Annotated in this window: 109 protein-coding genes and 1 pseudogene (1 of these 110 running past the window's edge); 57 read left to right on the forward strand and 53 right to left on the reverse strand. The window is 62.2% G+C overall.

Going from position 1 to position 112859, the window contains the following annotated elements:
- The 4 genes in view from ACEXP3_RS16390 to ACEXP3_RS16405 are tightly spaced (at most 48 nt apart) and all read left to right on the forward strand, a layout consistent with a single transcriptional unit that may run on beyond the window.
- Positions 1-1233 carry the 3' portion of a beta-N-acetylhexosaminidase gene (locus tag ACEXP3_RS16390; protein ID WP_377298237.1) on the forward strand. Its footprint begins 687 nt before the window's first position, so 1233 of the gene's 1920 nt are visible here — the last part of the coding sequence; the start codon falls outside the window, past its left edge; its stop codon occupies positions 1231-1233.
- 22 nt (positions 1234-1255) lie between these two features.
- Positions 1256-2716: a M81 family metallopeptidase gene (locus ACEXP3_RS16395; protein ID WP_377298238.1), complete on the forward strand. Its 1461-nt coding sequence runs from the start codon at positions 1256-1258 to the stop codon at positions 2714-2716.
- A 48-nt stretch (positions 2717-2764) separates the two neighbouring features.
- Positions 2765-3976: an MFS transporter gene (locus tag ACEXP3_RS16400; protein ID WP_377298239.1), complete on the forward strand. Its 1212-nt coding sequence runs from the start codon at positions 2765-2767 to the stop codon at positions 3974-3976.
- A gap of 26 nt (positions 3977-4002) precedes the next feature.
- On the forward strand, positions 4003-4761 hold the full coding sequence (locus tag ACEXP3_RS16405) for a copper homeostasis protein CutC (RefSeq protein WP_377298240.1): 759 nt from the start codon (positions 4003-4005) through the stop codon (positions 4759-4761).
- Between the two features lie 7 nt (positions 4762-4768).
- On the opposite strand, the gene ACEXP3_RS16410 is transcribed toward ACEXP3_RS16405, so the two are convergent.
- Positions 4769-5230, reverse strand: a complete 462-nt coding sequence (locus tag ACEXP3_RS16410; protein WP_377298241.1) for an Lrp/AsnC family transcriptional regulator — start codon at positions 5228-5230, stop codon at positions 4769-4771.
- A gap of 135 nt (positions 5231-5365) precedes the next feature.
- Here ACEXP3_RS16410 and alr point away from each other — a divergent pair, with 135 nt between their 5' ends.
- Positions 5366-6478, forward strand: coding sequence for an alanine racemase (gene alr, locus ACEXP3_RS16415; RefSeq protein ID WP_377298242.1), 1113 nt, complete (start codon positions 5366-5368; stop codon positions 6476-6478).
- Entirely contained in the window at positions 6475-7761 is a 1287-nt protein-coding gene (locus ACEXP3_RS16420) for a D-amino acid dehydrogenase (RefSeq protein WP_377298373.1), read from the forward strand. The genes alr and ACEXP3_RS16420 overlap by 4 nt, the downstream gene beginning before the upstream one ends.
- Positions 7762-7825: 64 nt before the next feature.
- Here ACEXP3_RS16420 and ACEXP3_RS16425 read toward each other — a convergent pair whose 3' ends face one another.
- From ACEXP3_RS16425 to ACEXP3_RS16435, 3 genes are all read right to left on the reverse strand, one after another.
- A complete protein-coding gene (locus ACEXP3_RS16425; protein ID WP_377298243.1) occupies positions 7826-8929 on the reverse strand; it encodes an extracellular catalytic domain type 1 short-chain-length polyhydroxyalkanoate depolymerase in 1104 nt (367 codons plus the stop codon).
- Between the two features lie 169 nt (positions 8930-9098).
- Complete coding sequence (locus ACEXP3_RS16430; protein WP_377298244.1) at positions 9099-9920, reverse strand: glycosyltransferase family 25 protein; 822 nt, start codon at positions 9918-9920, stop codon at positions 9099-9101.
- Complete coding sequence (locus ACEXP3_RS16435; protein ID WP_377298245.1) at positions 9907-11553, reverse strand: glycosyltransferase; 1647 nt, start codon at positions 11551-11553, stop codon at positions 9907-9909. Before ACEXP3_RS16435 ends, ACEXP3_RS16430 begins: the two co-directional genes overlap by 14 nt.
- 224 nt (positions 11554-11777) lie before the next feature.
- On the opposite strand from ACEXP3_RS16435, the gene ACEXP3_RS16440 reads away from it, so the two are divergent.
- A complete protein-coding gene (locus ACEXP3_RS16440; protein WP_377298246.1) occupies positions 11778-12638 on the forward strand; it encodes a glycosyltransferase in 861 nt (286 codons plus the stop codon).
- A gap of 47 nt (positions 12639-12685) precedes the next feature.
- On the opposite strand, the gene ACEXP3_RS16445 is transcribed toward ACEXP3_RS16440, so the two are convergent.
- The 8 genes from ACEXP3_RS16445 to ACEXP3_RS16480 all read right to left on the reverse strand — a co-directional run bounded on the left by ACEXP3_RS16445 (position 12686) and on the right by ACEXP3_RS16480 (position 20032).
- The gene (locus ACEXP3_RS16445; RefSeq protein ID WP_377298247.1) at positions 12686-13018 is read right to left on the reverse strand and encodes a type II toxin-antitoxin system RelE/ParE family toxin; all 333 of its coding nucleotides are present in this window, start codon (positions 13016-13018) and stop codon (positions 12686-12688) included.
- On the reverse strand, positions 13005-13301 hold the full coding sequence (locus ACEXP3_RS16450) for a type II toxin-antitoxin system RelB/DinJ family antitoxin (protein ID WP_210106437.1): 297 nt from the start codon (positions 13299-13301) through the stop codon (positions 13005-13007). Before ACEXP3_RS16450 ends, ACEXP3_RS16445 begins: the two co-directional genes overlap by 14 nt.
- 81 nt (positions 13302-13382) lie before the next feature.
- A complete protein-coding gene (gene iolB, locus ACEXP3_RS16455) occupies positions 13383-14192 on the reverse strand; it encodes a 5-deoxy-glucuronate isomerase (RefSeq protein ID WP_377298248.1) in 810 nt (269 codons plus the stop codon).
- Complete coding sequence (locus ACEXP3_RS16460) at positions 14189-14431, reverse strand: hypothetical protein (RefSeq protein ID WP_210106435.1); 243 nt, start codon at positions 14429-14431, stop codon at positions 14189-14191. The genes iolB and ACEXP3_RS16460 overlap by 4 nt, the downstream gene beginning before the upstream one ends.
- Before the next feature lie 29 nt (positions 14432-14460).
- On the reverse strand, positions 14461-15360 hold the full coding sequence (gene iolE / locus ACEXP3_RS16465; protein ID WP_377298249.1) for a myo-inosose-2 dehydratase: 900 nt from the start codon (positions 15358-15360) through the stop codon (positions 14461-14463).
- A gap of 1 nt (position 15361) precedes the next feature.
- Positions 15362-17185 carry a 3D-(3,5/4)-trihydroxycyclohexane-1,2-dione acylhydrolase (decyclizing) gene (gene iolD / locus ACEXP3_RS16470; RefSeq protein ID WP_377298250.1) on the reverse strand — a complete coding sequence of 608 codons (1824 nt, stop codon included), beginning with the start codon at positions 17183-17185 and terminating at the stop codon, positions 15362-15364.
- On the reverse strand, positions 17182-19101 hold the full coding sequence (locus tag ACEXP3_RS16475; protein WP_377298251.1) for a bifunctional 5-dehydro-2-deoxygluconokinase/5-dehydro-2-deoxyphosphogluconate aldolase: 1920 nt from the start codon (positions 19099-19101) through the stop codon (positions 17182-17184). The genes iolD and ACEXP3_RS16475 overlap by 4 nt, the downstream gene beginning before the upstream one ends.
- A gap of 121 nt (positions 19102-19222) precedes the next feature.
- Positions 19223-20032, reverse strand: a complete 810-nt coding sequence (locus ACEXP3_RS16480; RefSeq protein WP_377298252.1) for a MurR/RpiR family transcriptional regulator — start codon at positions 20030-20032, stop codon at positions 19223-19225.
- A 128-nt stretch (positions 20033-20160) separates the two neighbouring features.
- Here ACEXP3_RS16480 and iolG point away from each other — a divergent pair, with 128 nt between their 5' ends.
- Positions 20161-21153: an inositol 2-dehydrogenase gene (gene iolG / locus ACEXP3_RS16485; RefSeq protein WP_377298253.1), complete on the forward strand. Its 993-nt coding sequence runs from the start codon at positions 20161-20163 to the stop codon at positions 21151-21153.
- Between the two features lie 100 nt (positions 21154-21253).
- On the opposite strand, the gene bglB is transcribed toward iolG, so the two are convergent.
- From bglB to ACEXP3_RS16510, 5 genes are all read right to left on the reverse strand, one after another.
- The gene (gene bglB / locus ACEXP3_RS16490; protein ID WP_377298254.1) at positions 21254-22333 is read right to left on the reverse strand and encodes a beta-galactosidase BglB; all 1080 of its coding nucleotides are present in this window, start codon (positions 22331-22333) and stop codon (positions 21254-21256) included.
- Positions 22334-22367: 34 nt separating this feature from the next.
- Positions 22368-23453, reverse strand: a complete 1086-nt coding sequence (locus ACEXP3_RS16495; RefSeq protein ID WP_377298255.1) for a LacI family DNA-binding transcriptional regulator — start codon at positions 23451-23453, stop codon at positions 22368-22370.
- A 70-nt stretch (positions 23454-23523) separates the two neighbouring features.
- On the reverse strand, positions 23524-24903 hold the full coding sequence (gene pglB, locus ACEXP3_RS16500; protein ID WP_377298256.1) for a polygalacturonase PglB: 1380 nt from the start codon (positions 24901-24903) through the stop codon (positions 23524-23526).
- A 176-nt stretch (positions 24904-25079) separates the two neighbouring features.
- Entirely contained in the window at positions 25080-25769 is a 690-nt protein-coding gene (locus tag ACEXP3_RS16505; RefSeq protein ID WP_377298257.1) for a GntR family transcriptional regulator, read from the reverse strand.
- Between the two features lie 98 nt (positions 25770-25867).
- The gene (locus tag ACEXP3_RS16510; protein WP_377298258.1) at positions 25868-27139 is read right to left on the reverse strand and encodes an amidohydrolase family protein; all 1272 of its coding nucleotides are present in this window, start codon (positions 27137-27139) and stop codon (positions 25868-25870) included.
- Between the two features lie 82 nt (positions 27140-27221).
- Here ACEXP3_RS16510 and ACEXP3_RS16515 point away from each other — a divergent pair, with 82 nt between their 5' ends.
- Positions 27222-27638: a nuclear transport factor 2-like protein gene (locus tag ACEXP3_RS16515; protein ID WP_377298259.1), complete on the forward strand. Its 417-nt coding sequence runs from the start codon at positions 27222-27224 to the stop codon at positions 27636-27638.
- Here ACEXP3_RS16515 and ACEXP3_RS16520 read toward each other — a convergent pair.
- Complete coding sequence (locus ACEXP3_RS16520; protein WP_377298260.1) at positions 27617-28330, reverse strand: GntR family transcriptional regulator; 714 nt, start codon at positions 28328-28330, stop codon at positions 27617-27619. The genes ACEXP3_RS16515 and ACEXP3_RS16520 overlap by 22 nt on opposite strands.
- A 243-nt stretch (positions 28331-28573) precedes the next feature.
- Between ACEXP3_RS16520 and ACEXP3_RS16525 the strand changes: the two genes are divergently transcribed.
- Positions 28574-30121: a gamma-glutamyltransferase family protein gene (locus ACEXP3_RS16525; protein WP_377298374.1), complete on the forward strand. Its 1548-nt coding sequence runs from the start codon at positions 28574-28576 to the stop codon at positions 30119-30121.
- Between the two features lie 61 nt (positions 30122-30182).
- On the opposite strand, the gene ACEXP3_RS16530 is transcribed toward ACEXP3_RS16525, so the two are convergent.
- The 3 genes from ACEXP3_RS16530 to phnF form a co-directional block, all read right to left on the reverse strand.
- Positions 30183-30719, reverse strand: coding sequence for a gluconokinase (locus ACEXP3_RS16530; protein ID WP_377298261.1), 537 nt, complete (start codon positions 30717-30719; stop codon positions 30183-30185).
- On the reverse strand, positions 30688-31443 hold the full coding sequence (locus ACEXP3_RS16535; protein ID WP_377298262.1) for an SDR family oxidoreductase: 756 nt from the start codon (positions 31441-31443) through the stop codon (positions 30688-30690). Before ACEXP3_RS16535 ends, ACEXP3_RS16530 begins: the two co-directional genes overlap by 32 nt.
- A gap of 143 nt (positions 31444-31586) precedes the next feature.
- The gene (phnF, locus tag ACEXP3_RS16540) at positions 31587-32309 is read right to left on the reverse strand and encodes a phosphonate metabolism transcriptional regulator PhnF (protein WP_377298263.1); all 723 of its coding nucleotides are present in this window, start codon (positions 32307-32309) and stop codon (positions 31587-31589) included.
- A 92-nt stretch (positions 32310-32401) separates the two neighbouring features.
- Between phnF and phnG the strand changes: the two genes are divergently transcribed.
- From phnG to ACEXP3_RS16600, 12 genes are all read left to right on the forward strand, one after another.
- A complete protein-coding gene (gene phnG, locus ACEXP3_RS16545) occupies positions 32402-32866 on the forward strand; it encodes a phosphonate C-P lyase system protein PhnG (protein WP_210106421.1) in 465 nt (154 codons plus the stop codon).
- On the forward strand, positions 32866-33474 hold the full coding sequence (gene phnH / locus ACEXP3_RS16550; RefSeq protein ID WP_377298264.1) for a phosphonate C-P lyase system protein PhnH: 609 nt from the start codon (positions 32866-32868) through the stop codon (positions 33472-33474). Before phnG ends, phnH begins: the two co-directional genes overlap by 1 nt.
- A gap of 3 nt (positions 33475-33477) precedes the next feature.
- A complete protein-coding gene (locus tag ACEXP3_RS16555) occupies positions 33478-34584 on the forward strand; it encodes a carbon-phosphorus lyase complex subunit (RefSeq protein ID WP_377298265.1) in 1107 nt (368 codons plus the stop codon).
- Positions 34585-34586: 2 nt separating this feature from the next.
- Complete coding sequence (locus ACEXP3_RS16560; protein WP_377298375.1) at positions 34587-35474, forward strand: alpha-D-ribose 1-methylphosphonate 5-phosphate C-P-lyase PhnJ; 888 nt, start codon at positions 34587-34589, stop codon at positions 35472-35474.
- Positions 35471-36247 (forward strand): phosphonate C-P lyase system protein PhnK, encoded by a 777-nt coding sequence (phnK, locus tag ACEXP3_RS16565; RefSeq protein ID WP_377298266.1) that lies wholly within the window; start codon positions 35471-35473, stop codon positions 36245-36247. Before ACEXP3_RS16560 ends, phnK begins: the two co-directional genes overlap by 4 nt.
- A gap of 12 nt (positions 36248-36259) precedes the next feature.
- Positions 36260-36967 (forward strand): phosphonate C-P lyase system protein PhnL, encoded by a 708-nt coding sequence (phnL, locus tag ACEXP3_RS16570; protein WP_377298267.1) that lies wholly within the window; start codon positions 36260-36262, stop codon positions 36965-36967.
- Positions 36964-37578: a transferase hexapeptide repeat family protein gene (locus tag ACEXP3_RS16575; protein WP_377298268.1), complete on the forward strand. Its 615-nt coding sequence runs from the start codon at positions 36964-36966 to the stop codon at positions 37576-37578. The genes phnL and ACEXP3_RS16575 overlap by 4 nt, the downstream gene beginning before the upstream one ends.
- Positions 37579-37695: 117 nt before the next feature.
- A complete protein-coding gene (gene phnC, locus ACEXP3_RS16580; protein WP_377298269.1) occupies positions 37696-38553 on the forward strand; it encodes a phosphonate ABC transporter ATP-binding protein in 858 nt (285 codons plus the stop codon).
- Positions 38554-38637: 84 nt separating this feature from the next.
- Entirely contained in the window at positions 38638-39546 is a 909-nt protein-coding gene (gene phnD, locus ACEXP3_RS16585) for a phosphonate ABC transporter substrate-binding protein (protein ID WP_377298270.1), read from the forward strand.
- Between the two features lie 103 nt (positions 39547-39649).
- The gene (gene phnE / locus ACEXP3_RS16590) at positions 39650-40612 is read left to right on the forward strand and encodes a phosphonate ABC transporter, permease protein PhnE (RefSeq protein ID WP_377298271.1); all 963 of its coding nucleotides are present in this window, start codon (positions 39650-39652) and stop codon (positions 40610-40612) included.
- A 10-nt stretch (positions 40613-40622) separates the two neighbouring features.
- Positions 40623-42116 (forward strand): phosphonate ABC transporter, permease protein PhnE, encoded by a 1494-nt coding sequence (gene phnE / locus ACEXP3_RS16595; protein WP_377298272.1) that lies wholly within the window; start codon positions 40623-40625, stop codon positions 42114-42116.
- Positions 42117-42162: 46 nt separating this feature from the next.
- Entirely contained in the window at positions 42163-43299 is a 1137-nt protein-coding gene (locus ACEXP3_RS16600; RefSeq protein WP_377298273.1) for an alpha-D-ribose 1-methylphosphonate 5-triphosphate diphosphatase, read from the forward strand.
- Positions 43300-43310: 11 nt separating this feature from the next.
- On the opposite strand, the gene ACEXP3_RS16605 is transcribed toward ACEXP3_RS16600, so the two are convergent.
- From ACEXP3_RS16605 to ACEXP3_RS16630, 6 genes are all read right to left on the reverse strand, one after another.
- A complete protein-coding gene (locus ACEXP3_RS16605) occupies positions 43311-44954 on the reverse strand; it encodes a Na/Pi cotransporter family protein (RefSeq protein WP_377298274.1) in 1644 nt (547 codons plus the stop codon).
- A 169-nt stretch (positions 44955-45123) separates the two neighbouring features.
- Positions 45124-46167: a sn-glycerol-3-phosphate import ATP-binding protein UgpC gene (locus tag ACEXP3_RS16610; protein ID WP_377298275.1), complete on the reverse strand. Its 1044-nt coding sequence runs from the start codon at positions 46165-46167 to the stop codon at positions 45124-45126.
- Positions 46167-47015: a sn-glycerol-3-phosphate ABC transporter permease UgpE gene (gene ugpE / locus ACEXP3_RS16615; RefSeq protein ID WP_377298276.1), complete on the reverse strand. Its 849-nt coding sequence runs from the start codon at positions 47013-47015 to the stop codon at positions 46167-46169. The genes ACEXP3_RS16610 and ugpE overlap by 1 nt, the downstream gene beginning before the upstream one ends.
- 9 nt (positions 47016-47024) lie before the next feature.
- A complete protein-coding gene (ugpA, locus tag ACEXP3_RS16620; RefSeq protein ID WP_377298277.1) occupies positions 47025-47906 on the reverse strand; it encodes a sn-glycerol-3-phosphate ABC transporter permease UgpA in 882 nt (293 codons plus the stop codon).
- A 64-nt stretch (positions 47907-47970) separates the two neighbouring features.
- On the reverse strand, positions 47971-49278 hold the full coding sequence (ugpB, locus tag ACEXP3_RS16625; protein WP_377298278.1) for a sn-glycerol-3-phosphate ABC transporter substrate-binding protein UgpB: 1308 nt from the start codon (positions 49276-49278) through the stop codon (positions 47971-47973).
- Positions 49279-49469: 191 nt separating this feature from the next.
- Positions 49470-50450 carry a DMT family transporter gene (locus tag ACEXP3_RS16630; protein WP_377298279.1) on the reverse strand — a complete coding sequence of 327 codons (981 nt, stop codon included), beginning with the start codon at positions 50448-50450 and terminating at the stop codon, positions 49470-49472.
- Between the two features lie 191 nt (positions 50451-50641).
- On the opposite strand from ACEXP3_RS16630, the gene ACEXP3_RS16635 reads away from it, so the two are divergent.
- Positions 50642-51379, forward strand: coding sequence for a BA14K family protein (locus ACEXP3_RS16635; protein ID WP_377298280.1), 738 nt, complete (start codon positions 50642-50644; stop codon positions 51377-51379).
- A 193-nt stretch (positions 51380-51572) separates the two neighbouring features.
- Here the strand turns inward: ACEXP3_RS16635 and ACEXP3_RS16640 are convergent, their stop codons facing one another.
- The 11 genes from ACEXP3_RS16640 to ACEXP3_RS16690 all read right to left on the reverse strand — a co-directional run bounded on the left by ACEXP3_RS16640 (position 51573) and on the right by ACEXP3_RS16690 (position 63658).
- Positions 51573-52862 carry an amidohydrolase family protein gene (locus ACEXP3_RS16640; RefSeq protein WP_377298281.1) on the reverse strand — a complete coding sequence of 430 codons (1290 nt, stop codon included), beginning with the start codon at positions 52860-52862 and terminating at the stop codon, positions 51573-51575.
- Between the two features lie 15 nt (positions 52863-52877).
- On the reverse strand, positions 52878-53822 hold the full coding sequence (locus tag ACEXP3_RS16645; protein WP_377298282.1) for an ABC transporter permease: 945 nt from the start codon (positions 53820-53822) through the stop codon (positions 52878-52880).
- Positions 53819-54868 carry an ABC transporter permease gene (locus ACEXP3_RS16650; RefSeq protein WP_377298283.1) on the reverse strand — a complete coding sequence of 350 codons (1050 nt, stop codon included), beginning with the start codon at positions 54866-54868 and terminating at the stop codon, positions 53819-53821. Before ACEXP3_RS16650 ends, ACEXP3_RS16645 begins: the two co-directional genes overlap by 4 nt.
- Positions 54858-56387, reverse strand: coding sequence for an ABC transporter ATP-binding protein (locus ACEXP3_RS16655; RefSeq protein ID WP_377298284.1), 1530 nt, complete (start codon positions 56385-56387; stop codon positions 54858-54860). The genes ACEXP3_RS16650 and ACEXP3_RS16655 overlap by 11 nt, the downstream gene beginning before the upstream one ends.
- Positions 56384-57793 carry an amidase gene (locus ACEXP3_RS16660; RefSeq protein ID WP_377298285.1) on the reverse strand — a complete coding sequence of 470 codons (1410 nt, stop codon included), beginning with the start codon at positions 57791-57793 and terminating at the stop codon, positions 56384-56386. Before ACEXP3_RS16660 ends, ACEXP3_RS16655 begins: the two co-directional genes overlap by 4 nt.
- An 8-nt stretch (positions 57794-57801) precedes the next feature.
- The gene (locus tag ACEXP3_RS16665; protein WP_377298286.1) at positions 57802-58788 is read right to left on the reverse strand and encodes a BMP family protein; all 987 of its coding nucleotides are present in this window, start codon (positions 58786-58788) and stop codon (positions 57802-57804) included.
- A 105-nt stretch (positions 58789-58893) separates the two neighbouring features.
- Complete coding sequence (locus ACEXP3_RS16670) at positions 58894-59388, reverse strand: GNAT family N-acetyltransferase (protein ID WP_377298287.1); 495 nt, start codon at positions 59386-59388, stop codon at positions 58894-58896.
- Between the two features lie 18 nt (positions 59389-59406).
- Positions 59407-60285, reverse strand: a complete 879-nt coding sequence (locus tag ACEXP3_RS16675; RefSeq protein WP_377298288.1) for a carbohydrate ABC transporter permease — start codon at positions 60283-60285, stop codon at positions 59407-59409.
- 2 nt (positions 60286-60287) lie between these two features.
- The gene (locus ACEXP3_RS16680; protein WP_210106395.1) at positions 60288-61178 is read right to left on the reverse strand and encodes a carbohydrate ABC transporter permease; all 891 of its coding nucleotides are present in this window, start codon (positions 61176-61178) and stop codon (positions 60288-60290) included.
- Entirely contained in the window at positions 61175-62284 is a 1110-nt protein-coding gene (locus ACEXP3_RS16685; RefSeq protein ID WP_377298289.1) for an ABC transporter ATP-binding protein, read from the reverse strand. The genes ACEXP3_RS16680 and ACEXP3_RS16685 overlap by 4 nt, the downstream gene beginning before the upstream one ends.
- A 117-nt stretch (positions 62285-62401) precedes the next feature.
- A complete protein-coding gene (locus ACEXP3_RS16690; RefSeq protein WP_377298290.1) occupies positions 62402-63658 on the reverse strand; it encodes an ABC transporter substrate-binding protein in 1257 nt (418 codons plus the stop codon).
- 155 nt (positions 63659-63813) lie between these two features.
- Between ACEXP3_RS16690 and ACEXP3_RS16695 the strand changes: the two genes are divergently transcribed.
- Both ACEXP3_RS16695 and ACEXP3_RS16700 read left to right on the forward strand, forming a co-directional pair.
- Positions 63814-64611: a GntR family transcriptional regulator gene (locus ACEXP3_RS16695; RefSeq protein ID WP_377298291.1), complete on the forward strand. Its 798-nt coding sequence runs from the start codon at positions 63814-63816 to the stop codon at positions 64609-64611.
- 184 nt (positions 64612-64795) lie between these two features.
- Positions 64796-65395, forward strand: coding sequence for a hypothetical protein (locus tag ACEXP3_RS16700; protein ID WP_377298292.1), 600 nt, complete (start codon positions 64796-64798; stop codon positions 65393-65395).
- 111 nt (positions 65396-65506) lie between these two features.
- Here the strand turns inward: ACEXP3_RS16700 and ACEXP3_RS16705 are convergent, their stop codons facing one another.
- The 7 genes from ACEXP3_RS16705 to ACEXP3_RS16735 all read right to left on the reverse strand — a co-directional run bounded on the left by ACEXP3_RS16705 (position 65507) and on the right by ACEXP3_RS16735 (position 73098).
- Positions 65507-67438, reverse strand: coding sequence for a TRAP transporter permease (locus ACEXP3_RS16705; protein ID WP_377298293.1), 1932 nt, complete (start codon positions 67436-67438; stop codon positions 65507-65509).
- Between the two features lie 13 nt (positions 67439-67451).
- Complete coding sequence (locus ACEXP3_RS16710; RefSeq protein ID WP_377298294.1) at positions 67452-68408, reverse strand: TAXI family TRAP transporter solute-binding subunit; 957 nt, start codon at positions 68406-68408, stop codon at positions 67452-67454.
- Between the two features lie 98 nt (positions 68409-68506).
- Positions 68507-69688, reverse strand: a complete 1182-nt coding sequence (locus ACEXP3_RS16715; protein ID WP_377298295.1) for an ABC transporter substrate-binding protein — start codon at positions 69686-69688, stop codon at positions 68507-68509.
- Between the two features lie 57 nt (positions 69689-69745).
- On the reverse strand, positions 69746-70483 hold the full coding sequence (locus tag ACEXP3_RS16720; RefSeq protein ID WP_210106555.1) for an ABC transporter ATP-binding protein: 738 nt from the start codon (positions 70481-70483) through the stop codon (positions 69746-69748).
- Positions 70476-71282: an ABC transporter ATP-binding protein gene (locus ACEXP3_RS16725; protein WP_377298296.1), complete on the reverse strand. Its 807-nt coding sequence runs from the start codon at positions 71280-71282 to the stop codon at positions 70476-70478. The genes ACEXP3_RS16720 and ACEXP3_RS16725 overlap by 8 nt, the downstream gene beginning before the upstream one ends.
- Entirely contained in the window at positions 71279-72211 is a 933-nt protein-coding gene (locus ACEXP3_RS16730) for a branched-chain amino acid ABC transporter permease (protein ID WP_210106386.1), read from the reverse strand. Before ACEXP3_RS16730 ends, ACEXP3_RS16725 begins: the two co-directional genes overlap by 4 nt.
- A 2-nt stretch (positions 72212-72213) precedes the next feature.
- Positions 72214-73098: a branched-chain amino acid ABC transporter permease gene (locus ACEXP3_RS16735; protein ID WP_245366703.1), complete on the reverse strand. Its 885-nt coding sequence runs from the start codon at positions 73096-73098 to the stop codon at positions 72214-72216.
- Between ACEXP3_RS16735 and ACEXP3_RS16740 the strand changes: the two genes are divergently transcribed.
- From ACEXP3_RS16740 to ACEXP3_RS16770, 7 genes are all read left to right on the forward strand, one after another.
- Positions 73097-73459 carry a hypothetical protein gene (locus ACEXP3_RS16740; protein ID WP_377298297.1) on the forward strand — a complete coding sequence of 121 codons (363 nt, stop codon included), beginning with the start codon at positions 73097-73099 and terminating at the stop codon, positions 73457-73459. The genes ACEXP3_RS16735 and ACEXP3_RS16740 overlap by 2 nt on opposite strands.
- Positions 73460-73509: 50 nt before the next feature.
- The gene (locus ACEXP3_RS16745) at positions 73510-74718 is read left to right on the forward strand and encodes an FAD-dependent oxidoreductase (RefSeq protein WP_377298298.1); all 1209 of its coding nucleotides are present in this window, start codon (positions 73510-73512) and stop codon (positions 74716-74718) included.
- 36 nt (positions 74719-74754) lie between these two features.
- Positions 74755-75501: a maleate cis-trans isomerase family protein gene (locus ACEXP3_RS16750; protein WP_377298299.1), complete on the forward strand. Its 747-nt coding sequence runs from the start codon at positions 74755-74757 to the stop codon at positions 75499-75501.
- A 17-nt stretch (positions 75502-75518) separates the two neighbouring features.
- A complete protein-coding gene (locus ACEXP3_RS16755; RefSeq protein ID WP_210106383.1) occupies positions 75519-76433 on the forward strand; it encodes a polysaccharide deacetylase family protein in 915 nt (304 codons plus the stop codon).
- Positions 76430-77149 carry a GntR family transcriptional regulator gene (locus tag ACEXP3_RS16760; RefSeq protein ID WP_377298300.1) on the forward strand — a complete coding sequence of 240 codons (720 nt, stop codon included), beginning with the start codon at positions 76430-76432 and terminating at the stop codon, positions 77147-77149. The genes ACEXP3_RS16755 and ACEXP3_RS16760 overlap by 4 nt, the downstream gene beginning before the upstream one ends.
- Before the next feature lie 35 nt (positions 77150-77184).
- The gene (locus tag ACEXP3_RS16765) at positions 77185-78693 is read left to right on the forward strand and encodes an aldehyde dehydrogenase (RefSeq protein WP_377298301.1); all 1509 of its coding nucleotides are present in this window, start codon (positions 77185-77187) and stop codon (positions 78691-78693) included.
- A 110-nt stretch (positions 78694-78803) separates the two neighbouring features.
- Positions 78804-79682 (forward strand): MBL fold metallo-hydrolase, encoded by an 879-nt coding sequence (locus ACEXP3_RS16770; protein ID WP_377298302.1) that lies wholly within the window; start codon positions 78804-78806, stop codon positions 79680-79682.
- 122 nt (positions 79683-79804) lie between these two features.
- Here the strand turns inward: ACEXP3_RS16770 and ACEXP3_RS16775 are convergent, their stop codons facing one another.
- Complete coding sequence (locus tag ACEXP3_RS16775) at positions 79805-80581, reverse strand: GntR family transcriptional regulator (protein ID WP_377298303.1); 777 nt, start codon at positions 80579-80581, stop codon at positions 79805-79807.
- 181 nt (positions 80582-80762) lie between these two features.
- Between ACEXP3_RS16775 and ACEXP3_RS16780 the strand changes: the two genes are divergently transcribed.
- From ACEXP3_RS16780 to ACEXP3_RS16800, 5 genes are all read left to right on the forward strand, one after another.
- Positions 80763-81509, forward strand: coding sequence for a maleate cis-trans isomerase family protein (locus tag ACEXP3_RS16780; protein WP_377298304.1), 747 nt, complete (start codon positions 80763-80765; stop codon positions 81507-81509).
- A gap of 38 nt (positions 81510-81547) precedes the next feature.
- On the forward strand, positions 81548-82408 hold the full coding sequence (locus ACEXP3_RS16785) for an isocitrate lyase/PEP mutase family protein (protein ID WP_377298305.1): 861 nt from the start codon (positions 81548-81550) through the stop codon (positions 82406-82408).
- 11 nt (positions 82409-82419) lie between these two features.
- Positions 82420-83067, forward strand: a complete 648-nt coding sequence (locus tag ACEXP3_RS16790) for an isochorismatase family protein (protein ID WP_377298306.1) — start codon at positions 82420-82422, stop codon at positions 83065-83067.
- Positions 83060-83806, forward strand: a complete 747-nt coding sequence (locus tag ACEXP3_RS16795) for an SDR family NAD(P)-dependent oxidoreductase (RefSeq protein ID WP_377298307.1) — start codon at positions 83060-83062, stop codon at positions 83804-83806. Before ACEXP3_RS16790 ends, ACEXP3_RS16795 begins: the two co-directional genes overlap by 8 nt.
- Positions 83807-84048: 242 nt before the next feature.
- Positions 84049-84873 carry a hypothetical protein gene (locus tag ACEXP3_RS16800; RefSeq protein WP_377298308.1) on the forward strand — a complete coding sequence of 275 codons (825 nt, stop codon included), beginning with the start codon at positions 84049-84051 and terminating at the stop codon, positions 84871-84873.
- A gap of 102 nt (positions 84874-84975) precedes the next feature.
- On the opposite strand, the gene ACEXP3_RS16805 is transcribed toward ACEXP3_RS16800, so the two are convergent.
- From ACEXP3_RS16805 to ACEXP3_RS16825, 5 genes are all read right to left on the reverse strand, one after another.
- A complete protein-coding gene (locus ACEXP3_RS16805; protein ID WP_377298309.1) occupies positions 84976-86103 on the reverse strand; it encodes an ABC transporter ATP-binding protein in 1128 nt (375 codons plus the stop codon).
- Between the two features lie 100 nt (positions 86104-86203).
- Positions 86204-87439, reverse strand: coding sequence for an extracellular solute-binding protein (locus tag ACEXP3_RS16810; protein WP_210106372.1), 1236 nt, complete (start codon positions 87437-87439; stop codon positions 86204-86206).
- Positions 87440-87464: 25 nt separating this feature from the next.
- Positions 87465-88325 carry a carbohydrate ABC transporter permease gene (locus tag ACEXP3_RS16815; protein ID WP_377298310.1) on the reverse strand — a complete coding sequence of 287 codons (861 nt, stop codon included), beginning with the start codon at positions 88323-88325 and terminating at the stop codon, positions 87465-87467.
- The gene (locus ACEXP3_RS16820) at positions 88325-89206 is read right to left on the reverse strand and encodes a carbohydrate ABC transporter permease (RefSeq protein ID WP_210106371.1); all 882 of its coding nucleotides are present in this window, start codon (positions 89204-89206) and stop codon (positions 88325-88327) included. The genes ACEXP3_RS16815 and ACEXP3_RS16820 overlap by 1 nt, the downstream gene beginning before the upstream one ends.
- A 12-nt stretch (positions 89207-89218) precedes the next feature.
- A complete protein-coding gene (locus ACEXP3_RS16825; RefSeq protein ID WP_377298311.1) occupies positions 89219-90394 on the reverse strand; it encodes a Gfo/Idh/MocA family protein in 1176 nt (391 codons plus the stop codon).
- Between the two features lie 454 nt (positions 90395-90848).
- On the opposite strand from ACEXP3_RS16825, the gene ACEXP3_RS16830 reads away from it, so the two are divergent.
- The 4 genes from ACEXP3_RS16830 to ACEXP3_RS16845 are packed head-to-tail and all read left to right on the forward strand — an operon-like array spanning position 90849 to position 94777.
- Positions 90849-91598: a GntR family transcriptional regulator gene (locus ACEXP3_RS16830; protein WP_210106552.1), complete on the forward strand. Its 750-nt coding sequence runs from the start codon at positions 90849-90851 to the stop codon at positions 91596-91598.
- Positions 91599-91626: 28 nt separating this feature from the next.
- Entirely contained in the window at positions 91627-92649 is a 1023-nt protein-coding gene (locus ACEXP3_RS16835) for an SIS domain-containing protein (RefSeq protein WP_377298312.1), read from the forward strand.
- A gap of 38 nt (positions 92650-92687) precedes the next feature.
- Positions 92688-93878: an N-acetylglucosamine-6-phosphate deacetylase gene (gene nagA / locus ACEXP3_RS16840; RefSeq protein WP_377298376.1), complete on the forward strand. Its 1191-nt coding sequence runs from the start codon at positions 92688-92690 to the stop codon at positions 93876-93878.
- Positions 93875-94777: an ROK family protein gene (locus ACEXP3_RS16845; protein WP_377298313.1), complete on the forward strand. Its 903-nt coding sequence runs from the start codon at positions 93875-93877 to the stop codon at positions 94775-94777. The genes nagA and ACEXP3_RS16845 overlap by 4 nt, the downstream gene beginning before the upstream one ends.
- A 45-nt stretch (positions 94778-94822) precedes the next feature.
- Here the strand turns inward: ACEXP3_RS16845 and ACEXP3_RS16850 are convergent, their stop codons facing one another.
- The gene (locus ACEXP3_RS16850; protein WP_377298314.1) at positions 94823-95626 is read right to left on the reverse strand and encodes a class I SAM-dependent methyltransferase; all 804 of its coding nucleotides are present in this window, start codon (positions 95624-95626) and stop codon (positions 94823-94825) included.
- A gap of 99 nt (positions 95627-95725) precedes the next feature.
- Between ACEXP3_RS16850 and ACEXP3_RS16855 the strand changes: the two genes are divergently transcribed.
- Genes ACEXP3_RS16855 through ACEXP3_RS16870 form a run of 4 tightly spaced genes read left to right on the forward strand, consistent with a single transcriptional unit; the run spans position 95726 to position 99883 of the window.
- On the forward strand, positions 95726-96877 hold the full coding sequence (locus ACEXP3_RS16855) for an ABC transporter substrate-binding protein (RefSeq protein WP_377298315.1): 1152 nt from the start codon (positions 95726-95728) through the stop codon (positions 96875-96877).
- Positions 96878-96936: 59 nt separating this feature from the next.
- Positions 96937-98070, forward strand: a complete 1134-nt coding sequence (locus tag ACEXP3_RS16860) for an ABC transporter substrate-binding protein (RefSeq protein ID WP_377298316.1) — start codon at positions 96937-96939, stop codon at positions 98068-98070.
- Positions 98070-99137 (forward strand): FecCD family ABC transporter permease, encoded by a 1068-nt coding sequence (locus ACEXP3_RS16865; RefSeq protein ID WP_210106364.1) that lies wholly within the window; start codon positions 98070-98072, stop codon positions 99135-99137. Before ACEXP3_RS16860 ends, ACEXP3_RS16865 begins: the two co-directional genes overlap by 1 nt.
- The gene (locus ACEXP3_RS16870; protein ID WP_377298317.1) at positions 99131-99883 is read left to right on the forward strand and encodes an ABC transporter ATP-binding protein; all 753 of its coding nucleotides are present in this window, start codon (positions 99131-99133) and stop codon (positions 99881-99883) included. The genes ACEXP3_RS16865 and ACEXP3_RS16870 overlap by 7 nt, the downstream gene beginning before the upstream one ends.
- A gap of 61 nt (positions 99884-99944) precedes the next feature.
- Here the strand turns inward: ACEXP3_RS16870 and ACEXP3_RS16875 are convergent, their stop codons facing one another.
- Positions 99945-100943: a LacI family DNA-binding transcriptional regulator gene (locus ACEXP3_RS16875; protein WP_377298318.1), complete on the reverse strand. Its 999-nt coding sequence runs from the start codon at positions 100941-100943 to the stop codon at positions 99945-99947.
- Between the two features lie 266 nt (positions 100944-101209).
- Between ACEXP3_RS16875 and ltnD the strand changes: the two genes are divergently transcribed.
- The 12 genes and pseudogenes from ltnD to ACEXP3_RS16935 form a co-directional block, all read left to right on the forward strand.
- On the forward strand, positions 101210-102112 hold the full coding sequence (ltnD, locus tag ACEXP3_RS16880; protein WP_377298319.1) for an L-threonate dehydrogenase: 903 nt from the start codon (positions 101210-101212) through the stop codon (positions 102110-102112).
- A 3-nt stretch (positions 102113-102115) separates the two neighbouring features.
- On the forward strand, positions 102116-103390 hold the full coding sequence (otnK, locus tag ACEXP3_RS16885; RefSeq protein ID WP_377298320.1) for a 3-oxo-tetronate kinase: 1275 nt from the start codon (positions 102116-102118) through the stop codon (positions 103388-103390).
- A complete protein-coding gene (gene otnC / locus ACEXP3_RS16890; RefSeq protein WP_377298321.1) occupies positions 103387-104037 on the forward strand; it encodes a 3-oxo-tetronate 4-phosphate decarboxylase in 651 nt (216 codons plus the stop codon). Before otnK ends, otnC begins: the two co-directional genes overlap by 4 nt.
- Position 104038: 1 nt before the next feature.
- The gene (locus tag ACEXP3_RS16895) at positions 104039-104806 is read left to right on the forward strand and encodes a hydroxypyruvate isomerase family protein (RefSeq protein WP_377298322.1); all 768 of its coding nucleotides are present in this window, start codon (positions 104039-104041) and stop codon (positions 104804-104806) included.
- Positions 104807-105007: 201 nt separating this feature from the next.
- Positions 105008-105766 (forward strand): FadR/GntR family transcriptional regulator, encoded by a 759-nt coding sequence (locus ACEXP3_RS16900; protein ID WP_377298323.1) that lies wholly within the window; start codon positions 105008-105010, stop codon positions 105764-105766.
- 61 nt (positions 105767-105827) lie between these two features.
- Entirely contained in the window at positions 105828-106814 is a 987-nt protein-coding gene (gene denD, locus ACEXP3_RS16905) for a D-erythronate dehydrogenase (RefSeq protein WP_377298324.1), read from the forward strand.
- Positions 106811-107587 carry an SDR family oxidoreductase gene (locus tag ACEXP3_RS16910; protein WP_377298325.1) on the forward strand — a complete coding sequence of 259 codons (777 nt, stop codon included), beginning with the start codon at positions 106811-106813 and terminating at the stop codon, positions 107585-107587. The genes denD and ACEXP3_RS16910 overlap by 4 nt, the downstream gene beginning before the upstream one ends.
- Positions 107588-107806: 219 nt before the next feature.
- Positions 107807-108874, forward strand: coding sequence for an ABC transporter ATP-binding protein (locus ACEXP3_RS16915; RefSeq protein ID WP_377298326.1), 1068 nt, complete (start codon positions 107807-107809; stop codon positions 108872-108874).
- A 135-nt stretch (positions 108875-109009) separates the two neighbouring features.
- Entirely contained in the window at positions 109010-110320 is a 1311-nt protein-coding gene (locus tag ACEXP3_RS16920) for an ABC transporter substrate-binding protein (protein WP_210106353.1), read from the forward strand.
- Between the two features lie 69 nt (positions 110321-110389).
- Positions 110390-111334, forward strand: coding sequence for a carbohydrate ABC transporter permease (locus ACEXP3_RS16925; protein WP_377298327.1), 945 nt, complete (start codon positions 110390-110392; stop codon positions 111332-111334).
- Positions 111335-111347: 13 nt separating this feature from the next.
- On the forward strand, positions 111348-112247 hold the full coding sequence (locus tag ACEXP3_RS16930) for a carbohydrate ABC transporter permease (protein WP_377298328.1): 900 nt from the start codon (positions 111348-111350) through the stop codon (positions 112245-112247).
- A gap of 262 nt (positions 112248-112509) precedes the next feature.
- Positions 112510-112859 (forward strand): annotated as a pseudogene (locus ACEXP3_RS16935) (plasmid partitioning protein RepA); the annotation flags it as partial.

Raw genomic sequence — 112859 nt, forward strand, 5'->3', positions numbered from 1 at the left:
ACGCTGACTTATGGCGATGCGGCCGGCCGCGCCTATGGCCTCACGGCACTGGCGCAACTGCTGCATGGTGCGCGGCTGGAGCCCCAGACATTTGCGTTTCCGGCATCGGGCTTTATCAACGACACCCCGCGGTATGGCTGGCGCGGCTGCCATCTGGATGTCTCGCGCCAGTTCTATCCGGTGGCAGACATAACCCGCCTCATCGATATCCTGGCCTGGCTGCGTCTCAACGTCTTCCATTGGCACCTGACCGATGACGAAGCCTGGCGGCTGGAGATCAAGGCCTATCCGACGCTGACGACGCTCGGCGTTCTGCGTGGCCCCGACGAGCCGATGCTGCCGCAGCTCGGCAATGGCGCGCAGCCGGTCGGCGGCTTTTACACGCAGGAGGATGTGAAGGCGATCGTTGCCCATGCGGCATCGCTGCATGTCGAGGTCGTTCCGGAGATCGACATTCCCGGCCACAGTACGGCAACGCTCACCGCCCTTCCCGACCTCGTCGACGGACAGGAAGCCCCCGACAGCTATCGCTCGGTGCAAGGCTATCCGAACAATGCGCTGAACCCGGCAATCGAGGAAACCTATGTCTTCCTCGGCAAGGTGCTTGACGAGATGGTCGAGCTTTTCCCGTCAAAGCTCATCCATATCGGTGGCGACGAGGTGGCGGCCAATACATGGATGGCCTCGCCGCTGGCCCGCAAGCTGATGGAGAAGGAAGGCATTGAGGGCACGTTCGGCCTGCAGAGCCATTTCATGAAGCGCATTCAGGGCATGCTTGCCGAGCGCGGCCGCAAGCTTGCCGGCTGGGACGAGGTATCGCACGGTGGCGGCGTCGATCCGGCCGGTACGCTGTTGATGGCCTGGCAGAAGCCGGAGGTCGGCATCGAGCTTGCCCGTGAGGGTTATGACGTGGTGATGACGCCCGGACAGGCCTATTATCTCGACATGGTGCAGGCCACCGAATGGCAGGAGCCGGGCGCCAGCTGGGCCGGCACGGTGCCGCCGCAGCACACCTATACCTATGAGGCCGTGGGCGAATTTCCCGAGGAGCTGAAGCCGCGCATGCGCGGCGTACAGGCCTGCATCTGGTCGGAGCATTTCCTCAATCGCGATTACTTCAACCATCTGGTCTTCCCGCGCCTCGGTGCGATTGCCGAAGCCGCCTGGACGCCGAAGGACCGGAAGGACTGGCTGCGCTTTGCCGCCATCGCTCCGCTGGTGCCAAAACTCTGATTTTCTTCAAAGGACTGTTTCGATGACCTATCGTATTGCCGTGGGCGGCATCCATACCGAATGCTCGACCTCCTCGCCCGTGCTGATGCAGCCGGAAGATTTTCGCGTGCTGCGCGGGGATGAGCTTCTCGGCGCCGACTATTTCAGCTTCCTGAAGGCCGATGACATTGAGCATCTGCCGCTGCTCCATGCCCGTGCCGTGCCGGGCGGTCCCGTTGCCCGCCACACCTATGAGGCATTCAAGGCGGAGTTTCTTGACCTCCTCAAGAAAAGCCTGCCGCTCGACGGGCTTTATCTCGCCATGCATGGCGCGATGAATGTTGAAGGCATGGACGACGCCGAAGGCGACTGGATTTCATCCGCCCGCGCCGTCGTCGGTCCGGACATTCCGGTTGCAGCCAGCTATGACCTGCACGGCAATGTCACCCAGAAAATCATCGACCAGCTCGACATCTTTGCCGCCTATCGCACCGCCCCGCATATCGATGTGCGCGATACCATGGTGCGCGCCTGGTCGATGCTTGCAAAGACGCTGAGGACCGGTGAGAAGCCGGGCGTCGTCTGGGCGAAGGTACCGGTGCTCCTGCCCGGCGAGCGGACCTCCACGGAAGACGAGCCGGCCAAGGGCCTCTACCTCAAACTGCCCGGACACGATGACCGCCCCGGCATCTGGGACGCAAACCTCATGGTCGGCTATGTCTGGGCCGACGAGCCGCGCGGCACGGCCTGCGCCGTGGTGACCGCAACGGACTCGGCGGAAGCCGCCAAGGTCGCCTCGGAGATTGCCAAGAGCTACTGGGATGCAAGGGCGGACTTCCAGTTTGGCCCTGTCACCGGCCCGCTCGCCGACATGCTGGAAATCGTCGACAAGACGCAGACGCGTCCGGTGATCCTCGCCGATTCCGGCGACAACCCGACCGGCGGCGGCGTTGGCGACCGCGCCGATGTGCTGAAGGCGCTGATCGAGAGGGATTTCGACGGGGCCGTGATCGGCGGCATCACCGACCGCCCGGCGGTTGACGCCTGCTTTGCGGCGGGTGTCGGCGCGGTGCTCAGCCTGAAGATCGGCGGCTCGCTCGATCCGGCAAGTCCGTCCGTCACGGCGCAGGCAACGGTCGTCCGCCTTGATGACACCGGCGTCGACAGTGAACGGCAGGCCGTCGTCACCATCGGCGGCATCACGCTGATCCTCGCGGCCAAGCGCCGGCCCTACCACAATCTCGCTGATTTCACCCGCCACGGCATCGATCCGCAGGCGGTGCGGCTTCTGGTGGTCAAATCCGGCTATCTGTCGCCGGAGCTTGCGCCGATCGCCAATCCCAACCTGATGGCGCTCACCGATGGCGTGATCAACCAGGATATCGAACGCATCCGCAATACCCGCCGCACGATGCCGAGCTATCCCTTCGTCAAGAATTTCGAGTATACCCCCGATCCCCGGCCTTCGGCGCGCTTTGCCGAAGCGCTTGTCCCGAAACCGTAAGGCCCCGCCAGATATGCCTCGATACTCCTTTGCCCGCCGGGGTGCCGCGTGAGCGCGGCCCTTCGGGCAAGCTTCAAAAACCCGTCGTTGCGGGTCAGCGCCCTTGCCATCTTCTTCTTCGGGACGACGGGAGCGGCCGTTTCCCCCTACCAGTCGATCATCGGCATCCAGGAACTGGGGTTGAGCGATGGAGGCTACGCGCTTCTGATGCTGGCGGCGGCCGTGATCAATGTCACGGCCAGCGTCCTGATGGGTATCTTTTCCGACCGGCTCGGTGATTATCGAACCTCCATCGTCTATGTGTCGCTGTTCGGCATCGCCGGCTTCGGTATCGTCTACCTCATGGCGAGCGCTCCGGCCTTCGTCGTGTCGAAGCTCATCCTGCTGCCGGTGTTTGGCGCGCTGAACTCGCTGATCTTTGCCAATGTGCGGGCAAGCTCGACGGGGCTCAGCCCCTCGGCGCTGATTGCCGTCAATTCCACCATGCGCGCCACCATTTCGCTCTCCTGGGTGCTGATGCCGGGGCTCGTCGGCCTGATGCTGATGAAAGCGCCGAGCATGCTGCCGGCCTATCTGGTGGCAACCGCCTCCGCGCTTGTCTGCTTCGTGCTTGCTCTCTGGTTCCTGCCGCGTGGCGAAACGCCGGTCGAGCGCCACCATGAAGACCGTTACAAGGTGTTTGCCTCGCTGGGTGAGGTCATGGCGCCGCGCGTGCTCTTAAGGGTGATCTCCATCTCGCTCATCTGCTCGATGCTCTATGTCAGCGATACCGTGCGCCCGCTCATCGTCACTGGCAAGGCCGGAGGCACGGTGGCCGATCTCGGCATCATCGTCGGTATCGTTGCCTTCCTCGAGATCATCTTCATTGTCGTCTGGGGCAAGGCGGAACGCTACATGCGCGCCGTCACGGCGCTGGCGCTCGGGGCCAGCCTCTATGTCGTCTACATGGTGCTGCAGGGGCTTTCCAGCGCCACCTGGCATGTCTATGCCCAGACGGTGCTGAGCGGCATTGCGGCGGCCGCCATCATCAGCCTGCCGATCACCTATCTGCAGGACCTGATTGCCGACCGGCCGGGCCTTGGCAGTTCGCTGATTGCCGTCAACATGTTCTTAAGCGCAGGGCTCAGCGCCGTGGTATTCGCCATCGGCACCCGAATCGGTGAATATGGCGCGACATCCATCCTGAGTGCCGCGCTCGGACTTGCCGGCGTCGTGTTGCTGATTGTGCTCGACGGCGGGTCCAGGAAGCGGATGGTTTGAGCAATAGAACGGGAGTGCCAGGCACCGTGCAGCCGATCCTTGAAATCTGCGTCGACAATGCCGCCGGACTTTTTGCAGCCCTCGACGGCGGCGCCGGCCGTATCGAGCTGTGTTCGGCGCTGTCGGTCGGCGGGCTGACGCCCTCGCGTGGCTTCATGGATCTCGCCGGCTGCCAGGATGTGGCCGTCACGGCGATGATCCGGCCGCGCGCCGGCAACTTTATCTTTTCGGCCGCGGAAATCGCCATCATGAAGGCCGATATCGACGCCGCGCGGGCCGCAGGCCTGACCGGCGTCGTGCTGGGAGCAAGCCTCACCAACGGCCGGCTTGATACGAGGACGTTGCGCGAACTCTGCCGCCATGCCGAAGGGCTGGATCTGACACTTCACCGCGCCTTCGATCTGACGCCGGACAAGCCGCAGGCGCTGGAAGAGGCGATCGGTCTTGGCTTTTCCCGCATCCTCACCTCCGGCGGCCGGCAGACGGCGCTGGAGGGCATCGACATGCTGGCCGCCCTGATGGCGCAGGCGGGTGATCGCATCACCATCATGCCCGGATCCGGCGTTCGCCCGCAGACGGCCGGACCCCTTCTCGAGCGGATGGACATAAGCGAACTCCACGCCTCCTGTTCGGCCCGCTTCATCGAGGGCGACAGCCAGCTGGTGGACTTAAGCTTTGCAGCGCGCGAGATGCTGCAGACGGACACCGCGACCGTTCGCGCCCTGAGAGCCATGCTGTTTGACGCCGCTGCCGCGCGTCGCCTCGGCGCCCGCGCCACCGCCTGAAGCCCGGTTATCCGCGCTTGCCGCGTGCCAAGGCGTTGCGGATCGAAAAGCTCGAATGGATGCGCGTGACGCCGGGAAGTTTTGACAGGATATCGGTGTGGATCGCCTCGAATTCCTTCGGGCTCTCCACCTCGACGCGCAGGAAATAGTCCCAGTCGCCGGTCATCAGGTAGCATTCGCGGATTTCCGGGCGCTTGCGCACCGCATCCTCGAATCGGTTGAGATAGTCCTCCGTCTGGCGATCGAGCGTGATATTGATCATCACCGCCAGTGTGCTGCCTTCCTCGCCGGAGCCGATCAGCGCCGTGTAGCCGCGGATGATGCCCGCCTCCTCCATCAGCTTGATGCGCCGCAGGCAGGCCGACGGTGAAAGGCCCACCACTTCGGCCATTTTCGAACTGCTCATGCGCGCGTCGAGCCGCAGAAGGCGGATGATGTTGCGGTCGATGGCGTCCAGTGTCGCGGCCATGCGCGTTTCCTTCGGAATGATGGTGGTTTTGCGCTCGAATTGAGCATTATTGCGTCTTTCACGCAAGATATGCTCAAAACGCGCAAATTCTCTGCGCTACATTTTTTCTATCAGTTGCGCGGGGTTGCCATGGACATGTCGCATTCCATCACGTGGGAAAAGGCCGGTGCGCCGGGCATCCTCACCATCGATCTGTCGGCTCTCAAGCGCAATTACCGCCGCATCGCGACCACCGTTTCGCCGGCCAAAGCCGCCGCCGTGGTAAAGGCCGATGCCTATGGGCTGGGCGCTCAGGTGGTGGCGCCGGCGCTTTACGCGGAAGGATGCCGGGATTTCTTTGTCGCGCAATATGCAGAGGCTGTCATCCTTCGCCCGCTTCTGCCACGCGATGCCGTCCTTTACGTGCTGAACGGCCTGCAGCCCGGCACCGAAGAGGATTGCGCCGCACGCGGTATCGTTCCCGTGCTCAACTCTCTGGAGCAGGTGATGCGCTGGCGCGCAGCAGCCGGGGTCGTCGGAGAGAGGCTGAAGGCCCTCTTGCAGTTTGACACGGGCATGTCCCGGCTCGGCATGGCAAGCGTCGAGGCGGAGGCTCTCGCTATTGATCCGGCGCTGCTTTCCGGTATCGACATCCTCTATATCATGAGCCATCTCGCGTGCGCGGATGAGGCGGAGGATCCGCACAATGCGGCCCAGGCCGAGATGATGCGCCGCTTTTCCAGCATCTTCCCGGGCGTGCCCGTCTGTTTCGGCAATTCCGCCGGCGCCTTTCTCGGTGAAAGCTATCGCGGCGCCCTGGTACGCCCCGGAATTGCCCTTTATGGCGCACGCCCGACCGATATCCTCGAGCGGCCGATGGAGCCGGTGGTGACGATCGAGGCACGCGTGATCCAGGCCCGCACCGTGCCGGCCGGCACCGCCGTCGGCTATTCGGCCACCTATGTGACTGACAGCGAACGGACGCTTGCCACCGTCGCGCTCGGCTATGCGGACGGTTTGCCGCGCACGCTCAGCAATCGCGGGGCGCTGTTTTTCAAGGGTCACCGCCTCCCCATCGTTGGACGCGTCTCGATGGACAGCACCATCATCGACATCAGCGATCTTGAACCGGGCATGCTGGCGCTTGGCAGCCTCGTCGAATTCATCGGGCAGCACCAGACGCTGGAAGAGGTGGCGGAAACCGCCGGCACGATTTCCTGGGAGATCCTGACCGGCCTCGGCCACCGCTATTTCCGCCAGTACCGCTGACCGAACGACACAATAAAAAGGGGAAAACCATGAAGATCACCATTCTCGGAGCCGGCGTCATCGGGGTCACCTCCGCCTATTACCTGGCAAAGGCCGGCCATGAGGTGACGGTTCTCGACCGTCAGCCCGGTCCAGCACTGGAAACGAGCTTTGCCAATGCCGGCGAAGTGTCCTTCGGCTACTGCTCGCCCTGGGCGGCCCCCGGCATTCCGCAAAAGGCGCTGAAATGGATCTTCATGGAGCATGCACCGCTGATCCTGCGTCCAAAGCTGGATCGGGCCATGCTCTCCTGGATGCTGCGCATGCTGGCGAACTGCACCTCGGAGCGTTATGCGCTGAACAAGAGCCGCATGTTGCGCCTTGCCGATTACAGCCGTCTGGCACTTGCCGAAGTGCGTGCAGACACGGCCATTGCCTATGACGAGCGCATGCAGGGCACGCTCCAGCTGTTTCGCACCGAAGCGCAGCTGGAAGCCTCTGCCAAGGACGTGAAGGCGCTTGCCGCCGACGGCATCCCTTATGAAGTGCTCGACCCGGCCGGCTGCATCCGCGCTGAGCCGGCGCTGGCCCATGTGCGCGAAAAGATCGTCGGCGGGCTTCTGACCCCGAAGGACGAGACCGGCGACTGCTTCAAGTTCACCAATGCGCTGGCGAAAAAGGCGGAGGAACTCGGTGTCACCTTCCAGTGGGGCGTCGACATCAAGGCGCTCGAGGTGGAGGGCGGCACGGTGAAGGGAGTGATCACCGGTCGCGGCCGCATCACAAGCGATGCCGTGGTGGTGGCGCTCGGCAGCTATTCGCCGATGCTCGTCAAGCCGCATGGCATTCGCCTGCCGGTCTATCCGGTCAAGGGCTATTCGCTGACCATTCCGATCACCGATGCGACGCGCGCGCCGGAATCCACCGTGATGGACGAGACCTACAAGATCGCCATCACCCGGCTTGGTGACCGGATCCGCGTCGGCGGCATGGCTGAAATCTCGGGCTATACCAATGATCTGGGCCTGGCGCGCCGGCGCACGCTCGAACATTCCGTCACCGATCTTTTCCCCGGCGGCGATGTGACGAAGGCGGACTTCTGGTCTGGCCTTCGCCCGATGACGCCCGATGGCACGCCGGTCATCGGCGCCACCGGCGTGCGCAATCTCTTCCTCAACACCGGCCATGGCACGCTGGGCTGGACGATGAGCTGCGGCTCGGCCAAGGTGCTTGCCGACATCGTCAGCGGCCACAAGGCGGATATCGAGACGAAGGATCTGGCGGTATCCCGCTACGCCGCCTGACCCGATCTTCAGACCCCTGACCGGGCTGCCCCGCGCCCGCACGGCGCGCGGCATGTTTTTCGTGTTACCGCATCAGGCCAGCTGAGCGCAGCGCGCCTTCGATAAGGCCCTGAATGCTGCCTGCTGCATGCGTGGTGCGGGTGTCCGGCGGCATCTGCTTGGACGCTGCCCGGCGGCTACCCACCTCAGCCTTGATGCCATCGGGCATCAGGCCCCAGCTCTGCGCCATCATGCGGGTAGAGGAAAGGCCGATGTCGAGCATGTAGGGACCGGGTTTTTCCATTCCGGTCGTGGCATCCACCGGCGTTCCATGTCCCATGCCCCCGATCCGGTAATATTGGAGAAGGCTGCGCCCGCGCGCATCCGTCCAGACAATGCGGTCGTGGCCGGCAACCTTGTCCTGATGGGCCGCATCCGTGGCCACGCCATGCACGCCCCGCCACTGCGCCAGAATGGCCTGCGCATTGGCTTCGGCAACGGTGCTGTCAGCCGTGCCATGCCAGACCGCAACGGTCGGCCATGGCCCCTGGTGGTCGGAGGCATCGTTCAGCCGGCGCTGCAATTCCTGTTCGCCCGGAAGCCCGTGGCCGCGCATCCGGTCGAAGGCCTCCGGCACGGTGGCAGCCGTTGCAAAGGGTAGGCCTGCGATGATGGCGCCGCCGGCAAACATCTCCGGATACGCCGCCAGCATTGCATTCGCCATGGCGCCGCCGGCGGAAAGCCCGGTGATGTAGACCCGCTTCGGGTCCGCATCATGGCGCGCGATCACCGCCTCGATCATCTGATGGATGGAGGCGAGCTCGCCCGAACCGCGACGACTGTCTTCCGGCACGAACCAGTTGAAGCACAGATTGCCATTGTTGGCGCGTGCCTGCTCGGGATAGAGAACGATGAAGCCCTGCTCGTCGGCGAGTTTCGACCAGCCCGATCCCTGGTCATAGGCGTCTGCCGTCTGGGTGCAGCCATGCAGCACCACGACGACCGGCGGCTTTCCTACCATCAGGTCCGGCACATGGAGCTTTGCCCCGAGTGCACCGGGATTTGAGCCGAAACCGGTGAAGGAGGTCAGTGCACCGCCAGCCGGGTCCGCCCCCTGTTGCCGGGCGAACTGGCCCGTGCGGGCGCGAAGGCGTTCCAGCCGTTGCAACGTATCGGAAAGAGAGCGCATTTTAAATCCTAGCCGCCGCACCGGGATGGCGCAGCCTTGTGTCCAACGCCTTTCTACAGGATTTGTTGCTGCATTGCACAAATTAGATGATCGAACTGTATGAAAGTGATCTCAGGTCGGGGGAGCACAGTGGTGCAGTGTGCTCGGTGACGTCCGGCATCTGCCGAAATCAGGTGCTTTCCGTCGACCGATGCAGGCGCCGGTAGCGCCGGAAATGGTACCGCGTAAACCAGTCTCGGTGCAGTGTCAGCACGATGCCCTTCAGCGAGCGCATGAGGTTGCGTCCCCGCGCCCGCTTTCTATCCTCCTGCAGCAGGCTTCCGCCGAGCACCATGGCTGTTTCGCAGATCGGGTTGCCCGGAATGGACCAGATATCGAGCCCGAGTTCCCAGAAGAACTTGATATCCTCATCGACCACGCGGAAGACCCGCTTGCGGGAAAGGAAGCGCTTTGCCCCTTCCCGCGAGATCAGGTAGCCGACGAGACCGGCGCGGGTGCGCTGCCATTTGACCAGCGACATGCCGCCTGCGCGCGTCCAGACGCCGAGATTGCGCGACCGGTCGCGCGGAAAATCGAAGAGCTTGACGATATGACGCCCTTGGGCGAGCAATTCGCCGGCACGATCGACGGCCTGGCGCACGATCTCGGGGTCGCGAATGTAGAAATCGTCCTCAAGCAGAAGGGCATGGTCGAAATCGCTGTCGAGCAGCGTCTGCCAGCCGAGCCGATGGGTGGCATAGGCTGCAATTTCGCTGCGGGTCGGGATGCGTTTGCACCAGCGGCGGGCCTTTTCCGTATCATAGATCCGGTCGATTTCCGGATCGCGGCCGATGAACCCGTCCACCACGCGCACCGGTGCCTGGCCGAAGACATCATGGGCCTGCGCACGGGCATTTTCCAGCCGTTTTGCCGAAGAGAGACTGCAGGTGAGGATGAGGATGGCGGTGCGCGCGGCCTGCGCAGAGCCCGCGGGACGATCACTGTCGGTCATGCAGCACCTGAACGCTTGGCAGGCCAACCGGGACGATGCCCAGATCCCGCGCCAACTGACCCAATCCTTCCGTTTCGAGAAGATCGCGATAGGGTGTTTCCGGAAAGAGCAGCCCCGCCCGGTGTAGGTCCGCCCGCACCAGCAGGACCGTGCCGCCCACGCCGTTCAGCGGCACGCGATCGAGATAGCGCAAGTCGTCCAGGTGACGCCGCGCCCAGTAGTTGACCGGCGGCTGGAATATCCCGCCGCGGACATGGCGCATATACTCCACCTCCCCCGGCTCTCCGATGTCGAGAAACGCGTTGAGATCGTAGCTTGGACCATCCGGCTCAAGGACGCAGTCGGGCGTCACGATCTTTTCCCGCACGGCAAGCAGCGCCGTCAGCAGATCGCTCGGCAGGCCGATGACATCGGCATCCATCCACAGGATCCAGTCTGAATCATCGGCGAGCACCTGTCGCACCAACTCGTTGCGTGCCCGCGCAAGACCGGCACGCCGCTTCGCCTGGAAGGCGGGCCGCCACCGCCGGGCATGGGGAAAATGCGGAGCGTTGCGGCGGGTTTCCAATCGCCGCATTCCGGCAAATGTCGCGGCATGGCGGGCAATCAGGCCCTTCAAAATCTCCGGCGTTTCATCGCTGCTATCGCCTTCGCCATAGACGATCTGGATGCGGTTCTTTGGATAATCGAGCCCGAGGATGGCATCGAGATTGCGTGCGAGCGTGGAGGCGCCGTTGCGCACCGGGATCAGGATCGTCACTTTCGGAAATCGCTCGTCTGCCGGGATCTCCCGGTGCAGCAGGGTTTCGTCCATACGGGCGCGGAGGGCCGCAAGCCTTGGCCTTCTGCCTCGAAGACGATGACGGAGCTTGCGCAGCTTGGTCACCGCGCGTTTGAGAGCATGCGGCGGGCGCTCGCGGAACCAGCTCCCTTGCCAGAAGTGCTGCGACACACACAGATCCCGGAACGGGCCGAACCGCTCGGCCGGCGGGCAGCGGTCGCTGTCGCTTTCTGCAAAGAGATGCGAGGAATGCAGCGCGATCTCATCCGGCTGCGCCCATTGCGCGACAGCCGCGCTGAGGATCAGAGGGCCGGTCGTTTCAAGCACATGGCCCGTCGTGCGCGATGACATGCGCAGGCAGTGGTCGATCACGGCGTCCCAGAGCGGATGGCCGGCGGGACTTGCCATGGTTCCGTTGAAGAGGAGGGCCGGTAGACCGCGGCGATGGGCGTGGTGCTGCCTGTCGCGCGGCTCTTCGCACAGGATCACGCGCGGATCGCCTGCCAGCGGCTCTAGCGACTGCAGGCAACGCGTATCGACATCAGCATACACGCCGCCAAAATGTTTCAGCAGACAGTAGCGAGCAAGGTCAGCCCGCTGCACGGGATGGGCATAGCCATCATAGACCTGCAGAAGCTGGGGAAATTGGCCAGCCATGAAATCGCGCAGTGCGGTATCGTCCCAGAACTGATATTGCCAGCGGGGATTAAGACGTTGCCAGCTTGCAGTATCCCCTGTTTCGATAGGAACGGGAAATGTATGCCACGTCTGATGCAAGATGCGTGGAATGCCAGGGGTTGGGATTGATGTCATATCTGCAAGTAGAGCTATCGGAGGGGGACCGAAAAACATCCGGAGGAGAAATTCGTAACAATGCTAATTATAGGGACGTCTCTGCGTTTGCTAGCGCTAACCGAATTTTTATTGCGCGGACAACGCGACGCGACAAAAGTCTCCCGGCGACCGTCAGTCCGCTTGCAGAGGATGAGATCGTTGCCCTGATCGAGTGCATCGAACGCGACCGGCCGCAGGCAATCATCTTTGAAGGCGTCGGCTTACTGAGCGCCATCGAACGGGTGCGTGCACGCTTTGCGGATCTTGCCATCATCGTTGATTTCCACAATGTCGAAAGCCGGCTTTACCGGGATATCCGCCTGTCGCGCTGGCCCCGGTGGTTGCGCCCTCTCGGCGCGCTTCTCGCAGTACGGCGGTTCCGGAAGGCCGAGGCCGCCGACAGGAAGGCCGTGCGGCTTGCGACTGCGGTCTGGACATGCTCGCAGCAGGATCTGGATCTCGTTGCGGGCATGGGCGAGAAGCGGCACCTCGTGCTTGTGCCCAATCCCATTCCGGCCTGGTGCCTGGAAGCGCCAGCCTCCGCCCCGGCTTTCTCGCCCGGCAATGAAGTGCTCTTCGTCGGCCATCTGGGCTATGCCCCGAATAAACTTGCTGTGCGCGAACTTTCCGCCCGGATCATGCCGAAGCTTGTCGGCCTGGTGCCCGATGCACGCTTGCATGTCTGTGGCCGAAGCCCGGCGGGCAAGCTTGCCCGCCTGCTGGAAGAGGGCGGCGCGCGGTTGACGGCGGATCCGGCTGATCTTCGCCCGATCTATGCGGCCGCTGCCGTGGCGGCCATTCCCTTGCGCCAGGGCAGCGGCACACGCCTGAAGGTTCTGGAAGCGCTGGCAACCGGCTGCCCCGTGGTCGCCACGCAAAAGGCCGTGGAAGGTCTCGGGCTGAAGGCCGGGCAGCATTACCTTGCGGCAGAGACTGTTAACGAATTTGCCCGTCAGCTGGCGCAGGTGCTCAAAAATCCGGCGCTGAAAAAGAGGCTGATCGAGGAGGGCCGCAGCTTCGTGCTTGCGCAGTATGGTCCGTCTGCGCGGGAAAAGGCGGTTCGATCCGCTTTGCTGGAGCTCATCCCCGCATCGGGCCTGTGATGGCCGGCGGTTGACGGGCAAAAGGCGGGCCTATCGCAATCTCAGGCTCAGTCCTCGCCGTCTCCCTCGTCGCCGATGGCTGCCTCATCCACTTCCCCCACGGCCGGCGGCCATTGCTGGGCGGCATGCAGCACGCGCAGAATGGTGACCGCGCGTGCATCCTCGACGTAGATCAGGATATAATTGCCACGCACCACCAGTTCGCGTGTGCCCGCCACCCGGCCCATGCGGCAGGATTTTGGATAGGCCAGCAGGTGAAGGGCTTTAGTCTCGATCTCGTTTTTCAGCGATTGCGCCGCATCGGGATTGTGATCGGATATGTAATCGATGAGGGCAAAGAGATCGGCACGCGCAGTCTGGCGCCATTCAAGAACGGGCACGGCGCTTCCTGTCGATAAGGGCCTGCATGTCGTCCATCACGTCCTGATGGGCAAGCGGCGGGCGGCTGTCGTCCAGCGCCTCCTGCACCTTGGCGCGGAACCAGCGGTCATAGGCGTCCGGATCGCTGGTGAGCCCGGCCGGAAGGCCGCCTTCGCGGGCAACCCGTGTCAGAAGGATCCGCACGGCATCGGACACGGTGAGACCGACGCTTGCGAGCTTTTCGGAGGCCTCGGCCTTCAGCGTTTCATCGACGCGGATATGCAGCATTGCCGTCTTGCTCATCGGGCTCTCCATGTGACGATGGATATTATGTCTCTCAATTGAGAGACATTCAAGCCCGTGCATCCGCAAGACAGGCCAAGCTCACGGATTGTCGCGCTTGAAAATCCAGTCATGATCCGGATGGTTGGCAAAGCGCCACTTGCGCAACGGCCCCGCCATGACGTTGAGGTAATACATCTCGTAGCCGTAGGGGGCGCCGCAGGGGTGATGCCCCTTCGGCACCAGAACCACATCGCCGGACGAGACGGCCATGGTTTCATCGAGCGAGCCGTCCTCGGTGAAGACACGCTGGAAACCAAACCCTTGGTCTGGGTTGAGGCGATGGTAATAGGTCTCTTCCAGATAGGTCATGGCGGGGAAATTGTCCTCGTCATGGCGGTGCGGCGGATAGGAGGACCAGTTGCCGGACGGCGTGAAGACTTCCGTCACCAGAAGACTGTCGGCCACGTCGCGCTCTTCCATGGCGATTGGAAAGATGTGGCGGGTATTGGCGCCCTTGCCGCGTTCGGTGAGCGCAATGCCGGCAGGCCCGATGACCTCAGCCTCGCGCCCGGGTTTGGCCGGCGCGGTGCAGATGGCCAGCATGCAATCGGTCGTGGCGGTCGCCGACCAGTCGGCGCCGGCCGGGATGTAGACACAGTGCGGCGGCTTCTTCTCGAAGACGTTCATGCGGTCGCCGAGTTCGCCAAAGACCTTGCCGCCACCGGAAATCTCTGCCTTGCCTTCGACGAGCACGAGAATGACTTCCGTTTCGCCGGTCTGCTCGGCAGCGCTTTCGCCGGGCTTCAGGTGATAAAGACCAAAGCCGACATAACCCCAGTTGGCGCTTTGTGGCGTAATGTCATGCACCTTGCCGGTCTTGGCCGTCGGCTTGCGCAGCAGATCGCTCATTCCTCATCTCCCTTTGCGGCATTTTTTCGCGCCTCCTCGGCGGCCGCTTGTGCCATGGTGCGATCATAGATGATCAGCAGTTCGTAGGCGGCATAGGCGCCGGCCACGAGAAACATCAATCCCCAGCCAGTGGAGCCGTTGTACAGTTCCACCGCACCCCAGGCTAACGGCAAGAGCGCGGTCAGGATGCGCCGCCACAAAGGCTTGAAGAACGGATGGTGGGGATCGAGAAATTTCAAAAGGTCGTTCCTTCGGTAAGATGCGAGGCTCAGGCCGGGATCAGGCCCGCATCCTTGGCGAAGCCCTTCAGCGATTTCAAGCCGAGGCTCTGATATTCAAAGGGATTGCGGACATCCGGGTCCTGTTCCGCCTCGATGACGATCCAGCCCTGATAGCCGTGTTCTGCGGCAATCTTGAGAACCGGCGGGAAGTCGACGCCGCCTTCGGTATCGCCCGGAACGGTAAATACGCCGCGACGCACGCCTTCCAGGAAGGAGAGCTTTTCATTGCGAACCTGCTCGGCAATTACCGGGCGCACGTTCTTGGCGTGGATATGGCCGACGCGGTGCATGTATTTTTTCGCAACGGCTTCCGGGTTTCCGCCGCCGAAATAGCAATGGCCCGTGTCGAGCAGCAGCTTGGCATGCGGGCCGGTGTGCTGCATCAGCAGATCGATTTCCGCTTCGCTCTCGACCACCGTGCCCATGTGGTGATGGTAGACCAGCGAGATGCCCTGGGACGCAGAGAACTCTGCCAGCGCCTCGACGCCGGCACCAAACTTTTCCCAATCGGCTTCGGCAAGTTTTGGCCGGTCGGCAAGAGCCGTATCGTCGGCGCCGTGGATGGCGTTCGAGGTTTCGCATACGATGATGACCTTGCATCCCATGGCCTTCAGCACGTCGAGGAAGGGCTGCATGGCAGCCTTTTCCTCTTCGATGCTGTTGGTCAAGAGGTTCAGCGAGTGCCAGCCGGAGACGAATTTCAGGCCACGCGGTTCGAGTACGGATTTGAGGCCGGCCGGATCGGTTGGCAGCTTGTGGCCTTTCTCGATGCCGTCGAAGCCGATCTTGGCGGTTTCATCCAGGCACTGTTCGAGGGTGATATGCGCGCCGAGCGAGCGGTCGTCGTCATTGGACCATGCAATCGGGTTGGTACCGAAGAGGATCATCTTAAATTCTTTCCTTCAGGGCAGCTTCATAGGCGGCGCGCGCCGTATTGACTTGCTTACGGGCCGAGACTTCCGGCACGGCCACATCCCACCAATGGCCTCCGGCCTCCGGCGTCGGATAGGGGTCCGTATCGATGACGATGACGGTCGGAACGGTCGCGGCGCGGGCGGCATCGAGGGCCGTTTCCAGCTCGGCGATGGACGAGACTTTCGACGACTGTGCGCCCATGGCAGCGGCATGGGCGGCGAAATCGATGGCAATCGGGTTTGCCTGATTGGTGTGGGCGTAGAGATTGTTGAACTCCGCGCCGCCGGTGCCCATCTGCAGCCGGTTGATGCAGCCATAGCCCCGGTTATCGGTGATGACGACCGTGATCTTCACGCCCATCGCCACGGCGGTGGCAAGCTCCGAATTCATCATCATGTAGGAGCCATCGCCCACCATGACGATCACGTCGCGCTCGGGTTCGGCCATCTTGATGCCAAGGCCGCCGGCAATTTCGTAGCCCATGCAGGAGAAGCCGTATTCCATGTGATAGGAAAGCGGCAGCTTGGCCTTCCACAATTGGTGCAACTCACCCGGCATGGTGCCGGCTGCGCACATCACGACTGTATTGTCGCGCGAGGCCCGCTGCACGGCGCCGATCACCTGCATGTCGGTCGGCAGCGTGTTGGCCTCCTTCGGCGCGGCGGTGACCGCATCGGCCTTGGCAAACCAGCTGGCTTTCAGGCTCGCATCCGGTGCCGCGAAGCGATGATCGCCCAGCGCTGCCGAGATCTTCTCCAGCCCGACTTTTGCATCTGCAACCAGCGGGATCGCATCATGCTTCGCGCTGTCATAGGCCTGCACGTTGAGGGCGAGAATTTTACGGTTCGGGTTCTTGAACAAAGCCCAGGAACCGGTGGTGAAATCCTGAAAGCGGGTGCCGACGCCGATCACCAGATCGGCCTGTTCGGAAACCACATTGGCGCTTTCGCAGCCCGTGACGCCGACAGGGCCGAAGTTCAGGCCATGATCCCAGGCGAGCGCCGACTTGCCGGCCTGCGTTTCGACAACCGGGAGCTGATGCTTTTCGACAAAAGCCTTCAGCGTTTCCGTCGCACCTGAAAAATGCACGCCGCCGCCGGCGACAATCACCGGGTTCTTCGCGGCCTTGATTGCGGCAATCGCCGCTTCCAGTTCCACGACATCCGGTTCGGGACGACGGAAGCGCCAGGTCTTCTTCGCAAAGAAGCTTTCGGGATAATCATAGGCCTCGGCCTGCACATCCTGGCAGAAGGCGAGCGTCACCGGGCCGCAATCCGCCGGGTCCGTCAGGGTGCGAAACGCACGCGGCAGCGCCGTCAGAAGCTGCTCGGGGCGTTCGATCCGGTCGAAATAGCGGCTGACCGGCTTGAAGCAGTCATTGGCGGAAATGGTGCCGTCCTCGAAATCCTCGATCTGCTGCAGAACCGGATCGGGGCCGCGATTGGCAAACACATCGCCCGGAATAAAGAGAACCGGCAGGCGATTGACATGCGCCAGTGCTGCTGCCGTTACCATGTTAAGCGCACCGGGGCCGATGGAGGACGTCACCGCCATGGCCCGGCGACGGCCAAGCTGCTTGGCGTAGGCAATCGCCGCATGCGCCATCGACTGTTCGTTCTGGCCGCGATAGGTCGGCAGTTCCTCGCGGATTCCATAGAGCGCTTCACCGATACCGGCAACATTGCCGTGGCCGAAGATGGCCCAGACACCCGCGATATAGGGAACGCCATCCTCGTTCAGCTGGTTGGCGAGATAGCGCACGCAAGCCTGCGCTGCCGTCAAACGGATCGTTGTCATGCCTTTCCTCCCTTGGCCTTGGCGCGCGCTCCATCCCAGATTGCGCACAGGCTCTTGTATCTCGCCACCATATCCTCCACGGCGGCCTCATCGGTGATCTGACCCGCCAGCCACTTGCGGGCGGCATCGCCGAAGATCGTGCGGCCCACGGCAAAGCCCTTGACCAGATCGAAGCCCGCAGCCAGCGCAAAGCTTTCCTCAAGCGCCGCCTGCGGTGCATCCAGACCCAATACCACGATACCGCGTGTATAGGCATCGTGACGTTCGACCGCAGCACAGGCGTTGGCCCAGGCGGTTTGAGACTTCATCGGCTCCAGCTTCCACCAGTCTGGATAGACGCCGATCTCGTAGAAGCGGTCGATGATCTTTGCCGTTGTCTCGTCATCGACAGAACCGACCTTTGACGGAATCACTTCCAGCAGGAATTCCAGACGGTTGCGGCGTGCGGCCTCAAACAGGCGCTTGACGGTTTCTTCCTGGCGTTCTTTCATCTCGGTCGTGTCGTCGGGATGATAAAAGCAGAGCACTTTCACCACGTGTTCGGCGGCCCATTCGCCAAGCCCGCCGCAATCGAGGCCGAGTTCCGGCTCCAGCGTCAGCGGACGAGAACCCGGCCATTCGGCGGGGCGGCCGATCCACAATCCCGTTCCAGCCGCGGCATAAAGCGCTTCCCTGCCCAAACGGCTATCGCAGAGAATGCCGTAGCCCCCCTGCCCGCCAGCAACCGAGGTTGCGGCCTTAAGACATAGTTTCTTGAATGCGCCGATGCGGTCGGTCGGAACACCCGCCTCCTCGGCCATGGCTTCCAGCTGAATACGATGGTCGAAGGCGAAAACGCGCATGGTCGACCAGTCGCCCTTGCGGTTGGTGGACCAGTGAACCTGTTCCAGTGCTGCATCCTTGCGCAGCGCCTTGTTCTTGATGCCGGTCCTGAAGAAATACTGCAGCTCTTCCCAGCTCGGATAGGCCGGCGTGCAGCCGTGGCGTGAAACGGCAAAGGCGCCGCAGGCATTGGCATATTTCAGCGCCGTCGGCCAATCCTCACCCGTCAGCCAGCCTTTCAGCAGGCCGGCCATGAAGCCATCGCCCGCGCCCAGCACGTTGAAGACTTCGATCGGGAAGCCGGGGCCGGTCTGACCCTTGTCGAGACTGTCGGGGATCTCGCCTTCGAAGACGGCCGCTCCCATCGGTCCGCGCTTGCAGACGAGTGCGGCCTTGGACACCTTGCGCACGGCCCGCAGCGCCTCCAGCGTATCGGTCGAGCCACCGGCGATATGGAATTCTTCTTCGGTGCCGACAATCAGGTCGAACAGGTGCAGCGTGCTCTGCAGCTTCGCCGTGACCTTGGCCGATTCCACAAAGCGGCTTTCGCCATCGCCATGACCAGCCACGCCCCACAGATTCGGGCGATAATCGATGTCGAGCGCGGTTTTCGCACCGTTTTCACGCGCAAGCTTCAGCGCCTTCATCACCGCCGCTTCCGTTCGCGTATGCGAGAGGTGCGTGCCGGTCACGGTGACGCAGCGGGATTCGGCGATGAAATCCGGATCGATATCGTCTTCGCACAGCGCCATGTCGGCGCAGTTTTCGCGGTAGAAGATCAGCGGGAACTGGTTTTCGTCACGGATGCCGAGCAGAACCAGCGCGGTCAGCCGCTCCGGGTCGGTCACCACACCGCGCACGTCAACACCTTCGCGCACCAGCTGTTCGCGGATGAAGCGGCCCATATGCTCGTCGCCGACACGCGTGATGACCGCGCTTTTGAGGCCGAGGCGGGCAGCGCCTGCGGCAATGTTGGTCGGCGAGCCGCCGATATATTTGTTGAAGGAGCTCATGTCCTCCAGCCGGCCACCCACCTGGGCGCCATAGAGGTCAACGGACGAGCGTCCGATCGTGATCACGTCGAGTGGCTTCAAGAGGCCCTCCCTTGGCCGAAGATGGCAACCGGCGCATGGCGCGCCCCATCCGGCGTCTCCCGCGCCGGTCTGTCTAGTTTTGGACTATAAATTCCATTTTGAAGAGTTTCAATACGAATATTCAGGTGCTGCGCCGCGTTCCCACCGCCGTGGAGAGGGCGATGGCGAGACACAGCGTCGCAGAGAGCGAACGGAAGGCGCCGAAATCCACTTCGGAGACGGCAAGGATCGTCGCGCCCATCTTGCGCAACGGGTTCACCGCCGCATCGGTGAGCGCCACCACCGGCACCTCGCGGCCGCGCACGGTCTCCACCAGCTCCAGCGTTTCCTGCGAATAGGGCGAGAAGGTGATGGCGAGCAACGCATCGCCCGGGCGGATGGCGCTCACACTTTCGAGCCGGCCGGCTGCCCCATGCAGCATGGCCGGCACCCGCATCTTTTCGAGCGCATAGGCGATGTAGCTTGCCACCGCAAACGAGCGCCGCAGGCCGATGACGTGCACCAGATTGGCGGAGGCCAGAATCTCGACAGCCTCTTCAAGCGCCTGAGGATCCACGGATTTCAGGAGATTTTCGAGTGAGGCGCGGCTTGCCTCTACGAATTCTGCGAGCAGACGCGGGCCGCTGTGTTCGCCCATGTCGCGCAGGTGGTCGATGCGGGTCGCATAATCCGGCCAGCCGCCGACATAGCTCTCGCGAAACAGGCGCTGCATTTCCGAATAGCCGGAAAATCCCATGATCTGGCAGAAACGCATGAAGGCAGACGGCTGCACGCCCGCCCCTTCCGCCATCTCGGCCACCGTCGATACGGCAATCCGGTCAGTATTCGAGGCGACGAAATCGGCGCATTGCTTCAGCCGCTTGGGCAGTGCGGCGGACACCTCCAGCAGCCGCTCCTCGAACTCCTTCACGCTTGCGGGCACTGCTGCCATCCATCCGTCCTTTTTCTCTGCTTGACACGAATATGGTCACACTCTAGCAAAATGGAACATATATTCCAAATCCGGTTTCGGAAAATGGCTTTCGATCCGGACCCAAGACCCGATGTGGAGGAGAACCCATGGTAACGAGATTGGCCCTTTTGGGCGCCGGACGTATCGGCAAGGTGCATGCGAAGGCGATCGCATCCGACCCGCGTGCAAAGCTGGTGGCCGTGGTGGATGCCATGGAAGCCGCGGCCAAGGCGATCGCCGAAGATGCGGGCTGCGAGGTCAGCACCATCGACGCCGTTCTGGCCAACAAGGATGTGGACGCCGTCATCATCTGCACGCCGACCAATACGCATGCGGACCTCATCGAAAAATTTGCCCGCGCCGGCAAGGCGATCTTCTGCGAAAAGCCGATCGATCTCGATGTGGCCCGCGCACAGGCCTGCATCGACGTGGTGAAGGAAACCGGCGCCAAGGTGATGCTCGGCTTCAACCGCCGCTTCGATCCGCACTTCCAGGCCGTTCGCAAGGAAATCGACAAGGGCACCATCGGCAAGGTGGAAATGGTGACGATCACCAGCCGTGACCCGGGCGCCCCGCCGGTCGAGTACATCAAGGTGTCCGGCGGCATCTTCCGCGACATGACCATCCACGATCTCGACATGGCGCGCTTCCTGCTCGGCGAAGAGATCGTCTCGGTCTTCGCAACCGGTGCGGTTCTGGTCGATCCGAAGATTGGCGAAGCCGGCGATTACGACTCCGCCAGCCTGATCCTCACCACAGCCAGCGGCCGTCAGGCTGTCATCTCCAATTCGCGCCGCGCCACCTATGGCTATGACCAGCGCATCGAAGTGCATGGTTCGCTGGGGTCCGTTGCTGCAGAAAACCAGCGCCCGGTGTCTATCGAAGTCGCCAACAAGGACGGCTATACCCGCCCGCCGCTGCATGATTTCTTCATGACGCGCTATACGGAAGCCTATGCCGCCGAAATCAAGGCCTTTATCGATACGGTCGAGAAGGGCGCGGCCGCCTCGCCGTCTGCCGAAGACGGCCTGATTGCGCTGAAGCTTGCCGATGCGGCGCTGAAATCTGCCAAGACCGGCGCAGCCGTCGCGCTCGCCTGACTGTTTGCCGCAAGAACAAAAGGGCGGCGCCAGACTTGCCGGCGCCGCCCTTTCCAGGAGGACCGAAACCTCCACCCGCCTGTCCCTTGACGGGGAAGCGTCAGCCCTCTTTTTCCGCCATCACGCGCACCAGAAGAAGCATCACCAACGCCTGACCGTAGGGTGCCGGCACATTGGGGATCTGGCGATAGAAGTCGAGCGTATGGCCCATCGGCGTGCCGTCGGACACTTCCAGAACGATCCCCGTCTCATCGATGCGTTGCATCACCGCGTCAAGCGCCTTGCGCGCAACCGGCTTCAAATCCTTGTCCAGGAGGCCGAGATCGATGCCGCGCAGAATGCCGTAGGCGATGCCGGCGGTCGCAGAGGTTTCCTCCGGCGAGACGGGATCGCAGACGAGCGTGTTGAACATGCCATTGGGGCGCTGGTGTTCGGCAAGCGTGCGCACCTGCGCCTGCAGCACATGGGTCAGGTGGCGCTTCAGATGCTCCGGCACATGGGCAACGAGGCTGAACAGTTCGGGTATCGCGACCGTGATCCAGGAATTGCCGCGCGCCCAGAAGGCCTTGGCGAAGTTGTGGCGGCCGTGGAACGTCCAGCCGTGATACCAGAGGCCGGTAACCGGATCGGCGAGAAAGCGCTCGTGCACGAGGAACTGGTAGAAGGCTTCCTCGATCCAGTCCTGTCGCCCGAACCGCTGGCCGGCGCGGGCGAGGAACAGGCAGGTCATGAACAGCGTGTCGTCCCACAACTCGCCGTCGTTCATCCGCTCCTTCACCACATGCTGAAAGCCGGCATCCTCCGTGCGGGCAAGCCTGGTCATCAGCCAGTCGGCCCAGTCCTGGACCAGCGCTTCCCAGTCCGGGCGCTTGATGTGGTCGATCAGCACGGCCAGCGCCAGCATGGGTGAGGAGGAATTCACCTGGCGCGGCGGCAGGCCGCGGCCGATCTGCCAGTCATACCAGCGGCCGATCGCTTCCATCAGCGAACGATCGCCAATGGCTTCCGCGTGGCGGATGAGGCCGTAGATGCCGACGCCGACTTCCCAGTCCCATTCGTCGAACTGCAGTTCATAGCTCCCGTCCGGGGCGGCCACGGTTTCATTGATGCCCTTCAGGCGAGCAAGGCCGACGGCGACACGGGAAAGCGTTTCGGAAAGAATTTCGGGCTGCATCAGCATCGGATTGTCCTGTCTTGGCGAAGGCGTGAAGAGGTCAGACTGACACGGCATCGAAATGCCGGATCTGCGGTTTCGACAAGGGAAGGCCGCCGCTCTCCCGCTCGATCAACTGGCAACCCAGTTCGATACGGCAGGCAGGATAGGTCACGCCCAATACCGACAGTCGATTTTCCAGGATCTGGATTGTCGAAGAGGCCAGTGCGTCGAGCGGCACCCTCACCGTCGTCAGCGCCGGCATGGTCAGCTCGCCTGGCGCCACGCCGTCGAAGCCGACCACGGCAATATCCTTTGGAATGGCAAAGCCTTGCACCTGGAGTTCGGTCAACGCGCCGATGGCCAGGTTGTCGGCAGCACAGAAGACGGCGGTAAAACCATCGAGCCCGCCGCGCTCGGCAACGAACTTGCGCAAGACCTCGCGGGCATGATCCGGCTCGTAGCCGCGGGCATAGAGCACCTCGCCCAGCTCGCGCGGCAGGTCGCGCTCGACATAGGCATCATGAAAACCGTCGAGCCGGCGCATGATGGTTGAGCGTCCGCGCCAGGTCAGGTGCAGGATGCGACGATGGCCGCGCGACAACAGCCATTCCGTGGCAAGGCGTGCACCATAACGGTTGGCGGGGGCAACCGTATCGACACTCATCGTCGGGTCCTCGCCGTTCAGCAGCACCACGGCGAGATCGGCGGCCGCAAGAGCGCGCAACAGTTTCGGATTGTCGTCATAGACCAGGACGACGCCTTCCGCCGCCGCCGCGCGCGCGCCAGCAATGATGTCGGCGGCATTGAGATCCGGCGCGCCAATATGGGCGACAACGCGGATGCCGCGCCGCTCGCATTCGCGCGACAGTGCCGTCAGAAGGGTCCAGGAGACAAGATTGATGTCATTGTGCGGCAGGTTGCCGGGAGGAACAGCGAGGTAAAGCGTCGTGAGAGAGGCAATCGCCCCCTTCTGCTGGCGCTTGGCGAGATAGCCGAGCTGACGCGCCACCTCCAGCACCCTCAGCCGCACTTCCTGCGAAATGGGCGCCGTGCCGTTCAGCACATGCGAGACGGTGCTGATCGCCACCCCGGCTTCGCGGGAGATGTCCTTGATGCCGACTTTACGCTCTGTCCGCCTGTCCATGGTCACGCTCTGCTACTCCGCTTAAAAGGGGATTGGTGAAAGCCCTGGCGTCTGGCCAAGCCGGCCTCCATCACCGATCGAAACTCTGGTCAGGCCGGGACCGCGGTTGCGACCAGATGCGCGACTCGCCGTCGCGCACATCGATGACCTCACCATTCCACCCATCGGGCAGCGGCGAGGGACGCGAAAAATGCACATCCTCGAGAGACAGCTCCTCGACATTCATCGAAAACAGCGCCGGCATGCCACCGGGATAGGGCACCAGCCCGATCACCTTGCCATGTTTGTCCTTGACCCAGGCATTGGCCCGTCCCGCCGCATCGGGCGACGGGGCAAGATCAAAATGCGTGGGCCGCACATCGTATTTCCGCCCCTGATAGGGACCGGGGACCTGCTCGATTGAGATGCGACTGAAACGGACATCACCGATGCCGGCCTTCCCATCGGCCAGCAGATTGATTGCACCTTCCATCGTGCCGTCAATATCCTCGAAGACGATGTTTTCGATGCGCCCGGCGGGCTTTGTCGCGCGTCGATCCACGACGTTGACCGTGATGGCCTCGCCCGATCCCCAGAAGCCATCGGGCGTTTCATGGGCATCCAGGCGGATACGCTGGCTGACGACCCTGCGGATACGCCCGCCATCGCGGGAAAAAATCCCGATCGCCCTGTTGGAGCGCAGGATCTCGCAATCGCGGAAGGTGATGTCCTCCACATCGCCATGGGTTTCTGTCCCGATCTTCAGCGCGCAGCTGCGGCTTTCGATCCGGCAGTGCTCCACCAGGATGTCGCGGCACTGGCCGACGGGCCGGCCATCGGGGCCTTCGCTGGTCTTCAGCACGACGCCGTCATCGGCGGTGGCAATGTCGCAGTGGCGGATGCTGACATTCCGGCAGCTGTCGATGACAATGCCGTCGGTGTTCGGCATCTCCCGGTCGTTGTCAATTGACAACCCGGTAACGCTCACGTCCCGGCAGGCAATCAGGTGAATGGTCCACATGGGCGAGGAGCGGATCGACAACCCTTCGAGGGTAATGTCGCGGCAGTTTTCCAGCACCAGCACCCGCGGGCGAACGGCTGCTGGCACATGCGTGCCCATATCCTCCAGCCGCCCGACGATGAAGTCCGGCCCCGGCGCCTCGATCGTGCCTTTGCCCGACAAGCGGATGCCGGAAGCATTCCTGGCCACCATCATCGCCGTCCGGGAGGATTCCGCAATCACATCGACGCGGTTTTCGGCGTAGGCTTCAAGGTCGCCTGAAAATTGAAGCGTGGCGCCGGCATCGAGATGAAGATCGAGCCCGTCCGGCAGGCGCAACGCGCTGCAGAGATGCAGGCCCGGGGCCAGTACAAGTCGCTGACGGGCGGCCGCTGCCTGATCGAGCGCCCGCTGAAGAGGCTCTGTACAATCGCCGGCGATTTCAGTGAAAATAATTTCATCAAAGTGCAAAGGCAAGCGCCTCCCGTCCCAAACCCCAGTAGTTGATCGAGAGTTTGAACCGTTAATTTCGCGCTGACAAGGACGAATTACGCGGATGAGATTGGATTTCAGGCGTTGGAGGGCCGCGCACTCCAAAAAAATATTTTCGTTATCTCGCGTGGAAGGTGGCGGGGTAGGCCTTGCCGTCAGACGAATTCGCCATGCGCCAGCAGAAATTGCGCGCCTTCGGCAATGTCGGCGCGAAGGGCTTTGCCGGCGGCTTGCGCATCGCCGCGGTCCAGGGCTGCCAGCACATCCTCGTGGTAGTCGATTTCCAGGATGCCGGACAGCGCGCCATCGAACCTGCCGCTGAACTGCCGCAGGAAAGGCCCGACCTGCAGCCACAGTGTTTCGATGAGAAAGAGCAGCGAGGGCGAGCCGCTCGCCCGGTAGATGCTGAACTTGAACTCGTAATTGCGCATGAGATAGTCGTCGATATCCTGGTTGCGGGCGGCCTGCGTGAGGCCGTCGCATTCGCGCCGCAGGATCTTCAGGTCTGCCTTGCCGATCCGCCCTGCCGCGGCTTCGGTGGCGGCCGGTTCGCAGATGAGGCGGCTTGCGGTCAGGTCCGAAAAGCGTTCGCGCGTCATTGGCGGCAAGACAAGAGAGCCGTTCGGCAAGGGGTCGAGTGCTTTGAGCGCCTGCAGGCGCGACAGCGCCGCGCGCACGGGCATGTCGCTTGTGCCGAGTTCCTGCGCCACCTTGCGCGAGGTCAGTTTCTGCCCCGGCCGGATCTGGCCTGCCATCAGAGCTTTGTTCAGCCGCTGATAGACGATCTCGTGCAGCGGAACCGTGTCGATCGTGCCAAGGCCAAGGGGGGTGGTGGTATGCTTCACGTCCGTCTCCGCGCGGGCGCGAAGGCTGCGCCGCTGCCGCCTACCCCTAGATCAATCGGCCGGCGCAAACAACCGCTCCGCCCCGGCTTGCGCCCGCCTCACGGCCTGACAAGTTGGGCCGCCGGGCGGATAAAGCTGCGGCGGCCGGCCTTGAAGCCAGTGAGCGGTGCGGCAAGACCGCCAAAGGCCTCCGTCTCCTCCTCCGCGTCAAGGACCACGAGATCGGCGCGGCAGCCCGCGCGCAGGCCATAATCGGTGACGCGCATCAGGCGTGCGGCAGAGGTGGTGACGAGATCGAGACAGGGGCCAAACCCTTCCGGCCCGATCTGCTGCGTGTTGGCGTAAAGATTGGCCATGCGCAGAAGCGAGGCATCGCCATAAGGCGTGAACGGATTGAGCACATTGTTGGTGGCAACAGAACAGGTGATGCCCTCTTCCGCCAGCACATGCACGGGGGCCACGCCGGGCACGGCCCGGTATCCGGCATCGCGCCCGTTGAGATAAAGATCGGTGGAGGGCAGTGCCGTCACCGCCACGCCGCAGGACGACAGCAGGGCGACGTGGCGCCTGAACGCCGCCTCATCCATCGCTGCAAGCTTCGTCGCATGGCCGACCGCCACACGACCCTGCCAGCCGGCCTTTTCCGTGCGCCGGCAGATCTCCTCCAGATGCGACCAGGAGGGGTCGAGGTCGAAATCCAGGTGGAAATCGAGATCGACATCATGGGTAACCGCCATGGCAAACAAGGCGTCCATCTGCGCCGAGGGGTTGGTGTCCGTATAGGGGCAGCCGCCGAGCAGATCGGCGCCACTCGACAGCGCTTCTTCCAGCAGGTCTTGAGTTCCGGGATCGTTGGTCAGCCCCTCCTGCGGGAAAACGCAGATGGAAAGGTCGAGCGCAAAGGCATAATCGCGCTTCAGTTGCTGGATGGCCTCGAAACTGCGCAGTCCGGCGCGCGGATCCACCTCCACATGGGTGCGCATGTACATCGTGCCCTGCGTGATGGCCTTTTCGATGACGCGGGCGCCGCGCTCGTAGACATCCTCGACGGTAAAATCCCGCTTGAGGCGCGAGACGGCGGCAATCGCCCCCTTCAAACCGCCGCCGGCGTCGAGACAGCGGCAGATGAGGCAGGCCTTGTCGAGATGGATATGCGTATCGACGAAGCCCGGAAGGACAAGTCGCCCGCCCACGTCTTCTTCCATAGCCCCCGTTGCACCGGGTGAAATCCCGACACAGGCGATGCGGCCCTCGGCAATCCCGATATCCACCGGGGCGCTTTGGTCGCGCAACCGGGCATGGCGCAGCACGAGATCGTAATCCGGCCTTTCCGCACCGTTGCGAGACGTGTCATCGAAATCTGGGGTCATCACGCTTGCAACTCCGGGCGCGTTTCGCTTAAGCTGAAACTGTATGCACTTTTAGCCAAGGCTGACAACAGGGAGCCCCGCCATGCATGAGAATACCGAACGCGATCTGCAGGCGGTGAAGGATTATCTGGAGGCTTCGATGGCGCCGGATCCTGTGCGGGCGGCCAGCTTTGTCGCGCCGGAATTTCTCTGCCGCTTCACAGGCAATCGGGTGTTTCACACGCCCTCCGGCCCCACCGGCTTCAATGCGGCCCGCTATGCCTGGGTGAAGAAGCGCATCGAGCGCTATGACGTGGTGCCGGGCGAAACGGAAACCATCGTCTACAGCCTCGGCTTTCTCTATGGGGCCTGGCCGGATGGCACCGGTTTTGACCATAACCGCTATGTCGACCGGTTTGTCGTGCGCGACGGGCTGATCATCGAAACCGATGTGTGGAACGACAGCGCCGAGTGGATCCTGGATCCGAGTGTGGCCCGTCAGCCGGGCTCTGCCGCATAGGGTGCCAGGATATTCATGAGGTCGCGGCCGCGCGCATCGGATGGCTGAAGAAGCGCGCGAGAGGCCACGGCCTCCAGATGCGCTTCCATCATGTCTGCCGCCCTCTCCGCCGGCCCGCTGCGGATCGCCTCGATAAGATCGAGATGCTCGCTCACGGCACAGTCGGAGGAATGGGGCCGGCCGAAGGCCGAGAGTGCCAGGCCGGCGCGGTAACAGATTTCCGTCACATAGCGGATGAGGATCGGCTTTCCGGTCATCTCGGCAAGCGCGACGTGGAATTCGGTGGCAAGCCGGATGGCGGTGCCATCGGCGCCATGGCGCGCCTCATGCTCTGCCGCGATGATGGCCTGTAACTGCCTGACGTCGCGTTCGCTCAGCTTTCCCGCCAGATGCCGCACCACCTGCCGTTCCAGAACGATGCGCAGATCGAAGATGTCGCGCGCATCGGAAAAGGATGGGGCGGCAACGATGGCCATGCGGTTGCGCCGCAGGTCCACCAGTCCTTCGGCTGCAAGCTGGCCGAGCGCATGGCGGGCGATAGTGCGGCTGGCGCCAAACCGTTCGCCAAGCGCATCTTCCGGCAGCCGGTCTCCCGGCAACAGCGCACGCTCCAGGATCGCGCGGCGGATCGCCTTGCAGATGAGGGAGAGCCGATCTGCCTCGCCGCGGGCCGTCGTTTTCTTCGCTGCCATGCCGTGTCCTGCCTTCCCTGCCCTGCATACGGGCAATGGGCTTGAAATTCAACGCGGTCCGCCGCTTGCCAAGTGCCACATGGACTGGCAGGTTAGCTGCAAAGTGCATGCACTTTAGCGCGATCTGCCTGCCTGTCGAACGCCGTTCCTCGCGGGATGGCACGGCGATTGCGTTGTCCCACCCTATGTTATCAATGAGAACCAGACGAAATGACCCCAGAGCACCACAAAACCGCCGGCGGCATGGTTACCAGCCCGCATCCGCTGGCAAGTGCGGCGGGTGCGGCCGTGCTGGACGCCGGCGGCAATGCCATTGAAGCTGCCGTCGCCACAGCCGCCGTTCTGGCTGTGACCATGCCGCATTTCTGCGGGCTGGGTGGCGATGCCGTCTGGCTGGTGGCAGACCGCCAGGGGCGCAAAGCCTCGTTTCTCGGCATCGGGGCTGCGGCGCAAACCCTGCCCGCCTATGATCAGCCGATCCCGCTGAGGGGGCCGGGGTCTGCCATCACGTCGGCGGCTGCGGTCGATAGCTGGCAACATGCGCTGGACTACGGCGCGCGGCACTGGGGCGGACAGGCCGGTTTTTCGGCCTTGATCGCGCCGGCCATCCAGCTTGCCGAAGAGGGATATGCGCCGACGGCGTCACAAGGTTTTTGGCTTGATTTCCGCAACGAGGAGATTGCGCAGTGGCCGGGATTTTGCGCGATTTTCGACCACCGCGCCAGGAGCGGCCCGTTTCGACAGCCGCAATTGGCCGAAAGCCTGCGGCTTCTTGCCAGAGACGGTGCCCGCTCGTTCTATGAAGGCGAATTGGCCAGACGGATCGCGGATGGACTTCTCGCTGCCGGATCGCCGCTCACGCTGCAGGATCTGGCGCAAACCCGCACCCGCACGGCAGAACCCGCGACGCTCGACTATCGCGGCCTGACACTTCTGGCGCCACCGCCGCCCACTCAAGGTGTCTCGACCCTTGCCATTCTCGGCATCCTGTCCCGCTTTGATCTGAAAAATCTTCCGGCGGAAGGCAGCGCGCGCTACCATCTGATCGTGGAGGCCGTGAAACAGGCGTTTCTCGACCGTGGCCGGATTGCCGATGGCGACGTCGAGGCGATTGCCGCCTCCTGCCTTGACCCCGCCCGTCTGGATGCCAAGGCGGCAGCCATTCAGCCCGAAGCGGCGCTCCCCTGGCCGCATCCCTATCAGCACGGGGATACGGTGTTTTTCGGCGTGGTGGATGGCAAGGGTAACAGTGCAAGCGTCTTGCAAAGCACCTATTTCGACTGGGGAAGCGGCGTCGTGGTCGGCGATACCGGCATTCTCTGGCAAAACAGGGGCGCTGCCTTTTCCATCGATCCGGCGCATCCCAATGCCGTCGCGCCGGGAAAACGGCCGTTTTATACCTTAAACCCCGGCATGGCGCTGAAGTATGGGCGTCCGCACCTGATCTATGGCACGCAGGGCGCTGATGGTCAGCCGCAAACGCTGGCCGTGCTGCTGACGGGCCTGATCGACCACGGCATGAGCCCGCACCAGGCCCTGGCGCAGCCGCGCTTCCTGCTCGGCAAGACATTTTCCGACGGTCGCGACAGCCTGAAGCTCGAAGCCTCGCTTCCGCATACCGTCATTGACGACATGGCAGCCCGCGGCCATGTCGTTGCGCCTCTTGCTGCCCTTTCGCCCCTGTTTGGCCAGGCGGGCGTCATCCGTATAGAGGATAGCGGCGATGTCATCGGTGCCCACGATCCGCGCGGCGAAGGTTTGGCTGTTGCCGCCCAGAACAGGCCCGGCTGACGCCTGTTCGCATCGGCAATCGCCCGCTGACCGTACCGTTTCCGTGCCCGCCAAAAGCCGCTTACGACTGCCAGTCCGCCAGTCTTGCGGCAATCTGCGCCACCACGCCGTCAAGGCTCTGGTCAATATCGACGGTGATGGCATGTTCGTCGGCCGCCGGCGGTTCAAGCGCGGCAAACTGGCTGTCGAGCAGCGTCGTCGGCATGAAATGGTCGGTGCGCGCACCCATGCGGGCCGAAATCACCGCGCGCGATCCGGAAAGATGCACGAAGATCACCGGACCTTCGGCCTTGGCGCGGATATGGTCACGGTAGATGCGCTTCAGCGCCGAGCAACCGATGATCAGCCTGCCATCCGCCTTGGCCAGCGCCTCGCCCACCAGCGTCAACCAGGGCCAGCGGTCGTCATCGTTCAGCGCCTCGCCCCTGCTCATCTTTTCGATATTGGCTTTCGGGTGCAGGTCGTCACCATCGAAATAGCGGGCGCCGATCTTTCCTGCCAGCGCCTCGCCGACGGAGGACTTGCCGGACCCGGCGACCCCCATCAGCACGAGGCGCTGCGTCGCGTCAGAGAGACGCTGTGATTCCACCGTCGACATAAAGCACGTGTCCATTCACAAAAGAGGAAGCCTCGGAGCTCAGAAAGATGCAGGCGCCGACGAGTTCCTCGACCTTTCCCCAGCGGGCCGCCGGCGTGCGCTTTTCCAGCCAGGCCGAAAAGGCAGGATCGGCGACAAGCGCGGCATTGAGCGGAGTGTCGAAGTACCCGGGCGCAATCGCATTGCACTGAAGACCATGTTTCGCCCAGTCGGTGGCCATGCCCTTCGTCAGGTTGGCAACCGCACCCTTGGTTGCCGTATAGGGCGCGATGCCCGGGCGGGCAAGGGCGGTCTGGACGCTGGCAATGTTGATGATCTTGCCGCGGCCGCGCGCGATCATGTGGCGGGCGACCGCCTGGCCAACATTGAACACGCTCGATACATTGGTCCGCATCAGGCGCTCGAACGCATCGGCCGGAAAATCTTCGAGCGGCGTGCGGTGCTGCATGCCGGCATTGTTGACCACGATGTCGATGGCACCCTGCCCCGCTTCGAAACCATCCACCGCCGCCTTTACGGCTGCATGATCGGTGGCGTCAAAGGCAAGCGTCTGGACGCCACCCAGTTCAAGCGAGGCTGCCGCAAGCTTCCCGCCATCGCGTCCGTTGAGCACGACGGTTGCGCCGGCTGCCTGCAATCCCTTGGCGAGCGCAAAGCCGATGCCTTGCGACGAACCGGTCACCAAGGCGCGTTTTCCGGCCAGATTGAACAATTCAAGGCTCATGCTTTCCTCCCTCACCTCATGCTGTGGAGGCATTTATGGTATCGATAACAGGCAAGTCAAGCGACGGGACCTGCCTGCAATTCCTCGTCAAAATGGGGCAGGCTAGGCGATAATCCACCCGGCACCGAAGCAAGGGTGCGGCGTCAGGTGCGCACCGTGAACTGCACGCGATCGGCGGGAAAGCGCGTGATGGCGAACTGGATGGGAACGGCTTCGAGATCGGTATTGAGCGCCTTGGTGACGAGCACGATAGCGCCCGGCGTCAGGCCGAGATCGGCCACGTCGTCCGGTTCGGCATGCACGGCGGAAATCTCGGTCACATCGCGCAGGTAATCGGCGACATCGAAGGCGGCGAGCGCCCGGGTGATCGAGCCGGACTTCTGAAACACCGTATCGATGCCGGAAAACCGGTCGGCCGGAAACCAGCTTGTCGCGCGTGACAGCGCCCGCCCATCCGCCTTGCGCACGGTTTCGAGCCGGATCAGCCGGGTGCCGGGGGCAACCTTCAGCCATCGGGAGAGGTCCGCATTGGCCGCTTCCTCCCGCGCCGACAAGAGAACGCCCTGCAGGTCGCGCGCCTGCTCGCCGATGCCCTGCGTGAAGCGGGTGCGCCGGCTGATGGGAAAATCGAACTTGTCGCGCTGGGCAATCAGTGTGCCGCGCCCCTGCTCTGCCCGGACGATGCCTTCCTGGGAAAGCGCCGCAAGGGCCGCCCGCACCGTGTGACGGTTGACGGCAAATTCTTCCGCCAATGCGGTTTCAGCCGGGACGCGGCCGGTGACGTCATAGTCGCCCGCGGCGATATTCGCGCGAATGCGGTCGGCAATCTGGCGCCAGAGCGCCACGCCTTTCTGTCGCTGGATCATTTTGCTCCTTGTCATAAGCCCGTCATGCCTGCAGGGTATCTCTACACTAAATTGTATGGTTGTCTATATTATTAGACAATATGAGGCTGACGATGAACAAAGCTCTGAACAGTCCGCACGAGACCGGTCGCAAGCGCGGTCTCGACCTCCTTGCCCGGGCCACCCGTCCGGAACTCGAGGCCGCCTGGCAGGCGCTCGCCGATAGACCCGGCCATGAATTGCTGCGGGGGCCCGAAACCGGCCTCGTCATGGTGCGTGGTCGCATCGGGGGTGGCGGTGCGCCCTTCAATCTCGGCGAAACCACCGTCAGCCGCGCCACGGTGAGGGTGGCCGACGGCACCGTGGGCCATGGCTACCGTCTGGGCACGGACCGGCGCGCGGCAGAACTTGCCGCCCTTTTCGATGCGCTCGGCCAGAACGAACGGCACCGGGATTTTGTCGAAACCAGCCTGCTTGCCCCGATCGAACAACGGCAGGCGGCGGATGCCGCCCGGCGCGAAAACGAGACAGCGGCGACGAAGGTGGATTTCTTCACCATGGTGCGAGGAGAAGACTGATGGACAACAGGAATGAAGGTTTCACCGGTGGTTTTCCGGATGCCGTCTACAACAGCCAGACGGTGTTTCGCACCCTGATGGATTGCATGGCGCGGCCCGGTAGTCTTGGCCTTGTCACGCCCGAGCTTATGCCGCCCGCCCCGCTTGGTGTCGCAGCCGGCGCCCTGATGCTGACCCTTTGCGACCACGACACGCCGGTCTGGCTGTCGCCGAAGATCGCGCAATCGAACGTTCCCGGCTGGCTTGCCTTCCATTGCGGCGCGCCGCTGACGCGGGAAAAGAGCGAGGCGCGCTTCGCCTTTCTGGAGGCCGGTGCGCACCTTCCCGCCATCGCTCATTTCGCGCTCGGCGCCCAGGACTATCCGGATCGCTCCACCACGCTGGTAATCGAGATCGAGGCGCTGGACGGCGGGCGTCCGCTGAACCTGACCGGCCCCGGCATCCGTGACGTCACGCATCTGGCGCCACGGGGGCTCCCGGCGGAATTCCTTGCCCAGTGGACGGACAACCGGGCGCTGTTTCCCCGCGGTCTCGACGTGGTGTTGACCACAGGCCGGCAGATGATCGGCCTGCCGCGCACCTGCAAGATTACCGCACTGGAGGTGTAAGCCATGTATGTTGCCGTCAAAGGTGGCGAAACCGCCATTGCCAATGCCCACCGCCTGCTGGCCGACCGCCGTCGCGGAGACCGCTCGCTCCCCAGCCTCACCATCGGCCAGATCATCGAACAGTTGGGCCTTGCCGTGGATCGCGTGATGGCGGAAGCCTCGCTTTATGACCGGTCGCTGGCCGCCCTTGCGCTCAAACAGGCGCGCGGCGACATGATCGAGGCGATCTTTCTGCTGCGCGCCTACCGCACGACGCTGCCGCGCTTCGGCACCTCTTTGCCCATCGAAACGGGCCGGATGCAGGTGGAGCGGCGCGTGTCTGCCACCTACAAGGACCTGCCGGGCGGCCAGCTTCTCGGACCCACCTTCGATTATACGCACCGCCTGCTCGATCCAGCACTTCTGGATGACGAGACCGTTGAGGAGCCGGTGCAGCGTGAAAGCGACGGGACGCCCGTCATGCGCGTCTCCGACATCTTGGATGGCGAAGGCCTGATCGAGCCCGATGGCGAGATGCCTGAGGATCATCTGGCTGGCGACATCACTCGCGAGCCGATGGAGTTTCCGATGCCGCGCGATCTGCGCTTGCAGGCGCTTGCCCGCGGCGACGAAGGCTTCCTGCTCGCGCTCGCCTATTCCACCCAGCGCGGTTACGGGCGCACACACCCCTTCGTCGGCGAAATCCGCATGGGGCTTGCCGATGTGGAGTTCGAGGTGCCGGAGCTCGGCTTTGCCGTTTCGCTCGGAGAGATCCGTGTCACCGAGTGCCAGATGGTCAACCAGTTCAAGGGGTCTGCCAAGGCGCCGCCGCAGTTTACCCGCGGTTACGGCCTGGCCTTCGGCCAGAGTGAACGCAAGGCCATGTCGATGTCACTGGTCGACCGGGCACTGCGCACGGAAGAATTCGGCGAAGACGTGGTGGCACCGGCGCAGGACGAGGAATTCGTCATCTCCCATTGCGACAACGTGCAGGCGACCGGTTTCGTCGAGCACCTGAAGCTGCCGCATTACGTGGATTTCCAGGCCGAACTCGATTTGGTCCGGCGCATGCGCGCAAAACACGCCGCCGATCAGAACACGGATACAGACCAGCAGGAGGCTGCCGAATGAGCATGCCAGCAACCGAACTTGCCGCCTACAATTTTGCCTATCTGGATGAACAGACCAAGCGGATGATCCGCCGCGCCATCCTGAAAGCCATTGCCATTCCCGGCTACCAGGTGCCATTCGCCTCGCGCGAAATGCCAATGCCCTATGGCTGGGGCACCGGCGGTGTGCAGGTGACAGCCGCCATCCTCGGCCCGCAGGATGTGCTGAAGGTCATCGACCAGGGTGCCGACGACACCACCAATGCGGTCTCCATCCGCGCTTTCTTCCAGAAGGTCGCCAATGTCGCCGTCACCACCCACACGGGCGAGGCAACCGTCATCCAGACCCGCCACCGTATCCCCGAGGACATGCTGCGGGAGGGCCAGGTGCTCGTCTATCAGGTGCCGATCCCGGAACCGCTGCGCTTCCTCGAACCGCGCGAGACCGAAACGCGAAAGATGCATGCGCTGGAAGAATACGGCCTGATGCATGTGAAGCTCTACGAAGATATCGCCCGCCACGGCCGCATCGCCACCACCTATGCCTATCCGGTGAAAGTTGGCGGCCGTTACGTGATGGACCCCTCGCCGACGCCGAAATTCGACAATCCGAAAATGCACCGCTCCGAAGCCCTGCAGCTCTTCGGCGCCGGCCGCGAAAAGCGCATCTATGCGGTGCCGCCGTTTACCGATGTCGTCAGCCTCGATTTCGAGGACCATCCGTTCGAGGTGCAGAGCTTTGACAAGCCCTGCGCGCTCTGCGGCGCCCGCCATGTCTATCTGGACGAAGTGGTGCTGGATGACAGGGGTGGACGCATGTTCGTCTGCTCCGACACCGATTATTGCGAAACACGGCGCGCCGAAGGCCATGTCGGGGAGATGCTGGGCCAGAGCCAGGAGGCTGCGGAATGAGTACGAACCCGCTTTTGAAGGTCAGCGACCTCTCCAAATTCTACGGCAGCCGCATCGGCTGCAGCGCAGTGTCGTTTGATCTCTGGCCGGGTGAAGTGCTGGCGGTGGTCGGCGAATCCGGTTCCGGCAAGACGACGCTGCTCAACTGCCTGTCCACGCGGCTGATGCCCTCCACCGGCTGCGTGCAATATCATATGCGCGACGGCGAATACCGTGATCTCTACCGCATGAGCGAGGCGGAACGACGTTTCCTCATGCGCACCGACTGGGGTTTTGTTCACCAGAACCCCGCCGATGGACTGCGCATGACGGTGTCGGCTGGCGCCAATGTCGGCGAACGGCTGATGGCCGTGGGAGACCGGCATTATGGCCGCATTCGCCAGACGGCAACGGAATGGCTGGAGCGGGTGGAAATCTCTGAGGATCGTATCGATGACCAGCCGCGCGCCTTTTCCGGCGGCATGCGCCAGCGTCTGCAGATTGCCCGCAATCTCGTGACTTCGCCCCGCCTCGTCTTCATGGATGAGCCGACGGGCGGGCTGGATGTCTCGGTCCAGGCGCGCCTTCTCGATCTCGTGCGCGGCCTCGTCAACGATCTCGGCCTCTCGGCCATTGTCGTCACGCATGATCTGGCGGTCGCCCGTCTTCTCTCGCACCGGATGATGGTGATGAAGGACGGCCATGTCATCGAACATGGCCTCACCGACCGCGTCCTCGACGATCCGCGCGAGCCTTATACGCAGCTGCTCGTCTCCTCGATCCTGCAAGTGTGACGGAGAAACTCCATGCCCACGCCCCTTATCGTTTCTGAAGTCGCCAAGAGCTTTACCATGCACCTGCGTGGCGGACTGAAGCTGCCCGTGGTTGCCAACGTCTCCTTCTCGGTTGCAAGCGGCGAATGCGTCGTGCTCGGCGGCCCCTCCGGCATCGGCAAAAGCTCGATCCTCAAAATGCTCTACGGCAATTATGCCGTGGATTCAGGCCAGATCCTGATCACCCATGCGGATAAAACCATCGATATTGCCAGCGCTGATCCGCGCGTGGTGCTGGATGTCCGCCGGTCAGCACTCGGCTACGTCAGCCAGTTTCTGCGCACCGTGCCGCGCGTCTCGGCGCTTGATGTGGTGGCAGAGCCGCTTGTTGCGCGCGGCTTTGCAGCAGAAGACGCGCGCGAACGGGCCGCTGAGCTTCTCGCCCGGCTGAACCTTCCGCGCGATCTCTGGCAATTGCCGCCCGCTACTTTTTCCGGCGGCGAGCAGCAGCGCGTCAATATCGCGCGTGGCTTCATCACCGACCATGCCATCCTCCTCCTCGACGAGCCGACCGCCTCGCTGGATGCCGCCAACCGTAAGGTGGTGGTCGAGATGATCAGGGCCAAGAAGGCGGCGGGCGTCGCTCTCCTCGGCATCTTCCACGATGAGGAAGTGCGCGAGGCCGTTGCCGACCGCATCCTGGACGTCACCGCATTTTCACCGCGAAAGGCTGCCGCATGAGGACGAAGCTTGGACTTGAACCCTTCATCCATGAGGGCGCCACGATCAGCGACTGCACGCTTGGCCGCTATACGGAAGTCGGCGAACGCTGCCGTCTCGCCGAAGTGGAGATGGGCGATTATTCCTATATCGAGCGTGACGGCGCCGTCTGGTGCGCCACGATCGGCAAGTTCGTCAATATCGCAGCCGCCGTGCGCATCAACGCCACCAACCACCCGATGTGGCGGGCAACGCTGCACCACTTCACCTATCGGGCCGCCAGCTACTTCGAGGGTGCCGAGGACGAGCATGACTTCTTCAACTGGCGGCGCGAAAATCGCATCACCATCGGGCACGATGTCTGGATCGGTCATGGGGCGACCGTCCTGCCGGGCGTCGCCATCGGCAATGGCGCGGTGATCGGCGCAGGCGCCGTCGTTTCCAAGGACGTCGCACCCTATACGATTGTCGGCGGCGTACCGGCAAAGCTCATCCGCGAACGCTTTCCCGCAGACATTGCCGCCCGCATGGCAGCCCTTGCCTGGTGGGACTGGGACCATGACCGGCTTTTTGCAGCGCTTGCCGATTTCCGGGCGCTGACGGCTGAAGAATTTCTCCAGAAATACGCATGATTACCTTTTCTAATCAATAACTTGAAAGGCTTCACAGAACCTACACAAATCCGACATTCGCGCTTTACACTGCTGCGCTAGCGATGGTCCGAGAGCATGATGCGCAAGGGAAAGACGATGGACTTCAGACTGATCAACGTCACGCGGACGTTCGGCAAGAATACCGCCGTCGACGCTGTTTCCCTCGATATTCCCTCCGGCCAGATGGTCGGCGTCATCGGACGCTCCGGTGCCGGCAAATCGACGCTGCTGCGCATGATCAACCGGCTGGCCGATCCGACCTCCGGCAGCATCCTGTTCGGCGGCACCGATGTGTCGAAACTCAAGGGCAAGCCGCTGCGCGACTGGCAGCGCGATTGCGCCATGATCTTCCAGCAGTTCAATCTCGTGCCGCGCCTGGACGTTCTCACAAACGTGCTGCTTGGACGCCTCAACCATCGCTCCACGACGCTCAGCATCCTCAACATCTTTACCCGCGAGGAGCGGCTGATGGCGATTGCAGCGCTGGAGCGCCTCGGCATCGAGCAGACGGCCTTGCAGCCGGCCGGCACGCTGTCGGGTGGCCAGCAGCAGCGCGTCGCCATTGCCCGTGCGCTGATGCAGTCGCCGAAAATGGTGCTGGCGGACGAGCCGATCGCCTCGCTCGATCCGTTGAACGCCAAGATCGTCATGGATGCGCTGCGCGCCATCAACGAGAGCGAAGGCATTACCGTGATCACCAACCTCCACACGCTGGATACGGCGCGCAGCTATTGCGAGCGCATCATCGGCATGGCGCGCGGTCGCGTGGTGTTTGACGGCAAGCCCTCGGAGCTGACGGCAGCGGCCGTGCAGGAGATCTACGGCGCCGATAAGGACGGCGCCGGCATCGATGAAAGCATGACCTCGACCAGCATCAACATTCCAGCGGCCGCACACGGCGCCGCAGACACGCCATCCCCGGAGCACAGGTCGCTCGCACAAGCCGGCGCCTAGTTCCGACCCGATCGCCAGCCCGCGTCAAGGGCAAGACGTTCTTGAAAGCTATTCACGCATTCCGCTCTCACAGGAGATGAACTCATGTTGAAGAAGACCCTTCTTGCCGCCGTCGCACTTCTGTCGCTCGCCGGCGCCTCCCATGCCCAGGACGTCAAGGAATTCCGCATCGGCCTGATCGGCGGCGAAAACGAAGCCGACCGTCTGCGCAACAACCAGTGCCTGGTCGATCACCTGAAGCAGGAATTCGGCTTCGAGAAGGTTTCGCTGTTCCCGGCCGCCGATTATGACGGCGTCATCCAGGGCCTCCTGGGCGGCACGCTCGATTACGCAGAACTCGGCGCTTCCGGCTATGCCAAGGCCTATCTCTCCAATCCGAAGTCTATCGAGCCGATCCTGACGACCGTCCAGACCGACGGCTCGATGGGCTATTACTCGATCATGGTGGCCCGCAAGGATTCCGGCATGACCAAGGTCACCGACATCAAGGGCAAGAAGCTCGGTTTTGCCGATCCGGACTCCACCTCCGGCTACCTGATCCCGACGGTCACGCTGCCGGCAGCCCTCGGCGGCAAGCCGGTCAAGGAATATGTCGGTTCGACCGGTTTTGGCGGCGGCCATGAAAACCTCGTTCTCGAAGTCTTGAAGGGCACGTTCGATGCCGGCACGACCTTCGGTTCGGGCGTTGGCAACTTCAAGGACGGCTACACCTCGGGCAACCTGCGCAAGATGGCCGACAAGGGCATCGTCAACATGGACGACCTGGTCGAACTGTGGAAGTCGCCGCTCATCCCGAACGGCCCGGTCGTCGTTCGCTCCTCTCTCTCGGCAGACATGAAGAAGAAGCTGACCGCCTACATGATGGCGCTGCCGAAGACGGATCCCAAGTGCTTCTCGGCCATCGAAGGCGGCGATTTCAAGGGCTTCGCCGAAGTCAACGAGAGCTTCTACAAGCCGATCATCGACGCCCGCAAGGCAACCATCGGCGGCTGATCGGCTCGCGCCTCGACCCCTTTCAGTCGCCGGAGCCTTATCCTCCGGCGACTGATCCGCTGTGACAGTCCAGCACACCCCCCAGCCAATGGTAGTTCCCGCGATGCAGACCAGTCCGACCCTTGCTCCTCTGGGAGAACGCGGCGCCCAGATCGAGGCGCATTGGCAGGTTCTGGCGCGCGGGCGTCGCCGTTACACCATTCTCAGCCTCGTCGTCTTGTTTGTGGCGCTCACCGGTTCGCTGTGGTTTGCCAATGACAGCAATTCCGGCAAGTTCCTCGACCGGTTGCCGCACCTGTTTGATTTTGTCGAAATGCTCGTTCCGCGTGACGGCATGGAAATCTGGCGGGCGCTGTTTGATCTGCCCTCGCCCTATTTCGACGGCAGCCTGCAATATGATTACCCGGACGGGCGCTACTATATCACTCAGAGCCTCTACATTCCGGAATATTTCTACAAGATGGCCGAGACGCTGAACATTGCGCTCGCCTCCACCATCATCGGGTTCTTCTTCGGCTCCATCCTGTCCTTCCTTGCCGCGCGCAACATGATGAAGAACGTCTGGATCCGCGGCCCCGTGCGCCGGTTCATGGAAATCCTGCGCGCCTTTCCCGAGATCGTGCTCGCCGGCTTCTTTCTCGCCATCCTGTCGCTCGGGCCGATCCCGGCGATGATTGCCGTCTCCATCCACACCATCGGTGCCCTTGGAAAACTCTTCTTCGAGGTGATCGAAAACGCCGACATGCGACCCGACGAGGGGTTGAAGGCGGCCGGTGCCAGCTGGATCGAGCGCGTCTGGTTTGCCATGGTGCCGCAGGTCATGCCGAACTTCGTCAGCTATTTCCTGTTGCGGCTGGAGATCAACGTGCGCGCCTCCACCATTATCGGTGCGGTCGGCGGCGGCGGCATCGGCGAGCAGCTTCGCCTGTCGATCACCCGCGGCCATGAGGCCAAGACGCTTGCGATCGTGCTTCTGCTTTTGTTGACCATCATCGCCGTGGACCAGCTATCCGCCTGGCTGCGCCGCAAGCTGGTGGGCGATCAGGCCTTCCGTCCGGTCGTGTGAGGAGGAAATCATGCAGAGCCTGTCCGCCACCGATCTCGACGCCGTTGCCGCCCGCCATCCGCATCTGGTCACCGCCTCCGTCTGGAGCCGGTTCCGGATCCCGCTGATCTTGACCGGCGGCATTCTCTACCTTGCCTTCTGCTCCTGGCTGTTTTCCGTCCCCCAGGTGATGTCCTCGGCCAACTGGACCATTGCCGGCAACTATCTTGCCGACTGGGTCTCCTATGAGGAGCGCCCGACGATCGCGATCCGGGATGATGCCACGATGAAGGTGGAATTTTCCCGCTTCGATCCGATCGGCCCCAATCCGAACCCGGACTGGCTGCAGGCGAAGCGCGAGACGATCACCCGCACCGTCACCACGCCAGCACCGGCCACTGCTGCCGGCGCTGCGGCCTCCACCTTCTCCTTCATGGCCCCGGCCCCCTCCTCTGCGACAGCAACTGCCACGGCTGCCACCACCGAGACGGTGAGCGAGGAGGTGGTGACGCATGCCGTGGTGCAGATGAACCCGGAGGCTACCATCGAGGTTGCCCCGCCCGGCGTCACCGTCACCCGCTCCGGCGAAACGCTTGCCATTTCGCTTGCGAAGGATAGCGTGCAGGCATCCGGTCCGCTTCCCGCGTGGGCAACGCAGCGCGCGCCGGGCGAAAAGATCGTGGTCGCTTTCGGCTTTTCCGGCTGGGCGGAGGTGCGAAGCGATGCGGTCATCGTCCACAAGCGTTATCTCGGCTGGCCGGGTTTTCTGTTCGACATCGACTCGCCTTATTTCGGCAAGTCGCTTAGCGAGGTCTGGACGCTGATCCGCTCGGACACGCGGCTTGATCCGACCCGCAGCAATCTGGATCTCGCCATCGACAACATTCTCTACAATCCATCCTGGCAGCATCTCGATGTCTGGACAAAGCTGTTCCAGACCATCGTCATGGCCTTTGTCGGTACGCTGCTTGCCTCTGTCGTCGCCTTTCCGCTTTGCTTCATCGCTGCGCGCAACATCACGCTCAACCGTCCAGTCAATCAGCTGGTCAAGCGCTTCTTCGATTTCCAGCGCTCGGTCGACATGCTGATCTGGGCACTGTTCTTCACCCGCGCCTTCGGCCCCGGGCCGCTCGCCGGCATTTCGGCGATCTTCTTCACCGATACGGGAACGCTTGGAAAACTCTATTCGGAGGCGCTGGAAAACATCGACGACAAGCAGCGCGAGGGCATCAAGTCGGTCGGCGCGCCGCCGCTTGCCGTGCAGCGTTTCGGTGTCCTGCCGCAGGTCCTGCCGGTCTTTGCCAGCCAGGCGCTCTACTTCTGGGAAAGCAACACCCGCTCGGCCACCATTATCGGGGCGGTCGGTGCCGGCGGCATCGGTCTCAAGCTCTGGGAAGCGATGCGCACCAACACCAACTGGAAGAACGTCGCCTACATGGTGATCCTCATCCTCATCGTCGTCTTCATCTTCGACGCCATCTCGAACGCGCTGCGCTCACGCCTCATCGGCAAGCGCAACCACTGACTTTTTGACCGGCGCGGCCTGCGCCACCTGCATCTGGAAAACCGTCATGCCCGAAATCATTCTGTCCAACGCCCGAATCGTTCTCGAAGACCGCCTCATCGAAGGCAGCGTCCGCATCGTCGACGGCAAAATTGCCGATATCGCGGAAGGATCGAGCGCGCTTGGCGAGGATTTCGGGGGCGATTATCTGATTGCCGGCCTGGTGGAACTGCACACCGACCATCTGGAAGCCCATTATTCGCCGCGTCCGGGCGTGCGCTGGAACAAGATTTCCGCCATCCAGTCGCACGATGCGCAGGTGGTCACGTCAGGCATCACCACCGTGTTCGATTGCCTGCGCATGGGCTCGGACGAGGACGGAGGTTTCAAGGCCGGCGAAATGCGCGACATGGCCGATGCCATCCATCTGGCGCAACAGGAAGACCGGCTGCGTGCCGACCATCTTCTGCACCTGCGCTGCGAGGTATCCTCAGCCGACGTGCTGGAGCATATCGCCGATTTCGAGGAAGATCCGGCCGTCAGGCTTGTGTCGCTGATGGACCATGCGCCGGGCCAGCGCCAGTTCCAGACGATGGAGCACTATACGCTCTATTACAAAAGCAAACGCGGCCTTTCGGACGAGGAATTCCAGCGGTTCGTCGCGCGTCGGCAAGAATCCTCGGCGCGCTATTCCGGCCCGCACCGCGACCATCTGGCCGCCCTTTGCCATCGTCGCGGCATCACCGTCGCAAGCCATGACGATGCCACGCTCGACCACGTCGATGAGGCTGTGGCCTACGGCGTCAAGCTGGCAGAATTCCCCACGAGCCTCGATGCCGCCGATGCCTCGCACAAGGCCGGCATGAGCGTCTTGATGGGCGCGCCGAACGTGGTGCGCGGAAAATCGCATTCCGGCAATATTGCCGCGCGCGATCTGGCCGAACGCGGCGTGCTCGACGTGCTGTCTTCCGATTACGTGCCGTTCAGCCTGCTCCACGCGCCTTTCGTTCTGGCAGACGAGATCGAAAGCCTGTCTCTGCCGCAGGCGCTCGCCATGGTGACGGCAACGCCGGCGCGTACCGTCGGGCTCGAAGATCGCGGCCGCATTGCGCCCGGCCTTCGCGCCGATCTCGTGCGGGTTCGCCGCACGGACGGTGTGCCGGTCGTGCGTTCCGTCTGGCGCGAAGGCCAGCGCGTGGCCTGAGCGGCACAGGATTACTGCGAGGCGCGAAGGCGGCTTTCGACGAGAAGGCCGCTTTCATCCAGGATCGGATGGGCGACAGAGACGATATGCGCATTGATGCGCTTCAGGTCGCGCAGAAGATCGAGATGCAGCGAGCTGGTCTGCAGGCTTTCCAGCCGACCATCCTGCAGACGCTTCAGGTGGCGCTCGGCGGATTCCTTTTCCATGCGCCGCACCTCCACCTTCACCTCCATCATGTGACGGGCAAGGTCAAAATCGCGGGTCACGAAAATCGTCTGCGCCACGCGCAGGTTGTCGATGGTAAGCGTCATCAGCCGCATCAGTTCGTCATAGCCGTCGTCGGAGAACTTGAGGCCGAGCGAGATCTTCTTGACGACCTGCGGCAACAGGCCCTTTTCGATGATGTCGCCGATGTGTTCCAGGTTGATGGCATAGTCGATGATGTGGATCGAGCGGCGGCTGTTGTCTTCGCTGAGGCCGACGCGCGAGAGCATGGAGAGATAGACCTTCACCTCCTGCTGCAGCGTATCGACGCGGTGTTCCAGCTGCGCCACTTCGGTGAGCTGGGAGAGATCGTTCTGGGTGAAGGCATCCGATGTCTTCATCAGCATGCGCTCGATGAGATCGCCGACGCCCAGCACTTCGCGCGTGGCACTGGTCAGTGCAACGACGGGGCTGGACAGTTCCTCGCGGTCGAGGAATTTTGGCGCAAGATCGGGCCGCACCTCTTCCGGTATCAGACGCGCCATCCAGCCGGAAAGCACTGTCGAGAAGGGCCAGGCCACCAGGGCAAGCGCGAGGTTGAAGGCCAGATGCGCATCGACCGGCAGCATGGCGCCGGGTGTCGGCAGCATTTCCAGAAGCATGGCGCCGTAGCCGGCAAGCGGCAGCACCAGCAGGCAGCCGATGCCGCGCACGATGAGATTGCCAAGCGTGACGCGGCGCGCCGAGGATGCTGCAGAAAGCGACGCCATATAGGGCGGAATGGCGCCGCCAAAATTTGCCCCAAGCACGAGGACGAGGATCAGCGCTGTCGGAACCGCGCCGGTTGCCGCAACCGACAGGATCAGCACTACGGCGGCAAGGCTGGACGAGGACAGGAAGGCAATGGAAGCTGCAAGCGCAAAGGCGACCGGCCAGGCATTGTCCAGAAGGCCGATGAAGGCGAAGAGCGCCTGCGATTCCCGCAAAGGTTCGGTGGCAGCACTCATCAGATGCAGCGACAGAAGCATGATGCCGATGCCGATCAGCGCAGCGCCTAGCCCCTGCCGGTTGCTGGCCCGGCTGCGGTGAAAGCCGATGCCGACGAGGATGAGGAGCGGCGACAGCCAGCCGATGCCAAAGCCGACGATCCATGCGGTGATGGCGGTGCCGACATTGGCGCCGAGAAGGACGATCTGGGCCATGCGCGGCCGGATGAGGTCTCGTTCCACGAAGGAAGCGGTCATCAACGCGGTTGCCGTCGAGCTTTGCAGCGCAATCGTGGCGAAGAGGCCGGAGACGAAGGATCGCAATCCATTGCGGGTGCCCGTGGAAAGGCCCGTGCGCAACTGCGCGCCAAAGGCCCGCGACACGCCGTCCTTGACCTGCGACAGACCGAAGAGCAGCAGGGCCACGGCTCCGAACAGGTTGATCATGACGGCGGTTGAGCTCATCCCTCCGGCCTTTCTCGTTTCTCCGCTGCCCTCCTCCCGGCACAGGAGTATGCAGGCAAAGGTCTCTGCAAACGGTTTACAGGCAGATTGCCACGAACTGCCACATTCCGATTTCGCCAACCCGTCATAGGCGGGTGACTGGGCGACATGATGGTCGCCCGGTCAGCGATCAATGGCCGGCAAGACGCGCGCCGCCTGCATCAAACAGATGGATGTCTTGGCTATGCGCCGCAACCGTCATCTGCGCGCCGCTCTCGATCTGCGAACGGCCGGAGACGCGAAATGCGATGTCCTGTCCGGATGACAGCTTGCCATAGACATAGCTTTCGGCGCCCACCAGTTCCACGGCGCCGACGGTCACGGCCGCGCGCAAGGCATAGTCTGCGACTTGTCCATCGCTGACCACCTTCAGGTCCTCCGGGCGAATGCCGATGGTTGCCGCCTCCGCAACACCGGAGAGGTCGAAACCGCCGCGGGCACGGTCCAGAAGGTTCATCGAGGGCGAACCGATAAAGGTGGCGACGAAGGTTGTCGCGGGCTTCTCGTAAAGCTCGATCGGTGTGCCGACCTGCTCGATATGCCCACCGTTCAGCACCACCAGCCGGTCGGCAAGCGTCATCGCTTCCATCTGGTCGTGGGTCACGTAGACGCTGGTGGTGGCGAGCGCCCGCTGCAGGCGTTTGATTTCAACGCGCATCTGCACGCGAAGTTTCGCATCAAGGTTCGACAGCGGCTCGTCGAACAGGAAGGCCGAGGGTTCGCGCACAATGGCGCGGCCCATGGCGACGCGCTGGCGCTGGCCGCCGGAGAGCTGGCGCGGCTTGCGCTCCAGATACTGTTCGATCTCCAGCGTGGCTGCTGCCTTTTTGATGCGCGCCTCGATGACGTCGGCCGGCGTGTTGCGGTTCTTCAGGCCATAGGCGAGGTTCTGGTAGACCGTCATATGCGGATAGAGCGCATAGTTCTGGAACACCATGGCGATATCGCGCTCGGACGGCTCCAGCGTGTTGACGACGCGGTCTCCGATAGAAATTTCGCCGGATGTGATGCTTTCCAGCCCGGCAATCATGCGCAAAAGCGTGGACTTGCCGCAGCCGGAGGGGCCAACAAGCACCAGCAGTTCGCCATCGGCGATATCGAGCGAGACGCCCTTGATGGTTTCCACCGTGCCGGCATAGGTCTTGCGGACATTGTTGAGGGTGATCTTGGCCATTACTTTTCAGTCTCCACAAGGCCTTTCACGAACCAGCGCTGCATCAGGACCACCACCAGAATGGGCGGGATGATGGCGACGATCGCCGTGACCATGACATAATTCCAGGGGGTAGAAGCGTCGGCGAAATCCACCATCTTGCGAAGGCCGATGATGATCGTTGCCATCTGCGCATCGTTGGTGACCAGCAGCGGCCACAGATACTGCGTCCAGCCGTAGATGAAGAGGATGACGAAGAGCGCTGCGATATTGGTGCGCGACAGGGGCAGCAGGATATCCTTCATGAAGCGGAAGGGTCCGGCATTATCGATGCGGGCGGCCTCCACCAGTTCGCCGGGGATCGTCAGGAAGAACTGGCGAAACAGGAACGTGGCGGTGGCGGAGGCCATCAGCGGCAGCGTGAGCCCTGTATAGGTATCGATGAGACCAAGATCGACGATCACCTTGTAGGTGGGCAGGATACGCACTTCCACCGGCAGCATCAGCGTCACGAAAATCATCCAGAAGAAGCCCATGCGGAACGGGAACTGGAAGAAGACGATGGCATAGGCCGAGATGAAGGAGATGAGGATCTTGCCGATGGCAATCGCCATGGCCACCACGAAGGTGTTCCACAGCATGCGTTCGAGGCTGACGCCGGACACGCGCTCGACGCCGCCATTGATCGCCGTCGAATAGTTTTCAACGAGATGGCTGCCGGGCAGAAGCGAGATCGGCGGGCGCAGGATTTCCCCCGACGACAGCGTGGAGGCCACGAAGGTGTAATAGATCGGGAAGGCCACGATGATGATGCCGATGATCAGCATGAAATGACCGAGGAGGCCGGCGATGGGACGTCTTTCAATCATGATCTGGCCTCACGCATAATGCACGCGCTTCTCGACGAAGCGGAACTGGAAGGCCGTCAGGGCGATGACGATGATCATCAGGATGACCGATTGTGCCGCCGACGAGCCGAGGTCGAGGTTGACGAAACCATCGTTATAAACCTTGTAGACGAGCGTTTCGGTGGCTTTGGCAGGCCCGCCGCCGGTTACGGCATGGATGATGCCGAACGTATCGAAGAAGGCATAGACGGTGTTGACGACGAGCAGGAAGAAGGTCGTCGGGGCCAGAAGCGGAAACACGATGGTCCAGAAGCGGCGGGCACCGCGGGCGCCATCGATGGCGGCGGCCTCGATCAGCGATTTTGGAATGGCCTGCAGGCCGGCGACGAAGAACAGGAAATTGTAGCTGATCTGCTTCCAGGCGGCCGCGACGACGACGAGCGCCATGGCCTGGTCGCCGTTCAGAAGCGGATCCCAGGCAATGCCGTTGCGGCGCAGGATATAGGCGAACGTGCCCATGGACGGGTTGAACATGAAAAGCCACAGCATGCCGGCCACGGCCGGCGCCACCGCGTAGGGCCAGATCAGCATGGTGCGATAGAAGCCTTTGCCCCTCACCACCCGGTCGGCAGCGGTTGCCAGCATCAGTGCGACAACCATTGCGAGGATGGCGGTTGCGGCGCTGAAGATGACCGTCACCTGCAGCGAATGCAGGTAATTCTCATCCGACAGCACGAAGCGGAAATTGTCGAGGCCGACAAAGCCGCTTGAAAGGCCAAAGGGGTCCTCGCGCTGCATCGATTGATAGAGCGCCTGACTGGCCGGCCAGAAGAAGAAAATCACCGTCAGGATGATTTGCGGCGCCACCAGCAGATAGGGGAGCACCTTGTTTGGAAACACAACGCGTTGCACGGCGATTGTCCTGTTCTGACGTCAGCCCGCGACCGAAGGCCGCCGGGCTGACGAGGAGGGTGGATTAACGCTGGGCCTGCTTGATGGCGGCATTGCCGCGCTCGACGATCTTGTCCATCGTCGTCTTGGCATCCTGCTTGCCGGCGAGAAGCGCCTCGTATTCCTCGTTCATGATGTCGCGAACCTGGGGCAGGTTGACGAGACGCACGCCCTTGGAATTTTCCGTCGGCGCCTTGCCCATCATCTGCAGGATCGGCGTCTCGCGGGCCGGGTTCTTTTCGTAGAAGCCGGACTTCTTGGTGTCTTCATAAGCCGCCATGGTCACCGGCAGGTAGCCCGACACCTGGTGCAGGCGGGCCTGGATCGGCGTCTGCGAGAGGAAGTTGAAGAACTGCGCGATGCCCTTGTATTCCGCATCCGACTTGCCGCCGAAAACCCAGAGGCTGGCGCCGCCCGGAATGGTGTTCTGCGGACGGCCCTCGCCCGGATAATAGGGCAGCTGGCCGATGCCGTAGTTCATGCCGGACTTTATGATGTCGCCAAGACCGCCGGAGGATTCCGTCAGGATGGCGCATTCGCTGGAGGTGAACAGCTGCTTGGCTTCCGAGGTGCGGCCGCCGTAACGGAACGTGCCGTCCTTGGCGAGATCGGCCAGGGCCTGGAAATGCTGGACGAACAGCGGCGCATTGACCTTTAGTTCCACCTTGGTGCCACCGAGGCCGTTTTCATTGGTGCCATAGGACACGTTGTTCCAGGCGGCAAAGTTCTCGGTCTGGATCCAGGTGAGCCAGGTGGAGGTCATGCCGCAGGCGCTGGCGCCGCTCGCCTTGATCTTCTTGGCAGCCTCGAACACTTCGGGCCAGGTCTTGGGCGCTTCGTCGGGGTTGAGGCCAGCCTTCTTGAAGGTGTCCTTGTTGTAGTACATCACCGGCGAAGAGGAATTGTAGGGGAAGGACAGCATGGAGCCGTCGGGCTTGGAATAATAGGCGGCGATGCCGGCCAGATAATTGGCCTTGTCGAAGGTGAAGCCACCCTTTTTCAAAACGTCGGCGACGGGCATGACGGCGCCTTCGGCCCCCATCATCACGCCGCTGCCGGCGTCAAACACCTGCAGGATGGCGGGCGCCTGCTTGGCGCGGAAGGCGGCGATGCCGGCATTCAGCGTTTCGGGATAGCTTCCCTTGAAGACCGGAACGATCTTGTATTCGCTCTGGCTGGCGTTGAATTCCTTAGCGAGGTTGTCGACAACCTCGTTATTGGCACCCGACATGGCGTGCCACCATTGCAGTTCCGTTGCGGCCAGCACCTGGGACGCAGACATCATCGCCACGACGGATACGGTCGTGCTCGCAAGAATTTTGCCGAAAGACATGGTTTCCTCCCGTTTATTGTCGGTTCTAGTCAGTGGCGACATCGCGTCGCGCGCCATGATCCTCCCTGACCACGTCCCTCTTTTAGAAGGCAATTGAAGACAAGAGAAGAGCAAGAATGCACAGCTGTGCATTTTATTGCGTGCAACACCTTGTCATCACACGCTTTTCCACATGCTGATGGTTTTGTGCGTCAAGCGGACGCTGAACGTGTGGCAGCCCGCGCCAGAACCCGTTCGCGGTGCCAGATGTAGAGCCCGGACCCGATGAGGATGGCGGCGCCGAGGAAGGTGGACAGCGTCGGAACATCGCCGAACACGATAAAGCCCAGCACCAGAACCGCCAGGAACTGGAAATACTGCAAGGGCGCCAGGAACGAGGCGGGCGCCAGCCGGTGGGCGCCGATGTAGAAATAATGCGCCAGCGCACCGAATGCGCCGGTGGCGAAGAACGCAAACCACGTGGAAGGATGCGCCGGCCATACCCACACGAACGGCATCAGCGGCGTCAGCAGAAGCGCCGGCAGGCCGGCCATGATCAAAAGCATGCTGCCGGGGGATTCACTGCCGGCCAGGCGTCGCGTCAGGATGGAGTAGCTGGCACCGATCATGACGGACAAAAGCATGACGCCAAAAGCCGGCTCGATGCCGTCAAGCTTCGGCTGGGTGATGACGAGCACGCCGATAAAGCTGATGGCGATTGCCGTCCAGCGGTAGCGCCCCACCTTTTCGCCGAGCCACACGATCGACAACAGCGTGATGAAAGCCGGGCCGGTGAACTGGATCGACAGGGTCTGGGCGATCTGCAGCTGGCTGAGCGCCAGAAAATTGAGGCCTGTGCAGACGATCTGGATCAGTGCGCGAAGGGTCTGCAGTTTCGGATGTCCGGTTCTCCAGGTCTCAGGCGCGCGCCAGGGATTGAGGATGACCGCGACCAGCAGGAAATGCACGACGAAACGGAACCAGACCAGTTCAAGGGAGGGCACTGCCGCACCGGCAATCTTGGCTGAACTGTCAAGGAAAGCAAACAGCGTCACGGCGATCATCATCATCACCGCCGCGCGCCCCTTGTTGATCATCGGCTCCCGAACATATGGCAGGGGCGTTGCGGGCTCGTCACCGGCATCATTCGTCTGCTTGCCGTCGGCATCGCGGATCTCGTTGAAGGCAGACATAAAGTACCTCGTCACGGCCACCGCCAAGGGCGCCAAATGCAGGACAAGGCCACAACGCCCCCGCCTTAACTGTAATCCGGTACCGGTTTAATCCGTTCCCGCAAATGTTCCGTCAATCGCCCGTTGTTTTTTTGAGGAACCGGCTCCCGACCTTCGCATTCCTTTCCGAAATCGAATTGCGGAGCATAGCCATGAAGAGCGTCTTTACGCTTTTTGCAAGCCTCGGACTGTCCCTGATGACCTTTATCGGCGGTCTTTTCGTTGCAACCTTCCTGCTGCATACCGACGAAACGCCGAGCCGGCTTGGCGGCTCGGATGTGGCAAGCCTGTGGACCAGTGAACCGGTGCGCGTCGATCCGGCACGCAACACGCTGGAGCGCGTTCCGGGCGTGCAGGTGGCCTCCGAGGTCCCGGCTTCCGGCGCAGATGGAGAGGCGGTTGCCTCCCTTGTCTCCTCCCGCGAAGGCACGAATGCAGATCAGGCCGCATCCGGGACTGTCGCCATGACCGACGTGTCGGAAACGGCCATGGAGACGCAGACGGAACCTGCGTTCAACGAGGCGCATCTGGAATGGTGCGCGAACCGATACCGTTCCTACCGCCCGCGCGACAACAGCTATACGGCCTATAGCGGCGGGCGGCGCGAGTGTGTCTCACCCTTCCTTGCCAAGGCCGCAGAAACGGTTGCTGCCAACGAGCCGACCTCTCCCCCGCCCGAACGTCATGACAGTTTTGCCGATGACAATTTCCCGCGCTCGGAGGTGGCCGGCGAACTGGAGCCGCAGGTGGAACAGGCAAGTCTTGAAGGTTCAACCGGCTTTGTGACAGCAGACCATGCGCAGTCCTGTTCGGCCCGCTACCGCTCCTACTCGGCAGAAGACAACACCTACCAGCCCTATGGCGGTGGCCCGCGAGTCCAGTGTCAGTAAGGCCATGCTCTCTGCACTGTGCCCGCCAAACAAGCGCCCCAACCTCCTGCTATTGAGGCGACAGGTGCTGGAACCCGACGGGCACCTCGGTCGTTGACCGGATGAAGCGTCGCGCCCACCCGTTCATTAAGAGTGGCTTGCACCCGGGCGCGGCGCTTCCCTTCCCCACAGCCGCGCCAAGTCATTCCTCTGCTTAATATTTCGGGACGTAATCGCGTCCGCTGTCGATGGTTTTGGGGCGTCCGTCGAGGAACAATTCGCCAATGCGCGGTGCCGTGCGGGAAATCACCTTGCCGCCCTTGACCACATAGAGCCTCGACGGCTTCAGCCGCAGCGCCTCGATGACGTCGGCCGCCTGCAGCACGATGAGGTCGGCCTTGCAGCCGATCTCCAGGCCATAGCCTTCCAGCCCCATGGTCTTTGCGGAATTGACGGTGAGCGCGTCAAAAATCTGCTTTTTGTCGTCAAGCCCACCCATCTGGGCCACGTGAATGGCCATATGGCCGACCTCGAGCATATCGGCCGACCCCATCGAATACCACGGGTCCATCGTGCAATCCTGGCCGAAGGAGACATTGAGGCCTGCAGCCATCAGTTCGCGGACGCGCGTCATGCCGCGCCGCTTCGGATAGGTGTCGTGGCGGCCCTGCAGCATGATGTTGATGAGCGGGTTGGGAATGACGTTGATCTTTGCCTCGGCCATCAGCGGGATGAGCTTGGAGACGTAATAATTGTCCATGGAATGCATGGAGGTGAGATGCGATCCGGCAACGCGTCCCTGCAAGCCGTGGCGGATGGTTTCGGCTGCCAGCGTCTCGATGTGGCGCGACAGCGGATCGTCGGTTTCATCGCAGTGGATATCGACCGGCAGGCCGCGTTCGGCCGCGATCCGGCAGAGCGCCTCGAGCGACAGGCGCCCCTCCTCCATGGTGCGCTCGAAATGCGGAATGCCGCCGACGATGTCGATGCCCATGTCGAGCGCCCGCTCAAGCGAGGCCACGCCGCCTTCGGCCCGGTAATAGCCATCCTGCGGAAACGCCACCAGCTGAAGCTGGATATAGGGCGCCACCCGTTCGCGCACCTCGATCAGCGCTTCGGCCGTCACAAGGCGAGGGTCGGAGGTATCGACATGGCTGCGGATGAACAGAAGGCCCTGCGAGACGGCGAGATCGCAGTAGCGCAGCGCCCGTTCCACCAGCGCTTCCTTCGTCAGAAGCGGGCGCAGTTCGCCCCAGAGCGCAATGCCTTCCAGCAATGTGCCCGAGACGTTCATGCGCGGCATGCCGAGCGACAGCGTTGCATCCATGTGGAAATGCGGATCGCAGAAGGGCGGGCTGACAAGGCGGCCGGTAGCATCGATCTCTTCGCCACAGACCGCGTCGAGGGTCTTTTCGATGGCCGTAATCTTGCCGCTGGAGAGGCCGATGTCGAAACCCTGGCGTCCGTCGGGCAGGTTCGCATTGCGGATGATGAGGTCGAACATCAAGACGTCCTTCGTTCAGCGCTCGCCGCGCCTGTAGGGTTGCATCAGGGCCTGGGGCACGCGGGCGCGTCGCGCCATCACCGCAAGGGCTGCTATGGACAGGATATAGGGGATCATCAGGAAAAGCTGGTAGGGAACGGCGCCGCCGAGCGTGGTCTGCAGGCGCAGCTGGAAGCCGTCGAAAAAGGCAAAGAGCAGTGCTCCGACCAGCGCCCGGCCCGGCCGCCATGAGGAAAATACCACGAGCGCGATGCAGATCCAGCCGCGTCCCTGCACCATGGTCGGAAAGAAGCTGTTGAAAGCCGACAGCGTCAGGAAGGCGCCGGCCATGCCCATCAGGGCTGAGCCCGCAATGACCGCGCCATAACGCACAGCCATTGGGTTGATGCCCTGCGCTTCCGCTGCATGGGGATTTTCCCCTGTCATGCGGATGGCAAGGCCAAGCGGGGTGCGAAACACCACATAGGCGAGGAGAAGCGCAAGCAGGATGGCGAGATAGGTCGGCGGCGTCTGGACGAAGAAGGCCGGACCGATGAAGGGGAGATCGCTGAGGCCGGGGATGGCGATCGGCTTGAATGGTACGATGGTCGGCGGCGAACCGGCGACGGGGACGGCCAGTCGAAAGACATAATAGCTGAAACTGGAGGCAAACAGCGTGACGCCGAGGCCCGACACATGCTGGGAGAGCCCGAGCGTTACGGTCAAAAGCGCATGCAGCGCTCCAAACAGGCCGCCGGCCAGGGCGGCAATCAGAAAACCTGTCCAGAGATCCGCGCCATTATAGACCGAAAGCCAGCCGATCATCGCGCCGAATGTCATGATGCCTTCGATGCCGAGATTGAGAACGCCGGCTCGTTCGCACAGAAGCGCCCCGAGCGTTCCCAGAATAAGCGGCGTTGCGATGCGCAGCACCGCGGCCCAAAGCCCGGCAGAGGCCAGTATGTCGAGGACGGCACTCATCGGCGGATCCTGTACTGGGTAAAGAAGATCGCCGTCAGCATGGTGAGCAGTGACAGCGCCACCGTCACATCGGCAATATAGCTCGGAATATGCATGGCCCGGCTCATGCCGTCCGCCCCGACGAACATCGTGGCCGTGAACAGCGCCGCCAGCACGACACCGAGCGGATTGAGATTGGCGAGCATCGCAACGACAATGCCGGAATAGCCGTAACCGGGTGACAGGTCGGTTGTCACGTAACCTTTGACGCCCATGACTTCGACGGCACCGGCCAGGCCCGCAAGCCCTCCCGAAATGCAGGCCACCACGACCAGCGTGCGCCCGAGCGGCACCCCGGCAAAGACCGCACCCGCCGGATTGAGGCCGGCCGCCCGCGACCGAAGTCCAAAGACTGTGCGCTGCTGCACGAATTGCAGGATGAAGGCCAGGACGACGGCAAGGCCAAGACCGATATGCAGGCGCGAGCGCGCCAGGAGCTTTGGCAGCATGGCGGCGTCTGCCACCGATTGCGACTGCGGCCAGCCGAATGCCGTCGGGTCCTTCAGGACCGTATCGATCAGCATCGAGACGAAGAGCACGGCGACGAAATTCAAAAGCAGCGTCGTCACCACCTCATCGACTGAAAAGCGCAGGCGAAGCCAGAGCGGCACGAGGAGCAGCAGCATGCCGGCAAGCGCCCCGATCGCCAGAAGCGCCGGGATCTGGATGGCCGCGGGAAGTCCGCCGAGAAGATGCGAGCTTGCCGCCGCCACCGCAATCGCACCGAGATAAAGCTGGCCTTCGGCGCCGATGTTCCACAGCCGTGCCCGAAAGGCGACGGCTGCGGCAAGGCCCGTCAGCATCAGCGGCGTGGCGCGGGTCAGCGTTTCTGTGGTCGATAGTCGCGAGCCAAACGCGCCGGTCAGAATGCGCCAATAGGCTTCGAGAACCGGAGCACCGGCAATCGCGATCAGAATGCCCGACAGGGCAAGTGCTGCCACGATGGCGATCACCGGCGTCAGGAGGACCAGTGCGAGGGGTCGATGTTCGCGCCGCTCAAACCGCATGTGTCTGCTCCGCCTGCCATTCGCCGGCCATCATCAGGCCGAGTTTTTGCGCGCTGGCCTCCTCCGCCGTGATCGGCGGCGACAGCCTGCCGCCGACAATCGCCTGGATGCGGTCGGCCAGAGCCATGACCTCATCGAGGTCTTCCGAGATCAGCAGGACCGCCGTTCCGGCGCGGCGCGCTTCCAGAATGCGTTCATGGACGGCGGCGACCGCCCCTTCGTCAAGACCGCGCGCCGGCTGCGCCGCAAGCAATATGCGCGGACGGTTGATGAGATTGCGCCCGAGGATGAGCTTCTGCATGTTGCCGCCCGACAGAAGCCGGGTGCGGCTGGTGGGTGTTCCACCGCGCACGTCGAACTGATCGATGATGCGGCTGGCAAACGCCTTGCCGGCCTTGCGATCGACCAGACCGCGGCGCGAATAGTCGGCCACGCGCTCCAGGATGGCGTTTTCCCAGATCGCCATCTCGCCGATGGCCCCTTCCCGGTTGCGGTCTTCGGGGATGCGCCCGATGCCGCTTGCAACGACGTCTGCCACCGAAAGGCGATCCTCGACGGGTGTGCCGAACAGCATCAGATCCCCACTCGTTCGCGCCAGCGTGCCGGAGAGAAGTTGCGCCAGAGCGCCCTGCCCATTGCCGGAGACCCCGATAATGCCGAGCACCTCTCCGGCGCGAAGACGAAAATCAACCGCTTTGAGAACGTCCACACCCTGGGCGCGCACCGAAACGGCAGCCGCTTCCAGAACGATTTCGCCCGGAGTGGAGGCCTCGCGCACCGGCCGCGTGACGGTGCGTCCCACCATCAGTTCGGCAAGCTCGGCCTTACTGGTGTCCTTTGCCCGGCGCTCTGCCACATGGCGGCCGCCGCGCAGCACCACGATCCGGTCGGCCGCTGCCATCACCTCGTCCAGCTTGTGCGAAATGAAGATGAGCGAAAGCCCCTGCGCTGCCATGTCCTTCAGCGTTGCAAACAGCGTTTCGGCTTCCACCTGCGTGAGAACGGCCGTCGGTTCATCCAGCACGAGGATGCGCGCGTCGTTGTAGAGTGCTTTCAGGATCTCCACCCGCTGCTGCTCGCCGACCGACAGGTCACCCAGCCGCGCATCGGGGTCGACCGTCAGGCCGAACCGCCTGGAGATCGCCAGCAGCTTTTCGCGCGCCTCACTGCGGCGCGAGGCGACCGACCACAGGCTTTCCGTGCCGGTGGTGACATTTTCGAGCACGGTCAGGTTGGCCGCCAGCGAAAAATGCTGATGGACCATGCCGATGCCGGCGCGAATGGCGGCGCGCGGCTTGCCCGGCGGCAGCGCCACGCCATCGATCAACACCTGTCCCTTGTCCTGCACGTAATGGCCGAAGAGGATACTCATCAGCGTCGTCTTGCCGGCACCGTTTTCCCCGAGCAGCGCAAGGATCTCGCCCTTGGCGAGCGAGAGCGAAATATCGTCATTGGCAAGATTGCTGCCGAACCGCTTGCTGACGCCAACGATGTCGAGCACTGGGATGGGGGACGTCATGCTGTCAATCCGGCAATGGGGAAACGCTGCGCAAAGCGTTCGTCGCGCTCGAGAAGGGTCGCAAGCTCGATGAGCAGCGGTTCTGCGCCCATCGGCGCCATGATCTGCACCGGCAGCGGCAGTCCGTCACCGTCTGACCCGTAAGGCAGGGTGATCGCCGGGAAACCGGAGGCATTGGCAAGCGTTGCAAGCGGCGCAAAGCGCGCCATGCGCGAAAAATGAAGATCGGTGTCGCCATGATCGCTCGGGAAGGAGCCGATCGGCAGCGGCGCCGACGACAGGATCGGGCACAGCAGGCAGTCGATGTCTTCAAACAGTCTCCAGAGATCGCGGCTTGAGAGAACCATGGCGTTCTGGCTGCCAGACAGGTCGGTCGCAGACAGGCGCAGGCCCCGTTCAATCACCGCCTGCGTCAGCGTTTCGGTCTTTGACGCATCGAGATTGAATGTCGCAATCGTATTGGCAAGATTGGCGCTTGCGATATCGACGAAGGCCTTGTCGCTGCTCAAGACCGCCTGCTCGATCGCGGAGAAATCGATGGGCACCAGCTGGTGGCCAAGCGCCTCGAGGGCCCGGCCGGCCTCTTCTATAACGGAGCTGCGCTCCGGGTCGGTCGGATAGCGGTGGCTGGTATCGGTCAGAAGCCCGATGCGCAGCGTGCCCTCTTTTGCAGGCGTCGGGACAAAGGGTGCAAACGGCCCATGGGCGTTGCCGCTTGTGGCAAAAAACAGCCGGGCGATGTCGCGTACGGAGCGGGCAACGGCAAGCTCGCTCGCAAGGCCGCCGAGGTGATTGCCGAAACTGGGGCCAGCGGGCATCGCCCCGCGGCTGGGTTTGAGGCCGACAAGTCCGCAGCAGGCGGCTGGCACCCGGATCGAACCGCCCGCGTCCGTCGCATGCGCAATGGCGACGATGCCGGCGGCAACGGCTGCGGCGGCGCCGCCGCTTGACCCCCCCGGCGTGCGGGCCGGATCGAGCGGATTGCGGCAGATCGGCCCGATATCGGGTTCACTCGACAGCGCAAGGCCGAATTCGGGACTAGTGGTCAGGCCGAAGACGCACAGGCCCTCTTTGCGGAAGCGGCTTGCGAGATCGGAATCGACATGTCCGCCCCGGCGCGCCATCAGGCGCGATCCCGCCACCACCGGAAAGCCCGCAAACGGCCCGCCGAGATCCTTGGCAAGGGTTGGCACGCCGCCAAAAGCCATCGCTGCGCGTTCCGGCGAACCGTGCGGCAGCGCGTCGATGGCGGCCGCCGCCTCCAGGCCCTTTGCCCCATCCAGATAGGCAACCGCGCCTAGCCCCTCACAGGCGGACGCGGCGGAGATGGAAGCCTGCATGGCCTCGCGGCTGGAGAGGCGGCCGGTTGCGATCGCCTCGGCCAGCGCGGTTGCATCGGCGTGCATTGTCAGGCTTACTTCGGCTCGTCCATGATGCGCGGCACTTCGAAGGTGCCGGCCTTGATCTCGGCGCGCTTGGCTTCCATCGCTGCTTCCGCCTCTGCAGGCGCCACGCCCTTGACGAAGACGATGTCGCTGCCGCCTTCCTTCATCAGGCCGTAGGCGGTGTAATCGCGCCCGGTCGGCTTGCCGGCCGCCACATCGGCAATGGCCGCATTGAGGATCGGGCGGAAATTCCACAGCGCATTGGCAAAGACCGTTTCGGGATAGCGCGGCGTGTAATCGATGAGCGAGCCGACAGACTTGATGCCGCGCTCCTTGGCGGCGTCGGCCGTGCCAATGCGCTCGCCAAACAGGATGTCGGCGCCGGCATCGATCTGGGCAAGGCCTGCTTCGCGCGCCTTCGGCGGATCGAAGAAGGTGCCGATGAAGGTCACGAGGTGCTTGGCATTCGGGTTAACGGCCTTCACGCCTGCGGCAAAGGCATTGATCAGCATGTTCACTTCCGGGATAGGCATGGCGCCGACGGAGCCGACCACGTTGGACTTGGTCATCTTGCCGGCGAGCATGCCGGCAAGATAGGCGCCGTCGAAATTCCAGGTGCCGAAGACGCCAAAATTGTCGCCGGCCTGCTTGCCGCTGGAGCCCATGACGAAAGCGGTCTGGGGATAATCGCCGGCCACTTCACGCGCCTGCTTTTCCACCGGAAATGTCTCGCCGATGATCAGCTTGGCGCCCTGTTCGGCATATTCGCGCATGGCGCGCGGGTAATCCGTGCCGGACACGCCTTCGGAAAACACGTATTCGATCACGCCTTCCTTGGCGGCATCCTGCAGCGCCTTGTGGAGGACCGAATTCCAGGCATTTTCCACCGGCGAGCCGTGAATGCCGGCCACTTTCAGCGGTGTTGCGGCCCGCAAGGACGGCGCAAAGGCCGTGGCGCCGAGCGCCATGCCCGAGGCCAGCACGGTGCGGCGCGACATCAAAAACTGCTTCGTCATCTCCAGTCCCCTTTTTTTACCAGTTGGTCTAAAGGGGTAAAGGTGGCTCAAAAAAGTGTCAAGGAAATTGGGCGTCCATAAATTAAGCACACAGGAATTTTAGGGTCAGCCCGAGACTTCCGTGGGATGCGCCAGCGGCAGCATGCCGCGATAGATGCCGGGCACGGAGCCTTCGATCGGTACCGCGCCCACGCTTCTGCGGTAGAACTCCATGGGGCCCGCCCCTCCGATCACGCCATAGGCATAACCCTGCGCGTGCATGTCGAGCAGTGTTTCGAGCAGCAGCGCGTGGCCGACGCCCTGTCCGCGAGCGGCCAAATCGACCCCTGTCGGGCCGAAGAAGCCTTTTGCCGTCGCCTCATGGCAGGCAAAGCCGATGAGCTCGTCGTTCTTTATTGCGATGAAGCAGGTGGTCGGCTGGCGCATGGTGGCAACGGTTGCTTCGGCGGCCCAGCCCGCTCCGAAACGCGGTTCGATCCAGGCCGTCAGCGCCGGCAATTCCGGTGCCAGCACCCGACGGATCACGATGCCTTGCGCCGCCATGCGGCTATCGAGGGAGGGATCGCGTTTCAGGTCGTACAGTTTGACAAGCATGTCCATGGGTCAGTTCCTTCTCTATCAGCCCTTCACGGCCCCGGCCGTCAGCCCGGCAACGATGCGTCGCTGGAAGACGAGGACCACGGCAATCAGCGGCAGCGTGACGGTGACGGACGCCGCCATGATCTGCCCGAAGGGATATTCATAACGGCTGGTGCCGGCAATCAGTCCGATGGCCACAGGCACGGTGCGGTTTTCGTCCGTCAGCGTGAACGTCAGGGCGAAGAGAAATTCGTTCCAGGCCAGAATGAAGGCCAGGATGCCGGTGCTGGCGAGCGACGGCCCCATCAGCGGCAGCAAAATCTTCGTCAGGATGCGAAAATGCGAGCAGCCGTCGATGATGGCCGCTTCCTCCAGCTCGCGGGGAAACTCGCGGATGAAGGTGGTCAGGATCCAGGTGGTGAAGGGCACGGTCGATAGAAGATAGGTGAGGATCAGCGCGCTCGGGCGGTTGAACAGCCCAAACCAGTTGATCAGTTCGAACATCCCCGACAGGACCACGACCTGCGGAAAGATCGAGATCATCAGGACGATCATCAGCACTGCCCGGCGCTGCGGAAATTCGATCCGGCCCAGGGCATAGGCAGCCGAGACACCGATGACGAGAGAGAGAAAAGTCGTGCAGACCGCGACATAGGCGGAGTTCAGCAATGATCCCATGAAGATCGGATTGTCGATCAGCTGCCTGTAATAGGTAAAATCAAGCGCCGGCACGAGGGCTGAATGATAGAGTGCGGCCCCCTGCTTGGTGGAGGACACGAAGGCCCAGTAATAGGGAAAGAGCGTGTAGACGAGCACCAGCAGCAGGGCAAAGATCTGCAGGCCGCGGACGATCCGTCGTTTTGCCCGGTAGAAGGAGGAGGGCTTGCGCAAGGGCCGGGAGAGAGTTGCAGTGTCCATGTTCACGTCCCCGCCGCCCTGTCGAGGCGCAGCACCCCGATGATGATGATTGCCACCAGGGCGACCAGCAGAAAGACCCAGGTCGATGCGGCCGAGCCGACGCCCAGTTCCTGAAAGCTGATCAGCCGGTCGCGCGCATAGATCGAGACCGTCATGACATTCTCGTTGCTGGCCGCAAGCACATAGGCAAGATCGAACATGCGCAGCGCATCGAGAACCCGGAACAGAACGGCCACGCCGATGGCCGGCCGAAGCATGGGAAGGGTGATCGACCAGAAGCGTTTCCAGGCGGGTATGCCGTCCACATCGGCAGCCTCGAAAATTTCCGGCGAAATCAGCTGCAGGCCCGCAAGGATCAGCAGCACCATGAAGGGGGTCGTCATCCACACATCGACGAAGATCACCACGCCCATGATCAGCGAACTGCTGGCCGTCCAGGCAATTCCGTGATCGACGAGACCAAGGCCCGACAGGATCTTGTTGATGACGCCGAACTGGTCGTTGAGCATCCATTCCCACATTTTCGTCGCAACGACGACGGGAATGGCCCACGGCACCAGAATGGCGGCCCGCGCCAGTCCGCGGCCGGGAATGGCCGCGTTGAGCAGCAGTGCGATAGCGAGGCCGAGCCCTGTTTCGATGGCAACCGAGATCACAGTGAAGACGAGCGTGTTCCTGACGGCGACCCACCAGCTGCGATCGTTCAGCACCTCGATGAAGTTATCGAACCAGACGATGGAATAGACCGACGGATCGTCCAGATAGGCATCGGTGAAGGCGAAGTAGAATGTACGGGCAAGCGGCCAGACGGCCACCAGCAGGATGACGACAAGGACCGGCAGCAGAAACAGCCAGGCAGCGCGGTGATCGCGGCGGGCAAGTTTTGCGCTCATGGTTGCGGACCCTCGGCGACATGTCTCGCGGCGGCCGCCACGCGCCGGCCGTCGGCTGCAAAGGCGTATACCGCTGAACCGGCAAAATCGAGCCCGGCCGGTTTGCCGATCCGGTCCGGCAGGGGCGCCTGCGGCAGCCGGATGACCCAGACGGTGCCATCGCTGATCCGGCAATAGCCAAAATGCTCATGGCCCAGATCTTCGACACGCTCCAGGATGCAGGCGATCCTGCCCTCCCCTTCCACGACGAGCCGCAAGGCTTCCGGGCGAATGCCGATTTCGGCGATGCCGCTTTGAGCGTCGCCGGTTGTCAAGGCGAGGGAGAGGTTTCCTGCCCCGGCAATCACGGCGACATCGCCTTCCTGCCGCGACGACACATTGAGGAAGTTCATGCGCGGACTGCCGATGAAGCCTGCCACGAAGCGATTGTCCGGTGCATGATAGAGCTGCTGCGGCGTGCCGACCTGCTCGATGCGGCCGTGATTGAGGACGACGATGCGATCGGCGAGCGTCATCGCCTCCGACTGGTCATGCGTCACATAGATCATGGTCGTCTTCAGCTCGGTGTGAAGCCGTGCGATCTCGAGCCGCATTTCCATGCGCAGATCCGAATCGAGGTTCGACAGCGGCTCGTCGAAGAGGAAGATTTCCGGCTGGCGCACCAGCGCCCGGCCGATGGCGACGCGCTGGCGCTGGCCGCCTGAGAGTTCGCGCGGCCGTCGATCCATGAGGTGATCGACCTTCAGCATGCGCGCGACGCCCAAGACCTTCTGGCTGACGGCGTCCCGCGCCATGCCGAGCGTTTCCAGCGCAAAGCCGATATTGCGGGCAACGCTCATATGCGGATAGAGCGCGTAGGATTGAAAGACGAAGGCGACGCCCCGACGCGACGCCGGAACGTCGGTGACATCATCTCCGCCGATGGCGACGATCCCGCTTGACGGCGCGACAAGGCCTGCAACAATGCGCAGGAGGGTGGACTTGCCGCATCCGGAGGGGCCGACGAACACCACGAATTCACCGTCGTCGATCTGCAGTTCGACCCCTTGGATCACGGCGTGCGTGCCAAAACTCTTCGAGACGGCGTGAAGGGAAACCGATGCCATTTTTTTACCTGAGGCTTGCACGATAGAAGGCTCGCCGCGTCACGCGGCGGCGAGAAAAGACAAGGCAGCGCAGAAGTGCCGGTCCATTTGGACCGGCAACCTCTGTTCAGGAACGGCTCAGCGGCTTTCCTTCAGTTTTTCCAGACGCGCGGCCAGGGATTTCAAGCCCGACTTGACGTCGCCGCTTCCCGACAGCATGTCGTGAACCGTGCGATAGAAGGCCTGCGACACGCGGTTGTAGCTCGTGCCGGTATAGCCCGAGGGGCGAACGGCACTATCGGCAAAGGCCTGCTGGTTGTCCTTCAGGAAGGGGATTGTCGCCAGCACGTCCGCATCGCTGTAGAGCGCGGGGATGGACGGGTTGACCGCATCCTGTAGCGCCCGCTTCTTCTGCATGTCGGGACCGGTGATGAAGTTGACGAAGTCGGTCGCGGCTGCCGGCTTGGCGCTATATTTGGACACACCGTAATACATCGGTCCAAGGCAGCCGCTGGATTTCTGGCCGGCGCTTCCGACCGGAAGCGGCATCACGCCGACCTTGTCGATGACGGCGCTGCCCGGCTTGTGCGAGGTGCCCCAGACATAGGGCCAGTTGCGGTGGAAGACGGCATTGCCGGATTCAAATACGGCGCGCGAGGCTTCCTCGTCGTAATTGAGGGTGCCTTCCGGGCTGATCGACCCGATCCAGCCCTTGGCCTTCTCGATGGCTTCGACAGCCTTCGGGTTGTCGATGGTGACCTTGCCGTCGTCGGAGATGATCGTGCCGCCGCCATTGGAGGCGATGAGCTCGATCGCGTCGCAGGTCAGGCCCTCGTAGCTTTTGGCCTGCCAGGCATAGCCCCACATCTCGCCATTGCCGGCGGCGCGCTCCTTGTCCTGGATTTCCTTGGCGGTGGCGGCCAGTTCATCCCAGGTCTTTGGCTGCGGCTTGCCGTATTTCTTCAGGAGATCCTTGCGATAGAACATCAGGCCGACGTCCATATAGGCCGGCATCGCCACCAGATGACCGTCGAGCTTTGCCGCATTGAGCGTGGAGGCAAAATGCTTGTCCTGGTCGGCCTGCGGGATTGTGGTCTTCAGGTCGAGCAGGCCGTTCTTGAACATGCCAAGCCAGATGACATCGAGAAACAGCACGTCGATATCGGTGGATTTTGCCGCCAGTAATTGCTGGTAGATCGGGATGGCGTCATCCAGCAGCGCCGGCATCTTGTTGATCTTGGCCTCGTTGCCTGTCTTTTCCTTCCAGGCATTGGCAACGTTCGTGCAGATTTCGAACTCGGTCGGCGCACAGAACACGGAAATCGTTTCGGCGTGGGATGTCCCGCTCCACAGCGCAGCAGACAGCGCAAGGGCTGCAAGGCTCTTCTTAAGCATGAAATAGTTCCCTCGATTATGTTAGGTCTCAAATCCTTCGGAACTCTCCGGTTCCCTGTTGATAATAGGACTGGTTATGACCAGTCATGTCAACATAGAATGACGCAGAAATTGACAGAATATCGGGAAGAGGACATGGGCGGGGGCCGGTTGATTTGAAGACGCACGCTGATGAAGTCACGCTGGCTGCGACACCGGGAGCGGTGGATCGCAACGATCCACGTCCGCTGCACAAGCAGATCTACGATGCATTGCTGGCCGCCATCAATGATGGCCGGCTTCCCTTGCGCGGCAAGCTTCCCTCCGAACGGGAACTGGTCGACCTCTATGCGGTAAGCCGCATCACCATCCGCCATGCGATCCGCGAACTGATCCAGCAGGGTGTGGTGCACAGCCAGCCGGGCAAGGGGCTTTATGTCACGCAGCGTGGCGGCAGCTTCGAGCTTCAGGTGCTGAAGAGCTTTACCAGCATTGCGCTCGCCAATGGACGCAAGCCCGGCCATCAGCTGATCGACGCCCGTCTCATCCCCGCGCCGCTGGAAATCAGCCGCCCCCTGTTTCTGGGGGCGGGTGCCGAGGTGGTGGTTCTCTCTCGACTGCGCCTCATCGACGACATACCGGCGGTCATCCAGACGGACTGGATCCCGGCCGCGCGCGTGCCCGGCCTGCTGGAGCTGGATTGGGAGGTCAGCAACCGGTCCTTGTACGAGGAATTGCGACAACGCTACCGGATCTTCCCCAAGCGCGGACAAACGACGCTCAGTGCGCGCCTTGCAGCGGAGAACGAGGCACGCCTTCTCCAGCTATCCCTTCCCTCGGCGGTCCTGACCGTCGACCAGATCGCTTTTGACGAGCGCAACCGCCCCGTCAACATGACGGCTCTGATCCACCATCCGACACGCTATCCGCTGACGCTTTTGCAATCGGAAACGGGAGATTTCACCCAGTATTGAGGTTTTGGCTGATTTTCCAGAGGCGAGGGAATAGGCGCGCAAGGCATGGCCCAAGTAAAGTGCCGAAATGTGGATTTACATGGGTTGATTTCTATTTAGAATATGTTGTCATATTAAAATGTTCGGGGTTGAGAGAAGACTTCAATAAGCATCAACGGTGGATGATGTGTCTGACGTTTTTTTGATGCAGCTGATCATTGGGTATACATGCGTCGGCGTCTTTGTCTGCACCTCGATTATCGCCGTGCTTTACCTTGCCGGTTTCATGAAAATAGATCCGGCTCACGGCACTAAATTGTTCAACGTTCTTGTTGTCGAGATTGCCGTCATTGGCGTGGGCGCCTTCGGGGGACTGATCAAGCTCAACCCGCAGCCCGTCGCCACCGAACTGGCCGCAGGAAAGCAGGCGGAGAAGGAGCTCAACACGGCCAATGAAACGTTGACCGCGTTGGACACCAAAGACACGGCTGCCAACCCTACGGCAACCATCAAGCCGAGGGTCTACATCCACATTGCAAGCGAAAACCAAAGAGACGCTGCCGCGCAGGCCAAAAACGCCTTGCAGGAGGCCGGAGATCTTGTGCCCGGAATTCAGAATGTCGGCACAAAGGCGCCCGGAAAACTGGAGCTGCGCTATTTCAGTGCGAGGGATGCAGAGGGCGCAAAGCAGGTGGCATCGACCCTGAAGGGAGCAGGCATATCGGTTGAACCCAAATTCGTCTCGGGATTTAGCGACAGCAGTATACGCCCCCTGCATTTCGAACTGTGGTTTGCAAAGACGTAGAGCATTTCCGGTGAAAACCGCAGTCGCGGCTTCGCCGGCCGATTTCGTCCGTTCCTGGCAAGGAGGACCGGCGGGCAATGCCCGTTTTACGGCAATTGCCCGCGGGGATGATCAGGCGCGCGCGCCTGCCCTGTCCTTCTGGCTTGCGAACGACACCAGCAGGAGGAGGCCGATGGCGCTCATGCCATATTCCAGGATGTCGCCTCCGATCTCGTTCAGCGGTGCAATGACGAGCAGGCCGGCGCCGAGCCAGACCAGGCGCAGCAAGGGGCTGAGCGGCTTCAGGCCGTGGCCGACCAGCCCGCCCGTCACCAGAACGACGGCAACGATGGAACTTGCAAAGACGTAACCGATGTGGGCCCAGGAGCCGATCAGGAGAAGGCCGGGCTTGTAGATGAACAGGAAGGGCAGAATATAGGCGATCCAGCCAAAGCGGAATGCCTCGATATCCGTCTGTCCCTTCGGCGCTCCGGCAAGGCTTGAGGCGGCGAAACTGGCGAGCGCAATCGGCGGCGTGATCATCGACAGGATGCCATAATAGAAGACGAACATGTGGGCGGCCATCGGCGGAACGCCCAACTGCACCAGCGTTGGGGCCGCAAGTGCTGCCATCAGCAGATAGACCCCCGTGGTTGGCAAGCCAAGGCCGAGGATGATGCCGATCACGGCCGTCACGAGCAGCAGGCCGAACAGGCTCGTGCCGCCGAATTCCAGGAGGTACATGGACAGCGAAAAGCCGAGGCCGGTGGTCGACAAAAGCCCGATGATCATGCCGGAAACGGCCGTGATCAGCAGCACGTCACAGGTCGAGCGGCCGGTATCAATCACCACGTCCAGCATCTGGCGCGGCGTCATGCCCGTCTTGCCGCGTCGAGCGCCGGCGACAAGGCCCGCCACGGCAATGGCCGCAACCGCCCAGACGGCGGCAAGTTCTGCCCGCATGTTCCACTCGAAGATGCAGAACAGGAGAACACCGAAGGCAAGGATGGCCAGCCACCCCTCGCGCATGACCGCCAGAATGCCCTGCCGCTGCAAGTCGCCCAGTGAGGGAATGTTGTCGCGCCGCGCGATGAAGTCGATCTGCACATAGACGGACAGGTAATAAAGAACGGCTGGCAGCATCGCCGCCAGCGCCACCGTCTTGTAGGGAACCATCAGGATTTCGGCCATCAGGAAGGCCGCGGCCCCCATCACCGGTGGCATCAGCTGCCCGCCGGTGGAGGCGACCGCTTCGATGCCGCCGGCCTGCGCGGGGGTAAAGCCTGCCCGCTTCATCAGCGGAATGGTCATGATGCCCGTCGACATGACGTTGGACACCGCACTGCCGGAGACCGTGCCGAACAGCGCGGATGCCGTAACGGCCACCTTGGCCGAGTTTCCAGGTCCGTGCCCGGCAACGCGCATGGCAAGCTGGGTGAAGAAATCACCGCCGCCGCAGGCGATCAACAAGCCGCCGAACAGCACGAAGACGACGACGACGAAGGCTGCAATCTGCAAGGTCTGGCCCCAGACGGCCGAAGAATCCGTCCCGATGAACCGCAGGACGTCGGCGGCCGCCATCGGTTTTCCCTGCAGCGCACCGGGCACCCAATCGCCGAAGACGGCATAGGCAAACAACAGCGCAAAGATGATGATCAGCGTCCATCCGACCACACGGCGCAGCGCTTCCATGCTCAAGGCGGTTACCAGCGCACCGAGCAGCAGGGCTTCCGTCGGATGCAGGTGTGTTGCCTCCGACAGGACCGGAAAGCGCACGAAAACATAGATGCCAAGCGCAATGGAAAGATAGCCGGCCGCCGCATTGGCGGCCCGAAGAACCGGCCGGCCGGCACCCTTGCGGCGAAAATAGACGACAGCAAGCGAAGCGCCGAACATCAGCGCCACGATCTGCTCGGGGTAGATCAGCAGGCCGAGCCTTTGCGGCAAGGCAACCACCCAAAGAAGAGCGAGGAAGGGCACGACCAGCGACAGGATGCGTGACAGCAGTCCCATCTCGGTCATCCGCACGATGTCGGTCTCGTCCTTGACGACTGAGTTTTCCATTGCGCCTGCCCCCTTACTGGCCGGACCAGATGCCGACGCTCTTGTAGAACGCGATGGCGCCGGGGTGATAGGCAAGCTTGGTCACATGGGCGAGCCGGGCAGGGTCGAACTCGCTCCAGATCGGGCCGGACGCCTGCAGGCTCTGCCGGCCTTCGTAAAGCGCCTTGGCCACCTTGGCGACCGTTTCATCGGAGGCGCTGGCGCTGGCAAAAAGCGTGTAGTCATAACAGAAGATCGCAGTGTCCGGGGTCAAGCCCGGCGAGTTGGTCAGCTGGCTGCCGGTCTTCAACGCCGTCCCCGGCAGGTTTTCGTCAAGAACCTTTTCGTCGCCGGGCTTGTAGCTGAGGAAGGTCACGCCGCCGACGGAGGCATCGATATCCAGCACCGATTGTGATCCGGCCGTGGCGATGGTGACATCGGTCAAGCCGTCTTTCAGCGCCTCGAACATGGCCGGAAAATTGGCGATCGGCACGCTGGACACATCGTCATAGGTGAGACCTGCTGTCTGCAGGGAGGCGCGGATGATGAAATCGCCGAGAGAATTGGCCGGGAAGCGGGGAACCCGCTTTCCCTTCAGATCGGCCATGGTCTTCAGCCCGGATTTTGCCGTCACCAGCAGCCCGGCATTGAAGGGGATAAGCGAGGCCACCATGCGCAGGTTCGGGTTGGGCTGGCCCTGCGACATGCCGGTGCCGGAGATGGCATAGGCGGTCTGGGGGAAGTTGGCGATGCCGAACTCCACACGGCCGCTATCGACCAGCGGGAGATATTGCGAGGTATTGGCCATGACCTGCGGCCTCACCATCACGCCGGATTTTTCGCTGATGGTCTTGGCGAGCGCCGTGGCAATCTGTTCGGTCGCGCCCCCCTTCGTCGTTGCCAGGCCCACCGCCTGGGCAGCCGCCATCGCGGTCCACCATCCCGACAGTGCTGCGGTCATCGCAACCGTCATCATCACGCGCTTCAGCATTTTGCAGTCCCCTCTTTTTTTTGATTTTCAGGCATCCAGGCATCCCACATGCCGGTGCATGGCCGCGCGACGATTGCCGGCGGCCATGCGAGATGGCATCACTTGCAGGGATCGGCGGGGGCCTCGTCGAACTTGGTCCACTTGCCGTCCTTGATCTCGATGATGTAGCCGGGAAGCTCGGCATCGTGGCCGGCAAAGCAGATATTGTCGCCGAGAATGCCGGAGAAGTTGACGCCCTGCATGGCGGCGTTGATCTTTTCGCGTTCCTCGGCAAGCTTTGACGGATCGCCGGTCACGCCGGCCTTTTCCATCACCTGCTTCATCAGGTAGAGCGTGTCATAGGTCTGGGCGTCGGAATGATGCGCGCCGAGCTTGTGAATGCCGCGCTTTTCGGCTTCCGCCACGAATGTGTCGTTGAAGGCCTGCGAACGGGCATTGAAGCCCTTCCAGAAGCCCGCGACCAGCATCGTGCCCTCCCCTTCCGGTCCGAACAGTTCCACGACGTTCGGATCGGCAAAGATCTGCGAGCCGATGATGCGGCCCTTGTAGCCCTGGCGGCGCAGTTCCTTGATGACCTTGGAGGCCGAATCCGGCGTGGCGGCGAGCGCAACGATATCCGGATTGGACTGAAGGATGCGCGCGGCCTGCGCGGACATGTCGAAACTCTTGTACTGGACGGCAATCGGATCGCCGTGCTTGATGCCCATTTCGGCCAACAGTTTCGGGTAAAGCTTTGTGCCGGCGGAATTGGAGACGACCTCTTCCGAAATATAGACGATCTCGGCCGTATCAGCCTTGATGCCGCGGGCCTTGATGGACTTCAGCAGCCGGCGAAACTGCTTCTCCTCGTCTTCGGAGAGGCGCCAGCCATAGGTCTTGCCGTCGGTCAGGCCCGGTGTCGAGGCTGAGTTCGGCATCATCAGAACCTTGAGGCGTTCGGCATCGTTGAAGGCAACGGCGGATTCACCGGAGGAGAAGGGGCCGAGGATGGCGAGCACGCCATCATCCTGCGCCAGTTTGCGCGCGCCGACAGACGCCTGCTTCGGATCGGAACTCGTGTCGAAGCGGACGAATTCCACCTTCTTGCCGTTGATGCCGCCTGCCGCATTGATTTCGGCGAGCGCCACATCGGCGGCCACCACGGCGGGCTCCGCCACGCCCTTCAGAAAGCCGGCCGTGGCGACAAGATTGCCGATCTTGATCGTATCTTCGGCAAGTGCCGGGCCTGTGAGCAGGGCAGCCAGGGCGACCGAGGTTGCAAAACGAAACCCAAATTTCATATCACTCTCCTGATGTTTATCGGTTGTGTTGATGTGTCGCGCCGGCTGGCCCGGGGGTCAGGCAATCTGGTCGATCGGGTGTTGGGATGATGCGTGGCCTCCGAGATAGGCCTCGGCGAGCGCCGGATCGCGCGACAGCGCGTCTGCCCTGTCGGACAGAACCACGCGGCCCAGTTCCAGCACATAGCCGCGCTCCGCCACGTCGAGCGCCATGGCGGTGTTCTGCTCCACGAGAAGGATGCTGATGCCGCTGCGGTTCAGCTCCTTGATCAGTTCGAAGAGGTTGTTGACGAAGAGCGGCGACAGGCCGAGGGACGGCTCGTCCAGCATGATCAGGCGCGGACGGCTGACGAGCGCGCGGCCGATGGCCAGCATCTGCTGTTCGCCGCCGGAGAGAATGCTGGCCTTCATGTGGCGGCGCTCGGCAAGGTTCGGAAAGCGGTCATAGATCTGGCTGAGATCCTGATGCCAGTCCGCGCCGCGGCGCAGATAGGCCCCCATCAGGAGGTTCTCCTCGACCGTCATCGATACGAAGATCTGGCGTCCTTCCGGCACCAGCATCATGCCGCGGCGCACGCGCTCGGCCGGTGAGGCATGGGTCAAGACCTCGCCGGCAAAGCGCACCGATCCGCTGCCGGATTTGATCGCACCCTGCAGCGCCCGCAGGAGCGAGGTCTTGCCGGCGCCATTCGCCCCCAGCACGGTCACGATTTCTCCTTCGGCAAGGTCGAGATCGATGGATTTGACGGCATGGGTGCGTCCATAACGGACATCTAGGCCGCGAACTTCAAGCAACATCGGCTGCCCCTTCCTTCACCGTGCCGGCATGGCGGGGGCCGAGATAGGCCTCCAGCACCAGCGGATTGTCCTGGACCGTCGCTGTCTTGCCGTCATAGATCTTGCGGCCGAAATTCAGCACCACCGCATCATTGCAAAGCCGGCGCACCAGCCCCATGTCGTGCTCGACGACGAGAAGCGTGATCCCGGTTGCGCTGAGGCGTTTGAGGAAGGACGTGAGGTTGTCGGTCTCTGCACCGTTGAGGCCGGCGGCCGGCTCATCGAGCAGGAGGATCCGGGGCTTTGCCGCAAGGGCGCGCACCACCTCGATCTTCTTGCGAACCCCGTACGGCAGCGTTGCCACGACCTCGCCGGGATAGCTTGACAGTTCCATCTCGTCGAGCAGGGCTTCGGCCTCATGGCGCCAGGCGGAATGGCCGAAGAAGGACAGCGGCTTCAGCATGTCGACGAGACCGCCGGCGTTGGCCTGCTGGCCGAGCATCACATTCTCGATCACCGACAGGTGTGGCATCAGACGGATGTTCTGGAAGCTGCGGGCGATCCCGAGGCCGATGCGCTTTCTCGACGGGATCTGCTGGATGGGTTTGCCCTCCAGCAGGATATCGCCCTTGCTCGGCTGATAGAAACCGGAGATCAGATTGAAGACGGTCGTCTTGCCGGCGCCATTCGGACCGATCAGCGCCATGCGGGCGCCTTTCGGCACGTCGAAGCTGACATCGGAAATGACGGTGAGGCCGCCAAAGCTCTTCGTGACATTGCGAAGGCTGAGAATATTTGCCGTTTCGTGCCCGCTCATGCCGAGACCTCCTGCGCCACGTCCAGCCGTTTCGTCCGCCGGCCGGGTTTGAGCCGTTCGATCAGGCTGCGGGTGATCAGCCCTTCGGGCCGGAATGCCATCATCAGCACGGTGAGGACGCCGAGGATGACGAAGCGCCAGCTCTCATCGGGCGGGGACAGGGGGCCGCTTTGATGGAAAGCGGCGGCGATAAAGGTTTTCAATTCTGGCATCACGACGCGCAGCCCCTCCGGCAGCAGCGTGAAGAAGGCAGCACCGAAAAGAGGTCCGAAGGCCGTCTGCGTTCCGCCGAGAAGGACGTAGAGAAGCACATAGATCGACAGCGAGGCATTGAAGCTCTGGATATCGACGAAGCTGAAGGTGTGGGCGTAAAGCGCACCGGCAAGACCGGCAAGCGCCCCGCCGAGCGAGAAGGCCGCCACCCGCACGCCGCGGACGGAGACGCCAAGCAGATCGGTCACCACATCGTCGTCATGGGCTGCGCGCATGGTCAGTCCGAAGCGCGTTGCCATCAGGTAGAAGACGAAGAGGGTGACGAGGACGGCTGCGATGAGCGGCACGTGGTAATCGAGGAAGTCCGGTACGGACAGTCCCATTGCGCCGCCGAGCGCGTCGGTATTGAGAATGACGCCTGCGATCACCTCGGCAAGTGCGAAGGTGGCCAGCACCAGATAGACACCCTTGGTGCGCAACAGGGGAAAGGCGATGGCCATGCTGACAAGGCCGCCGACGGCCATGGCCGCCGGGATGGTGACCCAGGCGTTGAGGCCGAAGGCCGCCGACAGGAAGGCCGCGGTATAGGCGCCGAGGGCCTGAAAGCCCGCGCCGCCGAGGTTAAGCTGGCCGGTTGCGACCGGCAGGAAGACCGCATAGGCCATGATGATGTTGATCGAGAGGATGGTGAGGATGCCTGTCCAGTAGCCACTCATGGTCAAAGCTTCCCCTTGCCGATGGAATGGTGGCCGAGAAGGCCCTGTGGCCGCACGAAGAGCGCGACGAGGAGTAGGCCCCACACGGCGACCTGCACGGTATCGGCACCGAAGAAATGGATGGTCATCATTTCGGTGATGCCGATGATCAGGCCGCCGAGAACCGCGCCCCAGATCGAGCCCAGCCCGCCGATGACCATGCCGGCGATGGCCTTGGAGCCGATATCCTCGCCCATCTGCGGCGACACTTCGCCGTAATTGATCGCAAAGAGGATGCCCGCCAGCCCGCACAGCAGGCCCGTCAGCATGAAGATGACCGGGACGAGGCGCCTGGAATCAACGCCGAGGATGTTGGCGGCATCGGGGTTTTCGGCAATCGCGCGCAGGCCGCGCCCGATACGGCTGTGCTTCAGCACCCAGTTGAGCCCCGAAACGATGACGAGCGCCACACACAGGCTGATAAGTTGCGGCGCGCGCAGCAAAAGGCCACCGAGATTGACCGTGGTATCCCAGCTGACGGCTGCCATGCGCTGCGCATCCGTGCCGTAGCCGATGCGGATCAGGTTTTCGATGATGAGGAGAAAGCCGAGGGAGCTGACCAACGGGATCGCATGTTCGGTGGCATCGCCGTATTTCGTCTTCATGTAGCGGAAGGTGAAACGCTCGACGATCAGCGAGGCGACAATTGTCATGACAACGGCTGCGGCAAGCGCAAGCGGCCATGGCAGGGCCTGCGAGAGCCCGAAGGGAATGCCCCACTTGGTCAGCGCCCAGGCGGCCATGCCCGACAGCATGAACAGGGTCGGGATGGTAAAGTTGAGGAAGTTCAACACGCCGATGGTCAGGGTAAAGGCGACGGCGACCGTCACGTAGACGCTCCCGAGCATGACCCCATTCAGCACTTGTTGTATTAACAGCATCAGCTTTTCTCACAAGTTTTGTATACAAACAAAGCAGGGCAAGGTGCAAAAGCACAGAAAAGCGGCACATGGTCATGCCGCAAGCCGCCCGGCCAGCGCTCAGATCAATCTAGGAGAAAAGCGGGGTTCTCCCCGTCAAAGTCCCGTTCAAAAGCTTGGTTCCCACCGTTGGACGCCTTATGGCGCCTCGTTTTTCTCGACGCGCAACGAGCGCCTGTCTGTTGCGGCCGGCTTTCCTTGTTCCGGTCGCGGACGTTTCGCTGAACTCAAAAATCGCGACATTTTCAAAATTGCCTCTTTAAATGTCGTGACATGTTGTACACAATGAGTTAGCACTTGACCCTTGTCAAGGGAAACATTGGCGGAGAATTGCTGATAATGACGCTGAAAAAAGATCGTGTTCTGATCGTCGGAGCCGGCCCGGTCGGCCTTGTGTCCGCCTGCTGCCTGTCCAGGGCCGGCATCCCCGTGACCATTGTGGAAACCAGCCCAGATCTGCCGACGGATCTGCGGGCCTCCACCTTTCATCCGCCGACCCTCGACATGCTTGACCGCTTCGATATCAGCAAAAAGCTCGTCGAACGGGGCCTTGTCTGCCCGACCTGGCAGTTTCGCGACCGCAAGGAAGGCGTCATTGCCACCTTCGATCTCGGTATTCTGGAGGGGGAGACAAACCATCCCTATCGACTTCAGTGCGAGCAATGGAAGCTGTCGGAAGAGTTGCGGGCCCTGATCGAGGCCGATGACCGGATCGAGCTGATCTACGGGGCAAAGGCGCTGAGCGTCGCGCAGGATGACGCCGGCGTAACGCTCACCATCGAGCGACAGGCCGATGGCTCGCAGGACCAATTGTCCGGACAATATCTGATTGCCTGCGACGGGGCGCGAAGCGCGGTGCGCAAGTCACTCGACATTGCCTTTGACGGGCTGACGATCCCGGAAATCTTCCTGTCGATGTCGACCTCGTTCCGTTTCGACGAGGCGATCGGGGATCTGGCGCCTATCGCCTATCTGACCGATCCCAGCGAATGGGCCGTCCTGTTGCGCACGCCGTCGCTCTGGCGCGTGCTTTTGCCGACCGACCCGAACCAGACGGACGAGCAGATCAGGGATCCGGTCGTGATGGAGCGCCGTCTGCAGGCGCTCTGCCCGAAGCAGGGCGCCTATGACGTCGTCCACGCCACGGCCTACCGGGTGCATCAGCGCGTCGCCGCCACCTATGTCGCGGGCCGTATTTTCCTGGCCGGCGATGCGGCCCATCTCAACAATCCGCTCGGCGGCATGGGCATGAATGGCGGCATCCACGACGCCGTGAACCTTTGCGACAAGCTGGCCGAAGTCTGGCATGGCCGGGCGCCGCTCGACATTACCGAGCGCTACAATCGCCAGCGCCGGAAGGTGGCGATCGAGACCGTCCAGGAACAGTCTCTGCGCAATCGCAAGATGATGGCGGAAAACGATCCGGCTGCCCGCGCAGCCTATCACGATGAACTGCGCCGCATCGTCGACGATCCGAAAAAGCACAAGGCCTATCTGATGCGCTCGTCGATGATCCAGTCGCTGCGTGAGCTGGAAAACGTTGCCTGAATTCACACAGCAATTTTGAACAAAGGACATAAAGACATGGTGGACAGCCTCGGTTACCGCAAGAAATTCGGCGTCATTGCGCCTTCGACCAATACGTCTGTGCAGCCCGAATTCGACCGCATGAGCCCGGTCGGTGTGACCAACCATTTCTCGCGCATCACCATCCCGGACGATCCGGTCCATAGCGACGAGGATTTTCTCAAGCTCATCGACAATATCCGCGGCGCGATCATGGAGTCGATCGATTCGGTCATGACCTGCCGCCCGGACCATCTGGTGATGGGCATGTCGGCGGAAACCTTCTGGGACGGTCTTGACGGTTCCGCGCAACTGCAAAAGCGCGTGGAGGAACGCGCCGGCGTCAAGGTGACGATGGGCTCAGACGCCTGCCAGGCGGCGCTTGCCAAATACGGCGATATCAAGCGCATCGGCGTCGTTACCCCCTATATGCCGGTCGGCGACGCCCAGGTGGTCAAGTTCTTTGCCGATTGCGGCTACGAGGTGGTGCATCTCAAGGGCCTGCGCTGCGAAAGCCCGATGCTGATCGCCCATGTCAGCGAAGCCGAACTGCGCGACAGCATCAACGAGGTCAATGATTCAAGCGTCGAGGCCATCGTTCAGGTCGGCACCAATCTGGCCATGGCGCGCGTCGCCGGCCTTGCCGAATTCTGGCTGGATAAGCCGGTGATTGCCATCAACACGGCGACCTACTGGTATGCGCTGCGTCAGAACGGCATCGAGGACAAGGTGCAGGGCTTCGGCTCGCTTCTGTCCCATCATTGAACCAGTCGAGAAAAGCCATGCATTACGACTTCATTCCGATCAGCGAGCGCAAGCCGCTGAAATGGCCGAACGGCAAACGCCTTGCGGTCATCCTCACCACCAATTTCGAATACTGGGACCCCGTCCGCGATACGCCGAAGCCTTACTATCCCGGCGGCCCGAGCATTGTCGGCGGCGATCTTCCCGGCAATGTCTATGACAATGCCAATTATACCTGGCGGGAATACGGTCAGCGCGTCGGCGTCTGGCGCATGTTTGATATTTTCGATGCCGAAGGCGTGCCCTCCAGCTGCACCATCAATGCCAAGATGGCGCTGGAACGGCCGCAGGTCGTTCAGGCTGCGCTGGACCGCGGCTGGGAGATCGTGGCCCATAACTATGTGCAGAGCGAGCTTCTGACCGACAACATGTTTGATGAGGACAAGGAGCGCGAGGTCATTCGCGCCACCCTCAAGGTCTATGAGGAGTTCTGCGGCTTCAAGGCCAAGGGCTGGCTCTCCAGTTCCCTGCGCTCGACGCTCAATACCATCGACATCCTTGCCGAAGAGGGCCTGATCTATATCTGCGACCTCCTCAACGACGACCAGCCCTACATGGTGCAGACCCGCAGCGGCAAGCCGATGGTGTCTGTCTCCTATACGTCCGAAGTCAACGACTTCAGCTTCCTGCGCCAGGGGCTCGGGGCCGAAGGTGGTCTTCAGATGTTCAAGGAACAGTTCGACTGGCTGTATGCCGAGAGCGCGATGACCGGCAAGTTCATGAATATCGGACTGCATCCGCATGTCATCGGGCAACCGTACCGCATCCGGGCGCTGCGGGACTTCATTCGCTACGCCAAGCAGTTCGATGATGTATGGTTTACCACCCGCGAGGAGATCGCGGCCTGGTACATGGACAACCATGCCGACCATATCGAGGTGAAAACGCGATGAATGAGACTTCGGAAGATGATCTGGCCGGCCAGCCGGAGAGCAGCGATCAGGATGATGCCGATCTGCAGCGACCGGTCGAAAAGGCCTACCAGGGCATTCGTCGGGCGATCCTGCGCGGCGAATTGAAGCCGGGCGATCATCTTCCGGAGGAAATGCTGGCGGCCATGACCGGCACCAGCCGCACGCCGGTGCGCGAGGCCTTGCGCCGGCTTGCCACCGAGGGGTTGGCAACCGTCAGCAACCGCCACCGTTTCGTGACGAATTTCTCGCCCGAGGAAGTGTCGATCATCTTCGACATTCGTGCGCAGCACGAGGCGTATGCCGCGTCCATTGCCGCGCAGAAGATCACGCCGGCCGAGCTTGCCCGCCTGCAGCATCTGATCGACGCCATGGCCGAGATCGAGGCGGACACGAGCAGCGTGGTCGCGGAGCGGTTCCTGGCGCTCAACACCGAGTTTCACGGCGCCATCATCGATGCGACCCGTTCGGCACAGTTGAAGCGATTGACGGCGCCTGCCGCAGCGCTTCCGCTCATTCTCGTCAAGCAGTTCGTCATGGACCAGCGCGTCGATGTCGTGCGCTCCAATCGCCAGCACCGCGACATTCATGCAGCTCTCAGCGCCCGCAACAGCGAATGGGCGGCCGCTGCCATGTCCGGCCACATTCTTTCGACCAAGCCGAAGCCGCGGGACACGAACCGCGGCCCCAGCCGCTAAGAAATAATTGCGCAAAAGCGCTTGAGGGACAGCCAGTGCAGCACCGACGCGACGAATTGAACCGAAGCCCCCTCCTGATCCGCGGCTATGTGGCCGGTCAGTTCACCGATCCATCGGGCGCAGCCGAGATTGCGGTCATCGATCCGACGACCGAGCAGAGGGTCGCGACACTCTGCGAATCGAGCGCCGACGAGGTCGACCGGGCCGTGGTCGCGGCCCGGCAGGCGTTTGATGCGGGACCCTGGGGCCGTGCAACCGTTGCCGAACGGCAGAAGGCACTGCTTGCCATCCATGACGTCATCCTTGCCCATGCCGACGAACTGGCGGTGCTGGAGACGATCAACACCGGCATTCCGCTCAGCCAGACGCGCCACGTCCATATTCCGCGCGCGGCCTATAATTTCCGGTTCTTCGCCGAATACATCAACCAGTCGGGTGGCGAGGTGTTTACCCAGGAGCCCGGGTTGATGAGCATGGTGACCTATGAGCCGATCGGCGTCTGCGCGCTCATCGGTCCGTGGAACATGCCGCTTGGGCTCACCGCGATGAAGATGGCCGGCGCGCTCGCCTTCGGCAATAGCTGCGTGGTCAAGCCCTCGGAACTCACGCCGCTTACCGTCACGCGCGTGGTGGAACTGATCGAGGGCATCCTGCCGAAGGGCGTCGTCAACCTCGTCAACGGCCGTGGTCAGGTGACCGGCACTGCGCTTGTATCCCATCCGGGCATCGACATGGCGTCCTTTACCGGCGGCACGGTCACCGGGGCTGCGATCCTCGGCTCGCTCGCCAAGGGCATCAAAGGTTCGGCCATGGAGCTTGGCGGGAAATCGGCCAATATCGTCTTTGCCGATGCCGATTTCGACCAGGCGCTTGATGCGGCGATGATGAGTTCCTTCATGAACAATGGCCAGATGTGCCTGGCCGGCAGCCGCATTTTTGTCGAGCGCAAGATCGCCGACCGCTTCATCGACAGCTTTACCCGTCGCACCAAGGCCTTGAAGATCGGCGACCCGCTGGTGGACGGCACCGAGATCGGCCCGATGATCAACCAGGCGCAGCGCGAGCGGATGGCACGCTATGCCGAGAGCGGTATCGCGGAAGGAGCAAGCCTGCTCTGTGGTGGCCATCGCTATAGCAACGTGAACGCCGGCTATTTCTTCGAGCCGACCGCGATGCTGGCTCCGTCAAACGACATCGCCATCTGCCGCGAAGAAATTTTTGGACCTTTCGCCGCCCTCCAGGTCTTTGACGAGGAAGAGGAGGTGATCACCAAGGCCAATGAGAGCGAGTTCGGTCTCGTGGGTTATGTGTGGACCGACAATCTGGAGCGCGCCATGCGGACGGCATCGGCGCTTCGCACTGGAACCGTTCTCGTCAACACACCGATTGTTAGGGACCTGCGCACGGGCTTTGGTGGCTACAAGCAGTCAGGGCTCGGTCGCGAGGGCGCCAAGGGCTCGCAGGCGATGTTTACCGAAATGAAGACGACGATCATTGCGCGGGCGCCGCGCACGATGCCCCGCATTGGGATGGCGGGCGAATGACCGGCCGCAGCACGCCGTCTCTCGGGCCGGCCTGCCGCCCGCCGATTGTAAGCTGCGGCGGGCGCCGGTCGAACCCGGTGATAACCCCCTTTTCGTGGAGGTGAGGTCCCATGTTTGCCTTCGGCCCGGCCCGCATCCGAACGCTTGCTGATCTCGATCCCTTCGCCTTGCCGATAGATCTGCTGTTCCCGGGCCGTGACGTGGAGATGCTGCGGCCGCTGCAAACGGTTCTGGCGCCCCATCACGTGGATTTCGATACGGGGTCGATCCTGCTTGGCGTGCACAGTCATCTTTTGCAAACGGCCGGGCTCAACATCCTGATCGACACCTGCATCGGCGAGCACAAGCCGCGCCCGCGCCGCGCCGACTGGCACCAGCGCGCGGCGTCGGGCTATCTTGAGCGTCTGGCATCGGCCGGTCTTCGAGCCGAGGATATCGACATCGTGCTCTGCACGCATCTGCATGCCGACCATGTGGGCTGGAATACAAAGCTTGTCGACGGGCGCTGGGTGCCGACCTTCCCGAGAGCGCGCTATCTGATCGGCCGCGCCGAATTCGACCTGTGGCGGGAGCAGGAAGAGAGCGCGCCGGGCACCCATAACCACGGCTCGTTCATCGACAGCGTGCAGCCGGTGGTGGACGCCGGACAGGCGGAATTCGTCGATGACGGGTTCGCCGTAGCAGGCGGGCTCGATCTGGTGGCGCTGCCCGGTCACACCCGCGGGCAGCTCGGCCTTTGCCTTTGCCACCAGGATCGGCGGGCGATCTTCTGCGCCGATGCCATTCACACCCCCGTCCAGGTGTTTCACCCAGATTGGGCAAGCCGCTTCTGCAGCGACCCGCAGGCGGCCATCGCCACGCGCCACACGCTGCTCGATCAGGCAGCGTCGCGCGACGACCTTCTGGTGCCGGCGCATCTCAGGCATTATTCCGGCATGCGGATCCGCGGGGATGCCAGCGGTAGCTACCGGCCGGAGTTTGTCGCCTGATGCACGACGCCTCTCGAAATGTCGTCCGCATACACCGGCGTGCAAGCCAGCAGTCCGGCCCGTCCGGCTCTCTCCTGCCGGCTCCTAACGCTCGCCGGGCGGTGCGACAGAGGGAGCAAAATTCACTCCCCCGTCATTTCCTTGCTGCGATGGATGCGCATCCGGTAGGCCATCTGGTCGGCCGGGTGCCAGTTGAAAGAGGCAATCAGCACGCCGCTCTGGGTCATGTAGCGGCGCAGCAGCTGGAGCGACCACGAGCCCGGCTTCAAGCCCAGTTGCCGGGTGAACTCGACCGGCATGGGAAGGGCGCGGATCTCCTGCACCGCTTCCTCGATCGGTCCCTCGGAATAGCGCTCGAGCAGCGCGAAGAAGGGGCCCTGGTGATCGGCAAACTGCGCCACGACGTGTTCGAAGCGCTTGGGCACATAGCTTTGAATATAGCAGATCGGCTTGCCGCCCGGTTCCGTCCAGCGCACGCCATTGATGAGGATCCATTCCTCGCCGGCAAGGCCGCCGACCAGCTCTGCAAGCTCGCTGTCGAGCACGACGGTCGTCACATCCATGACCACGTAATAGGTCTCGACCGCCACCTGGAACAGCTCTTCGAGCGACCCGAAGGACTGGTAGAAGGTCGCCCGCGACGTATCGGAGATCACCCGCGTGCCGATGCCCTGGCGGCGCTCGACGTAACCGCGTTCGCGCAAGTACCGCAGGGCCTCGCGAATGGTGGTGCGGCTGCTGTTGAATTCGACGGCCAGTTCCAGCTCTGGCGGCAGCAGCGACCCTACGGGATAGATGCCCGCTGCCAGACGATCCTCGAGGATCTTCTGGATCTGCGCATAGCGTGGCAAGCCGTCATGGGGGCGGTCCTCAACGAGGTCATCCTCTTTGGTCGTCATGCAGCACTTTCGTTTGGCGCCAAGCACAGGCGGTGTTCAAGTTCTCTTCACTATAACAAATTCGGCCCCGGAAATACCGCCCATCCTGCAGGGAGATGGGGACGAACCGCGTCTATTTTCACAAAGGTATGGACAAAGTCCATAGTTTGTAATCAGTTTATCATGACATTTGGGAGGGGCCATGCCTGAGCGACACAAATCCGTCTATTCGAGCCGCGCCAAGCTTGGCCTGATCACGCCGCTCACGAACACCGTGAACGAGGCCGAATGGCAGCGCATGATGCCCGAAGGCGTGACCTTCCACACCCATCGCATGCCGCTGCATAAAGATACCACATCGGTTGAGGGCAAGGCCGGACTGATGCGGGATCTGGAAGGCGTTTTCGCCCTGTTGGCGCAGGCCCGCGTCGATGCGATCGCCTATGCCTGCACGGCCGGATCGATGATCAATCCGGTCGAAAGCCTGCCCGAGAGCCTGACAAGAACGACGGGTGTCACCGCCATCACGACCTCGGCCGCGATTATCCATGCGCTGAAGACGCTCGGCGTGAAGCGCCTGTCGGTTGCAACCCCCTATCACGACGCGCTGAACCACCACGAAACGGAGTTTCTGGCGGATAACGGTTTTACGGTGGAGCGGCTGATTGGTCTCGGCATCGGCGAGACCGGTCCTGCCGAATATGTCCGCATTGCAGAAACGCCGCTCGAGGCGATCGCCGCCCATGTCGGCGATTGTTTCGTGCCGGGAAGCGAAGCGATCCTGATTACCTGCACCGATTTTCCCACCTTGCCGCTGATCGCCTCGCTGGAGGCGCGCTACGGCGTGCCGGTTGTCACCTCCAATCAGGCGACCTTCTGGGCGATGCTGCGGGCGACCGGCATCGAGGATCGGTTCAGGTCTTATGGCCAGCTGCTCGCCGCGCACTGACACACTCTTAAAACACAAGGAAGATAGGAAGGAAAACCATGGCGGACCCTCGTCTCAGGCAGGCCCTCGAGGCCAAGGACTTTATTCTCGCGCCCGGCGTATTTGATCTCATCTCGGCGCTGATCGCCGATCGCCAGGATTTCAAGGCGCTGTATGTCACCGGCTATGGCACGGTCGCCTCCTATCTCGGCTTGCCCGATGCCGGTCTTGCCACCTATCGCGACATGATCGAGCGTATCGGCCAGATCGTGAAAATGACGAAGACCCCGGTGATTGCCGATGCCGATACCGGCTATGGCGGCCTTCTCAACGTGCGCCATACGGTGCGTGGCTACGAGGATGCCGGCGTGACCGCCATCCAGATCGAAGACCAGGAGTTCCCCAAGAAATGCGGCCACACGCCAAACCGCCGCGTGATTCCGCTCGAAGACATGGTGCGCAAGGTGAAGGTTGCAAGCGACGCCCGCTCCAGCCGTGATTTCCTGATTGTCGCGCGCACCGATTCGCGAACCAGTCTTGGCCTTGATGAGGCGATCCGCCGTGCCGATGCCTATCGGGAAGCCGGTGCAGACGTGGTTTTCGTGGAATCGCCCGAAAGCGAAGAGGAAATGAAGACGGTTGCCGAGCGCATCCAGGCGCCGCTCTTTGCCAATATGGTGAACGGCGGGCGCACGCCCCTTTTGTCTGCCGACCGGTTGAAGGCGCTCGGCTATGCGATTGCCATTCACCCGGCGCTCGGTTTTCTCAGCGTCGGCGCCGCCCTCGACAAGGCCTTCAAGGATTTGAAGGCGAACGGCATCACCTCGCCCGACATCGACCTCTACTCGTTCGCGGAATTCAACAAGCTTCTGGGCTTTGAGGATGTCTGGGAGTTTGAACGCCGCTTTGCGGAAATCTGAAGGAGCAAGGCATGAGCCAGGATCTCGATGACAACTACAGGATCGCCTATGACAACCGGGCGGGGTTCGGAAAGCGCCCGGCGCTGGTGCTGATCGATTTCGCCGAAGCCTATTTCGATCCCGATTGCGTTCTCTATGCCGGGGTGGATGCGGCGCTCGCCTCTGCCCTGCGCATCCGCGCCGTTGCCCATGAACAGGGCATTCCGGTGATCCTGACGGAGGTCACCTACCAGAAAGGCGGGCTGAACGGCGGGCGCTTTTTCGAAAAGGCAAAGCCGCTTGCCTCTTTCGTGCAGGGCCAGAAGACCGCGGCCTTCGCCCAGGGTCTTGTCCCGCGCGACGACGAAATCGTTGTCTCCAAGCAGTATCCGTCGGCCTTTTTCGGCACCTCCCTTGCCTCGACGTTGACGGCAATGGGCATCGACAATGTGGTGCTGACGGGGCTGACCACCAGCGGCTGCGTCAGGGCCTCCTGTGTCGATTCCATGTCCCACGGCTTCATCACCACCGTCGTGCGCGAGGCCTGCGGCGATCGGCATCCTGCGCCGCATGAGGCAAACCTGTTCGATATGAACGCCAAATATGCCGACGTCGTCTCCGAAGAGGAGATCCTGGCCTTCTTCCGCTCGCTTGGGCCTGAAAGGAATACCGATGACTGAGAAGGCAACGCCCCGCCGCATCGCCGTTCTCGGCGGTGCCGGCGGCATCGGCCGCGCGCTGATCGCCCATCTTGTGCAGAAGGGCGATGACGTGACGGTTCTCGACCTTGCATCCTCGCTTGCACGCCACGCACTCGACACGAAAACGATTGCCATCGACGTGTGCGATGAAAGCTCGATCGAGACGGCCTTTTCTGCACTTGGCAACCACTGGGACCAGGTGGACGGCTTCGTCAATCTGGCGGGCTATAACAGCGCCTTGCAGCCGCTTTCCCAGACCGGTGCGGATTACTTTGACGAGGTCATCGCCGGCAATCTTCGCGGGGTCTTCCTTGCGGCAAAAGCCGTCCTGCCGATGATGGCGCAAGGCGGCGCGGTGGTCCATGTCGCCTCCGGCCTTGCCGCGCATGTCCGGCCGGGTTACGGCGCCTATTCCGCCTCCAAGGCCGGCGTGATCGCGCTCACCAAGACCTTCGCGGTGGAAAACGCCCCTCAGGTGCGTTTCAACGTCGTGGCGCCGGGTCTCGTCGATACCGCCTTCCTGCGCGGCGGCACCGGACGGTCCGATGAGGACGGCCAGTCTATCGTTCCCCTCGACGCCTACCGTGCCATGACGCCGATGAAACGGCTGGCTTTACCGGAGGATATCGTCGGCCCGATTGAATTTCTGCTGTCGCCGGCAAGTGGATTCATGACGGGGCAGGTTCTCTGGGTGAATGGCGGGGGATACATGCCGTAACGGCGCGGCTAGACTGCGGCGCGAATGCTCCGGCGTCGCCACCCTCCAAGCATAAGGCGACATTGCCGAAGCAGTGAATGGCCTATAGATGAGTTGCATGAAGTCTAACTTGGAAGCATAACGTTCCTCCAAGCAGATTTTGTCTATAAATAATTTAAATTCTGCAATCCGTGAAGCGTTGACTCCGTAAATCGCCGACTATTTAATACATCCGTCAATTTGCATTATATGCTGGGGGCGACATGCAGATGGTTGACATTCAACAGGCCACATTTCAGGACAATTCCCTGATCAGCAAGCTGGTTGCCGATCTGGAGCGGATGCTACGCTTCTCTTCCATCACCAAAACGATCGAGGTGCCGAAAGAGATTGTCGATGAGGCATCCGCAGCGCTTGCCAAGGCCCGTGGTATGGCGGGGCCGCCCACATCGACGGCCATCAGCGATGTCGAGGTCTCCCTGTTGCAGGCGATTGACAAGCTTGCGCCGCGTATCTATCCCGCCACGCCCCTCTCGCTGGAAATTGCCGAGCTGATGGAAGGGCAGATGAAAGGACAGAGCGTGCATGATGCTGACTCTAGAGAGGCGGTCATCTACAAGCGCGTCAACCGTCTGATCAAGAAGCTGATGTGGTTCACGCTCGGGTCTCTGATTGCAACAATCATATGCTTTGCACTGCAAGATATTTTGAAGAATACCCTAAGCCAGGATAATAAGCTTCTCCTTGCTCCGTTTAAGGACCATGCGCGCAATGCCATCAACATCGTGGTCGGTCTTTTGGGGGCCTGCGCCTATATCCTGCGCAACATCCTGACACGGCTTGCGAACCAGACCTTCGTGTTAAGAGAAGAATCGGGATATTACCTGCGCATGAACCTTGGGATGACGCTGGGCTTTATCATGCCGCAGCTGGTCGATTCGACCAACGCTTTTAAAACGATCAGCAACTTCGTCATCGCATTCCTGGCGGGTTATGCGGTGGAGCCGATGTTCACGGCGCTCGACACATTGGTCACGACGCTGCGCGATGCTGTTGCGCGGCCGGCGCAAACGCCGGTAACGCGATAGTGGCGGCTCGGTTTTGCCGGCTCACGCGTGTATCGTGAACCGGCTTCCCGCTGCAAGGCACCCGGTTTGTCAATGCCCGCTGTTCAGCGGCCGTTACCTGCCTCAGGCAGCCGCTCCGGCGTCTTCGGTATGCGCAGTCCGCCAGTCGATACGCCGTTCGAAGGCTTCGCCCTGCTCGTCAAACAGATGGCAATCGGCGATGCGGATGCCGGTGGTGGCCGGCGTGTTGACCGCGATCGGGGCCGATCCGGACAAGAGCGCGCAATAGGGCTCGCCGGTCGGCAGGCTGGCATAGGCGACCGTATTGATGCCGAGGCGCTCGATGACCGAGGGGGTGACGGTGACATTGAGGTCGCCGCCCGACAGCGTTGTGTGCTCCGGACGGATGCCGAGCGTCAGCATGCGCCCGACGATATCGGCACGCGGTTCGACCGGGATGGTCACGGTCTGCCCGTCGTAGGAGACGGTGATGCCTTCAGGGCCGGCCGCCTCGCAGCGTACGGGCAGAAAATTCATCTTGGGATTGCCGATGAAGCCGGCAACGAAGAGGTTCTGCGGCTTGTGGTACAGCTCAAGCGGCGCGCCGACCTGGGCGATCTGGCCGGCATTCAGCACCACGATGCGGTCGGCCATGGTCATGGCTTCCACCTGGTCGTGGGTGACGTAGATCATCGTCGCCTTCAGGTCGCCGTGCAGCTTGGACAATTCGATGCGCATGTCCGAGCGCAGGGCGGCGTCGAGGTTGGACAGCGGCTCGTCGAACAGGAAGATCTTTGGTTCGCGCACGATGGCGCGGCCGATCGCGACACGCTGGCGCTGGCCGCCCGACAGCAGACCGGGCTTCTGTTCAAGACGCTTTTCGAGCTGCAGGATCTTGGCAACCGCGCCGACCTTTTCGCGGATCGTGGCTTCGGGAAGCCCCTCGACGCGCAGCGGAAAGGCGATGTTTTCAAACACGGTCATATGCGGGTAAAGCGCATAGGACTGGAAGACCATGGCAATGCCGCGTTCGACCGGCGGCTTGTCGTTGACCCGCTCGCCATCGATGACGATATCGCCCGACGAGGTGGAATCGAGGCCGGCGATCATGCGCAGCAGCGTTGATTTCCCGCAGCCGGAGGGGCCGACGAAGACGACGAATTCGCCGTCCTTCACCTCCAGCTTGATGCTTTTCAGCACCTCGAAGTCACCATAGAACTTCTGCACGTTGTTGAGATAAAGCTGTCCCAAGGGTCTCAGTCTCCGTTCGCCGGAACGAGCGGCCGCGGCGGTAAGGTAAGCGGATGAGGATCGCGACCGGCATGGCCGCGATCCCTGATGGAGAAGGCTGTTACTTGTACTGCTCGAGGTCGGCAGATGCCTTCTTCAGCGCAGCGGCCGGCTCGGCCTTGCCGGTCACGACCGACTGGACCATCTCGATGATGACGTTCTGGAAGCCCTTGTAATCGGTAAACAGCGGCTCGGGTCCACCGAACTTGATGCCGTCGATGAGCGGCTTCCAGAAGGGGTCCTTGGCGACGAATTCATCGACCTTCGGCGAGGGACGAAGCGGGGTCAGGCCGGCACCCCCCTGCAATTCATATTCGCCCTGCGGACCGGGCGAGGTGATGAATTTTGCAAATTCGATTGCCTTGTCCTCGACGCCCGAGCCCTTGAAGACGGCAAGGCTGTCGGTGATAAGGAGCGTACCCTCGCCCTTGGCCGAGGGGCCGAGCGGCAGCGGTGCGATGCCCCAGTTGATCTTGGTGGCCTGCAGACGCGTTGCCGCACCCGAGCCGGCCTGGATCATGCCGACCTTGCCATCAAGGAAGATGGCGCGGATTTCGTTCTGTTCGTAGGCGGTGGCGCCTTCGACGGAATAGGGCGTGATGTCCTTGTAGGCCTGCAGTGCGGCCAGAACTTCCGGGCTGTCGGCAACGATCTTGTCGCCGTCGATGATCTTGCCGTTGTTCGTGTACACCCAGTGCATGAACTGGTGCATGGTGTTGTCAAAGGTCTTGGCCGGCAGACCGTAACCGGCAATGCCGGTCTTTTCCTTGATCTGCTTGGCGAAGGCGATTTCTTCAGCCCAGGTCTTCGGGGCCTTTTCCGGGTCAAGGCCGGCCTGCTTGAACAGGTCCTTGTTCCAGTAGAGCGCCTTGGTGGAGAAGGCGACCGGCACGCCCCACTGGGTGCCCTCGAACGTCACGGTATCGACGATGTTCGGATAGTAGCTCTTCTTTTCGGCATCCGTCATCGGCACCGGAACGATGAGGTCGTTCTGGGCAAACTCCTTCAGGGTGCGCGAGCCGACATAGGCCATGGCAACAGGGGTGCCCGCGGCGGCAAGCGTCGTTGCCTTGTCCTGGCACTGCGCCCAGCCGACGACTTCCGGCGTGACCTTCCAGCCGGCATTCTTGCCTTCCCATTCCTTGATGTATTTCTCATGGATCGGGTCGATCTTGTCGCCGCAATAGATCCAGGAGATTTCCTTGTCGGCGGCATGTGCCGCCATGGCGCTCAGCATCGTGGTGCCGGCAAGCGCTACGGCATAGATCCCAGTCTTGATAGAAATGTTCACGGTCATGCTCCCATTCTCTGTGGTCGTTGTTTTATTGTTTCACCGCGCCGGCGGTCAGACCGCTGACGAGATAGCGTTGCAGGAAGAAGATGACGATCATGGCAGGCGCAATGCCGACGAAGCTTGCGGCCATCAACTCGTTCCAGATCACTTCCTGGCGGCCGAAATAGGCGTAAAGCCCAACCGGCAAAGGCATGTATTCGGACTTCGCATTGAAGGTCAGCGCGAAGATGAACTGTTGGGCATAGGACCCGATGAAGGTGGTGATGGCGACCACCGTAATGCCGGGCATGGCAATCGGCAGGATCACGCGGCGCAGCGTATAGAAATGGCTTGCCCCGTCCACATAGGCCGCCTCGTCGAGCTCACGCGGAATGCGCATGATATAGGTACGCAGCAGCCAGATGGCCGAGGGGATGAGGAAGGCGACGCCCGGCACGATCATGGCGAAATAGGTGTTTAGCACGCCGAAGCTGCGCATCAGCCGAAAGAGCGGGATGAGAAGGACTGCGCCCGAAAACATGTTGACCGCGAGGAAGGCGCCGAGCAGCGTGCCGCGACCCTTGAACTCGAAGCGGGCAAAGGCGTAGGCCGCCGGCACCACCATGGAGAGCACCACCGCGGTCACGATCGAGGAAATGAAGAAGGAATTGAAGATGTACCGCCCAAAGCCCGGCACGCTCTCCCACATGGTACGGTAAGCGGCAAACGAGCCGTTTTCCGGGATGAACCGGTAGGGCGAGGAAAACAGCTGGCTGAGCGGCTTCAGCGACACCAGGAAGCCCTCGACGAAGGGCGACAGCACGAAGGACAGGAAGACGAAGATGCCGCAATAGATGCCGACGATCTCGTACCACTTGTAGCGATTGATCAGCTGCTGGGGCTCTTTCATCATTTCTCTCCGGCAGACAGGCGGCTGGTGACGCGGAAATAGCAGAGGCAGAAGATCGACAGGAAGATGCAGATCATCACCGCGCGCGCTGCCCCTTCCCCGTATTTCTTCGAGCCGATGGCGGTGCGATAGGTGTCGATGATCATCGTCGTCGTTTCACCATTCGGGCCACCCTGGGTGAGGATCCAGATGATGTCGAACGAGTTGAAGGTCGAGATCAGCGACAGCATCGACATGGTGATCATCGCCGGCACGAGGAGCGGCAGCGTGATGCGGCGGAAGCGATAGAAGCGCCCTGCCCCATCCGTCCAGGCGGCCTCATAGAGATCCTGCGGGATCGACTGCATGGCGGCCAGCATGTACAGCGTCACCATGGGTACGCCGATCCACACATCGGTGATCACGGTGGCCCAGAAGGCGGTGGAGCCCTGCGCAAGGAAGGCCACCGGACCATCCACCACGCCGGCACGCTGCAGAAGGCCGGAAATCATGCCGAACTGGCCGTTATACATCCAGCCCCACATGAAGATGCCGATGGCCATGGGCACGATCCACGGCGGCATGGTCAGCACGCGAAACAGCGCGCGTCCCGGCACGGCAGCGTTCAGCATGGAGGCGCCGAACGTGCCGATGAGCATCTTGATGGACACCGAGAAGAAGGTCCACACGAAGGTGCGCGTGATGACCTCGGCAAAGGTGGCGTTGAAGATCTTGTCGTAATTCTCCCAGCCGACCCAGTTCGTCACCTTCTTCAGCGAGGCATCGGTGAAGGAGAGGATGAAGGTATCGACCAGCGGGTACGCAACGATCGTCAGCACATACAGGAGAGCCGGCGCCAGCAGCAGCCAGGCAAAGATGACAGCGCTTCGTCTGGCATGCATGGCGTTACTCCCTCACGCGGTCTTCGACTGGAGGGACTGACCGTGCAGCAGCGTGTCGTAGCGCTCCCAGACAGGGGCCAGATCGACCACCTTGCGGCTCGCCCGCGCCTCGTCCATGGCCAGCGCCAGAATGCCGGCTTCGATGGCGTCGAGCGCCGAAACCGGCAGAGCCGCACCGGTCGTGATATGGGCAAAGACGTCGGCTGCCATCTGTTCGTCGGCGCCGTAATGGTGCGAGGTGGCAGACGGTGCCTGATAGCGGTTTCCGACGCGCTTTTCGCTGGTGTGGGCATCGTGCACGTCGAGGAAGCCGCGAACGAAATCGCCTTCCGCCATGCCCTTGGAACCGATCACGCAGAAACGGCGGAATTCGTCCGGCACGTTGAGATTGGTGTGGAAGGTCATCGAGGCGCCGCCTTCGTATTCGACGATGGCAGTCTGGTAGTCGATGATGTCGCCATCGCTGTCGAACACCTTGTCGGAGCCCATCCAGCCGCTCGGCTTCTTGTGGTAGACTTCAAGATCGTTGACGCCGGAATTTTGCGGCGCGTTGCCCGGCACGAAGCTCTTGCGGCCGCCAAAGCTTGCGACGAAACGCGGACGCTGGCCGACGACGCCGTTATAGAGATCGAGGTCGTGGCAGCACTTTTCCAGCATGAAGCCGCCGGCATAACGGCCGTAGCGGCGCCAGTCGCGCATGAAGAAGGCGCCGTGATAAGGCGCGATGTGCTCGGAAGCCTCGATGGAGACGACATCGCCGAGGAGACCCTTGGCCTGGGCTTCCCGAAGGTCGCGGTAAAGCGGCGAGTAGCGCAGCACGAGGCCGACCAGCAGCCGGTCATGGCCATAGGTGTTGAGGAGAGCGGCCAGCGCATAGCTTTCCTCGATCGAGACGACGATCGGCTTTTCGGTGAATACGGTGAGGCCTGCTTCGAGCCCGATGCGGATATGTTCAAGATGCAGGTGATTGGGCGAGCCGATCATCAGAAGATCGAATTTTTCGGACGCAATCAGCTCCTCGGGGGTGGCATAGGCCTTGCCCGGCGAGATGCCAGCCTCCGTCAGGCGCGGCAGACCGGCAGGCGCCGGATCGACATAACCGACGATCTCGAAATCGGGGTCGATATCCTTGAATGCGCGTCCCAGATAGCCCAGTCGGAATCCGAGCCCGATAATGGCGACCTTCATTGTGGCCTGTTCCCTGTTTTCGTAATTATTTTTCTTAGCCTGTGGCAGATGCCGGATTTCGTCAACCAAAAAACGCCGTTCGGTAAATTTCCTGAAATTCCTTTTCATGGCTCGCCGCGTGTTGCGCAGCCGGCAGCGTAAAAGGGTATCTCGGAAATCTGGTGGTTGCTGTACCCCGTCATTCTGTCCAGTCAATGCAATGACAATACCAAAAAAATGCCAATCGTCTACCGGTTCCGTTACAAAAATTCCAAAACTGTCGTTTTCACTGGAGAACAACGAGAAATCCGGTGTTATTAGACGGAATTCACATATCCAATAAAACCATTTGCGGATTTGGTATGGCGTTGGTATTGTCCCCGCTTACGAAACGGTAAACGGAAGCCGGGCTTTGCGGGGTGGTCCCACCTGCTGCGATCCTCTGCTTCCAGCGCAATGGGGGATCGGTATGGCAATGGAGGAGGTTCTGCCGCTGGCGCAGCTCCAGGCCGTGCGCGGCGGTCCACTTTATCTCAAGCTGAAGAACATGATCGAAGACGCCGTGGTGTCCGGTCGCCTGAAGCATGGCGATGCCCTCCCCGCAGAACGGGACATTGCCGATGAGGCGGCGATCTCGCGCGTGACGGTGCGCAAGGCGATCGATGATCTTGTGGATCAGGGGCTTCTGGTGCGCCGGCGTGGTTCCGGCACCTTTGTCGTCAAGCCGGTGCCGCGCATGCAGCAGCCGCTGACACGACTCACCTCGTTTTCGGAAGACATGCGCCGGCGCGGCATGGTGCCGGGCTCCCGCTGGCTCGACCGCGGCATCTTCGATCCGACCTCCGAGGAAACCATGACGCTTGGGCTTTCCGGCACCGCCCGGGTTTGTCGCATCACGCGCCTGCGCACCGCCAACGACATGCCGATCGCGCTGGAGCGCACCAGTCTTGCCGATGACATGCTGCCCGATCCCGATGTGGTGGAAAATTCGCTCTACCAGGCGCTTGCCCAGCGCAACATCCGGCCTGTGCGGGCCAATCAGCGCATTTGCGCGGTGCTCTTGAAGGACGAGGAGACCGAACTTCTCGGAGTGCCGCCCGGTTCGGCAGCGCTGTCTGTCCAGCGCATCGCCTATCTCGACAGCGGGCGCGTGATGGAAGTGTCCACCGCCCTTTATCGCAGCGACGCCTATGATCTCGTCGCCGAACTCACCATCGGCGCCTGACGCCACGCCCAATTCGAAAGGCTTTTTCATGACTTCCATCATGCGCCAGGAGATCAACCAGATCCCGGCCGTTGCTTCCGATCTTCTTGCGAGGAGCCAGGGGGCCATCGCGGCGGCAGGCGCGGCCCTGCGCGAGCGGGATCCGGCCGTCGTTGTCACCATCGCGCGCGGATCCTCCGACCATGCGGCGCATTTCCTCAAATACGCCATCGAACTGGAGCTCGGCATTCCGGTCGCCTCCATCGGGCCGTCGCTGAGCTCGATCTACGATGCGCCGCTGCGGCTTGAGCGGGCAGCCGCCATCGCTGTCTCACAGTCGGGGGCAAGCCCCGATATCGTCTCGCTTGCCCGCAGCGCCAAGGCCGGCGGCGCCTTGACGATTGCGCTTGCCAATACCGTGCCCTCGCCGCTTGCCGATGCGGCGACCATGGCGATCGACATTCAGGCCGGGCCGGAAATTGCCGTTGCCGCGACAAAATCCTTCGTCAATTCCATCGTCACGGGCCTTGCCATCCTGGCGGCCTGGAAGAAAGACGATGGCCTGCAAAAGGCGGTGTCGGACCTTCCCCAGCATTTCGAAAAGGCGCTGTCGCTCGACTGGAGCCAGCTGGTGGAGCCGCTTGCCACATGCGATTCGCTCTACATGCTCGGTCGCGGTCCCTCGCTGGCGATTGCCTCGGAGGCGGCGCTGAAATGCAAGGAAACCTGCGAGCTGCATGCAGAAGCCTATTCCTCGGCCGAGGTTCTGCATGGTCCGGTGTCGCTGGTGGCGGCGGATTTTCCGATCATCGCCTTTGCCGCGCGTGACAAGGCCGAAGCGTCTGTTGCCGAAACCGCCTCAAAGCTCGTCGACAAGAACGCGGCAATCTACCTTACCTCGAGCCTCGGGCATGGGCCGAAATCTCTGCCGGTCGTGGAAACCGGGCATCCGCTGACCGATGCGCTCTGCCTCATCATTCCCTATTACGGCATGGTCGAAACCCTCTCGCTTCGGCGCGGCTTTAATCCCGACAAGCCGGCGGCCCTGAAGAAGGTAACGGAAACCCGATGAGCATGTCGTCTTCACCTGCCGGCACGCCGCCCACCGAAATGCCAAGCGATATCATGGTGACGGGCGGCCGGATCTTTGATGGTCAGCGCTTTCTGGAAAAGCATGTGCTTGTGGTTGAGGGCGGCAGGATCGCGGCCATCCTGCCCGAGGACGCCGCTTTGCCCTCCCTCCCCCGCATCGATGCGGAGGGCGCTCTGGTCGCGGCCGGCTTCATCGACCTGCAGGTGAACGGCGGCGGCGGCGTGCTGCTCAACAACCAGCCGACTACGGACGGGATTGCGACCATCTGCGCGGCGCACGCGCGTTTCGGCACGACCTCCTTGCTGGCGACGCTGATCACCGACACGGTGGAACTGCGCACGGCGGTCCTCTCTGCCGGCCGCAAAGCGCACGAAGCCCGCATTCCCGGTTTTCTCGGCCTGCATCTCGAAGGACCGCATCTCTCCATCGCGCGCAAGGGCACGCATGATCCTGCCCTGATCCGGCCGATGACCGAGGCCGACCTTGCCGTTCTCGTCGAGGCGGCGGGCTCGTTCGGCAAGGCGCTGATCACCGTTGCCCCGGAAAACGTCACGCCGCAGCAGGTGGCCGCACTGAAGGCTGCCGGCTATGTGGTAAGCCTTGGCCATACGGATGTCGGTGCGGCAACTGTCCTTGCCTATGCGGATGCCGGCGCCTCGATGGTCACGCATCTCTTCAATGCCATGAGCCAGCTTGGCAATCGCGAACCGGGCGTGGTGGGGGCGGCACTTTCCGATAGGCGCCTATCCTGCGGCCTGATTGCCGACGGCTTCCATGTGGACCCTGTCTCGATGGGGGTTGCGGTGCGGGCCAAGCAGGGGCCGGCCTGGATCTTCCTCGTCACGGACGCCATGTCGACGATCGGCACCGATGAGACAGGGTTCAACCTCAATGGCCGCCAGGTCTATCGCCGCGACGGGCGGCTGACGCTGGCCAACGGGACGCTGGCCGGGGCCGATATCGACATGATGTCCTGCGTCCGGTTTGTTCACGAGAGGCTGAACCTGCCGCTTGCCGAAGCGCTCAACATGGCCTCTCTTTATCCGGCAGAGGCGATCGGCGCTGACACGAAAGGACAGCTGATGGCGGGCCGCGATGCCGATTTCATCCTCCTGGATGACAAGCTCAATCTCCTTTCCACCTGGATCGGCGGCATGCCGGTGCATGGCGCCAAGTCGCCGGTATTGTCACCGGTGTTCGTGTCATGATCGTGTGTTTCGACATTGGCGGAACGGCCATCAAGGGGGCAATTGCCACCTCTGCCCAGGATATCCGCCCCCTGCCGCGCCAGCCGACGCCGCTTCATGATTTTTCAGCCTTCGTCGCCACCATGCGCGCCGTCATCGACCAGGCGCCGGAACAGCCGTCCTGTGTTGCCCTGTCCATTGCCGGCATCATTGATCCGGACAGCCGCCGCGCGGTGGTGGCCAATGTTCCGTGTATTCACGGCCGGCTGTTGCAGGACGATCTTGAGACTGCCCTTGGGCTTCCGGTGAAGATCGCCAATGACGCGGACAGCTTTGTGCTGGCAGAGGCCGGCATCGGCGCCGGGCGCGGCCACCGCGTCGTCTTCGGCGTCATTCTTGGCACCGGTGTCGGTGGCGGGCTGGTGATCGACGGCAAGCTGATCAACAGCGAAGGTGGCTTTGCCGGCGAATGGGGCCATGGGCCGGTTGCCGCAACGCAGGCCGGCAACCCGCCGGCTGATCTGCCGCGCTTCCGCTGCGGCTGTGGCCTTGATGGATGCATCGACGCGGTGTGCAGCGCGCGCGGCATGGAAAAGCTTCACGCCCATCTCCACGGCAAGATGCTGACCAGCGAAGAGATCATCGCCGACTGGCAACGGCAGGATCCCGATGCCGCTCGCACCATCGATGTATATGTCGATATCCTTGCAGGGCCACTGGCGCTGGTTGCGAATGTCACCGGCGCCACCATCATGCCGGTCGGCGGCGGCCTGTCCAATTCGCTGGAATTGCTCGAGGCCATCGATCATGCGGTTCGGGCGCGCATCCTGCGCAAATTTGCGCGACCGCTGGTGGTCAAGGCCGAATGCCAGATCGAGCCAGGCCTGATCGGGGCGGCCATTCTGGGCCTTGGTGGCTGATCAGGGACTGGATGAGGGCGGCTTTTTCGGCTGCCCTCGTCTTTCTTATTTCACGGCGCAAATGGCATAGCGATGCTGGGTTGCCCGCTCGAGGCCCTTCAGGAAGCCGAAATTCTTCTTCTGCGCCCGATGGATCGCCCGCATATCGGTATCCACGGTGACCGACGAGAAGCCTGTGGCCTTCAGCAGTTCCACGACCGCTTCGGCCCGTGCCCCTTTTGAAAAATAGACCCGCGACAGGATGCTGCGATGGGTCTCGACAAGGCTTGCGCCCGGTCCATGCAGCGGGCGTTGCGCGCCGATGCCGAAGGTCTTCAGCGCTTCGGCAACGCGGCCGGCAAGGCGCGCGACAAGACCTTGATTGACGAAATCGCCGTCGACGATCAACAGCCGCCCGCCAGGCTTCAGCACACGGTGCCATTCGATGAAGGCGGCTTTCGGATCGACCAGCGTCCACACCAGATGGCGGTTGGTAATGATGTCATAGGTATTGTCGGGTTCCAGCGTGTTTTCCGCGTCCCCCAGGATGAAGCGGATTGTGCGCCCGCGCGCCTCGGCCTTTGCCCGCGCCCGCTCGAGCATCGGTTCGGCCCAGTCCATGCCGGTGACGGAAAAGCCGAGATCATCCATGAGATGCGAAACGACGCCGGTGCCCGATGCGAGGTCAAGCGCCTTTCGACCCTTTCCATCGCCAAGATGGCGTCGGATCAGCGCATGCCATGCCGCCCGTTCGCTCTCGGAAAAGATCTCGTGCCCGGGCTGCGTATCGAATGTTTCGGCCCGCTGCGACCAGTAGGCCTTGATCTCGTCCTTGAGGTTGTAGTTCGTCTGGGTTGCCAACTGCTGCATGAATTCGGTCCGTCAGGCTGTAAATGCTTGGAATTCTTCTAAAAGATAATTCTTGACGAGAAAAGTCATAAAACCATAAAAGCGCCCGGAAACGACTAAATGGAGACCATCGTGTTCAAGTTTTCGGGGGCGGTTCTGGCCGCGACACTGTCGCTGACGTTTGCAGCAGGCGTGGCTGAGGCCGGGGAAAAGATCAAGGTCAAGGACATTACCGGGCGTGAAGTCGAGGTCAGCGTTCCTGTCGAGCGGGTGATCCTCGGCGAAGGCCGCCAGATCTATTTCACCGGTGCCATGGATACGGACGCGCCCTTCAAGCGCATCGTCGGCTGGCGCGATGATTTCCAGAAGGCCGATCTCGACGGTTACAATATCTACCTCAAGAAATTCCCCGAGATGGCGAAGATCCCGACCTTCGGCGGCATGAAGGACGGCACGTTCGATATCGAGCAGGCCGTGACGCTGAAGCCCGACGTCATCATCATGAACATCGATGCCAAGTCGGCGACAGAAGAGAGCGGTTATATCGAGAAGCTCTCCAAGGTCGGCATCCCGCTGGTCTACGTCGACTTCCGGGAAAAATCGCTGGAAAATACCGATCCGTCCATGCGTCTCATCGGAACCCTGTTCGGCAAGGAACAGAAGGCGGACGAATTCATTCGGTTCCACGACGCGCAGATCGCCCGCGTCACCGACGTGATCGCAAAGACCAGGGACCTGAAGAAGCCCGTCGTGTTCATGGAGCGCGCCGGTGGCTACAGCGATGATTGCTGCATGTCCTTCGGCCCGGAGAATTTCGGCAAGATGGTCGAGATGGCCGGCGGCATCAATCTCGCCACCGGCATCATTCCCGGCACCTTCGGGACGGTCAATCCGGAGCAGATCATTGCGTCCAACCCGGACCAGGTCATCGTGACCGGCGCCAACTGGGAGCTTTATGTTCCGGGTGGCGCATGGGTGGGCGTTGGCCCGGGCGCTGACAAGGCGCTGGCAAAGAAGAAGCTGGCTGCCCTGATGGCGCGCCCGGCCTTCACCGATATCAAGGCCGTCAAGGAGGGCAATGTCCACGCGGTCTGGCACCAGTTCTACAACAACCCGTACCAGTTCGTCGCCATCCAGCAGATTGCCAAGTGGCTGCACCCGGACCTGTTTGCCGATCTCGATCCGGAAGCGACTTTCCAGGAACTGCACACCCGCTTCCTGCCGGTCGATTACCACACCGGTTACTTCGTGTCGTTGAACGACAAGAACTGATGAGGCCACATCCGGCAGGTTCAAGCCTGCCGGATGCCTTTGCCAAGGAGATACTTCCCATGTTTTCAGCAGTTTCGCGAGCGCTTGTCGCTCTTTTGCCGTTTCTGGCGAGCCCTATCCTTGCGGCGGAAATCACGGACGCCGCCGGTCGTGTGGTAGATGTCGAGCTGCCGGCCCGACGTGTCATCGTCGGCGAAGCACGCCAGGTGCATGTGATTGCGGCGCTGAAAGGGGAGCATACTTTCGATACCATCGTCGGCTGGCGCGATGATCTGGTGAAGAAGGACCCCGATAGCTATCACGCCTATGTGGAGCATTTCCCGGCAATCGCCGACCTGCCCCGCTTCGGCTATGTGCCGCAAGGCGATTTCGATCTCGAAAGTGCCATTGCCCTGCAGCCGGACGTGATCACGCTCAATCTCGAAGCGGCAAAGGTTGCCAAAGAAGTGGGGTTCGAGGACAAGGCGGCGGCGGCCGGCATCAAGGTCGTCTATCTCGATTTCCGTCTCGACCCGGACAAGAACACGGAAAAATCCATCGACATCTTGGGCAAGCTGTTTGGCGCAAGCGACCGCGCCGATGCGTTCAAGGCCTATCGCCGCGCCGAGATTGCCCGCGTGACCGATCGCCTGGCCGGCGTGAAGGACCTGAAACGCCCGAAAGTCTTCATCGAGCGCGCACCCGGCATATCGGGTGAGAACAACTGCTGCCGCACATTCGGCCCTTACAATTTCGGCAAGATGGTCGATCAGGCGGGTGGCGACAATATTGCCAACGGCATCATTACCACCACGTTCGGCGACCTTAACCCTGAGCAGCTTGTCGTCTCCGATCCGGACCATGTGATCGTCACCGGTTCCAATTGGGCGGCCGAAAGCGACATCAACCAGTTCGTCTCGGTCGGCCGCGGTGCGGATCTTGCGGCGGCGCGGGAAAAGCTTTCAAGCCTGATGACGCGCACGCCCTTTCCGGAGGTGAAGGCTGTCAAGAACGGCGCAGTCCATGCCGTCTGGCACCAGTTCTATGGCGCGCCGTATGAATTCGTTCCGATCCAGCAATTTGCCAAGTGGTTCCACCCGGAGCTTTTTGCCGATCTCGACCCGGAGCAGACGTTCCGGGATTTCCACGAGAAATTCCTGCCGGTCACCTACAAGACCGGCTATTTCGTTTCCCTCGACAAAGGCGTGAACTGATGGTGGCCGTTTTGCAGGACCAGCCGATCGTGGAGGGGCGCGGTCGCTACCGCGCTCTTGCCGCGCGCCGCATTCTTATTCTAAGCGGCCTTGCGCTGGCACTGGCGCTCAGCATTTCGATCGATATCGGGCTTGGGCCGGCGCGCTATACGCTGGGCGAAGTTCTCTCCGCCATCTTCATGCCGGACACGGTGTCGAACCAGTTGCGCGTCGTCGTCTGGGATATCCGCATGCCGATTGCGCTGATGGCGGTGACTGTCGGGGCCTGCCTGTCGCTGGCCGGCGCGCAGATGCAGACGATCCTTGCCAATCCGCTCGCAAGCCCGTTCACGCTTGGCATTTCGGCTGCGGCCGGCTTTGGTGCGGCGCTTGCCCTGGTGGCGGGCGTGGCTGTCTTTCCGGCGGCCATCCAGTTCATGGTGCCGATCAATGCTTTCCTGATGGCCATGCTCGCCTCGCTGTTCATCTATGGCGTCTCGACGCTGCGTGGGGTGTCGGTGGAAACCATCGTTCTGCTCGGTATTGCGCTGGTCTTCACCTTCAATGCGCTTTTATCGCTGCTGCAATATCTGGCCTCCGAACAGGCGCTGGCAGCCGTCGTGTTCTGGACCATGGGCAGCCTCACCAAGGCGACGTGGATGAAGGTTGCCGTCACCTTTGGCGTGCTGGTGATCTGCGTGCCTCTGTTTGCCCGTCGCGCCTGGGCGCTGACGGCGTTGAGGCTCGGCGATGACAAGGCGGCAAGCCTCGGTGTTAACGTGCGCGGCCTGCGGCTCGAAACCATGATGCTGGTGAGCCTGCTTGCCGCCATCCCGGTTTCCTTTGTCGGCACGATCGGCTTTGTCGGCCTCGTCGGGCCGCACATCGCCCGCATGGTGGTGGGCGAAGACCAGCGCTTCTTCCTGCCGGGCTCCGTCATCTGCGGCGCACTTCTGTTGTCCGCCACCTCGGTCGTCTCGAAAATGCTGATCCCTGGCGCCATCCTGCCGATCGGCGTCATCACCGCGCTTGTCGGTGTCCCCTTCTTCTTTTCGCTGATCTTCACCAACAGGAGGCGAGCATGGTAGCCCTGAAGCTCGACGATGTCGGCGCGCATTACGGACGGGTGCAGGTTTTTGAAGCGATCTCCACCGACTGGCTGAAGGGCGGCACGCTGACGGCCTTGATCGGGCCGAACGCTGCGGGAAAATCGACGCTCTTCAAGCGTATTGCCGGCCTGTTGAAGGGGGCGGGTGTCGTGACCGTCGAGGATGTGCGCGAAGGATTTCGGCCCATCTGCTACATGCCGCAGGATACCGGCGCCAATGCGGTGCTGACGGTTTACGAATCGATCCTGCTGGCGGCCAAGCAAGGGTCCGGCTGGCGGGTTGCGGATGGCGACCTAAGCGAGATCGACCGGCTTCTGTCGGCTCTGCACATTTCCGACCTTGCCTTTCGCGACCTCGGCGCCTTATCCGGCGGCCAGCGCCAGCTGGTGGCGATTGCGCAGGCGCTGGTGCGCAAGCCGGAAGTGCTGCTGATGGATGAGCCGACGTCTGCGCTTGATCTGTTTCGCCAGATTGAGGTGCTGGAATTCATGAAGCGTCTGGCGATGGCCGAAGGCATGGCGGTGCTGATCGCCCTGCACGATCTGAACCATGCGCTTCGTTACTGTTCGCAGACGCTGGTGATTTCCGGCGGCAAGCTTCTGGCGAGCGGCGCGACGTTGGACGTGATTACGCCCGCCATGCTGCGCGACGTCTACCGGGTCGATGCGCGTGTGGAAAACTGCACGCAGGGGCGCCCGCTGGTGATTGTCGACGGCACCGCCTGAGGTTCTACCCTCCCCTCTCCTTCCCTTCGCAAGAGGGGAGGGGAAGGCGGCCAGTGCGCGTTTAGACCTCCCCGAGGGTGATCTCCGGCGTAAACTCGATCGTCGGGGAAAGCCCGTCCCTGCCCTCTCGAAGGGCCGCAATTGCCAGTTGCGCGGCGCTTTCTCCCATCTCGCGGCGCGGTGAGCGGGATGTGGCGATGCTGACCGGCAGTGCGCTTGCGAGATCCAGTCCGTTGAACCCGGCAATCAGGATCTTACTCGGCACGCTCACCTGCATTTTCATGCAGGCAAACAGACCGCCGGCAGCCATGTCGTCATTGGAGTAATAGAGACAGTCCAGATCGGCGCACTTCTCGACAAGCCGTTTCGTCAGCGCCTTGCCGAGAACCGCAGAGGATCCGGCCGGCGCTGTTTCTTCGGCCAGAAACTGAAGACCCTCAGCCGCAAGCGCTCGCGCAAAGCCGGTCTTGCGCTTGCCGGCGCGCAAATCCTTGTCGAGCGCGCTGCCGATATAGCCGAACCGCCGGCGACCCGCCTTGATTAGCGCCTTGGCCATCGCCTCGCCGGCCAGGTGGTGCGACAGGCCGACATTGAAATCAACCGGCGTGCCGTCGAGATCCATGATCTGGATGACCGGGATGTCGGCCTGCTTCAACAGCTTCACCGTCTCTTCGGGCTGGTCGAGGCCGGTGACGATGATGGCAGCGGGGCGCCAGGACAGCATGTTTCGGATGATGTCGCGCTCCTTGTCCGGGTCGTAATCGGAAATGCCGAACACCGCCTGCATGCCGGACCCCTCAAGACCCGCCGTGATACCGGACAGAACCTCCGGGAAGACGATGTTCGACATGCTGGGCACGACGACGCTGACGAGGTTGGTATGCTGCGACGACAGCGACAGCGCCAGCCGGTTGCCGACATAGCCCAGCTGTTCGGCCGCAAGCTTCACCTTGGCTATGCTTTCCTGCGACACGTCGGCGGCACCGCGCAGCGCGCGCGAGGCAGTCATCTTGCTGACGCCCGCGGCAAGCGCAACTTCTTCAAGAGTGGGTCTTCGCATGGAAAGTGTCTGTCCTTGGCATGCCGGATCGGGATCGGGCGGCGTTGAGGCTTGTGGTCAGGCTTTAAGTCCGCGTCTGTCAAACGTCCTTGCACGGCGTGTGCTTCTCGGCCCCTCTCCCTGTTTCAGCTCTATGCAGCGGCCATAGGAAAGGCAATTGCTCGATTGACAGGACACGTCCTGGCATTCTACGTTACCGATACCGGTATCGATACCGGCGCGCAAGTCAACTCTTCCATTGCAAGCCAGTCCTGACGGAGAACCCTATGGCCCATTCTCAAACGGCAACCGTGATCGGCCTTGGTTCGATGGGCTGGGGGGCTGCTCTCTCACTGCTGCGGGCCGGATTTGAAGTGAAGGGCGTCGATATTCGCCCGGACGTGCTCACGCGTTTTACCGCAGAAGGCGGCGCGGCGTTTGCAAGCCCGGCAGCGGGAGGCGAAAGCGACGTGGTGTTCGTCTTCGTCGTCAATTCGGACCAGGCAAAGGCGGTGCTGTTTGGAGAGACGGGCGCTGTGGCGACGGCGCGGCCAGGCACGGTGTTTCTGCTCTGCGTCACCATGGCCCCCTCGGCGACCAAAGAGATTGCGCAGAAACTTTTAGACGCCGGCATGCAGGTCATCGATGCGCCGGTATCTGGCGGGCATTTGAAGGCGCTCACTGGTGAGATTACCGTCATGGCATCCGGCCCGGACGCAGCCTTTGATGCGGCAGGTCCCGCGCTCGAGACCGTTTCTGCAAAAGTTTTCCGTCTGGGAACCGAGATCGGTCTCGGGTCGAAGGTCAAGATGATCAACCAGCTTCTGGCCGGCGTCCATATTGCCGCAACGGCCGAAGCCCTTACGCTTGCGGCGGGTGCAGGCCTCGATCTGCAGACGGTCTATGACGTGATTTCCGTCTCTGCGGGGTCGTCCTGGATGTTTGAAAATCGCGGACCGCATATCGTCGATGGCGATTATACGCCGCGGTCGGCGGTCAATATCTTCGTCAAGGATCTGGGGATCGTGACACAGGAGGCAGGGCAGCAGGGCGGCACAACGCCACTCAGCGCCGCCGCACTTGCGCTCTTCCAGGAGGCCGCCGGTGCAGGGCTCGGGCTTGAGGATGATGCGGCCGTCGCAAAAGTTCTCGCCGCCAGAAGCGGCGTTCGTCTGCCGGGGATGGAGTGAGCCATGCGTGTTCTATTCGGGGCCATTGCCGATGATTTTACCGGGGCAACCGATCTGGCCGGGCTTCTGGCGCGCAGCGGCCTGCCGGTCTCGTTGCGCATCGGCGTGCCCGAAGCGCCTGCACGCGCGGAGGAAACGACGGCTTTCGAGGTGATCGCCCTCAAGTGCCGAACCGCGCCGGTGGCGGATGCGGTGGCGCAAGCCCGTGCCGCCCTTTCCTGGTTGAAAGCGGCCGGTGCCGAGCGGTTCTACTGGAAATATTGCTCGACCTTCGACAGCACGCCGACCGGCAATATCGGGCCGGTGGCCGAAGCGCTGATGGCGGATCTTGGCACCGGCCAGACCCTGTACTGTCCGGCCTTTCCCGAAAACGGGCGCAGCATCTTCATGGGCCATCTGTTTGTGGGCGAGCAATTGCTGTCGGAGAGCCCGATGAAGGATCATCCGCTGACGCCGATGCGCGATTCGAGCCTGCTGCGGCTTCTTCAGCCGCAGGTGAAGGGGGCGGTCGGCCTTGCGAGCCGCATGGATGTCGCGCGCGGGCCGGAGGCGCTGAAGGCGCGGCTCAATGAGCTCTACGGCCGGCAGATCGCCCATATCATTGTGGATGCCGTCGAAGACGAGGATCTGCTGACCATCGCCACCGCCTCGATCGACATGCCGCTGATTACGGGCGCGAGCGCGCTTGCAGCTCCCCTCCCCCGGCTTTATCGGGAGCGCGGCATGCTGGACGGCGGTGAGGAAGCCGGCGCAAGACCGTCTGTCGGACCGGGCGAGATCGTTCTGTCGGGAAGCTGTTCGGCCATGACCCGCACCCAGGTTGCGCATTATCTTCCGACAGCCGCTTGCCTGCGGCTTGATCCCCTGGATCTCGCCGAAAACGGCGTCGCGGCGGCCGTAGACTGGCTGAAGAGCCGCACGCCCGACGAGCCGAAGCTGATCTATGCCAGTGCCGAGCCCGAGGCGGTGCGGCAGGCGCAGCAGAAGCTCGGTGTCGAGCGGGCCGGCCTTCTGGTGGAGGATGCGCTGGCGGAGTTGGCGCGGGTGGCTCTTGATCTCGGCATCCGCCGCTTCGTGGTGGCCGGTGGCGAAACAGCCGGCGCGATAACCCGCTCGCTCGGTGTCTCACGGCTGACCATTGGCGCCGAAATCGCGCCGGGCGTGCCCTGGACCTATGCCGACATTGCCGGCGAGACGGTTGCACTTGCGCTGAAATCGGGAAATTTTGGCGGCCCGGCCTTTTTCACCGAGGCTCTGCAGCGTCTGGAGACACAATGAGCGAAGAGGCACGGCTGCGCGAGGATATCTGCCGCATGGCGCGCTCGCTCTTTGAGCGGGGGCTGACCGCCGGCTCGTCCGGCAATATCTCGGCACGCCTCTCCGATGGCCAGCTTCTCGTGACGCCGACAGGCAGTTCCTTCGGATGGCTCGACCCGGCGCGTCTTTCGCTGTTCGATGCGGCCGGTCATCTGGTCGGCGGCGACAAGCCGACGAAGGAAATGCCCCTGCATGCGGCCTTCTATGAAACGCGGCCGGCAAAAACCGGTGCCGTGGTGCATCTGCATTCCTGTCATTCGGTTGCACTCTCCCTGTTGCCGGAGGTGGACCCGGACAACATGCTGCCGCCGCTCACGGCCTATTCGATCATGAAGCTCGGCAAGGTGAAGCTGCTTCCTTATTTCATTCCTGGCGATCCGGCGACGGGAGACGCAATCCGCGGTCTTGCGGGCAAGCGCAGCGCCGTGATGCTAGCCAATCACGGGCCGGTGGTTGCCGCAAAGGATCTGGAAGCCGCCGTCTACGCCATGGAAGAGCTGGAGGAGACGGCAAAGCTTGCGCTTTTGACGCGGGGCCTCAGCCCCCGCCTGCTGAATGAGAGCCAGATCGGCGAGATCGTACGCACCTTCGATGTGGAGTGGGACTGACATGGCCAGGTTTTCCGCAAATCTCGGTTTTCTGTTTGACGATCTGGCGCTGCCGGATGCCATCCGCGCCGCCAAGGCCGCGGGCTTCGAGGCCGTGGAATGCCATTGGCCTTATGCGGTGCCGGTCGAGGATGTGTGCGGGGCGCTTGCGGACACCGCTCTTGTCATGCTCGGTCTCAACACAAGCCGGGGCAATGTCGCGCTTGGCGATAACGGGCTTTCGGCCATTCCCGGACGTGAGGACGAGGCGCGGGCCGCCATCCGCGAGGCAATTGCCTATGCAATTGCGATTGCCGCGCCGAACGTGCATGTCATGGCTGGCAAGGCGAGTGGCGATGAGGCGCGCGAGGTATTCCTGTCCAACCTTGCCTATGCGAGCGACCTTGCGCGCCCGCACGACATCACGCTGCTGATCGAGCCGCTGAATTCCCGCGATGCGCCGGGCTATTTTCTCACCGGTTCGGCGCAGGCCGTCGACCTGATCGAGACGCTGGCAGCCGACAACGTCAAGCTGATGTTCGACTGCTATCATCTGCAGATCATGGAGGGTGATCTGCCGGCGCGGCTCGAAAGGCTGATGCCGCATATCGGCCATATCCAGATCGCATCCGTGCCGGACCGGCGTGAGCCGGATCATGGCGATCTGGATTATCGCGCGCTGCTGAGGCTGCTCGACGACATGGGATATGGTCGCCCGATCGGTGCGGAGTACCGGCCAGCGACGTCCACGGCGGCGGGCCTTGGCTGGCTGAAGGCGTTGCGTCAGTGAGCGCTGCCGCTCGCCCCTCCCCTCCCCTTTCGGGTTGGACTTTTGTGGCTTCCGGTTGCGTTTTTCTGTGCGGTGCAGCGACGATTGTGCGTTGACGGCTTGTCGGCTGTTGCCTATCAATTTGTCCAGTGGTCCATCCAGCATACCAGTTACGATTTCGTTAACCGGCGGCAGGGCGGACGTTTTGGTGGATGGCGGGTTATGAGAACCGGCGGCATTCTGAACCAGGTTCCCAACATAGGGCGGGCCATTACCCGTCAGACGGCCCGTGACGTCGTGGCCGACAAGCTGACGACGCTGATCGCGACCGGCATGCTGCGCCAGGGGGATGAACTGCCGGGTGAACGGGAACTGGCGCATGTGCTGAGTGTCAGCCGCGAGACGGTGCGCGGCGCCATCCAGATCCTCGCCGCCAAAGGTTTTATCGAGGTGTCCCAGGGCACCAGAAGCCGCGTGGCGGATGTGGATCTCAGCCATCTGCCGATGACGATTGCTTCCTCCAGCGCCATTGATCGCTATGACATCGATGCCGTGCATGGCGCGCGCCTGCTGGTGGAACTCGATGTGGTGGCCAATGCCGCGGATGCCATTTCCGATGAGGAGATCGCTCACCTGGAGGCGCTTCTGGAAGCCCAGCGGCGGCTGTCAGGCGATCCCATGCGGTTTCTCATCTGCGACCGCGAATTTCATCTGGCCATCTACCGGGCCTGCGGCAATCCGCTGCTGATCGATTTCGTGACCGATCTCTACGGCTACCTGATGGATCATCGTCGCCATGCCATGGCGCAGCCGGGCGCGATTGAAAGCAGTTACGCCGACCACGCGAATATTCTGGATGCCTTGAAAAGGCGCGACCGGGCCGGTGTGACGCAGGCCTTTCGCCAGCATTTGACGCGCATCTACGACACGACGAAGGCAATGGCGGCAGAGGAGCGCCGGCCATTGGTGGAAAACGCCTGACGTCGCTTCACGCAGCGACATCAGACTATTGAAAGACAAGAGGCAGGGAGGAAAGCCGCGCATGCATGTTCTGGTAATCGGGGCCGCCGGTATGGTGGGCCGCAAGCTGATCGAAAAACTCGCCGCCTCCCCTGCGCTCAATGGCCGGGACATAGAGCGGCTGACGCTTGCCGATGCCTTTGCGCCCCAGGTGCCTCCTGCATTCCAGTCGATTGCAAAAAGCCTGACGCTGGATCTGGCGGCACCCGGCACGGCCGAGACGCTGATTGCCGGACGCCCGGATGTGATCTTCCATCTGGCGGCAGTCGTGTCGGGTGAGGCGGAGGCGGATTTCGACAAGGGCTACGCGGTGAACCTCGACGGGACACGCGCTCTCTTCGAAGCCATTCGCCACGAAGGCCAGCGGGCGCCCTATGCCCCTCGTCTTGTTTTTGCGTCCTCCGTTGCCGTCTTCGGCGCGCCCTTCCCGGACGCCATCGGTGACGAGTTTTTCACCACGCCGCTCACCAGCTACGGAACGCAGAAGGCAATCACCGAACTTCTGCTGTCGGACTATACCCGCCGCGGCTTTTTCGATGGTATCGGCATCCGTCTGCCGACCATCTGCGTGCGGCCCGGCACGCCGAACAAGGCGGCGTCTGGCTTCTTCTCCAATATCCTGCGCGAGCCTTTGTCGGGCAAGGAGGCCGTGCTGCCGGTGGGCGAGGATGTGCGCCATTGGTTTGCGAGCCCGCGCTCGGCCGTCGGCTTCTTCCTGCATGCCGCAAGCATGGAGACCGCTCCGATCGGCCCGCGCCGTAACCTCACCATGCCCGGCCTGTCCGCGCTGGTGGGAGAAGAGATCGAGGCACTGCGACGGGTGGCCGGCGAAAAGGCCGTGTCGCTGATCCGCCGCGAGCCGGATCCGGTGATCGCCCGCATCGTGGCCGGCTGGCCCACGCGCTTTGACGCCAGCCGTGCCACCCAGCTCGGCTTTCGCGCCGAAGCGACCTTCGACGAGATCATCCGCATCCATATCGAGGACGAACTCGGAGGATCTCTGTCATGACACAGGCGGATGTGACGGACAGAACTTCGATTGCCCTGGTGACCGGCGGCGGCACGGGCGTGGGGCGCGCCATTGCAAAGGCGCTGGGGGCCGCCGGTTATACGGTGGTGATTTCGGGCCGGCGTCTTGCCGTGCTGGAGGAGGCGGTCGAAGTGCTGTCGAAGGAGACCGGCGGCTCGTTTCATGCCATTGCCGCCGATGTCGGCGATCCGGCATCCGTGCGCGCGCTGTTCGATGCCATTGCGGAAAAGTTCGGCCGCCTGGATCTTCTGGTCAATAATGCCGGGATCACGGTGCCGGGCGTTCCGTTGGAGGAGGTCACCTTCGAGCAGTGGAGCGCCATCCTCGCCGCCAATCTGACCGGTGCCTTCCTGTGCACGCAGCAGGCTTTCCGGCTCATGAAGGCGCAGGTGCCACAAGGCGGGCGCATCATCAACAACGGGTCGATTTCAGCCACAACGCCGCGCCCGAATTCGGCGCCCTATACGGCAACCAAGCACGCCATCACGGGGCTCACGAAATCCACGGCGCTCGATGGGCGGAATTTCGACATCGCCTGCGGCCAGATCGATATCGGCAATGCGGCAAGCGACATGACGCAGAAGATCGCAAGCGGCGTGGTTCAGGCAAACGGCACCATTGCCGCTGAACCGACGATCGACCCGACCCACATCGCCAATGCCGTCGTCTACATGGCCAGCCTGCCGCTTAATGCAAATGTGCTGACCATGACCGTCATGGCAACGAAGATGCCCTTTGTCGGGCGAGGCTAAGGGGGACACGCACCTTTAGCGCTGCAGAGGCAGGGCTTTGAGTGAGCAGTGAGGCGCGCTGTGGAGGGCGCTGCCTGCACTGTAACCGATTGAAAAAAATAAGCGATCGGCAGAATGGAGTGTCGATCGCGAGGCATACGGCAAGAAGGGGGCACGATTGCCGTCATCACGTGCCGTCACGACAAACCGCACTCTGGATTGCACTCTGGGAGGAGACGCATGGCCACTGTTCAATTTGCCGAGGTGAAAAAGTCCTTCGGCGCCTTTCCCGTCATCAAGGGCGTCAATATCGATATCGAGGATGGCGAGTTCGTCATCCTGGTCGGTCCGTCCGGTTGCGGGAAATCGACGCTGCTGCGCATGCTGGCGGGGCTGGAAAACATTTCGGGCGGCGAAATCCGCATTGGCGGGCGCACCGTTAACAGCCTGCCGCCGAAAGAGCGCGACATCGCCATGGTGTTCCAGAACTATGCGCTCTACCCGCATATGACGGTGGCCAAGAACATGGCTTTCTCGCTGATGCTGGCTTCGGCTCCGCAGGCCGATATCGACAGCCGCGTGAATTATGCGGCCGGCATTCTGGGACTGTCGAAACTCTTGGACCGCTATCCGCGCCAGCTGTCGGGTGGCCAGCGCCAGCGCGTTGCGATGGGCCGCGCCATCGTGCGCGATCCGCAGGTGTTCCTGTTCGACGAACCGCTCTCCAACCTCGATGCCAAGCTGCGGGTTGCCATGCGCGCCGAGATCAAGGAATTGCATCACCGGCTGAAGACGACGACCGTCTATGTCACGCACGACCAGATCGAGGCGATGACCATGGCCGACAAGATCGTCGTGATGCATGATGGACGGGTGGAGCAGATCGGCACGCCGCTGCAACTTTACGATCATCCCAATAACCTGTTTGTCGCAGGCTTCATCGGTTCGCCGGCAATGAACATGATCAAGGGCCGGATCGATGCGGAAAACCCCGAGATCCTTGTCGCCGCCGATGGCACCCGCCTGCCCCTGCCCCGCCCGTTTCCCGAGGCGGTTGGACGCGATCTCGTCTATGGTCTTCGGCCGGAATATATCAGCCTCAACGGCACCGGCTTCAAAGCCGAAGTCGTCGTGATCGAACCGACGGGCTATGAGACGCAGATCATCGTCCGGTTTGGCGGCGCGGAAGTCACCTGCGTCTTTCGCGAACGCATCGATGTGCGGCCGGGCGAAAGCATCTCGATTGCGATCGACCAGGCGCATGTGCACCTGTTTGACGAAAAGACGGGCATGCGGATTTCCGCATGACAAGAATGCCCCACGCCGACCGGGAGGAGCCGTCGGCACGGGGAGATGAGGATCTGCACTGCGCCGATCCCCGCATTCGCCGGTCGGGACAGCGAATGTCGAGCAAGAATGTCCCGGATTTGGAGGAGGAACAGCATGACCATCAGAAGAAGAAGCTTTCTGGCCGGTACCGCCGGCCTTGCCGGTGCCGCAGGTCTTTCGGGTCTGGGCATTCGTACAGCCGCTGCCGCCGAGCCGAGCTACAAGCCGGAGGCGGGCGCAAGCCTTCGTCTCTTGCGCTGGACGCCCTTTGTGAAGGGCGATGAGGAAGCCTGGCTCGCCAACACCAAGAAGTTCACCGAGGCAACCGGCGTCGAAGTGCGCATCGACAAGGAAAGCTGGGAGGACATCCGCCCCAAGGCGGCTGTTGCCGCCAATGTCGGCTCCGGCCCGGATCTTGTCATGTGCTGGTTCGACGATGCCCACCAGTATCCCGACAAGCTGGTCGACCTGACGGAGCTCGGCACCTATCTCGACGGCAAGTATGGCGGGTTTTACGACGGCGTGAAGGGATATGCGACGCGTCAGGGCAAGTTCATCGCCATGCCGCTGACCGCCATCGGCAATGCCGTGGTCTATCGCGACAGCCATATGAAGGCGGCCGGCTTCAGCGAGTTTCCGAAGGACACGGCTGGCTTCCTGGAACTGGCAAAGGCGATGAAGGCCAAGGGTACGCCGGCTGGCTTCCCGCACGGCAAGGCCGTGGGGGACGGCAACAATTATGCCCATTGGCTGCTGTGGAGCCACGGCGGCAAGATGGTGGACGAGGGCGGCAAGGTGGTGATCAATTCACCGGAAACGCTGGCCGCGATCAAATATGCCAAGGAGCTTTACGCCAACTTCATCCCGGGCACGGAAAGCTGGCTCGACATCAACAACAACCGGGCGTTCCTCGCCGGCCAGGTGTCGCTGACGGCGAATGGCGTGTCGATCTATTACGCCGCCAAGAACGATCCGAAGCTTGCCGAGATCGCTGCCGACATGCGCAGCACCAACTTCCCCGTCGGTCCTGTCGGCAAGAGCATCGAACTGCACCAGACCAGTTCGCTGCTGTTGTTCAAGCATACGAAATATCCGGAAGCGGCCAAGGCCTATATCAAGTTCATGATGGAAGCCGAGCAGATGAACGCCTGGCTCAAGGGTTCCAGCGCCTATTGCTGCCAGCCGCTGAAGGCCTTCGCCAGCAATCCGATCTGGACGGAAAACCCGATCCACGCGCCCTATGCCAAGGCGTCCGAAACGTTGCGTCCGAACGGCTATGCCGGCCCGCTCGGTTATGCCTCGGCCGCCGTCATGGCCGACTACGTGCTCGTCGACATGTTCGCCTCGGCGGTTACCGGTGCGGCAACGCCGGAAGATGCCGTTGCCCAGGCGGAAAAGCGCGCCAATCGCTACTACCGCGTCTGACGTTCGCCTTGCCGGAGCGCTCAGCCTTGCGCGCTCCGGTTTTCGATCCGCCTCCTGGAGTGACATACGATGACGATGACGACATCGACGGATCCTGGCACGCCGCAGCGTTCTTTATGGTCCCGCATCAGCAACAATCGCGATGTGTTGGGCATCCTGTTCATGCTGCCCTCCGCCGTTTTCCTGGTCTGCTTTCTTACCTACCCGCTTGGCCTGGGTGTCTGGCTGGGCTTTACCGACACCACGATCGGCCGCGACGGCGTGTTCATCGGGCTGGAAAACTATGCCTTCCTTTGGGATGACAAGGTATTCTGGCTCTCCGTTTTCAATACGGTGGTTTACACCTTCGTCGCCTCGGTGCTGAAGTTTGCGCTCGGCCTGTGGCTGGCGCTGCTGCTGAACGAGCATCTGCCGTTCAAGTCGTTTTTCCGTGCCATCGTGCTGTTGCCCTGGGTGGTGCCGACGGTGCTGTCTGCGCTTGCCTTCTGGTGGATCTATGATGCGCAGTTTTCCATCGTGTCCTGGTCGCTGATCAAGATGGGGCTGATCGAGAGACCCATCAATTTCCTTGGCGATCCGAACATTGCCCGTGCATCGGTGATTGCCGCCAATGTGTGGCGCGGCATTCCCTTCGTGGCCATCTCGCTGCTGGCCGGCCTCCAGACGATACCCGCGTCGCTGCAGGAAGCCGCCTCTCTGGATGGCGCGAGCAGCTGGCAGCGCTTCCGCCATGTCACCCTGCCGATGCTGACGCCGATCATTGCCGTGGTGATGACCTTTTCGGTGCTGTTCACCTTCACGGATTTTCAGCTGATCTACGTGCTGACCAAGGGCGGACCGGTGAATGCAACGCATCTGATGGCCACCCTCTCCTTCCAGCGCGCCATTCCCGGCGGGCAGCTGGGCGAAGGCGCTGCCATTGCGGTTGCCATGATCCCCTTCCTCCTTGCCGCGATCCTGTTCTCTTTCTTCGGTCTGCAGAGGCGCAAATGGCAGCAGGGTGGAGGGGATTGAGATGGAGACGACTATGAACGCCAAATCGACGTCAAACGATGCCGACCTGCAGGACGACAGCCAGGGCATGTCCTATCTCAACCGTCTGCCGCGGCGGGTGATGACGGTCTACCTGCCCATGGCGGTCTTCGTCTTCGTGTTGCTGTTTCCCTTCTACTGGATGGCAATCACCGCGGTGAAGCCGAATGCGCAGCTTACCGATTACGAGAATTACAGCCCCTTCTGGGTGGTTGGGGCAACGCTGGAGCACATAAACTACCTGCTGTTCCAGACCTCCTACCCCGGCTGGCTGTGGAACACGATGCTGGTCGCCACGGCCTCCACGGCTCTCTCACTCGCGGCATCGGTGTTCGGGGCCTATGCAATCGAACGCATCCGTTTTACCGGCTCGCGCTCGGTCGGCCTGTTCATATTCCTCGCCTATCTTGTTCCGCCGTCCATCCTCTTCATTCCACTTGCCTTCATCGTCTTCAAGATCGGCATCTATGATTCCCGCCTGGCCCTGATCTTCACCTATCCGACCTTTCTCATTCCCTTCTGCACCTGGCTGCTGATGGGGTACTTCCGTTCAATCCCGTTCGAACTGGAGGAAAGCGCGCTGGTGGATGGGGCAAGCCGCTGGCAGATACTGTCGAAAATCATCCTGCCGCTGGCGGTGCCGGGGCTCATCTCCGCGGGCATCTTTGCCTTCACCCTGTCCTGGAACGAGTTCATCTATGCGCTGACCTTCATCCAGTCGTCCGAGAACAAGACGTTGCCGGTCGGCGTTCTGACGGAACTGGTGCGTGGCGATATCTTCGAATGGGGTTCGCTGATGGCTGGCGCCCTGTTCGGATCGCTGCCGGTGGTCATCCTCTATTCGTTCTTTGTCGACTACTACGTGTCTTCGATGACCGGTGCGGTCAAGGAATAGCAGGCGCTGCATTCGGCGCGTCCTGAAGCAACTGGCGGGGGCGGGGAGAGCTATCTTCCCGCCCTTCTGATTCTCCGCTAAACTGGCTTTCGATGCGATTCTGCCGCGCCTCAGCCGCATTGTCAGCTGACAACGGAATCAAATCCCTGAATTTCCTGCATAAATTGGGTAAACCCGGCGCCGCGGTCAAAAACTGCTTGACGGGAAGACAGACTCGGTTCCTATTTGCGATAATCACGCCAATTTACCGGGTTTTCCGTGAATGCCGAACAACAACGCAATTGCCGACAAAATGAGAAAGCCTGAGACGCTTTCGATCGACGAGACGATCGGCAATGATTCCGCCATTTTGAGCGGACAGTTGCAGATCTTGTTCGAAAAGCTTTTCTCGCCGAACGCCCGCAAGGACCTGCGGCGCTTCAGCAGCACGGAAGTCGCGCGCCTTCTCGGCGTGACCGACAGTTACGTGCGCCATCTGGCAGCCCAGGAGGAGACGGTCTCCTCGGAAAAATCGGCCTCCGGCCGCCGCACCTTTTCCCTGGAAGAGATCAATGCCATCCGCCGGCATCTCGGCAAGACCAAGCCGTCCTATCTGCCGGGGCGGCGTCCCGG

The sequence above is a fragment of the Neorhizobium fuzhouense genome (assembly GCF_042611105.1).
Classification (GTDB): domain Bacteria; phylum Pseudomonadota; class Alphaproteobacteria; order Rhizobiales; family Rhizobiaceae; genus Neorhizobium; species Neorhizobium galegae_A.

Excerpts from the sequence above, each read along its gene's own strand:
- ACEXP3_RS16395 (WP_377298238.1), top strand. The coding sequence starts at position 1,256 with ATGACCTATCGTATTGCCGTGGGCGGCATCCATACCGAATGCTCGACC.
- ACEXP3_RS16410 (WP_377298241.1), bottom strand. The coding sequence starts at position 5,230 with ATGGCCGCGACACTGGACGCCATCGACCGCAACATCATCCGCCTTCTG.
- alr (WP_377298242.1), top strand. The coding sequence starts at position 5,366 with ATGTCGCATTCCATCACGTGGGAAAAGGCCGGTGCGCCGGGCATCCTC.
- ACEXP3_RS16425 (WP_377298243.1), bottom strand. The coding sequence starts at position 8,929 with ATGCGCTCTCTTTCCGATACGTTGCAACGGCTGGAACGCCTTCGCGCC.
- ACEXP3_RS16430 (WP_377298244.1), bottom strand. The coding sequence starts at position 9,920 with ATGACCGACAGTGATCGTCCCGCGGGCTCTGCGCAGGCCGCGCGCACC.
- ACEXP3_RS16435 (WP_377298245.1), bottom strand. The coding sequence starts at position 11,553 with ATGTTTTTCGGTCCCCCTCCGATAGCTCTACTTGCAGATATGACATCA.
- ACEXP3_RS16450 (WP_210106437.1), bottom strand. The coding sequence starts at position 13,301 with ATGAGCAAGACGGCAATGCTGCATATCCGCGTCGATGAAACGCTGAAG.
- iolB (WP_377298248.1), bottom strand. The coding sequence starts at position 14,192 with ATGAGCGATCTGCTGCGCAAGCCGACGGCCAAGACCGGCAAGGTGCAT.
- iolE (WP_377298249.1), bottom strand. The coding sequence starts at position 15,360 with ATGATCCTCTTCGGTACCAACCCGATTGCATGGTCCAATGACGACGAC.
- iolD (WP_377298250.1), bottom strand. The coding sequence starts at position 17,185 with ATGACAACGATCCGTTTGACGGCAGCGCAGGCTTGCGTGCGCTATCTC.
- ACEXP3_RS16480 (WP_377298252.1), bottom strand. The coding sequence starts at position 20,032 with ATGGCAGCAGTGCCCGCAAGCGTGAAGGAGTTCGAGGAGCGGCTGCTG.
- iolG (WP_377298253.1), top strand. The coding sequence starts at position 20,161 with ATGGTAACGAGATTGGCCCTTTTGGGCGCCGGACGTATCGGCAAGGTG.
- bglB (WP_377298254.1), bottom strand. The coding sequence starts at position 22,333 with ATGCTGATGCAGCCCGAAATTCTTTCCGAAACGCTTTCCCGTGTCGCC.
- ACEXP3_RS16495 (WP_377298255.1), bottom strand. The coding sequence starts at position 23,453 with ATGGACAGGCGGACAGAGCGTAAAGTCGGCATCAAGGACATCTCCCGC.
- ACEXP3_RS16510 (WP_377298258.1), bottom strand. The coding sequence starts at position 27,139 with ATGACCCCAGATTTCGATGACACGTCTCGCAACGGTGCGGAAAGGCCG.
- ACEXP3_RS16515 (WP_377298259.1), top strand. The coding sequence starts at position 27,222 with ATGCATGAGAATACCGAACGCGATCTGCAGGCGGTGAAGGATTATCTG.
- ACEXP3_RS16520 (WP_377298260.1), bottom strand. The coding sequence starts at position 28,330 with ATGGCAGCGAAGAAAACGACGGCCCGCGGCGAGGCAGATCGGCTCTCC.
- ACEXP3_RS16525 (WP_377298374.1), top strand. The coding sequence starts at position 28,574 with ATGGTTACCAGCCCGCATCCGCTGGCAAGTGCGGCGGGTGCGGCCGTG.
- ACEXP3_RS16530 (WP_377298261.1), bottom strand. The coding sequence starts at position 30,719 with ATGTCGACGGTGGAATCACAGCGTCTCTCTGACGCGACGCAGCGCCTC.
- ACEXP3_RS16535 (WP_377298262.1), bottom strand. The coding sequence starts at position 31,443 with ATGAGCCTTGAATTGTTCAATCTGGCCGGAAAACGCGCCTTGGTGACC.
- phnF (WP_377298263.1), bottom strand. The coding sequence starts at position 32,309 with ATGATCCAGCGACAGAAAGGCGTGGCGCTCTGGCGCCAGATTGCCGAC.
- phnG (WP_210106421.1), top strand. The coding sequence starts at position 32,402 with ATGAACAAAGCTCTGAACAGTCCGCACGAGACCGGTCGCAAGCGCGGT.
- phnH (WP_377298264.1), top strand. The coding sequence starts at position 32,866 with ATGGACAACAGGAATGAAGGTTTCACCGGTGGTTTTCCGGATGCCGTC.
- ACEXP3_RS16555 (WP_377298265.1), top strand. The coding sequence starts at position 33,478 with ATGTATGTTGCCGTCAAAGGTGGCGAAACCGCCATTGCCAATGCCCAC.
- ACEXP3_RS16560 (WP_377298375.1), top strand. The coding sequence starts at position 34,587 with ATGCCAGCAACCGAACTTGCCGCCTACAATTTTGCCTATCTGGATGAA.
- phnK (WP_377298266.1), top strand. The coding sequence starts at position 35,471 with ATGAGTACGAACCCGCTTTTGAAGGTCAGCGACCTCTCCAAATTCTAC.
- phnL (WP_377298267.1), top strand. The coding sequence starts at position 36,260 with ATGCCCACGCCCCTTATCGTTTCTGAAGTCGCCAAGAGCTTTACCATG.
- ACEXP3_RS16575 (WP_377298268.1), top strand. The coding sequence starts at position 36,964 with ATGAGGACGAAGCTTGGACTTGAACCCTTCATCCATGAGGGCGCCACG.
- phnC (WP_377298269.1), top strand. The coding sequence starts at position 37,696 with ATGGACTTCAGACTGATCAACGTCACGCGGACGTTCGGCAAGAATACC.
- phnD (WP_377298270.1), top strand. The coding sequence starts at position 38,638 with ATGTTGAAGAAGACCCTTCTTGCCGCCGTCGCACTTCTGTCGCTCGCC.
- phnE (WP_377298271.1), top strand. The coding sequence starts at position 39,650 with ATGCAGACCAGTCCGACCCTTGCTCCTCTGGGAGAACGCGGCGCCCAG.
- phnE (WP_377298272.1), top strand. The coding sequence starts at position 40,623 with ATGCAGAGCCTGTCCGCCACCGATCTCGACGCCGTTGCCGCCCGCCAT.
- ACEXP3_RS16600 (WP_377298273.1), top strand. The coding sequence starts at position 42,163 with ATGCCCGAAATCATTCTGTCCAACGCCCGAATCGTTCTCGAAGACCGC.
- ACEXP3_RS16605 (WP_377298274.1), bottom strand. The coding sequence starts at position 44,954 with ATGAGCTCAACCGCCGTCATGATCAACCTGTTCGGAGCCGTGGCCCTG.
- ACEXP3_RS16610 (WP_377298275.1), bottom strand. The coding sequence starts at position 46,167 with ATGGCCAAGATCACCCTCAACAATGTCCGCAAGACCTATGCCGGCACG.
- ugpE (WP_377298276.1), bottom strand. The coding sequence starts at position 47,015 with ATGATTGAAAGACGTCCCATCGCCGGCCTCCTCGGTCATTTCATGCTG.
- ugpB (WP_377298278.1), bottom strand. The coding sequence starts at position 49,278 with ATGTCTTTCGGCAAAATTCTTGCGAGCACGACCGTATCCGTCGTGGCG.
- ACEXP3_RS16630 (WP_377298279.1), bottom strand. The coding sequence starts at position 50,450 with ATGTCTGCCTTCAACGAGATCCGCGATGCCGACGGCAAGCAGACGAAT.
- ACEXP3_RS16635 (WP_377298280.1), top strand. The coding sequence starts at position 50,642 with ATGAAGAGCGTCTTTACGCTTTTTGCAAGCCTCGGACTGTCCCTGATG.
- ACEXP3_RS16640 (WP_377298281.1), bottom strand. The coding sequence starts at position 52,862 with ATGTTCGACCTCATCATCCGCAATGCGAACCTGCCCGACGGACGCCAG.
- ACEXP3_RS16645 (WP_377298282.1), bottom strand. The coding sequence starts at position 53,822 with ATGAGTGCCGTCCTCGACATACTGGCCTCTGCCGGGCTTTGGGCCGCG.
- ACEXP3_RS16650 (WP_377298283.1), bottom strand. The coding sequence starts at position 54,868 with ATGCGGTTTGAGCGGCGCGAACATCGACCCCTCGCACTGGTCCTCCTG.
- ACEXP3_RS16655 (WP_377298284.1), bottom strand. The coding sequence starts at position 56,387 with ATGACGTCCCCCATCCCAGTGCTCGACATCGTTGGCGTCAGCAAGCGG.
- ACEXP3_RS16660 (WP_377298285.1), bottom strand. The coding sequence starts at position 57,793 with ATGCACGCCGATGCAACCGCGCTGGCCGAGGCGATCGCAACCGGCCGC.
- ACEXP3_RS16665 (WP_377298286.1), bottom strand. The coding sequence starts at position 58,788 with ATGACGAAGCAGTTTTTGATGTCGCGCCGCACCGTGCTGGCCTCGGGC.
- ACEXP3_RS16670 (WP_377298287.1), bottom strand. The coding sequence starts at position 59,388 with ATGGACATGCTTGTCAAACTGTACGACCTGAAACGCGATCCCTCCCTC.
- ACEXP3_RS16675 (WP_377298288.1), bottom strand. The coding sequence starts at position 60,285 with ATGGACACTGCAACTCTCTCCCGGCCCTTGCGCAAGCCCTCCTCCTTC.
- ACEXP3_RS16680 (WP_210106395.1), bottom strand. The coding sequence starts at position 61,178 with ATGAGCGCAAAACTTGCCCGCCGCGATCACCGCGCTGCCTGGCTGTTT.
- ACEXP3_RS16685 (WP_377298289.1), bottom strand. The coding sequence starts at position 62,284 with ATGGCATCGGTTTCCCTTCACGCCGTCTCGAAGAGTTTTGGCACGCAC.
- ACEXP3_RS16690 (WP_377298290.1), bottom strand. The coding sequence starts at position 63,658 with ATGCTTAAGAAGAGCCTTGCAGCCCTTGCGCTGTCTGCTGCGCTGTGG.
- ACEXP3_RS16700 (WP_377298292.1), top strand. The coding sequence starts at position 64,796 with ATGCAGCTGATCATTGGGTATACATGCGTCGGCGTCTTTGTCTGCACC.
- ACEXP3_RS16705 (WP_377298293.1), bottom strand. The coding sequence starts at position 67,438 with ATGGAAAACTCAGTCGTCAAGGACGAGACCGACATCGTGCGGATGACC.
- ACEXP3_RS16710 (WP_377298294.1), bottom strand. The coding sequence starts at position 68,408 with ATGCTGAAGCGCGTGATGATGACGGTTGCGATGACCGCAGCACTGTCG.
- ACEXP3_RS16715 (WP_377298295.1), bottom strand. The coding sequence starts at position 69,688 with ATGAAATTTGGGTTTCGTTTTGCAACCTCGGTCGCCCTGGCTGCCCTG.
- ACEXP3_RS16725 (WP_377298296.1), bottom strand. The coding sequence starts at position 71,282 with ATGAGCGGGCACGAAACGGCAAATATTCTCAGCCTTCGCAATGTCACG.
- ACEXP3_RS16730 (WP_210106386.1), bottom strand. The coding sequence starts at position 72,211 with ATGAGTGGCTACTGGACAGGCATCCTCACCATCCTCTCGATCAACATC.
- ACEXP3_RS16740 (WP_377298297.1), top strand. The coding sequence starts at position 73,097 with ATGACCCCATTCAGCACTTGTTGTATTAACAGCATCAGCTTTTCTCAC.
- ACEXP3_RS16735 (WP_245366703.1), bottom strand. The coding sequence starts at position 73,098 with ATGCTCGGGAGCGTCTACGTGACGGTCGCCGTCGCCTTTACCCTGACC.
- ACEXP3_RS16745 (WP_377298298.1), top strand. The coding sequence starts at position 73,510 with ATGACGCTGAAAAAAGATCGTGTTCTGATCGTCGGAGCCGGCCCGGTC.
- ACEXP3_RS16750 (WP_377298299.1), top strand. The coding sequence starts at position 74,755 with ATGGTGGACAGCCTCGGTTACCGCAAGAAATTCGGCGTCATTGCGCCT.
- ACEXP3_RS16755 (WP_210106383.1), top strand. The coding sequence starts at position 75,519 with ATGCATTACGACTTCATTCCGATCAGCGAGCGCAAGCCGCTGAAATGG.
- ACEXP3_RS16760 (WP_377298300.1), top strand. The coding sequence starts at position 76,430 with ATGAATGAGACTTCGGAAGATGATCTGGCCGGCCAGCCGGAGAGCAGC.
- ACEXP3_RS16770 (WP_377298302.1), top strand. The coding sequence starts at position 78,804 with ATGTTTGCCTTCGGCCCGGCCCGCATCCGAACGCTTGCTGATCTCGAT.
- ACEXP3_RS16775 (WP_377298303.1), bottom strand. The coding sequence starts at position 80,581 with ATGACGACCAAAGAGGATGACCTCGTTGAGGACCGCCCCCATGACGGC.
- ACEXP3_RS16780 (WP_377298304.1), top strand. The coding sequence starts at position 80,763 with ATGCCTGAGCGACACAAATCCGTCTATTCGAGCCGCGCCAAGCTTGGC.
- ACEXP3_RS16785 (WP_377298305.1), top strand. The coding sequence starts at position 81,548 with ATGGCGGACCCTCGTCTCAGGCAGGCCCTCGAGGCCAAGGACTTTATT.
- ACEXP3_RS16790 (WP_377298306.1), top strand. The coding sequence starts at position 82,420 with ATGAGCCAGGATCTCGATGACAACTACAGGATCGCCTATGACAACCGG.
- ACEXP3_RS16795 (WP_377298307.1), top strand. The coding sequence starts at position 83,060 with ATGACTGAGAAGGCAACGCCCCGCCGCATCGCCGTTCTCGGCGGTGCC.
- ACEXP3_RS16800 (WP_377298308.1), top strand. The coding sequence starts at position 84,049 with ATGCAGATGGTTGACATTCAACAGGCCACATTTCAGGACAATTCCCTG.
- ACEXP3_RS16810 (WP_210106372.1), bottom strand. The coding sequence starts at position 87,439 with ATGACCGTGAACATTTCTATCAAGACTGGGATCTATGCCGTAGCGCTT.
- ACEXP3_RS16815 (WP_377298310.1), bottom strand. The coding sequence starts at position 88,325 with ATGAAAGAGCCCCAGCAGCTGATCAATCGCTACAAGTGGTACGAGATC.
- ACEXP3_RS16820 (WP_210106371.1), bottom strand. The coding sequence starts at position 89,206 with ATGCATGCCAGACGAAGCGCTGTCATCTTTGCCTGGCTGCTGCTGGCG.
- ACEXP3_RS16825 (WP_377298311.1), bottom strand. The coding sequence starts at position 90,394 with ATGAAGGTCGCCATTATCGGGCTCGGATTCCGACTGGGCTATCTGGGA.
- ACEXP3_RS16830 (WP_210106552.1), top strand. The coding sequence starts at position 90,849 with ATGGAGGAGGTTCTGCCGCTGGCGCAGCTCCAGGCCGTGCGCGGCGGT.
- ACEXP3_RS16835 (WP_377298312.1), top strand. The coding sequence starts at position 91,627 with ATGACTTCCATCATGCGCCAGGAGATCAACCAGATCCCGGCCGTTGCT.
- nagA (WP_377298376.1), top strand. The coding sequence starts at position 92,688 with ATGCCAAGCGATATCATGGTGACGGGCGGCCGGATCTTTGATGGTCAG.
- ACEXP3_RS16845 (WP_377298313.1), top strand. The coding sequence starts at position 93,875 with ATGATCGTGTGTTTCGACATTGGCGGAACGGCCATCAAGGGGGCAATT.
- ACEXP3_RS16850 (WP_377298314.1), bottom strand. The coding sequence starts at position 95,626 with ATGCAGCAGTTGGCAACCCAGACGAACTACAACCTCAAGGACGAGATC.
- ACEXP3_RS16855 (WP_377298315.1), top strand. The coding sequence starts at position 95,726 with ATGGAGACCATCGTGTTCAAGTTTTCGGGGGCGGTTCTGGCCGCGACA.
- ACEXP3_RS16860 (WP_377298316.1), top strand. The coding sequence starts at position 96,937 with ATGTTTTCAGCAGTTTCGCGAGCGCTTGTCGCTCTTTTGCCGTTTCTG.
- ACEXP3_RS16865 (WP_210106364.1), top strand. The coding sequence starts at position 98,070 with ATGGTGGCCGTTTTGCAGGACCAGCCGATCGTGGAGGGGCGCGGTCGC.
- ACEXP3_RS16870 (WP_377298317.1), top strand. The coding sequence starts at position 99,131 with ATGGTAGCCCTGAAGCTCGACGATGTCGGCGCGCATTACGGACGGGTG.
- ACEXP3_RS16875 (WP_377298318.1), bottom strand. The coding sequence starts at position 100,943 with ATGCGAAGACCCACTCTTGAAGAAGTTGCGCTTGCCGCGGGCGTCAGC.
- ltnD (WP_377298319.1), top strand. The coding sequence starts at position 101,210 with ATGGCCCATTCTCAAACGGCAACCGTGATCGGCCTTGGTTCGATGGGC.
- otnK (WP_377298320.1), top strand. The coding sequence starts at position 102,116 with ATGCGTGTTCTATTCGGGGCCATTGCCGATGATTTTACCGGGGCAACC.
- otnC (WP_377298321.1), top strand. The coding sequence starts at position 103,387 with ATGAGCGAAGAGGCACGGCTGCGCGAGGATATCTGCCGCATGGCGCGC.
- ACEXP3_RS16895 (WP_377298322.1), top strand. The coding sequence starts at position 104,039 with ATGGCCAGGTTTTCCGCAAATCTCGGTTTTCTGTTTGACGATCTGGCG.
- ACEXP3_RS16900 (WP_377298323.1), top strand. The coding sequence starts at position 105,008 with ATGAGAACCGGCGGCATTCTGAACCAGGTTCCCAACATAGGGCGGGCC.
- denD (WP_377298324.1), top strand. The coding sequence starts at position 105,828 with ATGCATGTTCTGGTAATCGGGGCCGCCGGTATGGTGGGCCGCAAGCTG.
- ACEXP3_RS16910 (WP_377298325.1), top strand. The coding sequence starts at position 106,811 with ATGACACAGGCGGATGTGACGGACAGAACTTCGATTGCCCTGGTGACC.
- ACEXP3_RS16915 (WP_377298326.1), top strand. The coding sequence starts at position 107,807 with ATGGCCACTGTTCAATTTGCCGAGGTGAAAAAGTCCTTCGGCGCCTTT.
- ACEXP3_RS16920 (WP_210106353.1), top strand. The coding sequence starts at position 109,010 with ATGACCATCAGAAGAAGAAGCTTTCTGGCCGGTACCGCCGGCCTTGCC.
- ACEXP3_RS16925 (WP_377298327.1), top strand. The coding sequence starts at position 110,390 with ATGACGATGACGACATCGACGGATCCTGGCACGCCGCAGCGTTCTTTA.
- ACEXP3_RS16930 (WP_377298328.1), top strand. The coding sequence starts at position 111,348 with ATGAACGCCAAATCGACGTCAAACGATGCCGACCTGCAGGACGACAGC.